We start from the raw sequence: 115343 nt of genomic DNA, 5'->3' as shown, positions 1-115343 counted from the left end.
CAAGCCAGACGGCTGGCATTCACCATCTTTCCCTTGGCATAGCCCGTATGGACACTTACGCCATGAATCAGCACCTTGGCACCTGCCGCATTGAAATTCTCGTATTCAAGTTCTCCCAGGTCACCGCCGTCAATCGTATATCCCCACTCACAGCCGAACTTCTCCACATCGAAGTGATGCGCACCCTTGCCGATTTCTTCATCCGGATTGAAGCCGACCCGGATGTCTCCATGCTTGATTTCATCATGGTCACGGAGGAAGCACATCGCCTGTACAATCTCGGCGATACCTGCCTTGTCGTCAGCCCCCAGCAGTGTCGTCCCGTCAGTGACGATAAGGTCTTCTCCCTTATGGTCCAGCAGTTCCGGGAACATCCGCGGGGAACTGACCATATCAGGATTCAACTGTATTTCGCCTCCATCATAGTGCTCGATGATCCGTGCTTTGATATTGGCACCGCTGGCATCAAGCGCAGTGTCATAGTGAGAGATGAACCCGATTGTCGGTACCTTCTTCTTCGTATTGGCGGGGAGCGTAGCATAAATGTAGCCCATCTCGTCCATCTCGACGTCTTTCAGTCCTTCCCGTTCAAGTTCCTCCTTGAGATATTTCGCAAAGACAAGCTGCTTCGGCGTACTGGGAACAGTCTCTGAGTCTTCAGCCGACTGTGTGTCAAACTTGGTGTAGTTGATAAATCTTTCTACTATTTCCATGATGTTACGGATATTTAGTTGTATGCTTGCAAAGATACGATTTAATTCCGAAAAAGCCTAATGATACTACTTTCACAGTCTGTTTTTATGATTTCTTATTAGCAGGAGGGCCGGCACGGTCTGTCCACCGGAGCGTCTTTCCACCGTCATCCCCCCATCCGTTTCCTGCCGAAGAACTTGTCCACGGCGACAGCAATGGCTCCGTCGCCTGTCACGTTGCAGGCCGTACCGAAGCTGTCCATGGCGATGTACAGGGCGATCATCAAGGCCTGTGCCTCATCGTTAAAGCCCAGGATGCTCGCCAAAGGAGCCAGGGCAGCCATGATGGCACCTCCGGGCACACCCGGGGCGGCCACCATGATAATGGCGAGCATGAGGATAAAATAGGTAAAAAGTCCCAGTCCATGCGGCAGTCCTGTCAGCAGACAGATTGTCAGGGCACACGCCGTAATCTTCATGGCACTGCCGCTGAGGTGGATCGTGGCACAGAGTGGAACGACAAATCCGGCGACTTCCTTGCTTACGCCGTTCTCCTCTGTCTGCTTCAGGGTCACAGGGATGGTCGCCGCCGACGAGCTGGTCCCCAGGGCTGTCAGGTAGGCAGGCAGCATCGTCCACAACATCCGGAAAGGATTTCGCCTTGCGACAGCACCGGCAAGACAGAACTCATAGACGAGGATGAGGACATGCAGCACAAGGATCACGATGATGATCTGCGAGAATACCAGCAGCACCTGCCGTGCCTGTCCGTTGTGCGTCATGTTGAGAAACACGCCGAAGATATAAAGCGGCAGGAGCGGGATGATGGCTCTCTCGATCACTTTCTCTATAACGGTCTTGAACTCATTGAAAAGGCTCTCCATCGTACGCAGACCTCCGTATGCAATGCTCAGACCGACGATGAACGAGAAAACCAGACTGCTCATCACGTCGACCATGGCAGGAATGGTAATGGAGAAATAAGGTGCCAGTTCGGTCGCTTTGTCAATATGCGGTATGCTGCCTCCCGTCGAAGCGATCATAGACGGGAACAGCCATGTACCTGTCCCGTAGGACAGACCGGCAGCCACGATCGTATCGACATAGGCGATGACAACCGTCACAAGCAGCAGTTTCCCGGCCCCCTTTCCGATGCCTGCAATGGCCGGAGTAACCAGCCCGATGATGATCAGCGGAATCATAAAGCCAAGGAACTGGCTGAAGATACTGTTGAAAGTCAGAAACAGCCTTACGGCAAGTGCCGGAAGGTAATAGCCAAGAAACAGTCCGAGAAGTATGGCTATGATGACGCGTGGAAGCAGTCCGATCTTGAATTTCTTTTCCATGCTCTGTCTTTTAAAAATGAATTAGTCGTCTTCGATGCTAATTCGGTAAAACAAAAAAGGATGGACAGTAAAACCATACATCCTTTGTTAACAATCTGTGAATCTGTGCGGGAGGAGAACCCGTCCCTATCCTTTCGTATTAGAGATCCCTTCTAAAAAGAAGTCCCGCCCTTATAGTGACTCCGCAGGGATTCAAACCCTGGACCTTCAGAACCGGAATCTGACACTCTATTCAGCTGAGCTACGGAGCCTGCCTGATAACGGTTGCAAAGGTACGGTAAAGTTTGCAGAATACCAAACGAACAGCAAACATTCTTGCTAAAGATTTTGATTCCAACCACAATTTCACCTACAATTTCCCAATAAGCTCCCGCAATCCCTCTGAAAACTCCCACATAATATTTCACCACACAATATACCACCACACACGACATTCCGCTACATAACATACCGCTACACGACATTCTCCACCACATAACATTCTACCACACAACATTCCCACACAAAGTCTTACACACCGATTTCACACCTTCTCCCTCGCAAGGAGCATTGCCGACGAAGATGCCAGAAATGTCAGAAAGACACAAAAAATGACGGTTTCCATACATTCCTGCAACATTCAGCAGGACATTCTTCGCCAATATGACAATTATTCTATAACTTTGCAGACAATTAAAGAAACAAGCAGACAAACAGAAAGGAATGGTCATGAGCCGATTGATAAAGCCAAAAGGCTACAAAGCGGTGCTCGACAAGCACCAGACCGAACAGGGGATAAAACTGATAAAAGATTTCTTCCAGCAGAATTTAGCTACCGAACTGCGGCTGAGCCGCGTCACGGCACCGCTGTTCGTACAGACCGGTCTGGGCATCAATGACGACCTGAACGGCATCGAGCGGCCGGTTTCCTTCCCCATCAAGGATATGGGAGAGGCATGGGCAGAAGTGGTACACTCGCTGGCGAAATGGAAGCGGCTGACACTGGCCGACTACGAGATACAGCCGGGCTATGGCATTTATACCGACATGAATGCCATCCGTGCCGACGAGGAACTGGACAACCTCCATTCGCTGTACGTGGATCAGTGGGACTGGGAAGCGGTCATTACGGAAAACGACAGGACACGCTGCTATCTGGAACGTGTCGTCCGGCGCATCTATGCGGCCATCCTCCGTACGGAGTTTCTTGCCTGTGAAACCTATCCCGAGCTGGAACCGTTCCTTCCGGAAGAGATACACTTCATCCATGCACAGGAACTGCTGGACAAATATCCTACGATGACCGCCAAGGAACGCGAGGATGCCATAAGCAGAGAATACGGTGCTGTATTCATCGAAGGAATCGGATGCAAGCTAAGCAACGGGGAGAAACATGACGGGCGTGCAGCCGATTACGACGACTGGTCCACCATAGCTGAAGACGGAAAGACGGGGCTGAACGGCGACATCCTTGTCTGGTATCCGGTCCTCGGACATAGCATCGAACTGTCGTCTATGGGCATCCGTGTGGACAGGCAGGCACTGCTCCGCCAGCTGGGTCTTGAAGGACAGGAGGAGCGCAAGCACCTTTTCTTCCATCAGCAGCTGCTTGCCGGCAGGCTGCCGCTGAGTATCGGCGGCGGCATCGGACAGAGCCGCCTCTGCATGATCCTGCTGCATAAAGCACATATCGGAGAGATACAGGCCAGCATCTGGCCGGAAGAGATGCGGAAAGAATGTGAGGAGGTGGGGATGGGGTTGATATAAAGCCTCACCCCCAGCCCCTCTCCGAATGGAGAGGGGAGTGAATACCGTGATTCCCCTGAAAAGTAACCATAGCTTCCATGTATCAATTACCACTACCTTCAACAGTACACCGGCAACCGTGTCCTTTCCCTTCCTAAAGGGACAGTACACTGACAACAGCACCCTTCTCATTTCCAAATTAACAGTACGCCAGCAACCATCTCCTCCCCATTCCTAAACTAACAGTATACCGGCAGCAGTACTCTTCTCATTTCTAAATTAACAGTACAGCAGCAACCGTTCTCTTGTCATCGGACTGGCAACTGTTCTTTTGCCATCAGACCGGCGGCAATCGTTGTTATTCCCTGTTTTCCTAATAAAACCTTGAAAACCACAGGTGGTGCATTTCACGGAAAATGTGTAAATACGGTTCACTGCCTGACGATTATACCGCCCTGGGAACCGCCGACCGTACATTTCACCGAAAGTATGTAAATACAATTCAAGACTTGGCGATTATACCGCCTAAAGACAGCAGACAGTGCATTTCACGGAAAATGTGTAAATACAATTCACCGCCTGGCGATTACACCTCCTAAAGACAGCAGACAGTATATTTCATGGAAAGTATGTAAATACGATTCACGGCCTGGCGATTACCCCTCCTAAAGACAGCAGACAGTATATTTCATGGAAAGTATGTAAATACGATTCACGGCCTGGCGATTACCCCTTCTAAAGACAGCAGACAATATATTTCATGGAAAGTATGTAAATACGATTCACGGCCTGGCGATTACCCCTCCTAAAGACAGCAGACAGCGCATTTCACTCCCCTCTCCATTCGGAGAGGGGCCGGGGGTGAGGCTTCAGTCAATAAACCTTTTTATCATCGCCCCATACTCATCGATCCGCCTGTCCCGGAGGAAAGGCCACCAACGGCGCACCTGTTCGCTGTGGTCAAGATCGACAGGAACAACCGTATGCTCCTCGTCTTTGTCACAAGCGCGGAACAGGAGCTCCCCCTGCGGGCCAGCCACAAAGCTGCTGCCCCAGAACCGTATCCCCCCCGTCTGCCCGCTCGGATCCGGCTCATAGCCGACACGGTTGACGGCGACAACCGGTAGTCCGTTTGCGACGGCATGCCCCCGCATGACCGTCGTCCATGCCTCACGCTGGCGTTGTTTCTCCTCGTCCGTATCGCTGCTTTCGTAGCCGATGGCAGTGGGATAAACGAGTATTTCCGCTCCCTGCAAAGCCATCAGCCGGGCTGCTTCAGGATACCACTGGTCCCAGCAGACGAGTACGCCAAGGCGACCCACGCTGGTGTCAACCGGATGAAAGCCGAGGTCACCCGGTGTAAAATAAAACTTCTCATAATAGGCCGGGTCATCGGGAATGTGCATCTTGCGATACCTGCCTGCAATGCTGCCGTCCTTTTCTATCACTACAGCCGTGTTGTGATATAGCCCCGGCGCACGCTTTTCGAAGAGGGAGGCGATGATGACGACCCCCAGTTCACGTGCCAGATTCCCATAGAAATCTGTTGACGGTCCGGGGATGGGTTCGGCAAGGTCGAAATTCTCCACGTTCTCTGTCTGGCAGAAATAAAGCGAATTGTGCAGTTCCTGCAGGACTATGAGTTCTGCACCACGGTGCGCAAGGCCGGCAATGCCTTCTGCCAGCCGTTCCGTATTTGTCTTTGTGTCTGCAACATTGTGTTGTTGCAGGATTCCTATTTTCAGTTCTCTCATACAAAGTCTTTTTTCCTACCCCCAGCGTCTCCTGCCGCCAACCGGCAGGAGATGCTGAAAGACTGTCCCGATTACGGACAGCGGGGCATGTGATTGTCTTTTTCAAAGTCCTACGCCTACGGCTTCCTGCCCTACACCGCCTACGGCAGCCGTGTACCCGGTGCCGGCGGCGGCTATTTCACATAGAAGACACGTCCCGCTTTGCGCGGGGCAGCCTTTCCTTCCTTCGCCGGGAAGCCCAGAATACAGAAACCAATCCCTTCATAGTCGCCTTCTATCCCCCACTCTTCCAGCATCCGCCTGCCGTCTGCACGGTCAAAAGTCTCCCTGGCACGGTTGATCCAACAGCTGCCCAGACCGACGGCACGGGCTGCATTCATCAGGTTACCCATCATCAACGCACCGTCACAGACATGGTTTGGACTGCTTTTATCGGCCAGAACAGCAAGGACAACGGGCGCACCATAGAATGGATCGGCTGTTGTACCCATAATCTCGGCATTGATGACCGAGAGACGTTTGCGTACCTCTTTGTTCGTCACTTCCACGATGATGGCCGTCTGCATATTCTTTCCACTTGCAGCATAAAGACCGGCTTCCATCACCTTGTCAATCAGTTCCTGTGCCGGCATACGGTCTTCATAGGCGCGTATGCTGCGGCGTGTCATCAGAGCTTCTAATGCTTCCATTGTCGTATCTATTTAAATTTGTGAGAATCAGAGAGAGAAGGTGTATGCGTCTGTCCATCGCATTCCCGAATCCGGACAAGAGACCGAAGTCGGCATACAGCCCCCAGAACATTTCAGCAACAGGCGTTCAAAGGGGGGCTGCCTGCTCCGGACGTACCAGACAAACCCCTTTCCTTTCCAGATCAATACCACTGGACAGCATTGCTGATGCCGCTCCGCTTGTCATACTTCAGCGCATCCGTCAGCGTCGAGGCATTGCAACGGAAGGTGAAATTATACGATGTATAAGGTGCCAGCACCACCGATGCGCTCATATTGAAGCAATGAAGGTCGCGCGACAGACTGGCCGTGGTCATGCTCATGGCATGGTTTTCGAAGTCGTAGCCGCTTGAGAAGTTGATGTTCCAGCCGTCACTGATGCGGATGTTCCCCGAGAAGTTCAGCGTCTGCGTGAACTTATAAGGATAGCGCATCGTCTTGGTATTGAACCGTCCGGCCGTATTCTCACGCATCGTGATGCCATAGCCGATTGTCAGCGACCACGGCATATTGAAGCGCATATAACCGTTGTCGTCCGTCTCGGCAATGTTGCCGCGCTTCTTCTTTGCCGCATGCTTCCCCTTTTCAAGGTCGTCGTCCATATTGGATTCGATGTCCGTGTCGGGACCGTCACCGTCGTCGTCCGTCTGGTCATCCTCCTTGTCCTCCTTATGTCCGAACCACTTCTTCAGTTTCTCCGGGTTCAACGTGAACGAGAAATTCTGCGACATCCCCTGGAAGCGGGGCAGCCGGCCATAGCCCCATTCGGTATGGTTGCCGACATAAGGTTTTCCGCTGGCGTCAAGTTCGTAAGCATAGGTGGCAAACTGCGCATTCATGGAGAAGGTATAGTTCTTCCACCACTTCAGACGCAGGCGCATGCTGAGGTCGCTCCAGCGATGATAGTCGGCAGCGGCATTGTACGACATGCTCGCTCCCAGCTCGTCGATGATGCTTATCTTCCTGAAGCCCGTGGAGTCCTTGTCACTCCTGACCTTCATCTCGATGTTGTTGCTTACGTCCCAACTGATCATCTCGGTCTTGTACTTCCCTGGGACGCTGTACAATTCATCCTGATAAGGCGAGTATTCCACGAGTTTCACGTTACCGCTGGCATCCGTGTACTGGTAACTGTCATAATAGCCATAACGGCGTGCGCCGAAGTTCGGCGAATAAAAGAAAGAGATCTGCGGCGTGATGACATGGCGGATCGCCTGGATTCTGTCGCCGAAGAGCTTGCGGTTCGGTGTCCAGAATCCATACAGCTTCGTGCTGGCTCCCACGCTCATGCTCCAGTTATACACATTGTGGAAGCCGTATGTGGTATCTGTCACGACCTCCTTCTGCTTTACATTGTCCCATCCACGCAGCACTTTCTTGGAATACATGCGGTCTGTAAAATTGAACGACGGTGTGACATTGATGTAATTGAACACGGTGAAGTTCGCCTGCACAGGGATTGTATGCTGAAAGGCATTCTTCCAGTCCTTGAAAAGATTGGCATGCAGCAGCCGGTCTTCCTTGGTGGAGATGGAATTGGACAGCTGGCCGGTATAGCTCATCGAAATCTTCTCATACCACCGGTCCTTGCCCACAGCGTGCCTGCGCTTGAACGGATAGAAACGGCTCAGACTGATGTTCAGGTCGGGCAGCGTCATCTGGATGGTCGAGTCGCGCATATTCTGCGCCAGATTGGTCGTGGCGCTCAATGAGAGGCCTATACTTGAGAAATTCGTGCTCCAGCTGACGGACGATGTACGGGTAGACTGCGTGAGCGTCTGCGGATTGTACATGCTGTTGAGGTTGTTGCGCTCATAGCTCGACGTGGCGAAGTTCACGCTTGCCGCCAGCGAACTGTAGGGGTTGGCCTTGGGATCCTGACGGTGGCTCCACTGTATCTTGAAGCTCTCCTGCTCCGTGAAGTCCGGCAGTCCCTTGTCGCCGGTCTTCGAATCCTGGTAACTGAAGAGGAACGAACCGGAATACCGGTAGCGTTTCCGGTAGTTGCTGGCCGCCGAAACGCCCCACGACCCCTTGGTGTAGATCTCCCCCAGGAGCTTCAGGTCCCACTTGTCGCTGATGGCGAAATAATAGCCTCCGTCGCGCAGATAGAACCCGCGGTCGTTCTCATCACCGTAGTTCGGCATGATGAATCCGCTCGAATATTTCTTCGAGAAAGGGAAGAACCCGTAGGGGATTGCCAACGGAAGGGGGACGTCGGCCACGACCAGATAGGCCGGACCGAAGACGACATCCTTGCCCGGGCGCACCTTGGCACGCGAGAGGGCGATGTAGAAGTCGGGGTGAGGATCATCACAGGTGGTGTAGCGGCCATGCTGCAGATAGATGACACCCGAAGAGTCGCGCTTGCCCACCTCGCCGCTGAGGAAGCCGTCCTGCTGCTCGGTATAGACCCCTTTGATCAGACCCTTCTTCGACTTGAAGTTGAAGGCCATCGTATCGCTCTTGTACTCGTCCTTGCCCATCGTGAAGAGCGGTCTGCCCTTTATGCCGTCTTCCTCCGCCGAGTCGGCCGTTCCCGTGGCGCGCACCGTACTGCTGTCAAGGTTCATGAAGACCTTGTCGCTCGCAAGTTTCATGTTCTCATAATCCACCTTCGCATTGCCATACAGAAAGGCCGTTCCCGTGGCCGCATCGTAGACGAGGGAGTCGTCAGCCGAGTACTTCACCGGTGCATCGATGCCGTTCGAGCGTGCCCGCATCATACTGTCGGCACGGATGGAGTCGTCGATGGCCTTGTTGTGATGGTAGATCGCCAGCTGGAGAGAGTCCATCTTCGTGGTATCCGGAATATGCTCGTTGTCCTCCCGGCCTGTCCCTGCGGCCTGTCCCTGAAGCAGACTGTCGACCACAATCGTGCCGGCTTTTGCTTTCCGGGCTTTCTTACCCTTCGGAACAGGCATATTGACACTTGCCATCGCACAGACGATGGCAAACAACAGAAGGAGTATAATGCTCTTATTTCTCATTGCCTAAATAACGTGCAAAAATACTCAAATAATGCCGAAAAACAGCCACCATTACGCTATTTTAACGTTTCCCGCAATCCCTGTCTGCAGCACATGGAAGCCTGAAGCTCCGTGTGTCATACATTACCACAGCATCGGTACTCCTGTTCCCAACGCCCGGTACTCCTGTTCCCAACGCCTGGTACTCCTGTTCCAGACGGCTGCGGACAGGACACCCCTGCTGTCACGGCTTTGCATCGCCGCCTGTAGATTCCGCCAGACAGGTACAGACAAAGAGGAGACTTTCGCCTTATCTCCTGAAAAAGGGGAAGGAAAACCCCTTACTGACTGCATATAATCGGGATTTATTTCGTAAATTTGCAGACGAAACTATCAGGTAAAAAAACAATTCATACGAAATATAACTGAACTTATGTCGATCACAAACCTGCTGACCGGACGCTCCGCTTCATTTCCGCTGTTGATCATGGGCCTGCTGTTACTTGACACATCGCAGGTCATGGCCCAGCAGAATATCGCCTTTCGCATCCGGCAGCAGACAGAGGAACCCGTCGACGCAGCAACGCTTATCATTACCGACCAGAAAACAGGCAAAGTCGTTGCCAATGGACTGACGGAAGCAGACGGAAAACTCAGCTGCCAGCTCACGGACGGCAGTTACCAGCTGTATTGCGGAGCCATCGGATGCCGTGACACCACGGTTCTCTTCTCCATTCCCGACAACAACGACACTTATAACATCTACCTGCGCCCAGACGGAACAGAGCTGGAAAACGTTGTCGTCACAGCCCGCAAACGACGCCCGTTGATAAAGATGGAAAGCGGAAAGATAAGCATTTCCGTTGCCCGGTCTTATCTTGCCAACCTTGGTAATTCCTTAGATGTTCTGCGCCATACACCCAGTGTGAGGCTTGACAGTAAAGGAAATCTGTCGCTTTCTGCCCTCGGCAGTGCTACCGTCTATGTGAACGGGAAGCGCATACGACTTCAAGGTGAAGTACTTACTGCCTATCTGCGTGCTATCCCGTCTTCCAATATTGCCAGCATTACCACCTCTACCAATCCCGATGCCAGTTATGACTCGGAAGGGGCAAGCGGTATTATCGACATCACACTGAAGAACAATAACGAGCGAGGACTCTATATTTCCACCTCGCATGGTGTTTCCTTCTGGAACCACCTGCGCCAGAGTTCCGATTTCAGCATGGCTTACAACAAGCGGACATGGCAGCTGGGCATCAATTACAGTCACAACATCGGACACTACGACATGGAATATGGCACTGACAGGATACAGGACGGAGACCGCAACTTCTCGGAGACCGACGATACCGACAAGCGTAACACCTACGCTGGCGGACTGGCTTTTGTCTTCCAGCCCAGCAAACGACACAAGCTGACGCTGAACACATCGGTTGATGCCCTGACGGGACCTGGAGTTACGGCAACCACCACATGGATATATAAAGGTAGGGAAACACTCCATGAAATATTGAAGGCAAGAAATGACTATACCAAACAGGAGAATACAAAATATACGACGGGCATAGGCTATCAGTTTGCCATCACAGAACAGCAGAGTATCGCTGCAAATGCCGACTGGATTCACGTTGACGGATTGAGCAGGAATCAACAGCCCAATGCGTTCTACTCTCCTGACGGGAAGCTGCTGCGTGAAGACGACTATCCAGCCGAAAACAAGAAAACAATCAACATCCTGTCGTCAACAGCAGACTACAGACTGAAGAACAGCCGTGGTGGAGAACTGCTGGCAGGTGTCAAGGCTGCCAAGGTGGAAAGCCGTAACCGATTCGGCTTCTATGCAAAAGGCGCACTTGACCTCACAAGGTCAAACAGGTTTACCTATCAAGAGTCAAACCTTGAAGGCTATATGCAATATGCCCAGCAGTGGAAGCGGCTGCAGGCTTCTGCAGGCTTGCGAATTGAATATATGCAGACTGTAGGGACATTGAAATCCTATCAGGACGGAACAGTGATGGAAGAGAACAAGAACTGTCACACAAGGCTCTTCCCCAATCTCTCCGTCAGTTACGACCTCAACAACAGTTCAAAGCTCACACTCGCCTACAGCAAACGACAGGACAAACCGAGATATGAAGACCTCAACCCCTTTGAATATCTGCTGGACGAGCTGACCTACTGGAAAGGAAATCCGTTTATCCAACCGCAGATAAGCCATAAGATTTCATTAGGCTACACTAAGAACAGCCTTAGCATTACCCTATCCTACAACCAGCTGAATGACTATTTCACTCAACTTCCCGACACTTACAAGAAGAACTGTATTGTCATGACAACCAAGAACATCGGCAAGCAGAAGCAGCTGGCACTTGACCTTGTATATAACAAACGCCTTACATCATGGTGGGACATCAGTACAAACATCGGTGCCTATTACTTTGTCAACCATCTTGACTACGAAACCTACAGAGAAGATTATCGTCGACCATCCTGCAACCTTACCCTTTCAAACGACATACAACTGCCTGCAAAGATACGTATGGAGCTGTCTGCCAAATATGCAAGCAAGTCTCAAGGCAAGAGTTATGAGGTGCTCAAGCCAAGCGGAAGCATAGACATCGGACTGAGCAGACGGCTGCTCCGTGACCGTCTCTCACTATCCTTGATGGTTACCGACCTCCTCTACACTGAACGTTGGGACAGTTACGGACGCAAAGGGGCATTGCAGTTGGACATCTGGGGGCACAGCGAAAGCCGCCAGGTACTCTTCCGTGTACACTACAACTTCGGAAGCAGGAAGTTTGAAACAGACAAGAACCGGGTGAAGGAGGCGGAACGTCTGTAGAAACCTCCCTCAAGACAGACCTGGCAGACACCGGGGACTCCATTCACCGGAAACACCGACATCAGACATAAAATACATAACAGACAATTTCAATCAACATCAAAACCAAACAAGTAAAATGAGAAAAACGGTATTAGGCTTCATCGCCAGCTTCATGGTGCTTTCCGCACATGCCCAGGATCTGAAGATCAAGAAAGGAGAGGTTCTGCTTGACGGCACAGCGGTAGCACTTGTAAAAGAAGAGAAGAGAGTCTGCGAACTGTCTACGCCCGACGGGAAAAAGGTGTTCACATTCTTCATTACGAACAGGACAAAACAAGGCGTCAGCACACCGGAAGACTGGCTCCAGTTCACATCGCCCGAAGGTGCAGTCTTTGAGCTGCAGAACCCGAAAGACAGGATTGTCCTGTCCAACACAAAGTACTTTGTCTACAAGCTGTTAGACAGCAAGCCCCAGCTCATCGCCGGCAGCGGCATCAACCAATCCGCCATTGCCGACCTCTTCGGGCAAGGCTCACGTCCTTTCTCTGCGAAATGGGACAGCATCTATACCGTAGTCAAAAATATGGAGAAAGCCGATGAGGACTTCACAGCACAGCATCCTTTCTCCATCAACGACAACGGCGACATCATCATCAACAAAGAGGTGGTGGGAAAGGTGCTTGTCAATGACCCATCATTAGGCAAAAGAAACTATTATATCAAGGACCGTGTGGGCAACCAGGTGGCCGAGATCAGGCTCGAATCGTGGAGCAGCAGCGAGAACTTCAGCAATATAACGACCTGTGATGACAGGAAACTTCCCTTCCTGCAATACAAGACGGCACCCCAGCTCTCCGAGAACGAGATGGTACGCCGCATGGTATCCAAACTGCTTGCCAACGGCTATGCACTGGGAGACATGACGGAGAACATCAAGCTGCGACTGGCCAACAAGGCAAAAGCAGAGGAACAGCAGGCTGCCGACGAAGAACGACAGCTGGTGAAAGAGACCAGGGAGGCTTCCGTGAACATCTATAATGTGCCTGGCAAGGTGGTACTTGCCGACGGTACGACACATGAGGGCAGCATCACCATCGTCTATGAATCCATTGAAAAGAAGATGGGCAAAGGGACCAGTGGCATCCTCGACCTTGACGCTCCGGCAATGGGATCAGCCGTAACATTGACGCACAACGACGCGAACGGCAAGACCGAACAGAAGTTCAAGGCTGCCGACAACGTAACCGTCTATGCAGGCGGCAAGACCTACATCGGCGTAAAAGGATCGAAAGACGGTGTGCTGACGAATGCCGGCGGCAGTGGTTCCATCAATATCGGGACACGCCACCCACAGTTCTTTGAGGTACGCTTTACCGACGGAAAGGGCAACTACATCCTGGAACATCCATTGGATAAAGACGAACTTTATCTGAAGCTGAAGGACAGAAAAGAGGCTATCTATCTTGGCGACAAAGCCATGTTAGGTACACGGAGTGCAAAGACGAGGACAAAACTGACAGCTGAATATCTGAACCGTCCAGATATGGATGCCTCCAAATATGACACCCGGACACTGGAAGGGCTGCGACAGCTGATTGCCGATTACGATGCAGCCGGCAGCAAGTAAGCCCTCCGCAAACGAAAATCGGACCGGAATCCACAGGGACTCCGATCCGATTTCTCTTTATATTCTCTCAAACTTTACTTTCTTTCTAAACTCTTAGCGTAAGGAATGAGCGTGCTGCCGGCTTATGCCAGACAAGTTGCACGACCCATGTTGTACTCACTGATGACGTTTGTCAGATAGTTGAACAGCTTACGCATAATGCTTGCTTTCTTGATTCTCTCTTTCATAACGTTTTCCTTTCTTTTCTTGTTAAACAATCTTTTTACTTGTGTCTGCCTATTGAGACTGAAGCCCTTTCAGTGGTCACCTCTTGTTATCCTGATGAGGTGCCGTTTGTTTTGTTTTGTGCTTGCAAAGTTAGTGCGGTTTCCGGCCTCAAACAAAAAAAACCGCCTTTTTTACCTTGATCTTTGGGTAAAAGTTGACTTTCATCAAAGATTTTGACGCATGTCAAACGCCTGGATTGACCTATGTCAACCCCATGAATTGACCTGCGTCAAGCCGTATCATGTCCTTGCTCATGCCGACAATCCCCAGGAGGAGACGCACCTTTCCTATAATACTACGGCAATAAATCGGCGGCGGGAAGCGACATATCACGTTTTCTTTTCTTACCTTTGCACCATGAATACAGACAGACATCACGGTTTCAGGCTGCCTGCAGAATGGGAACCGCAAAGCGGCGTCATGCTGATATGGCCGCACGAAGACACCGACTGGCGGCCTTACCTGAAAGAGATTACCGAGGTTTATCTCCAGATGGCGGATGCCATTACACGCCATGAGGCCTTGCTCATCACGGCACGAGACACAGAGCAGGTGCGCAACTTACTGGCAGAAAGGCTGACAGAGGAACAGATGAGGCAGGTAACCCTCTTCGCCTGTGACAGCAATGACACATGGGCACGGGACGTTGCTCCCATCTCCCTCGTTTCGGATGCGCAGCCCAAGGGCAGCTTCCAGCCCATCCACCTGCTTGACTTCTGTTTCAACGGATGGGGCGGGAAGTTTGCAGCTGAGAAGGACAACCGGATCAACCGGCAGATCTATGAAGCGGGACTCTTTCACGGTGCACTGGAAAATCACAAGGACTTTGTGCTGGAGGGCGGTTCGATAGAAAGCGACGGAGACCATACGCTCTTTACGACAACCGGCTGCCTGACAGCACCGCACCGCAATCAGCCACTCACAAAAGAGGATATCGACAGACGGCTGCGCCTGCTCTTCCCGAACGTGGAGCGTGTCGTCTGGCTGGATCACGGTCAGCTGGCAGGCGATGACACCGACGGACATATCGACACCATCGTACGCATCGCTCCGGATGACACCTTATTATATATAGGATGTGACGATGAGACGGACGAACATTATGAGGCGTTCCGCCTTCTGGAGGAACAGCTGAAGAGACTTCGTACGCCCGACGGCAGACCTTACCGTCTGCTGCGCCTGCCGATGCCGGATGCCATCTATGACGACGGTGAGCGGCTGCCGGCGACCCATGCCAACTTCCTTGTCATCAACGGAGCGGTACTGGTACCCACATACCATCAGCCCGAAAAGGACAAGGCCGCATTAGGAACCATACAGGAAGCGTTCCCCGGCCGGGAGATTATCGGTATCGACAGCCGTACAATCATAAGGCAGCATGGATCCATCCACTGCCTGACGATGCAACTGCCTTGACTCAGGCAGGTACGGAAAATGTCCTGTCAGACAAAAAGAAATGCCCCCGTCTGTCCGTAGAACAGGTTGTTTACCGGACAAACGGGGGCATCTACTCTTCTTCGTACACCCCTCATGGGTGCTTTCTGATACATCTTCCTTCTTTTTCCGAACCGGGCGAGGAAAGACGTTCTCTCGGGTTTCCGGCCTGAAGGATATTGCCTGCTGCCCCCATCGGAACAGCAGGCACAGTGACAGGGGATACGCTTATGCTTCCTTGTCGTACTCGAGATGGAAATTGACAAGGGTCTCGATGCCTTTCAGCCAGAGGTCAACCGGCATATTCTCGTTCGGCGAGTGGATGGCATTCGACTCCAGACCGAAACCCATAAGAACACTCTTCGCACCGAGCATCTTCTCAAAGGTAGAGATGATGGGGATGCTTCCACCGATACGGACTGGCAACGGCCGCTTGCCGAAGACAGTCTCAAAGCCACGTTCCGCCGCCTTGTAAGCCGGGAAGTCGATCGGACAGACGTAGCCGTAACCGCCATGGTGTTTCTCCACTTTCACGGTAACGGTGTCGGGAGCGACGCGGTTGAAGTAGTCGATTACCAGTTGACTGATCTTGTTGTGATCCTGATGCGGGACGAGACGGGACGAGATCTTGGCGTATGCCTTCGATGGGATGACGGTCTTGGCACCGTCTCCCGTATAGCCGCCCCAGATACCGCAGACATCGAATGACGGACGATAGCCTGTGCGTTCGATCGTGCTATACCCCTCCTCACCGAAGAGAGCCTTCACACCGATGGACTTCTTATACGCATCCTCATCGAAAGGAATTGAGGCAACGAGCTTGCGTTCCTCTTCGGAAGCCTCCTCCACATCATCATAGAAACCAGGAATCCGGATCTTTCCGTCAGGTCCCGTCACGTCGGCAAGCAGCTTGCAGAGGACATTGATCGGGTTGGCGACAGCCCCTCCGAACGTCCCGGAATGGAGGTCATGATCGGGACCTGTCACCTCAATCTGCCAATAGGACAGACCCCGCAGCCCCGTTGTGATGGAGGGAACATCAGGACTGATAATACCCGTGTCGGACACGAGTATCACGTCACACTTCAGCAGTTCCCTGTGTGCTTCGATGAACGGACCGAGGCTTCCGGATCCGATTTCTTCCTCACCTTCAAAGATAAACTTCACATTATGCTTCAGCAGGTTGTGCTTGTTGACATACTCGAAAGCCTTCGCCTGCATGAACGACTGTCCCTTGTCATCATCGGCACCGCGTGCCCAGATATGGCCGTCTTTCACGACAGGCTCGAAAGGTTCGGTCTTCCACAGCTCGAAAGGCTCGGCCGGCATCACGTCATAATGCCCGTAAACCAATACGGTTTTCGCCTTCGGGTCGACCATCCGCTCGGCATAGACCATCGGATTCCCCTTTGACGGCATCACCTCTGCCTTGTCGACACCAGCCTCAAGCAGCAGTTCCTTCCACCGTTCGGCACAGCGCACCATATCCTCCTTGTGAGCCGGTTGCGCACTTACGCTGGGAATGCGTATCAGACTGAACAGCTCCTCGAGCATCCTGTCTTTGTTCTCTTCTACATAATTCTTGATCATAGTGATTTGATTGTTGATTTTCGTAATGCTCGCAAATTTAAACATGATTTACGACTTCTGCAAGTTTTCCGTGGTTTTTATTTCGCACAACTGTTCTACGGACAGCGTTCCGTTGACAGAGACATCCGCTGCCTCTTTCGGGTACTTCACACGGAAATATCCTGTCAGCAGGATTGTTTCGGGCAACTCGCCGTCTCTCCAACTTCTAGCAGACTGTCGGAAAAGTACCGCCAGACAGCTGATGATACTTAACCGACAGGCTGACTCTACTTGACCGGAAAGTCGACTATGCTTAGCCGACAAACAGGATATACTTAACCCGCAAGCGGATTCTACTTGACCGAAAGCTCGACTATGCTTGGCAACAGGCAGAATATACTTAGCTGACAGACGGAATATACTTAACCAGCAGGCCAGCCCTACTTGACCGACCGTACCGGCCGAGTCCATCCAGCAAGATGACAACCGTCCGGCTTCATGCAACAATCAACTTCATACCGGATCGGTCCTTCCCCATCATAGAGCAGGGAAACGACCGACCTGCCGGAAAATATTTCCCGGACGGGAAAGCTCCCACAAGCAGTCCTATACGACTTTCCGGCCAGATCTTAAACACCCGACCATCCTCCCTACCGTACGGCCGCAGCTTCCCTGATGTAGGAAGAACGGTCAACGAAAGGAAGAAGAGCATACCTTCCCCCGGTAATCTCCTTCAAGGACAGACTCCGGAACTCAATGTCATAGCCGTCGTCCTGCCCGCGTACCTCATACAGGAAACCGATGCGGCGGTTCTTCATGCTGACCATCGTCGAATAGCACGATGAGCCGTCCGTCACGCACAGCCCTTTCTTCCATCCACGGCCCAATGCATCAGGCGTGGAATAGTCGGCATAGGCAGCCAGCTCCTTGTAATAGAAGCCCACGCTGTCGCGGCGTGCGCTGAGCGGCACGGACTGGAGGGCTACGAACAGCCGGCGTCCGTCGGCCGTCCTCCTTGCCGGAACGACCAGGATACCGCCGTTGCAGGCGTTGACCTGCCTGCCGGTCATGTTCTCCGGCATCACCTCCTGTCCCCAGCTGCCTGTGCCCTTGAGGGCATCCGCATAGGTGAAGACATTGAATCGCCGTCCGCCATAGACATCCCGGCAGCTGAGCAGCACGCTTCCGTCGGGCAGTTCCTCCACTTTCGACTCGTCCTGAGCGACAGAGGGAGCAACAGCGGGAGAACCCAGCACGCTCCATGTACGGCCGAAGTCGTCGGAATAGATGACGAACGTGCCGCAACGGTCCACTCCTCTCTGCCGGACGGGATGGGCGATGTACAGCCGGTAGAACCGTCCCTTGCGGATGTACCGGCTCTGCATGATCTTCCCTGAAGTCAGGAAGATGCCGTCGGGACTTCCGCCGCCGGGCAGCCGTCCGTCATAGAGACCGTGTATCATTTCCGTCAGGTCCGTCCCGTTGTCCCATGTCCTTCCGCCGTCGGTGCTGCGGAAGAAGAAGGCGTGCATGGGATTCCGGCGTGTCGCCGTCTGGTAGCCGGTCTTCCCGGCGACGCAGCTCATCAGCACGTTGTCCGACGTGCGGTCGGCGACGATGCACGGATCGCCGAAAGCCGTGCGGACGGTGTCCGCAGCCTGCTCATCGCCCCTTGCGACACAGAGCGTGTCCGACCATGTGCGGCCGTGATCCCTGCTGGTCTTCATGACGACATCGATCTGCCAGCGGCCGTTGCGGTTGTTCCACCCCACGTCCGCATGACTGAAGCGGAAGTCGCAGGCCGCCAGCAGCGTGCCCCGCCGTGTCTCGGCGATGGCCGGGATGCGGTAAGGGACGGGGCTGTGCGCCCTATCAAAAACGATGGTGGTAAAACCATCATCGTTTTTTTCTTTCCTGTCGTTTCCTATCTCGACCGCACCGGCCTGTAACAGTACGGTACAGAGGATGACAGCTGATAAAATCCTTTTATACATGGATAGCATTTGCCGGATTTATACTAAAATTTATATTCCACAAACGCCTCCATCGCTTCGTAGCAGGCCATCCCAAGATCATCGTAAAGCTTGGCGGTGCCGCGGTTGCGGTCCTCGGAACGCTGCCAGAAGAGCCGTTCGTCGTTGCCGAGGAACGGAGCGCTCTCCATCTGGCTCTGGTGCTTGAGGATGGAATTGCGTTTTGCACGAAGCTCTTCCGGACTGATGGGGACGCACATCTCGATGTTCTCGATTTCCCATTCCGCCCATGCGCCGCGGTACATCCACACACGGCAGTCCTTCAGCCACGCCGCCTTGGCCTCTTTCTCCAGGTCGATGGCGGCGAGGACGGCATCCGTACATTTACGGTGCGTGCCGTGCGGGTCGGCCAGGTCGCCGGCCACGTAGATCTGGTGCGGCTGCACGGTACTGATGAGTTTCCTTACGATATTCACGTCAGCCTCGCCCATCGGCAGCTTCTCGATCTTGCCCGACTCATAGAAAGGCAGGTCGAGGAAGTGGACGTGGTCGAGCGGAATCTGGTTGAAGGTGCAGGCCGTGCGCGCCTCTCCGCGGCGGATCAGCCCCTTGATGGTGCGGACATCCTGTGTGTCGATGTCGCCTTCCTTCTTGTGCTTCAGGAACTCCTTAATCTCCTTGTACTTCGACTTGATGACCTCGTCCTGCTCGTTGCCGAAGAGCTGGTTGAAACCGTTGATGAAGTGCATGAAGCGCACGACCTCCTCGTCGCCGACGGCGATGTTGCCCGATGTCTCGTAGGCGACGTGTACGTCGTGGCCCTGCTGGACGAGGCGGCGGAGCGTACCGCCCATGGAGATCACGTCGTCGTCAGGGTGCGGCGAGAAGACGATGACCCGCTTCGGGAACGGTTTGGCACGCTCCGGACGGTAGGTGTCGTCGGCATCCGGCTTGCCGCCCGGCCATCCGGTGATGGTATGCTGGAGGTCGTTGAATATCTTGATGTTGGCGTTGTAGGCCGACCCGTAGAGAGCCAGAAGTTCGCTGAGGCCGTTCTCATTGTAGTCCTTGTTGGTCAGCTTGAGGATCGGTTTGCCCGTCACCTGACAGAGCCATACGAGTGCTGAACGTACCAGCTTGTCCGTCCACCGGCAGGAAGCGACGAGCCAGGGGTGCTGGATGCGCGTCAGCTTGGCTGCCGCCGAGAGGTCGATGACGACGTGCGCATCGTTGTGCGTCTGCAGGAAAGAGGCCGGGACAGTGTCGCTGACCTTGCCTTCTACGGTCTTCTTGATGATGTCGGCCTTCTCCTCGCCCCATGCCGTAAGGAAGATCCTGCGTGCGGAGAGGATGGTGCTGACGCCCATCGTGATGGAACAGGGAGGAACCGTCTCCTGCGAGCCGAAGCTCATCTTCATCTCCTCGCGCGCCGTCTCGTCGATGAGGATGAGGCGTGAGGCCGACGTGAGGCTCGAGCCCGGCTCGTTGGTGGCGATGTTGCCCATGCGGCCGATGCCGAGGAGGATGACGTCCAGGCCGCCCTGCTCCTTGATGTGCTGCTCGTACTGCCGGCAGTGTTCCTGCACATCGTCCTGGGCAAGCGTTCCGTCGGGCGTGAAGATGTTCTCCGCCTCGATGTCGACATGATTCAGGAAACGCTCCTTCAGCTGGTTGATGCTGCGGTTCACGTTCTCGGCGTTCAGCGGGAAATATTCGTAGGCGTTGAAGACGACCACGTTACTGAAGCTCAGCCTGCCGGCCTCGTGCCGACGGATAAGCTCCTGGAAGATGGGGGTGAGCGAAGAGCCGGACCCTACGCCCATGACGAACCTCCGTCCTTCCTGCTCCCGCTTCTTGATGTCGGCTTCCAGCTGGTTGGCGATGTCGACGGCACCCTCCTCGATGGTCGGGAAGATGTCGGTCGGCACTTTCTCGAAGCGGGTGATCTCCGAACGTTCGATGGCGGTTGCCGGACGGTAGAACTCCTCCGGTATCTGGTTGAGTACGATCTTTGAACTAAGATTCAGCTTCATCACAGGTTCTCCTTTTCTATGTCTTTAAAGTATTTGTATGTTTCTACGGTGAGTTTGTCGGTCGCAGCCTCGTCACAGACGATGATGCCGTGCTCGTGCATCTGCAGTGCGCTGATGGTCCACTTCTGGGTGATGCCGCCCTCTACGGCTGCACGCAGGGCCTCGGCCTTGTGGTGACCGTTGGCGAGAATCAGCACCTCCCGGGCGTCCATGACAGTGCCCACACCTACGGTCAGTGCGTGTGCCGGCACTTTCTCCGGGTCGTTGTCGAAGAAGCGCGAGTTGGCGATGCGCGTGTCAGAGGTCAGCGTCTTCACACGGGTGCGCGAGCGGAGCGACGACCCCGGCTCGTTGAAGGCGATGTGCCCGTCGGGGCCGATGCCGCCGAGGAAGAGGTCGATGCCGCCGGCCTCACGGATCATCTCCTCATAGTGCCGGCATTCTGCCTCCAGGTCTTCGGCATTGCCGTTCAGGATGTGGATGTTCTCCTTCGGGCAGTCGATGTGGTTGAAGAGGTGTTCGGCCATGAAGGTGTGGTAGCTCTGCGGATGGCTCTCGGGCAGGCCGACATACTCGTCCATGTTGAACGTGACGACGTTCTTGAAGCTGACTCTGCCTTCCTTGCAGGCCATCACCAGTTCGGCATACATCCCTTCCGGCGACGAGCCGGTAGGCAGTCCGAGCACGAACGGCTTTTCCTGGTTCCTGGCAGCATTGATGCGCTCGATGACGTAGTTGGCCGCCCACCGGGACAGCTGTTCGTAGTTGGGTTCTATGATTAATCTCATAATCTTTGGTTTTAATTATTTTGTTTGGGTCTGAATGTGCTGTACACGCTGTTCCCCGCTCATGCCGCGGCCTTTGCCTTCTTCGTCCTGTCGGGATAGGTGAACGGGACGAACCATGTGATCAGCAGGGCCGGAATGGTGCATGCCAGTACGACGATGAAGAACATACGGTAGCCCAGATGGTCGCTGAAGTAGCCGCTCAGCATGCCCGGCAGCATGACCCCGAGGTTCATGATGCCGCTGGCAAAGGCGTAGTGGGCCATCTGGTGCCTGCCCGGCGCCACCTGCTGCATCATGAAGAGCGACAGACCGACGAAGCCGAAGCCGTAGCCGAAGTATTCCATGACGATACCGCCGCCGATCAGCCACAGGCTCTCGGGCTGGTAGACGGCAAGCAACGTGTAGGCGACGAAGGGGATGTTGAACACCAGGGCGAGCGAGAAAAGACTCTTCTGCAGCCCCCGCCAGGCGATGTAGTAGCCGGCGAGAATCGAACCGATGACGAACGCCGCAGCACCGAAGGTGCCGTAGCACAGGCCGATTTCCTGTTCGCTCAGTCCCAGTCCCTGCTGGGCACGCGGTGCCTTGAGGAAGAGCGGGACGATCTTCATCACGAATCCCTCGGCAAAGCGGTAGAGGACGATGAAACAGATATAATATATAATATGTCTCTTCCGGAAGAAGTCGAGGAACACCTCCAGCAGCTCGTGCAGAGAATCGTGCAGCGAGACAGGACTGCCCTCCGTCGTCTTCGCCGGGTCCGGCAAGACGGCATAGTGATAGATGCCGATGGTCACCATGACGGCGGCGATGATCAGCATGATCAGCATCCAGGCCTTCGTCACGCCGAAGTGGCCGATGAACGTGCCGGCGAGATAGACCAGCCCGCCCGTCGCGGCAATCTTCGCAATGTTGTAGAATGCCCCCTGCCAGCCTATCCACCGTGCCTGCTCCTCGTTTGACAGCACGGACATATAAGTGCCGTCGGCTGCGATGTCGTGCGTCGCACCGCTCATGGCGATCACCGAGAGTATCGCTATTGTGACCGGGAAGAAAGAGGGAAGATGGAGCGCAAAGGCCACCAGGGCGAAGAGCACGCCTGTGAGCAGCTGCGTCAGTACGACAAAGAACTTCTTTGTCTTGTAAATCTCCAGGAACGGGCTCCACAGCGGCTTCAGCGTCCAGGGCAGCATGATGAGCGAGGTCCAGAAGGCGATCTGCGCATCGCTCACGCCCATTCCCTTGTACATCAGCGTGCAGACCATGTTGAGCACGACGAAGGGCATGCCCATGGCGAAGTAAAGCGTAGGCACCCATGCCGCCGGACTGATCCGTTTCCCGTTGTATGTGGTTTCCTCCGTTAGGTTCTTAGGGTTCAGATTCATTTTGTCTATCAGGATTTTCTAAAGGAATAACAGCCCAGAGGGCACTTTTGCGTATCACCTCAAGACCTATTTAACTTTAATTTACCAATACCCGGTGTACATCCTCGTACAAGGGCATCCTTCCGCCTCGGAGCTATCCGGACACCACCGCACTCCATCATCCGGACAGGGTACAAAGAAACAGGCATCGGAGAGGAAGTCCCTTCCCGACATCTTTTTGCCCGCAGGAGGACCCGGGCATCTGCAAGGACGGACCGTGACCGGGAAACAAGACCGAACGATGCGGATCAGTTCGTCTCATCCGGCCGGATCACAATTGTCCTCTCCAGAAACCGCAGCGACGAGACCAAGACCGGGCGCAGCATGTACAGGAAGTATTTCCCCGGGCAGCCGGGACTGCCCTTCCCGACGGCCGGGAATCCTGTTCCCGACGGCCGGGAATGGTGTTCCCAACCGGTCGGGAATCCTGTTCCCAATATCCGGGGACGCGGCACCCCTCCGGCTGGGAACAAGACCGTATTCCCCGGAGTGCTGAAAGCCGGCGCCGTGCCTTCTCAGGCTCCTGCCATCAGCCTATTCGGCTCTCCCGTCCCCTTCCGCCGTCTGAACTTCATGTATCCCGCTCCCAGGACGGCAAGGATCAGAATGGCCATCGCAATGTAAGCAACCGTCTCAGTCGTAGAGATGCTCGCCGGGTGGAAGTCGAGGACAACGGTGTGGCTGCCCGGTTTCACACGGAGAGCACGGAGAATATAGTTCACACGTCCGAGTTCTGCAGGCTGCCCGTCTACCGTCGCTGTCCAGCCCGGATAATAGATTTCGGAGAAGACGACAATGCCGCCGTTCTTCGAGCTGACGGTGTATCGCAGGTTGTTCGGCTCGTACTTCTCCAGTCTCACCGTGGCCGCAGAGCCGTTCTCCACCGCCTGTCCGAGGACAGCTGCAAAGGCCTTGTCGGCTACAGCCGCATGGCGTACATCTATCCTGCCCACCTGCGCATACTCCGCATTGGCATCGGCAACATAGCTTATCTTATCGACAAACCAGCCGTTTCCCTGTGCGTAGGGGTTCTTCAGCGGCATTGTCGTACCTCCCTGCAACGGAAGGATGAAGTACTTCGTATTCAGCATATTCAGCACCGGGAACACCTTCGCCCCGTTCACAGCCTGCATGTTGCCGCCCTTGGCGGCGATCGCCTGCATCGCCTTCTGCATCTCCGGGACGATGTAGGCGTCGATCATCTCCTGGTAACGGCGCAGTTTGGCGGGATGGTAACCGCCGATGCTCTTGTGGAAGTAAGCGGTCTCGTTCTCGTTGAAAGTATTGGAAGCGAAGTTCAGCACACGGTAGTCCAGACCCTTGTCTTTCAGGATCTCCACGTCGGCCGCCGTCGGCTGCTGCGGCATGTCACGCTCGCTCTTCGGCACGAACATACCGTCGTTCAGATAACGCTTGTCCACCTGCCACAGGTCGACGAGGCAGAGCACCAGCAGGGCGGCGATCATATAATCGGCGCGCAGCTTCTTCATCCTGTAACCGAAGAGCAGGGCGAAACCGATCAGAATAACGACGACCGAACGCCATGCGTCGGCACTGACCATGGCGGCACGCATCGCCGAGACATTGGCGAGAATCGTCCCTGCCGTATTGCTGTCCATGCCCTGTATGCCGTTGATCATCTGGCGTTCCTGATCGCTGACGAACGGCCCCGTCATGTCGGGGAACAGGGCGATCAGGGCCGCCACGCCGGCCGTCAGGGCAAGGCTGACATAGGCGAACTTCATCTTCCTACCCAGCAGGTCAGGCTCGTCGACGAGGCGTTTCAGCGCCAGGGCGGCCAGCAGCGGTATGGTGAACTCGGCGATGACGAGGATGCTCGCCACGGTACGGAACTTCGCATACATCGGGATGTTATCGAGGAAGAAGTCGGTGAATCCCATGAAGTTGTGCCCCCATGACAGGAGGACTGACAGCACGGTCGCCGCAGCCAGCGCCCACTTCATCGGGCCTTTCACGAGGAACAGTCCCAGGATGAAGAGGAACAGCACGAACGCTCCGACATAGACCGGTCCGCTCGTCCCCGGCTGTGTGCCGAAATACTGCGGGAAGGCATCGTAGAGCTGGGGAATCATCGACTGTATCTGCGGGTCGGCCTTCTTCATCGCCGTCTCGCTCTGGCTCAGCGGCACGCTCGCCCCGCCCTTCGCATCGGGCACGAGCAGCGTCAGCGTCTCGTCGATGCCGTAGCTCCACTGTGTGATGTAGTCACGGTCGAGCCCCGAGCTGGTCTGGTTGGCCTTGTCCGCCTTCACCAGTTCGCTCTTGCCGCGCATGCTCTCCTTCTGGTACTGCCAGGTATGGTAGAGGTTGGAGAGGTTGATGGCGATGCCGATGACGGCTGCCGCCGCCAGCACGCCTGTCGCCTTCAGGAATCCCGCCAGCCGCTTCTCACGGATGGCCTTCACGAGGTAGGCGACGACCATGAAGAGGATGACGAACAGATAGTAATAGGTCATCTGTACGTGGTTCGCCTTCACTTCGAAGGCGGTGAATATCGCCGTCACGATGAAGCCGGACAGATACCGGCCGCGGTAAGCCAGCACGACACCGGCGATCATCGGCGGAAGGTAGGCCAGTGCCATCACCTTCCACAGATGTCCGGCAGCGATGATGATCAGGAAATAGGACGAGAAGGCCCACATCACACTGCCCAGCGCCGCCAGCGACTGCCGGAAGTCGAACGCCCGCAGCAGGATGTAGAAGCCCAGGAGATAGGCGAAAAGGAACCATACATTGTCCGGCAGCCAGAGGTGGTAGGCGTTCATCACCTGCGACAGGCCGTCCGTCGACCGGTAGGACGGCGACATCTGGTAGGTCGGCATACCGCCGAAGATGGCGTTTGTCCATCGTGTCGCCTCGCCGGTACGCTCCTGGTAGGCCGCCATTTCCTGTGCCGATCCGACACCTGCAGAGGCATCGTGGCGATAGAGGATCTTACCCTGTGTGACGGGAACGAAGAAGTAAGCGAACGAGATGACCGCAAACAACACGACAGCCACCACATCGGGCAGAAATCTTTTCCAAGTTTTCATGTTTGTTTTTGTTTTGCTTTCGTCTGACAGAATTTCCTGACCGGGAGGTCATGGATTCCATATCATGCGTGCAAAGTTACAAAAAACAAAGCACGTACAATCTCCAGCTTATAACTTTTTCGTACCTTTGCCGCATGAAAATAGGAATCATCGTTGCGATGGACAAGGAGTTCACGCAGCTCAAAGCAATCCTTTCCCAAACAGCAAAGGAGCATTTCGACCATAAAGACTTCGTGACAGGCCGACTGGGAGACAAGGAAATCATCCTGCAGCAATGCGGCATCGGAAAAGTGAATGCGGCGGTCGGGGCCGTGGAGATGATCCATCATTACCACCCTGACCTCATCGTATCGAGCGGCTGTGCCGGCGGTGCAGACACGACGCTGGAGGTGACGGACGTGGTGGTGGCTTCGGCCTGCACCTACCACGATGCCTACTGCGGTGACGAAGTGGCGTTCGGGCAGATCATCGGCATGCCGGCATACTTCACGGCTCCTGCCGAACTGGTGGAAAAGGCATTGTCGCTGAACGACCTGCCCGACTGCAGGGAACTGCACATACGGAGCGGACTGACCGTCAGCGGCGAGTGGTTCGTCAACTCGCGTGAGAAGATGCAGCAGATACTGGACCGGTTCCCCGATGCCACGGCCGTCGACATGGAGAGCTGCGCCATCGCACAGGTCTGCCATATCTACCGGACACCGTTCGTCTCCTTCCGCATCATCAGCGACATACCGCTCAAGGACAGCAAGGCGAGTCAGTACTTCGACTTCTGGGAGCGTGTCGCCAACGGCAGCTTCGAGGTGACGAAACACTTTATCGACATAATATGAAAACTATGAACAAGATCCCATCATTCACCATCGACCACGAGCGGCTGCTGCGCGGCATCTACGTAAGCCGCAAGGACGAAGTAGGCGGAGAGACCGTCACCACCTTCGACATCCGCATGAAAGAGCCCAACCGGGAACCGGCGCTGCACGTGGGAGCCATCCACACCATCGAGCACCTGGCCGCCACCTATCTCCGCAACGACCCGGAATGGAAAGACCGTATCATCTACTGGGGGCCGATGGGCTGCCTGACGGGCAACTACCTGATTCTCCGCGGCGACCTTGCATCGAAAGACATCGTCGGACTGATGCGCCGCACCTTCCGGTTCGTTGCCGACTACGAGGGCGACATCCCCGGTGCAGCACCTTGCGACTGCGGCAACTACCTGCTCCACGACCTGCCGATGGCAAAGTGGGAGTCGAAGAAGTTTCTCACAGAGGTGCTGGACAATATCACCGAAGCCAACCTCCATTACCCGGAGAAATAAGAGAGGGAGGATGCGTCAAAATGCAGATGAATAACTTGACGACTTTCAAACCATAAGCTGGTTTTTCCTACAACAAAGAAAAGACCATTTCTTTACTCAAAATCGAGTACAGAAATGGTCATTTTTAATGAATTGTTTCAAACTGTAAGATGATCAAAACGGTATTTGCATTTTGACACACCCTCCTGTGTTTAGAGGATGCAAACAAGCCTGTCGCTGTCCGGCAGACATCTTCCGCAATAAGTCGGCCGGCGGTCTCCTTTTTACAGGTATGATGATGCCGGGAAGTACCCTTCCTTACCGGCTTCTGCCGTCGTGCGGATGCCCGTCACCGGCTGTACTGCCGATGGACACCGGCCGTGCTGAGGCCTGACACCGGTTGTGCCAAGCCCGACGGCCTCGCTGCCTGTGCCGGGGAGGGAGTGCCCTGCCGTACAGGAGAAGCTGACCGGAGGGTGTTTCGCTGCCTTGTATGCAAAGAGCGTGTGCCGGAACACCGTATGCTGCCGGACAATACGGCCATGTCGGCTAAGCCAGCTCCAGCCCGAGCGTCTCTACGAGTTTCTTTACAGAGCGGTTGGTTTTCATCAGCCTGTCGAACTCTTCACGGGGAGTAAGCATGGGTTTGATTTCCTCCTGTCTGGCAAGCCGGATGGTAAGGCCGATCTGTCCGTTGTGCAGATCCTTCGCCAGCGTGGCCCGGATGCGCGACCGGATGGGAAGCATTTCGTTGAGCTGGATGTTGTTCTCGGCCAGCACCTGGATATTCGGAAATTCGGTGATGGTCGGCGTGATGTTCTTCATCCGCTGTGCCAGTGCCTGCATCTTGTCCGGCATACGTGTACACATGGCACGCCACCGGACGACGAGGTCCTGCTGTGTAAACGGCTCGTTCTCGTCCTTGTTGGTGATTTCAGGCTCGTCCTCCCGGGCTTTTTTCCTGTCGCTCTTGAGCAGATTGTCAAATGACATGCTCAATGCCCCCAGGTTGATGGACTTCGGCAGACCTGTCGCCACCTTCGCCGCCGGATGCTCTGCGGCGGTGACGTGTGTGCCGCCGGGAGACGGGGCAGCCACCTGCTCCCGGCTTCCGCCCTGACAGCGGCGTGCTGTCTCGTCATGATGTCTCAGGCTCCCGGCCACCTGCGGAGCCGGTTTCTGTTGAGCCTTCAGAATAAGATTCTTGAACAGGGATTTCAATCGCTTAGGGCTACGCCCCGAGGCAGGCACGTCATCGTCCTTCTGCGTGATCTGTGCCACCTGGATCAGGGTCAGCTCCACCAGCAGCCGCTTGTTGGAACTCTGCCGGTACTCCACGTCGCAGCGGTTCATGATCTGCAGCGCGCTGTAAAGGAAGCGGACAGGACACCGCTGCGCCTGCTCCTGATAGCGCTGCCGCTGCTGCTGGCTTGTCTCGAGCAGCGGGAGCGTCTGTGCATCCTTTGCCATCAGCACGTTGCGGACGTGGGATGCCAGTCCGTTGACGAGGTGTCCGCCGTCGAAGCCCTTGTTGATGACATCGTTCAGGAGCACCATCACTTCACTCACCTTGTTCTCCAGGGCAAGGTCGATGATGTGGAAGTAGTTGTCCGCATCCAGTACGTTCAGGTCCTCTATGACTTTCTGGTAGGTGATGTTTCCCTGCGAGAAGCTCGCCGTCTGGTCGAAGATGGAAAGGGCGTCGCGCATACCGCCGTCGGCCTTCTCGGCGATGACGTTCAGTGCCTCCTCCTCGTATTGTATGTTCTCCTTTTCGGCAACGCTTTTCAGATGGCTGATGATGTTCGGCACGGTCATGCGCTCGAAGTCGTAGATCTGGCAGCGGGACAGGATGGTCGGGAGGATCTTGTGCTTCTCGGTCGTCGCGAGGATGAAGATGACGTGTGCCGGCGGCTCTTCCAAAGTCTTCAGGAAAGCATTGAAGGCCGCCGTGGAAAGCATGTGTACCTCGTCGATGATGAAGACCTTGTACCGTCCTACCTGCGGCGGGATGCGCGTCTGGTCCATCAGCGACTTGATGTTTTCCACTGAGTTGTTGCTGGCGGCATCCAGTTCGAAGATGTTGTAGCTGCGCCCCTCGCTGAAGGCCTTGCAGCTCTCGCATTCGTTGCAGGCCTCGCCGTCGGCCGTGGGATGTTCGCAGTTGATCGCCTTCGCAAAGATGCGGGCGCAGGTCGTCTTGCCCACTCCCCGCGGTCCGCAGAAGAGGTAAGCGTGCGCCAGCTTACCGCTTTTCACGGCATTCTTCAGCGTGGTAGTCAGCGCCTGCTGCCCCACGACGGAATCGAAGGACATCGGCCGGTACTTGCGCGCCGAGACAATATATTCATCCATAGTTTTGAAAATCTGATTGTCTTGCAAAGGTAATAAAAGTTAAGGGAAGTGGATGGAGAGGGACAGGATTAAATTGTTAATTTGCTAAAAATATGGATGCTTCCTGCGTACGTCTGCAATCTTTTCCTTACTTTTGCAGAAAATAATAAGGAGAGAAGTGAGCAAGATTACCGGACATATTTACAGATTCTTCAGTCGGTTCAAGTTCCATATTGTCATCATCTTCGGCGCACTCATCGTGGGCGTGCTGGACGAGAACAGTTTCATGAAGCGCATTGAATACGCCTACCAGATCGATGACCTGAAGGCCGAAATCCGGAAATATGACCGTCAGTATCAGCACGACACACAGCAGCTGAAGGACCTCAAGACCGACTCGGACGCCATCGCCCGCGTGGCCCGGGAGCGTTACTTCATGAAGGCTGACAACGAAGACATCTTCGTGCTGAGCGACGATGAGCAGCCGGCCGACAACACACCTAAGTATGAGACAGCTGAATAAACTCGAATCAACCGTTTACCTTTTGGGAGGAATCGTCATGGTGGCAGGCGCGGGTCTGTACGCCTTCTTTCTCATTCAGTCCGTCGCCTGCTGGCTGATGCTGGCCGGTGCCGCCGGCTTTGTGCTCATGCAGTCGCGGCAGCGTTACCTCGGCACGCGGCTGGCCGTCCGCCGTCTGCGCCGCATCATGACCCTGGCGGGCTGGGGATTCATCCTTTCCGGGCTGTTCATGGTGGAGGACTGTTACCATTTTCTCCGTCCGGCATTCACCGGTTCGCTGGACGGTTACAGCAGTTACGTAAGCATCTTCCATCACAACTGGGTCATCCTCCTGCTCATATCCGCCGTCTTAGAGATGTACACGACCCACCGCATCAGCTACGAGCTGAAGAAAGAGGGCGGAGAAGGCAGTGACTAAAAAAAAAGCTAAAAACATTACAGATAGTTTTAATTTGAATAAAAAAGTTCTTCAAGTCCGATTATAGGTTGTAATTTTGTCTGAGAAGAAGAAGTTGAACAGTTAAATGATCTATGAATAAAGTTCTCTACGCACTCCTGACACTCGCTGCATTCACATCGTGTGCCAACTCTTTCAATATCCAGGGGACCTCCAACGTGTCGAGTCTGGATGGGAGAAAGCTGTATCTGAAGACCGACCAGGGCGACTCGCTGATCAATCTGGACTCCTGTGACGTGGTCCACGGACAGTTCTCCTTCCATGGGACGATCGACTCGGTGAAGGTGGCACAGGTGTTCATGGACGATGTCAACCTGCAGTTCCCCGTCGTATTGGAGAAAGGAGACATCACGCTCAGGCTGGACAACACGCAGCAGCGTGTCAGCGGTACGCCGCTCAACGACAAGCTCAACGACTTCTGGACGAAATTCACACAGCTGCGCAACCAGTACGTCGAAATCGACCATGAAGAGAGCGCGGCCATCCTGAACGGACATGACGAGGAGACGGTGAATGCCCGCCTGATCAAGAAGGCGCTGGGCGTATATGCCAAAGGAGACAGGCTGTTCACGAAGTTCATCACGGAGAACTTTGACAACATCCTCGGCCCCTGGGGATTCCTGACCCGCATCACCTACGACACGACCCCCAATGCCTTTCCTGTATGGATGAACGACTATATGTATGCCAACGTGGTCAACCAGCTGCCGTCATGGATTGAATACATCATGGCCAAGGCGACAGACACCTTCAAGCAGAATCCGCAGGTAAAGGCCTTCTATGCAGACTTCCAGCAGGCACAGAAGGAGATGAACGGCACGGCCGACCCTGCCGCCACAGCCATCCCGGACACGACAGGAACCGCTCCCACTGCCGCCGTCGCGCCCCCGACGCCCGCACAGATGGCCGGCGAGCCTGCCCGCAGATAAGGCTCCGCTCCGCACATCCGCTTCCTTTTCTCTTGCGCATTCTTCCTCTCTCCGCACCCCCCATTCCCCTGCTTTCGAGACACGGTCTCAGAGCAGGAAGCCAGTAATCCCTAAACAACAGAAACTCATGAGGAAACTCATCCAAGGTGGAACAATCGTCAACGAAGGGCGGAGCTTCATCGGCTCGCTCGTCATAGAGGACGACTGCATCGCAGACATCATGGCCGGAACACAGCAGCCCCGTGGCTCATTTGACGAGACCGTCAATGCCACGGGGTGTTTTGTCCTGCCCGGCGTGATCGACGACCATGTACACTTCCGTGAGCCGGGACTGACGGAGAAAGCAGACATCGAGAGCGAGAGCCGGGCTGCCGCATACGGCGGGGTGACCTCCTACTTCGAGATGCCGAATACGCTTCCGCAGACGACGACGCCGGAGGCGCTGCACGACAAGTGGGAACGTGCGGGGCGGACGAGCCACGTAAACTACAGCTTCTTCTTTGGCGCGACAAATGCCAACAGCGGTCTGTTCCCCCTGCTCGACACGCATACGGTCCCCGGCATCAAGCTCTTCATGGGTGCTTCGACAGGAAACATGCTTGTCGACCGGCGTGAGGCGCTGGAGCAGATCTTCCGGGTCGCTGCCGAACTGGGGCTCCCTGTGATGACGCACTGTGAAGACACAGGCATCATCAATGCGAACATGAAGGCAGCCAGGGAACGCTTCGGCGACGATCCGGCGATCATCCATCACGGGGAAATCCGCAGTGCGGAGGCCTGCCTGGCCTCCTCCCGGCTGGCAGTCGAACTGGCCCGGAAATACAGGACGCACCTGCACATCGCACACATCTCTACGGCAGGAGAACTGTCTCTGGCGAACCGTCCGGAGGATGAGGGACGGATCACGCTGGAGGCTGTCCTCGCACATATTGTATTCTCTGACCGGGACTACCTCACGAAGGAGGCGCTGATCAAGTGCAATCCTGCCGTCAAGACCGCTGCCGACCAGGCCGCCATCCGCCGGGCACTCGCAGACGGACGGATCGCGGTCGTCGGTACCGACCATGCCCCGCACCTGCCGGCACAGAAGCAGGGAGGCTGCACAAAGGCCGCCTCGGGGATGCCGATGGTTCAGTTTTCACTCGTCACGATGCTGGAACTGGTCGATCAGGGCGTGCTCGGCATCGAACGCATGGTGGAGCTGATGGCGCATGCCCCGGCCCGGCTCTTCCATGTGGACCGCCGGGGTTTCCTGCGGAAAGGATACAAGGCCGACCTCGTCGTCGTCTCCCCCCGTCAGCCCTGGACGGTCGACAGGAAATGTATTCAAAGCAAATGCAAGTGGAGTCCGATGGAGGGACATACCTACCGATGGCGGGTACTGCATACTTTCTGCAACGGACACCATCTGCTGAACGACGGACTTCTTGACGGCACGGTGCGCGGCGAGCAGATTACCTTCCGGCACGGACAGGAGGCCGGCCGGTCAGCCGGCCATGGCCTCTGAATGCCGGAAAGGCCTGTCCCGTCCTTGTTGTGGACGACAGCGTTTCAGAGAGAAGTCCCTGTCCGACACCGTCCCCGGCCTGACGCTGCGGCAAGAAGTCCTCACCGCCTCTGCATGAAGAAGAAATGATAGCCAGAATCGTCATATACCTTATATTGACAATAGTGTTGTCCGACCTGTACATCGATATGCACTATTTCCGCAAGCGTTACCACATCACGTGGCGGCAACGCCTGCTATGGTGGACTCCCTGCATCGGCATGGTCGTCTATACCTGTGCGCTGGCTTCCATCCGCAACTTCGCACCTGCCGACCTGACATGGCTGAACATCTATCTCTTCCTCCTCGGCATGTTCGTCGGACCCAAGGCCATCTTCACCCTCTCGTCTTTCGCAGGATGGGCCGTGCGCAAGTACGTTACGCATACGCAGCGCAACTGGGGACACTGCATCGGACTTGTCCTGAGCACCCTTGCCTTCGCCTTCTATGTTTATGGACTCACCGCCGGGGTCTCCGCTGTCCGGGTGAAGCACGTGTCTCTGGCCTTCCGGGATCTGCCGCCGTCATTCGACGGTTACCGGATCGTACATGTATCCGACCTCCATCTCGGCACTTTCGACGGATGGCGGAAGAGAATCCTGCAGGCGGAGATGGACAGCATCGTGCGGCAGAAACCAGACCTCATCTGCTTCACAGGCGACCTGCAGAACATGCGGCCTGAAGAGGTGGAGAAGATGGCACCTGTCCTACGGCAACCGATGAGGAAAACCGTAGCGGTCCTGGGCAACCACGACTATACCGAATATATCAAAGGGAATCCCAAGGAGAAGGCGGCGCAGGAGGCACGGCTGATCGCCGTGGAGGAGAAGCGACTGGGATGGACGCTCCTCCGCAACCGGCACCTGCTCATCACCTCGCCCGCCGGCGAGTCCATCTGTATCTGTGGCACGGAGAACGACGGCAGACCGCCTTTCCCCAATTATGCAGACTATGGAAAGGCCACGAAGGGCATGGACAGAAACGCCTTTGTCATCATGCTGCAGCACGACCCTTCCGCATGGAAGCGGAACATCCTCCCGAAGACGACGGCACAGCTGACGCTCAGCGGGCATACGCATGGCGGACAGATGCAGCTCTTCGGATGGAGGCCGACCCGCATCCGACAGCATGAAGACTACGGACTCTACCGGCAGGGCGGACGGTTCCTCTATGTCACGGCGGGACTGGGCGGACTGGTGCCGTTCCGGCTCAACATGCCTAACGAGATAACAGTCATCACGCTGCACACGAAGAAAAAGAAATAAAAAAGAAATCCTTTATGTATACTTCCACACCTCAGCGACAGGACCGGCGACCGGCTGCTCTGCATACGTTGCCCGCACGGATTCTGACGGTTCTGTACAATCTTTACACGTTGTTCATCTTCCTTCCCCTCTTCATCCTGGCCTCTGTCCTCACGGCCTTGATAACGACGGCAGGCTGCCAGCTGGGCAACGGCCACTTCTGGGGATATTATCCGGGCAAATGCTGGTCGTGGCTTACGGTCCGTCTGCTTTTCCTGCCGGTAGAGGTCCGGGGACGGGAACACCTCAACCCCAGACAGAGTTATGTCTTCGTCTGCAATCACCAGGGCTCTTTTGACATCTTCCTCATCTACGGTTTCCTCGGCCGTAACTTCAAGTGGATGATGAAGAAGGCCATCCGCAAGATTCCCCTGGTGGGACTGGCCTGTGAAAAAGCCCACCACATCTATGTGGACAAGAGCGGAGCCAGCAAGATAAAGAAGACCTACGACACGGCGCGCGAGACACTGCGCGAGGGGATGTCCGTCGTCGTCTTTCCCGAGGGAGCACGCAGTTTTACGGGACACATGGGCAGGTTCCGGCGCGGCGCCTTCATGCTGGCCGACGAGCTCCAGCTGCCGGTCTGCCCGCTTACCATCAACGGTTCCTATGATGTCATGCCACGGACGAAGGACTGGCATTTCCCCGTATGGCACCGGCTCAGTCTTACCATTCACGAGCCGATTCCGCCCAGAGGGAAGGGGACGGAGTTTGAGAAGCGGACGATGGCCGAAGCCTACGACGCTGTCATGTCGGGGCTTACACCTGAATACCGGGGTTTCGTTGAGAATCCGGACCAGTAAAAACAAGCTGGAAAATTTGTCAGTATCATATTTTTCTACTACATTTGCCCTGTTAAAACAGTATTCCTATGACGAGTGACAGCATTGTAATCATACCGACCTACAACGAGAAAGAGAACATGGAGAAGATTGTCCGGGCGGTCTTCCGGCTGGAAAAGCATTTCCATATTCTGGTGATCGACGACGGAAGCCCTGACGGAACGGCACAGATTGTACACCGGCTGATGAAGACGGAGTTCGGAGACCGCCTTTTCATCATCGAACGTGCAGGCAAGCTGGGATTAGGCACAGCCTATATCGCCGGCTTCAAATGGGCGCTGGAGCACGGGTACGACTACATCTTCGAGATGGATGCCGACTTCAGTCACGACCCCGCCGACCTGCCGCGGCTCTATGCGGCCACGCACGACGAAGGGTATGACGTCGCCGTCGGGTCGCGTTATGTCAGCGGTGTGAATGTCGTCAACTGGCCTATCGGACGGGTGCTGATGAGCTATTTTGCCAGCAGGTATGTCCAGATCGTGACCGGCTTCCACGTCCACGATACTACAGCGGGATTCGTATGTTACCGCCGCCGCGTCCTCGAGACCATCCCTCTGGACAGGATCCGTTTCAAGGGCTATGCCTTTCAGATCGAAATGAAATACACGGCCTACAAGATCGGCTTCAGAATCAAGGAGGTGCCTGTCGTCTTCGTCAATCGCAGGGAGGGGACCAGCAAGATGAGCGGCGGAATCTTCTCCGAGGCCTTCTTCGGCGTAATGCGGCTGCGGATGGATGGATGGTTCAGGAAATATCCGAAAGTGCAGGATTAATCCCACTTTCCGAATCTTACAGGCAGATCCCGGGCGTTTCCTTTGCCGGGGTTCTCTCTTCCAGACGGGCAGATTCAGCTTTCTCCTTGAAAAGGCACAGCGGGCTATGTGGCTGAAGGAGAGGGCTGAATCTGCCGTATACAAGCAGGAGGGCACAATGCGCCGGCAGGTCTCATGTCCAGCGAAAGACCGATGCGCAGGACATCGCAGGGGGGCGGCCGCCCCGTAAAACCGGAACAGGCAGCGTGTCACACACCTCTACCGTATGTGGACAGACGCCCTCTTCTTTCCACGAAACAGACTTTCCTTATCGGACAGACGGGAGTGTCTGCCCCTGCTTCAGCTACTAAATAAACTTCTGGCACACCCCATGATTTCTTTTCAACAGGCAATTCTTCTTTTAAGGAAAGGAGACCTCTCCCTCTATCCGATATCATACATTGAATCTTAGCCGCCGTGCAGAAAATAATCTTACAATCCGGAAGCTGTCCATCCGTTTTTACCCGCTCTTCATCCGGCTGGGAGACAGACTGTGGGAGGCTGAAAGGCAAACAGCCGTCTCTTTCCTCCTAACTAACGCCCGATTGCCCTCCAACTAACGCCCGATTGAACCTCAACTAACGCCCGATTGCCGTCTAACCAAGCACCGTTTCTTGCACACGCCGTTATCCATCTGTGAACAAGGGACTTACACTCTACTGGCCATTTTCCTGTTTCCATGGACTCCAATTTTTCATCTGAGGAGGGGACGATAAACAAGAGCAAGGGTCTCATCCAGCCCCGTATGGTAAAAATCCGTGACAGATAGCGCACGGAAACCTCCTTTCCAAGAACCTGTTTTGGGGGGCGTCATTGCCGGAGAAAATAAGAGAACAGGAAAACAGAGATAATACTTTTACCTTGAAAACCTCTTTGTTTGGCCAACGAAACGTGATTTTAGAATCTGATTTGACATTATTAAACGTAAATAAGGATATGCAGAAAATTCACAACTAACTGTTTTCCAGTGTGATATATTATTTATTTCTTTACACGAAATCCCCTGAACGGCTCTTCACGGGCAGAATCGGGGGGAACTTTTTTCTTTGAAATAACACTATGAGATTACACAAAAGTGTAAAAAGTAAGCCAGGAAAAGGAAAATTTCCCAAAAGTGTAGTCTTCAACATTTGGGAAATCGCTATCTTTGCCGCATAAATTAAAATAAAATATTTTTTATGGAAAAGAAAGTTGCATCATTCAAAAAACATGAGACATTCATGGCAGATAAATCCTGTCTGAATGAAATCGCCAATTTCGTAGCCCGGGAGAATTATTCTCATCACTTATCTTCTTTCACAGAGGAAAGATAACAGAAGAAATTCTTTTTCTATGCCAGATCCCAGATGTACAAGGGCTAAAGATATAAATGTGATATGATGAGGAAAATTATATAAATGTTATAAAATAATGAAGCATATTTTTATGATGCTCCTGTTTCTGGTGTTTTCCAAAGGAGCATACTCTCAAATGAGTGTAAAAGGAAACATTGTAGATGAGAACGACAAGGAAGTAATTGGATGTTCGGTCAGAATTCTGTCGGCAGATTCGACATTCTTGTCTGGCGGCGTAACCAATGATGTGGGTGAATTTCATATTAAAAATATTCAATCGAATAACTTTATTGTTCATCTGTCATATATAGGCTATGAAGACCAATATATTACCTGTAATAATGCATCGGATGATGTTGATATGGGAAAGATTAAACTGATGGTATTGCCAAAGACTTTAGGAGAGGTAAAAGTTGTTGGTAGTAATAAAATCCAGAAAATTGACAGACAGATACTTATTCCTAGTAGTCTGCAACGGAAGGCATCCAGTAATGGACTTTTGTTACTACAGAATTTAAGTCTTCCACGCATTGAAATCAATTCTATTAACAATAGCATAGAGATGACTACAGGAGGGACAGTTGAATTACAAATTAATGGAGTAAAGGCAAAACTTCCTGAGGTGAAATCTCTAAGACCAGACGATATAGCAAAGGTGGAATACCATGATAATCCGGGATTGCGTTATGGAAATGTGGGAGCTGTCATTAATATTATTCTGAAACGGAGGAACTCAGGTGGAAATTTCTCAGTCGATTTAACCAATGGCATAAATAAAATCGGAACAGGAGATTATAATGTTTCCGCTAATTATCATTTTGGAAGTTCGTCTTTCAAGTTTATGTCTAATTGGGAACGCAGAGATTTGAAATGGATACGCGAGAATGTTGAAACCTTTAATGGAACTGCAACTCCACTATACAATGTGGAAACAGGCTTGCCTACAAAGGTAAAGTATGACAGGATGAATTTCCTATTAGGTTATGACTATAATAAAAATAACCATCTACTCAGTATTAACTATAGACAGTCATATATGGATATGCCTTATTCCATATCAGACAGAGAATCCGAACTTACAAGTGCTGGACAGGAATATAAAATATCCGATCATGAAAAGTCGAGGGAAAATATACCTTCATTAGATATTTATTACCAGACAGAACTGGCTAAAGGAAAGAATCTGTTTATTGATGTGGTAGGAACCTATATAAAAACTAAGAATAATAGGCATTTTGTTCAGAGAGGCGTAAATTCTGTTGAGGAATATGCATCGCAGACAAAAGGTGATAAATATTCGCTCATCGCTGAGGCTATTTATGAGCAAAAGATTAAAAATTCCATGTTATCACTTGGCATAAAACATAATCAGGCCTTCGTTTCCAATAATTACGGTGGAACCATCAATGCGAATGTAAGTATGCGAACAGCTGAGACCTATGGGTATGTGGAATTTATGTCTAAGGTAGGGAAATTGACATACACCATGGGTAGTGGTGTAATGAGGACATATAACAGTCAGGGAGATGTAAGCCAGAGTAAACTTATCTTTCGCCCAACACTTAAATTGTCATACAATCTGACCAAGAATTTACTTGTTAGATACACTGGCTATATTTCAGGTTATTCTCCATCATTATCAGATATGAATGATGTGAGTCAGAATATAGATAATTATCAAGTCAGACGAGGGAATCCTAATCTTAAGACCGTGACGTTCTTCTCTAATGATTTGACCGTCAACTGGAAGTGCAAATGGTTGGATCTGGATTATCTTATCAGATACAGCTTTGATGACAAGCCTTTGATGGAGACGACATTGTTCGAGAAGAACAAGTATATACGTACAATGGAAAATCAGAGGGGGTTTCATCGGTTGCAGAATAATTTAAATTTGAAGCTGATTCCTTTCGGTGAAAATTGTCAGATTAATGTCAGCACATACTTCAACAGATACATAAGTGAGGGGAATAATTACACCCACACCTATTCTGATTTCGGTGTAAATGGTTCTGTTACCTTCCTGAAAGGTAATTGGTTCCTGATGGCCAGTGCCGGCAAAGGGCATAAAATACTATGGGGAGAGACTTTAACCAAGGAGGAAACTCTACATTCGATATCGGTCGGCTATAATAGGGATAACTGGGGCATACAAGCTCAGGTATTGAATCCTTTCAGCAGCAGGTACAGTCAGTATGTAGAAAACTGGTCGAAGCTGGCTCCTAACAGGCAGGATGCTTTTTCGCATGACCTGAACAGGATATTCATGCTTGAAGCATACGTTAACATAGACTTCGGTAAGCATAAGAACAATGTAAACAAACGAATAAATAATAGTGATACCAATTCTGGCGTTTTGTCAGGAAGCAAATAGAAGGCCTCGGTATGATTATACAGAGCCGACAACATACGGGAACAGGCTTCCGGACACGGCAAGATGCCGGGCAGGAATGTGTTTCTTTGTCAAGAACGTGATGGGAGTTCTTTAGGGGACTTCGTCTCGCAATTTTCAGAAAAACCGTATTTTGGCTTCATCTTCTTCATTTCAAATTAAGCAGCCCAATGGATTTTATATGCCTCTGGACTGCTTGATCTTTTTCCAGGGAACACTAAGTATGCACTAAATCAATTCTGCCAACGGGTTAATCATAGATACATCTATTGAAAAATCTGATACCGCCCGCAATCTATTGCGGACAGAAAAAGAGAACAGGGATGTCCGTCCCTGCTTTCGCTATCCTGTAAACTTCTGGCACGCCCTGTTTCCATCGCATGGCAGCCTCTGAAAACACCTCCGACGGATCTGCCGCCTTCCCCGTCAGCATTGGCGAGGAGAGTCCGCTTTCCAGAGCAGGTCTTAAAGATGAAAAACATTTTCCCTGTTCAAACGACCCGTTATTCGAGGATTTTATGTAAGTTTGCAGAGCGTGACAAGATAACGACAGAGAAAAGACAACATTAAACTTTGACAGATATGGCCGCTACCCCCTCGCAGCACACAGAGAGCATGACAAGCGGCGCACCTGCACGATCCATCCTGAAGTTCGCCGTACCGCTCATCCTCGGCTACCTCCTGCAGCAGATGTACCTCATCATCGACGCCGCCATCGTGGGACGGTGGATCGGCGTGGGCGCACTGGCCGCCGTGGGGGCCTCGAGCAGCATCATGTTCCTCATCATGGGATTCTGCAACGGCGCCTGTGCAGGCTTCGCCATCCCCGTGGCACAGGCCTTCGGCGCCGGCGACCACCACAAGATGCGATGCTACGTGAGCAACGCCGGACGTATCGCCGTCGTGCTCGCACTGGTGGCAACCCTGCTCTCGTGCCTGTTCTGCGAGAAGATCCTGCAGCTCGTCAACACGCCGGCCGACGTCTTCCACGATGCCTACGTCTTCCTCTTCCTGCAGTTCTGCACCATCCCCTTCACCATCGCCTACAACCTCTATTCGGGACAGATCCGTGCGCTGGGCAACTCCAAGGAGCCGTTCTACTTCCTCATCGCATCGTCGTTCCTGAACATCCTGCTGGATGTCGTGTTCATCCTCCTGCTGGGAATGGGCGTCGAGGGAGCGGGCATCGCCACCTTCCTGAGCCAGGCCTTCGCCTCGTGGCTGTGCCGGCGGTTCATCCGCCGCCGCCTGACGGTACTCGTCCCGAAGGGAGACGAGCGGGCCTTCAACAACAGAAAAATCAGCATCCTGCTGAACAACGGCGTGCCGATGGGCCTGCAGTTCTCCATCACCGCCGTCGGCATCATCATGCTGCAGAGTGCCAACAACGCCCTCGGAACGGTCTATGTGGCCTCGTTCACGGCCGCCATCCGCATCAAGTACCTCTTCACCTGCGTGCTGGAGAACATCGGCGTCGCCATGGCGACCTACTGCGGACAGAACATCGGGGCAAGGAGGCTGGACCGTGTGAGGACCGGCGTGCGCGACGCCATGGGCATCATGATGGTCTACTTCGTCCTGACCGTCGCCGTCATCTATCCTTTCGCCGACGAAATGATGATGCTCTTCGTCAACGGAGGCGAGCAGGAGGTGATCGCCAATGCGGCACAGCTGATGCGCATCTCCAACTGGTTCTACCCCGCACTGGGCGTGCTCGTCATCCTGCGGTACAGCATCCAGGGCCTCGGTTACAGCAACCTGAGCATGATGAGCGGTGTGATGGAGATGATCGCCCGCTGCGGCGTGAGCCTCTGGCTGGTGCCGGCATGGGCGTGGCTGGGTGTCTGCTATGCCGATCCGGTGGCATGGATGATGGCCGACCTCTTCCTCGCCCCCGCCTACCTGTGGCTGCTGAAACGGCTGCGTAAGGACCACCGCATCCCGTCTGCGGCATGACGCTGCGCCCACTCTACACATTAAACCAGCAACATAATTACAAGAAGCCGGGCCGCAACACGGACGGTGCCGACCGACGGGCACCCTGCGTGATGGGCCGCAACACAACACGTGACAGGCTGCAACACATAGACGGGTGTACCAAGACCGTGACATTCATGCGTCCCTGAACACGAGATGCCTGTAACTGACTTCAATACAGGAAAGTTTACAGGGCAGCAATCATCTTCTATCTCTTTTTCCCTCTTTTTCCCTCTCCATCCCTTTCCTTCATCAACTCTCTCCCTTCGTACCCGGTTCTCAACTTACACTGACAACAGGGACAGTAGATATTTAGTGTGGATAAGCATATAGTTTAGCAAGCCTAAAAAGGAAGATAACAGGCCAGCACCGTTCTGCACAAAAAAGGGACCGGACAGAGGCTGCACTGGCAGCCTCTTGCCCGGTCCGGCAAGTTCATTAGTGGGTTGTTTCCCTCTAAAGAAATTAAGGAACGACTCCCAAGAAGTTCCTGAAAACAGGAATTTCTAATATGGTCTCCGTCAGCAGAGACATAGAAGCCGTCTTTATACTATAGTACAACCTTCACGCTCTTGACAGTCTTGTTATTATGCAGCTTCACAATAAGAACTGTCTTATTTGCCGTGTGCAACTCTGCCGTGACAGGTGCGACAATGCTCTGTACAAGTCTGCCGTCAACCGTGTAAATTTCAGCCTTAGAGGTGTTCTCAAACACCAGCCTGCCATTAACCACCTTGACAGAAGGAACACCTGTCACATTGGCAACCTTGTCAACCGCTGTCACAATCGTCCAGTTGTCGGGATTGCCTACATCATGCTTGTCAACATACGTACGGCCCGGCTGGTTGTCTCCTACAATATCTACATCAATATCAAGTGTGTAGCCCTTGTTCGTCTTGGAGCCAGGACCGAAAGCACCAGCAAACCATGCATCAGAGTAGACGATGCGCAGACGGCTCTTGCCTACGTGAGCATCAGCCGGAATAGTTATCTTACCCTTGAGACCGTCACCCTTTACAAGGCATGGATTGCCCTTGCGGAGCGTTCCGGCACGGAATACACGCTCGCCATAGGCCTCCGTACCGTCCTTGGTGTTGTTATCCAGAGGATAGGTAGACTGATCCTTGTCAGGATCGTTCGCATAGGAAGTGCCGTCAGCATAAGAGTAGAAACCATTGTCCTTCCAGAATGGCTGCTCAACAACGCCCTTTCCATAGTTGAAAGTACCGCTGCCGTCAAAGTCCATCCAGCCGCCTACGAAGCAGTAACGGCAGTCGTCCTTGGTGCCTGTAGCGACCACCTGGGCATCAAAACCCTTGAGGGTAAACTCGTAGGTTTCACCCTGCTTTACCTTAAGAGTCTTGTCAGCATGATGGTAGTTCAGGAAACGAGCACTGTTCTTAACGCCGTTAGGACTGTTGTCCTTGAGATAATCCTCATAAGGAAGCTCATACTTATAGTCGCCATCGGGTGTTCCCTTGACGGTGAAACGTTCAACGCCGCGCAGGCGGACAGCATTGTTGTAGCCTTCCGCATTGGTATCGAGGAAGGACTGTCCGTAAGAGCCGAACGGATCTTTCGCACCCGCCTCACTGCTGGTCTTGATGTCATGCCATTCCGGCTTGGTAACGGTTTTGAGGTCGGTTGATACCGCTACGACAGCCACCTGAGGTTTCGCAGCCTTTGTTATGTCCAGTGCAGGGATGAATGCCGCCCACTGTGAGGTGCGTCCCACTTCAACGACATTGGCATCATTGGCATCTGACGCACGGTAGATAACCTCGAAGTGGTCGATGTTGGCCTCCTTGTTATATACCACACCGTATTCATTGGCCACATGGTTTACACCCCATGCCATCTTCAGGTCAACAGTTGTAGTGCCGTTCTCAACGAGCGTAGAGGTAGTCGTAACGTCTACGTTCTGTACTTCATCAGGTTTCGCTGTGTTTCCGTCATTGAGCTGCAGCTCACCTACATACGCATCGAAACCATTCTCGGCATTCTCCACACGGAGACCGACATACTCGACCTTGCTTCCATGGGCAAGACCCTCGAGGTTGATCCGGTGCTCCTTCCAGCTGTTGCCACCGTTCTGCGGTATGTCGTATGCCTTCCACTGACCGCCGGTGAAGAGGATGAGTTTCAGCTGTCCGTTCTTCTCGCCGTTCTTCTTGGTAGCCACGAGTGCATAAGGCTTTGCGCCGTTGGTGGTAAGGTCCGTGCGGTAGAGCACGATGTCGGAGGCCGTAGAGCCCGTCGCCTTCAGACGGAGACTGGTGCCGCCGGTAAAGGCATCCTCATGGGTGAATGAAGGTGTAACGTCCTTGCTGATCTGTGCAGCATCACTGACTTTTTCGTTGGCTTTGAGCACCAGCCAGCGATAGGTAGGTACGATGTCCTGTGCAGACATATTATACCATGCACCTGAAACTTTCTTGCCACGGTAATTGTAACGGTCGCCGTTACCCAGACAGAAGTTGGTCGCAAACGGGAAGCTGCCCTTGACGGTAGAACGCTCTGGAACCATGTCGGCAAAGCCTTTCCAGTTGGACATAGGGGGTGTATCACCGGCCCACTCCATATTATGACTGTTGTAGCTTAATCCCACCTTGTTGAGCGGATTGCGATTACCACCGCTGAAGGTGCGCTCAAGGAACTGCTGGTAGTGATCCTGCTGTTCCATGGTGCTGGATCCGCTGTTGTAGCTCCAGAAACGGCTGTCCTTGTGTTCGCCCCAGAGACAGATATTCAGCTCCTTGGCCTCATCATAGGTCATATCCTCCCATTCTTTGCTGAAGTTCACAATCCAAAAACCCTGCCAGAGTCCTTTGGCACCCAGTGTGCTGTTTGCCTTCTTGGCATTCTGCACGGAGTTCTCTGCTCCGGTTTCACCACCATAGTTCAGCATCAGATCGGAAATCTGTCCCTCAGAATCTGCATACCAATCGGTAGCCTGATAGGCTGTCAGCTGTGACGAGCTGCCATAAAGACCCAAATGGAAACCGTCGAAGCCCACCTGCTTTGCATACTTGTACAATGCCTTGTGGAAGCCCTTGTAATTGCCCACAGAGCCTTGATGCAACTCCCAGTTAATATTGACACCATCCATACCGAAATACATCAGCATGTGGATCATAGGCTTAACGTAACGATACCCGTCAAAAGCCAGTTTGGCATCGGTAGTCTTCGCTCCTGCATAAGTAATCCAGTCGTTGTATGCCCCGGCAGAAGAAGCGCCATCGAAGAAGATGGTTCCACCCAGGATGTCACATCCGTTCTTGTGTGCGGCATCCGTCCACGCACCGGGAATCTGTGCTACACTGTGATTCCAGCTTCCCCACAGGGCTGTATAGTTCCAGAGAGAGAACACGTCGTTGTGCCACACACCTGTAGGATAGCCGGCATCGCCACCCGATCCGCTGCCCATCGGCAGGTTCATCCATACACGGCGGTCAGCGTAAGTGTTCTTGATAAGACGTCCATTCTGATCAAGGATGTCACGACGCTTTACGTGTGACTTGATAAAAGACAGGTCTGTAGTCGTCATGCCCATTTTGGAGGCAATCTCCTCGTCGGTCGGGAAGTTCTTGCCTTGCTGCAGGGCTGTTGCGAACAGGTCTACCATCTTCTTCCAGTTCAGCTGTCCGAAGTTGTAGTTCTGCGCCATGACTGATGCAGGACTCCCACTCAGCAGTGCTGTAAGAAGCAGTGCGGCTAAAGTAGATTTCTTTTTCATCTTAATGATCTTAGTTGGGTTATAATTAAAAAATAGGTTTTGTCAATGCTTAAAGTCGGACTGAGACGTGGCTGCCTCCGCTTTCACATAAGCCGACAGAAAGGAATCAGCAAGGACAGATGCCGGTGCCTGTACAGGAGCTATCTGTTCGTTACAGACTGACGAAGGTGTCTGTCCTTACCGATTGGATATTTGATGTTCAGTGTTGCAAGGAGTTAGAAGTTCGGCTTCTCTACATCCCACCAAAGGCGTGTCCCTTCCTTGTCGGCTCCGCCAAGCGCCTTCAGGCCCGTAGCCTCAACGTCCTTGAGCGTAGCAGGGTCGGAAGTGCCGGGGAATGGAAGACGGCGTACGATGTCGCCCTCTTTCAGCGATCCGTCACCATCCTGCATATTCAGCATCTTGAACAAACGTGGATAGCCGGTACGGCGGAGGTCAACCCATGCCTCAAGGCTGTTGGGGAAACCTGCAATGTACTTCTGGGTAATAATCTTCTCCAGCTTTGTCTCCTGTGAGTCGCCCTCATTCCACTTCACGCCGACGGTGATTTCGCTTACACGGTCAGCATCGTTGCCTGTCGGATCAACATAAGTGAACGGAAGAGCCTTCTCCATCTTCAGGTAAGCATCCATAGCTGCCTCATACTTTCCCTTGTAGGGACGCCGCTGGCTCTGACGGTCCATAAAGTTCCCCTCGCGGATACCCTGCTCATAGAACTGCTGGGCAGACCCACCCATGTTCCAGCCTCTCACGGCACCTTCGGCACGGAGGAAGCAGACTTCGGAGAGCTTCATCAGGTAAAGCGGTGCATTGTTCATCGTACGGTTGATGAGCTTTGAAAATCCGTTGTAAGGATTTGATGTGCTTCCCTGTTCCTGCCCGACATGTGCTCCGGCAAGGATTCCGCATACCTTTTCACCAGCATTCAGATTCTTGTCTTCCCCTTTCGATGAGCGGATAAAGTCGTTTTTCTCAAAGAGCGTTTCAAGGAAAGGATGATTGTAAGCCCTGAGCACCTGCTCAAATCCAGCGCCCATACGCATATCATTCCATGTATTCCAAAGTTCTACCAGCGGATTGTTCTTGCCAGTGCTGGCTGTGAGGAAGCAGACTTCCTGCTCTTCAGTCTCGATGACACCACTTGCTACAGCCTCCTCGGCCCACTGCTTTGCTTTCGACGGATTCACCTTGACGATGTGCATCGCCATGCGGAGTTTCAGCGAATTGGCAAAACGCTTCAGGATGTCCATATCCTTAAATCCTCCCCTGTCAGCAGAAACATTACATTTAGTGTAATCGGTCAGCGCACGCTGGATTTTCTCCTTATACCACTGCGGGCGGTTGGCCTGATAATAATCGTAACATTTCACAATGCTGTCAAGATTAGCCTCTACCGTACTGTAGATCGTCTCCACATCGTCGTATGTGAAAGGACGCTCCTGCTTGTTCGTCTTCAGGTCCTGATAAGGCATCGGGCCGTAGTTGTCCGCACACTCGATGCTTGCAAAGTCGAGGAAGAGCAGATAAGTCGCCTTCAGCTCCGGAAGAGAATCTATTTCCTCCATGTTCAGCAACGGAACCAAAGCCTTCGTCGCTTCCTGGTAGGAACCGTATGCACCACCGTAAGCCTTCAGGTCGATGGCCGAAGAGGACACGATGTTGATACCGGAGTAGGGATAATTGACATGAGGGATGACACCGTACTGTGCGAAGGCATCCTGATAGAATGTAGACAGATACTGATACTGATGCGCAACAGGGGGGTCTCCTTTCTTTCCGCCCCGAGTCGCATATACACCGCCGAGAGCAATTTTCAGATTGGTCTCTATCTTGCCATATATATCATCGAATTTCTCTTTGGTAATGCTGACACGGTAATCGATAGAGTCGACCTTCCCTTGCCGTACCACCTTCTTTTCATTCTGTGTCGTCTGGTTGAACTCGGCACCCGTGACATCGAAGTCCAGGCAGGAGTTCAGTGTCAGTCCGGCAACAGAGAGAACCAGGACTGTTCCTATATTTTTCAGTTTCATTGTCGTTAGGTTTTAATCGTTGGGTTTAGAAATTCATTTTCAAGGAGAAACCGTAGGAGCGGGTCGACGGCGTGTTGAACAGCTCGAAGGCTCCCAGTCCGTTGGTTGTCGAGAGAGAAACGTCCGGATCGGTCGGTGCGTCCTTGTAGATGAAGAACAGGTTGCGGGCGATGAACGACAGTGCGAGGTTGCGGTTCATGCCGAAGAGGTTGCGGAAGGTGTAGCCCAGCGACAGCTCGCGCATACGGAAGTTCGTTGCGTTGTAGACGTAGTCTGCGGGACTGTCTGCCGATCCGATTGCCTGATAGTATGACTGCACAGGAACAATGCGCCCGCTGCCGTCAGGCAGCATCATGCCCGGGACATTGCCGTAGTCCTTTGCGACGATGTTGTTCTTCTCCGCCTCGATGCGTGCATCTGCCGAACGCTGCGAGTAGCCGTAGTAGTCGAGCTGCTGCTCCGTAAGGCTGATGACCTTGCCGCCGATGCGTCCGTTGATGAGGAACGACAGCGAGAGGTCCTTCCAGGTGAAGGTGTTGCTCCATCCCATCTGCCAGTTGGCGTTCATGTTGCCGATGTACTTCAGCTTTCCGCTCTTGTCGAACTGCGGCTGACCGAGCGAATTGAGCTTGATGTGTCCGTTTTCGTCACGGTCGAAGTCGGGAACGTACATATCGCCGATCGAACCGCCTTCCATGTACTTCACGTGTACACCGCCGACCTTCTGCTCGATGAGCCGTTCCTTGCCCTGCTCGTCGTAGGCGGTCTTGAGAATTTTGTTCTTGTTGTAGGAGAGGTTGAACGACGTGCGCCAGCGCAGCCAGCTAACCGGCTTGAAGTCGTAGCCGAGGGTCATCTCGATGCCCTGGTTGCGCACCTTGGCAGAGTTCATGTTCTTCGTCAGACCTGTACCCGTCGCCGCCGTCATGTAGAGGTGGCTCATGGTAGCGTTGTAATAGGTGAGGTCGAAGCTCAGCCGGTTGTTGAACCAGAGGCTCTCTACACCTGTCTCGAAAGAGCGGGTCTTCTCCGGCCGCGGGTCGACGAACTGCGCATAGTTGCTGCCGTTGATGGCACCGGTCTGCAGGTTCGTGCTCACGGCGTTGTAGGCGATGTTGGGGATGGAGTTACCCACCTCGGAGTAGGAGGCACGGTACTTCAGGTAGTTGACCGGCTCGGGGAGCTTGAGGAGCTTGCTCAGGATGGCGTTGGCGCCGATGCCGAAATAGCCGTAGTTGTCGGTATTGGAAATGCCGCTGAGCTTGAAGTAACGGAACGGACGGTACCAGTCGCGGCGGTAGGAAGCATCGACGAACACCATATCCTTCCATCCCATCTGCGCCGTAGCGAGCCATGCACGGTCCCAGTTCGACGACTTCGAGCTTGACGTCGCGCCCATGCCGCCGGCACTGGTGTCAAAGTAGTTCACCTTCGTAGGCAGCTTCTGCAGCGTACGGTCATAATAGGTAGCGATGACATCCGTCCCTTTGTATTCACCCTTGATGGTATGTCCCACCCATCCGGCTGTCGCTGAGAGGTCGAAGTCGCCGAAAGTCTTGTTGTAGTTGAGCAGGTAGTCGATGTAGATCTCCGTTGTCTTGGAGTCGGAGTCCCAGAAGCGGCCGTAGTCCTCCATGGATGCCGGGAGGAAGGTCGTGGCGTAACGCTTGCTCGTCGACTTGTAGCGGGTGTGATCATAATTGATACGTGCCTGGAAGGAAAGCCCGTCGTAGATGTCTACGTTCCCCGAGATGGTACCCCAGATGCGGTCCTCCTTCTGCTTGCTCTGGTTCATGTTGATGAGCCAGTAGGGGTTGTTGTTGGCAGCGTTCATGAACGCCCAGTTCTGACGCGGACCCTGGAGCTTCGCCTGGTCTGTCGTATAGCTGTAGCTTCCCCCGGACAGCTCGTAGTAGTTCTGCGGACCGCTGAGCCACTTGCCGTCCTGTGTGACGTAGTTGTTGCGGTAGTAGTCCATGTCGACGTTGCGGGGCGTGAGGTAGAGGTGGTAAAGCGGATTGCCCACCGTACCGCCGCCCGGACGGTTGCGCGTGATGGTCTGCGCATAGTTCAGCGACAGGTCCACCTTCAGACGGTTGAAGAAACGGTAGCTCTGGCGCAGGCTGAAGGTGTTGCGGTTATAGTTGTTGTTGCGCAGCAGACCTGTAGAATGGCTGTTCGCCATGGAGAAGTAAGTCGTCATCTTCTCTGTACCGCCGGAAAGCGACAGGGAGTTGTTGGTCGTCACACCCGTGCGGAAGAAGTCTTTCACGTCGTCCTGGGCATGGTTGCGCAGGTGAATGTCATGCATCGCCCCCGACTGGAAGTTGGTGGAGTTCAGCGGGGAGCTCATCGTCAGCTGGTTGTCGGCCAGCGAGCCGATCTTCGGTCCCCATCCGTCAGCCTGGATGGTGTTGCCGTTCATCGTGGCACCGTATGTGTTCTGTATCTTCGGTGTCAGCAGGGGCGAGTCGAAGGTGATGTTCGATGTGACGTTGATGTCGAGCTTGCCCTCGCGGCCCCGCTTGGTGGTGATCATCACGACACCGTTGGCAGCAACAGAACCGTAAAGGGCCGCCGCATTGGCACCCTTGAGGACGTTGATCGACTCGATGTCGTCAGGGTTGATCAGCGACAGCGGATCGGAACCCTCGGACATACCGGCATACGTAAAGCCTTCGCCAGCCATGTCGCGCTTGCCGCGGGCATCGTTGGTCATCGGTACACCGTCGACGACGATCAGCGGCGAGCTGCTGCCCAGAATGGATTTGGCACCGCGGAGAACAATCTTCGTCGAACCGCCGGCACCGCCGGCACTCGGCGTAATCGTCAGGCCGGACACCTTGCCCTCAAGGGAATTGGCAACGTTCGGGTCCTGAACCTTCATGAGGTCTTCCGCCTTCACTTTCTGCGTGGCGTATGTCAGCGACTCTTCCTTGCGCTGGATACCCATGGCCGTCACGACGACCTCCTTCAAAAGGCTGCTCTCTTCCTTCAGCGTCACGTCGATGGTGTTCTTGCCGTTGACGGCAACCGACTGGCCGACATAGCCGATGTAAGAGAAGACGAGCTTCGCATTCGAGGGGGTGTTGATGGTGAAGTTGCCGTCGATGTCGGTGACGGTACCGTTCGTGGTGCCCTCGACGAGGACGGTGGCGCCGATCAGCGGTTCACCGGTCGAATCGACGACACGGCCCGTCACTTTGTGGTTGCCGTTCTGCTGCACGGCCTGTACCGCGGCAGCTCTGGCGTTCGACCCTGCATAGGCACCGGCGGGAGCCAGTGCCAGCGAAAAAGCAAAGGCAGCCGAGAAATACAGATGCTTCTGCTTTGTTTCCTTAAAGATTTTCATCCGGTTTAGGTTTTTGGACATTATTTGTTTTTATTGACTTGTTCCGTTCTGTCTGTACATGAAATTCCGCTTTCCTTTCCCACCTTATTATTATATAGACGTTCATACGGTTCAGGTGCTCGGTCTGTTCACGTTCGCTTTTCCACCTTAATTATATAGACGGTCATACGGTTCAGGTGCTCGGTTTGTTCACATCCGTCAGGTCCACGTCTGTAGATTTCCCTGTCCCTGCCGGCAGGCTGCCGTTCCACGGAAGTCCGCAACAGGACGGGACGACGGCGGGCAGCATGGTACATAGCCGGATGGACCGATTCTGCCGCCATCTATATACCAAACAACCTGATGCGGACGAATACTTATCACGCCCATGGTATTTAACAAATTTTAATCACCCGACAGCCCATGACTCCCCTGCCCTGCAACGGACATCCCCTCCTGAAATCCATCCCGCAAACGACTGCGTAAAACAGCCGGACCTCAAAACAGGAAGATAAAAAAACGGCATTACCGCTTGTCTGTAAGTGCGATTTTGCGTATATTTGCAAAGAAATAAGAATCAGAACAGTTGGTAGATGGCAAATTCAGACTATGCAGGAGCATCAAGCCAGGGCAAAACCCTGGCATTGGAAAGATACCAGTCTTATCTTCGTGATGCCGATTCGGACCGGTATAAGAAAGGAATGGCAATTACCGCTATTATGCAACAACTGGGGATACTGTCTGAATCTACAGTCTACCGTTATCTACGAACGAAAGCTGTTAAGTCGGACCGAAAATAATGCTTATGTCGCCTCTAAGTGAAACCATATACAGGACTTCATCTTTCGTCAGCTCCAATGCCAAGGCTGGCAGGAAGCAATATGGCCAGTTCTTTACATCGGAATCTATTGCCGTATTCATGGCCTCCATGTTTCATATAGATTTGGAAAAGGACTCTTTGAGGCTTCTTGATGCCGGTGCCGGCAGCGGTATCTTGTCCGTGGCTCTGTTAAGCCGAATACGCGAAATCGGTTATACAGGCTCTGTCAAACTCGTTTGTTATGAAAATGATGAAAAAGTACTTGGTGTTCTTGCCAAGAACCTTACTTCGGTAAAGGATTCTCATTTCACATTTGAGATTCGCCACGAAAATTATATCACCTCCCAAGCCTTTGGGCACAACCCATCCCTGTTTGGAAGAAGGAATGGAGAAACCTACGACTTGATTATCGGAAATCCACCCTATAAGAAAATACCAAAGAATGCAGCAGATGCCATACACATGAAAGAAGTGTGCTATGGTGCCCCCAACCTGTATTTCCTGTTTTGGGCCATGGGCATCCATAATCTCAATGAAGGTGGAGAACTCGTCTATGTCATTCCGAGATCATGGACTTCCGGAGCCTATTTCGCTCGCTTTAGAAAATACCTTCTGTCACATTGTGCGATTACCGACATTCATATTTTCGGAAGTAGGGATAAGATTTTTGATGGCGAGACGGTCTTGCAGGAAACCATGATCATCAAAGTGAGGAAAGGCTGCACAAGGCCGTCAAAAATAAGGATTTCTTCTTCTGACACATCAGACTTCCTCGACCTGAGGCGTTTTGATGTAGATTATAATACAGTCGTAGCCGATAACGGCTACGTTTATCTGGTCACCAGTGAGGAAGAGGCTGAGGTTCTGGCAACACTTGGAAGATTGCCTTCCACCCTTGTGACAGACGACCTGCAAATGAAAACCGGTATCATCGTGGATTTTCGTACACGGGAAGTGTTGAGAAACGAGCCGTCAGATAAAACATACCCACTTTTCTACTCCCAGCACATCAAGGACGGACGGATAGTGTGGCCTGTAGGGAAAGAACATGAATTCATCGATACGGACCGCAAAGGCTATCTGCAGGAAAACACAAACTATCTGTTCGTCAAGCGTTTTACGTCTAAGGAAGAGAAAAGGCGGCTTCAGTGCGGCATCTATCTGTCCGCTGATTACCCGGAGTACAAATATATAAGTACGCAGAACAAGCTGAACTACATCAAATGCGCCTCACAGGAAGAAGTCTATGGGCTGTATGTACTGCTCAACTCTACCATCTATGACCAATATTATAGAATACTGAATGGCTCAACACAGGTCAACTCTACAGAAATTAACAATATGCCTGTTCCCTCTAAAGAAATCATCTGCAAGATGGGGAAAGAGTTGGAAGGAGCTGATTTAAGCCAAGCGGTATGTGATAACATTTTAAGGAAATGGATAAACTAAGGAAGATAAAGAGCCTGCTGGCAGACATCGGTATGCCGCCAGCCCAGCAGTCGGATCTGTGCGCCCTGACAATATTGGCCATGGCTGGTTTGAAAGAGATAGGCAGTTTTGCCAGCGCAACAAATAATTGGATCCGAATACACGATGTAATCGCTTTCATCAATTCTAATTACATTGCCAAGTATGCAGAAAATTCAAGAGAGACTTTCCGCAAACAGGCCATGCACCATTTCAGGACAGCTGCACTGATAGAAGACAATGGGAAGGCAACGAACAGTCCTAACTACAGATACAGATTGACCGATGAGTTCCTGAAAGTCATTCAGGAAACGAAGAAGACGAAGGAAGACAATTCTGACAACGATGCTTTGAAAGAATTCCTAAGCTGTCATGAAAGACTGATAGACACCTATGCCTCGAAGAAAACCATGCGCAAGATGCCTGTCAGGATAAACGAGAAAGACTTTACTTTTAGTCCCGGCTCCCATAACAGACTTCAAAAAGCAATTCTGGAAGAATTCGCACCTCGCTTTGCCCCGGGTTCGGAATGCCTTTATGTCGGCGACACTACGCACAGGGACATGGTTAAGAACGAAATGAAACTGCGGGAACTCGGATTCGACATAACGCTTCACGATAAAATGCCGGACGTGGTTCTTTATCGAGAAGATAAAGACTGGCTGTACTTTATTGAGGCCGTGGATTCTGTCGGGCCTATGAGCCCGGAGAGGGTAAGGGATATAACCCAAATGACCGAAGGGGTCAAATCGGGGAAAATCTTCGTTACCGCATTTCCTGATTTTGCGAAATTCAAGCGGTTTTCCGAACTGCTGGCATGGGAAACGGAGGTCTGGATTGCAGATATGCCAGACCATATGATTCATCTGAACGGCGACAAGTTCATGGGACCAAGACAACAGGAAACATAGAAAGGGCTTCTGTCCCTGCCGTTTAGCCACCCATAGAACTTTTGCCACCTCCCCCCTCTGGAGCGTGTCCGGGGAAGGAGGTGTTACCCTGCTTTCCAACCAACGCCTACTTGCCTGCCAACCAAGGCCTACTAACACCTCAACTAACGCCTGTTTGGAAGCCAAGTAACGCCTGTTTGTCTTCCTGCAAGACTTCTCTTTTCAGCATCCGATTTATATGTCTGAAAATAAGCGTATTGCATTCCCTTCCGCTTTCGTCCCCAATCCCCGTCGCCGCCGGTTCTTCCAGTCAGCACAGGAAGAAGAATCTCTCTGCCGCAGCTTTCATCTCATGCGGAGCTGAAAGGTCAGGACAAAGGACAAGCCGGGGACTGAAAAAAACGCCTCTCGCCGATCCTGACGGGAGCGGATCCGACAAGGATTCCTGCATCATCCCCGGTCTTCAGGAAATGTCGGAGCCGCTATCCTTTGTTGTAAAATGGAGGAAAAAGACAGTAAAATGATGTTTTTAAATGAAAAACATCAAAAAGGTTTTGCAAATTAAAGTATTTTCCGTAATATTGCGCTTATAAAGAGAAAGCGATAAATATGTTAAGATCCATTCCAAAATAAAGAAATCATGAAGATAAAATCGATATTTTTCATACTGCTATTCCTGCTTTTTGGCAATGTGATGCAAGCTGATGGGAAAAACAGCCAGTTGATTATCCACATCAAGGATTCTCATAGTGGTGAACCTCTCTCTTACGTGCAAATTGACATACGAAATACTCATGACTCTCTTGTGTGCTTCTCGGATACAGCTGGTACATGTCAGGTTGAATTGCCGGATGGAGAATATGACATCCTGTTCGGTTTGTTGGGATACGATAAACAGCAAAGACATATAAAAATCATCCAGCATCAGTCTTTAGACATATCATTGTCGGCAAATACAAAAGAATTAGACGGAGTAACCGTTTTCGCCCGGAAAAGAATGATAAAACTTTCTGATAAAGGGATTGTATATGACATTTCCAAGGATGCAGGTGTCCAGGCATTGAATCTGCTGGATGCGATTAATCACGTACCGCTGGTCAATGTTACTCCTAACGGGAACATAACAGTCAAGGGAAGTTCAGCTTACTCCATTTATCTGAACGGAAAGCCTTACCGCATGGCACAATACGATCCACAGACAGTACTGAGATCCTTCCCGGTATCTACCGTTGAGAAGGTAGAGGTCATCACCCGTCTGGATGGACGATATGACGGTGAGACCGGAGATGCCGTCATCAACATCATCACTTCCAGGCATCACTTCAACAACTGGTCGCTCACTCTTAACGGCAATTCCAATACTCTTCCTAAAGCCGGTGCCGGAATAAGTCTGGTAGGCACGCAGAAGAAGATCGATTTTTTAGTGGGATATAACTACAGTTATGACGGACAGAGAAATCAACCGGTAGAGTCATCCGGTATATACTCTACTCCGGATTCCTATCAACAGAATACTGCAAGCGGAATATCCGATGGCAAATGGAGAACCCATACATTAAGGACGATGATGGTATTTAATATAGACAGTCTGAACAGTCTGTATGTTGACGGTCATGCAATGATAAAACAAACCGACATGAGTACCGATTGGATCCAGACGTTTACAGACCGGAAATTGACTGAGCCGCTTCATACCGCTTTTCTTTCTGAGCACAACAATACAGCGGGGACTTTTGAGACCAACCTTCTTTACAGGAAAATGTTCCGAAAAGACAAAAGCAAGGAACACTGGATGGCTGGTTATCGCTATACTTACAATCCGGATATCAGGAACTTCAATCAGACATATACTGACAACACGGACAGTGAGCAGAAGAGCCGGAACAAAACGCACGGAGGCTTAAATGAGCATAGCCTTACGGCAAGCATCACTCTGGTAGACAATGATGCTCAATTCCTGCAGATAGGAGGGAAGCAGATTTTCAGGAAAGGAGCCATTGACACGGAAATGCTTCTTCTGAACCAAAACAATGAATGGGTGACGGAAAAAGACGAAAGTTCTTCTTTGGATCAGATCCATTACCGGCAGGATGTTTCTGCCGCCTATGCGTCCTATTCACTCAGTGTCAAGGACTTTACTTTTGACACATCGCTCCGGTGGGAGTACACCCATATGAAAATGCTGTTCCCCAAGATGGAAGAAGCAGGCTTCTCAAAGACTTTCGGGAACATGATACCGTACATAGGCGTCTCGTATCAAAGGGGGAACTCCTCTCTGTCCCTTTCGTATAACGGCGGAATGGTGCGCCCTGACATTCTCATGCTTAATCCCTTTAAGACATTCTCTTCTCAATATAAAGCGGAAATGGGGAATCCGGAACTGGAAAGCTCCTACATCAATACAGTTGACGCTTCATACATGACGTATTCCAATACGGTGTTCTTGTCTTGCGGATTCACATACAAACATCAAAACCGCCCGATTGTATTGTACCCAAGCTATTCAGAAGAATACCACCGGTATCTGAGTCAATATATGAATATAAACTCCCTGAATGATTATAGAATGAATTTCTATGGTAATTACAAGTCTGTCCTGCCTCTGTCTTTGACATTGACGGGCGACTTTGGATGGTATAGAATGAAAGACTATGCGGGTGCCTGTGACGATGGGAAATCGTATAATATCACATTCATGTGCGACGTTTCATTGAAGAACCAATGGACGCTAAGCCTGCAATACGGCAATTATCTGAACATGCATCCTATCTGGAACAGATCACATAGCTTTAACATCTATTCATGCAGCATCAGTAAGTCCTTCTTGAAGAATGCGTTAAATGTCAGAGCAGTCATCAACTCTCCATTTGACAAGTTCACTGAAATCAGAGAGCAAAACCTGCTTCCATCATTTTCCGGTTCACAAACGAACTTTATGCGAGCGAGAGCCTTCGGCATAGATATTACTTACACTTTGCAAAAAGGAACGCATAAAGAGATAAAGCGAGACAGGACGCTAAAGAGTGATGATCAAAAGACAGGCGTAGAATGAGAAAAATCCGCCGATCCTGGCGGGAGCGGATCCGACAAGGATTCCTGCATCATCCCCGGTCTTCAGGAAATGGCGGGGCCGCCATCCTTTGTTGTAAAATGGAGGAAAAAGACAGAAAAACAACACTTTTGGAGAAAAAATATCTGAAAGATTTGGAAAAATGAAATAATTTATATACTATTGCGCTGTAATAGTACAGAACAAACATCTTGTTCTGATTCTTTTAAATTTTAATAGTATGGAAATATGGGAAATCAAATGGACAGAGAAAGTATAAGCAAAAGGAATTTATCCTGATTCCTTCCGTCTGAGAAAAGTCAACGCCTTATGCGGAGAACATTCTTTTTTATTATGGCTTTCTGCCTGGGTATTCTGTACGTAAATGCCCAGGCATTGCGGATTTCGGGGAGGGTGGTCGACTCTCTGGAGCATCCGATAGAAGTGTTTGACGTAAGGGCGTTGCGTGCAGACTCCTCCATGCTGGCAGGCGGTGCTTTCTTTGAAGGGTCTTTTGAGATGGAACTTCCGGAGGAAGCGGCATTGATAAAAGTGAGTTCTTTAGGCTATGTGCCGGCCTACCTCTCTCTCGACCTGGGAAAGAGGGAGGGGAACGTCGTCAGCATCGGGGCAATCGTCTTAGACAGCCAGCCTGCTGAATTAAGCGAGGTCGTCGTATCAGCCCGCAGGCCGTTGGTGAGGTTTTCAGGCGATTCTTATGTGGTCGACATTGCAAAGACCCGTCTTGAAAACGCCGGAACCTTTATCGACGTGGCAAGGCGCATTCCCGGGCTTGTCGTGTCGGGTAACGGGAAAATCAGTGTAATGGGCAAGCCGCGTCTGCTGATCAACCTGAACGGGAGGGCGGTCCGGAACGTCAGTGAATTACAGGCTCTTCAGTCACGTCAGATCAAGTCTGTTTCAATAGACCGGAATCCATCTGCTGCCTATTCGGCAGATTATGATGCCGTCATAAACATTTCAACCAGGGATGCCATCCAGGATTACGTTCATATTGCTGCCGTAAACAAGTTCTCAATGGCAAGAAAGCTCTCCAACAGCAGTTCCGTTACATTAAACAGCCGGATAAAGTCGCTTGATCTTTTTACGGATGTCCGTTTCTCTTCAAACGGCAATCTTCAGTACGACTCTGAAGAAAAACACGTCTGGTCGGATGTGCAGGAACTTCGGACAAGCCGGTTCAGCGAACTCATGGTCAGGCACAATCTGCTGGATATCAGCCAGACTGCAGAATATCACTTCCGCCCGCAGACAGCCCTTGGCTTAGGCTACCGGCTGTCCGTCACGGAACAGAATATTGAGAAAGAACAGGATTATTCCGTTGTGTCAGCCGATCATCAGGCATTGACGACCCTGCCTGTCTCCGTTCATTCATCTATGAAAAGGACAGACCATAATCCGTCATTATATTTCACGAACAAAGGGAAAAACAGTTTCCTGGGCATTTACGCGGACTACTACGGGGCATCGCTCAAAAACAGTCAGCATGTTTCTGAAAAGGCGGCGAACAGAAATGTATCACAGGACTTCACCGATCACTACGATGTATTCGGACTGAAAGGTGATTTCTCCCACAGGCTGTCTTTCCTCTCTTATGCCTTGGGAGTGAAGATTTCCTGCATAAAAGACCGGGGGACTTATCTCTCCGGTTATGAGGACACCCCGGATTCCAGATTGGAGTCCAGGTCCTTCGCCACGTATGTCAATCTCAGAAAGACTGTCGGCAAAATCTCTTTTGCGGCAGGTCTGAGATATGAGAGAGAGCATTCCCAATCCTCCGACAACGACCGTGTCGTTTCAGATACGGTTTACAATCATCTTTTCCCATACCTGTCCATCGCCGCCAATGGCAGCGTGAAGGCGAGCCTCTCTTATTCCCGCCGGATTTACAGACCTACTTACAATCAGCTGATTGTAAAAAGCGTCTACATAGACCCGTTGTCGTATTCCATCGGAAACCCCTTGTTGAAATCGGCCTTGGTCGACATTGTCTCGTTTTCCGTACAGAAAGGAATCTTTGCCGGGACCGTCAGCTATGAACAGTATCACAACAAGAAAGCCCAGGTGGCGGTACTGGAAGAACGGAATGGAACGCAAAGGGTCAGGTTCACCTATGACAACATACCCCATGTACACCGTCTCGTCCTTTACACGATGTGTAACTACGGGACAGGAAACATAAGGGGGAACACCACGCTGATGCTGTCGTCCAGTCGTATGAATTATGAAGGAGTGGCCTACTCCACGTTCAAAGACATAGGCCTGTATCTGAAATCGAATCTTGAGACTTCCCTGTGGAAGGGAGCATCATCAATGCTCTCCGCGGCCTATCGGAATGCACAGCACAATGACTTCTATTACCACAGGGCATCCTTCAATTTCTCCTTGTACCTTACACAGGACCTTTTCCAGAACAGACTCAGAATAAGCGTGCAGGCAGAAGACATATTCAAAACCGCAAGGGTCAACAACTGGGTACAGAACATGCAGCGGGCAAGAATCGTAATGGACACCAATGCAGACAGCCGTTTCATCGGCCTTTCGCTCCGATACACGTTCGGAAGGTCAAAAGCGAAATCCCAGGCCAGATCATCCATTCAAGAAGAGACAGACCGATTGTAAAGAAAGAAAAGTACCGGAGAATGAAACTCGTACAGCAACTGGATTCTATGGACTGCGGGGCATCGTGGCTGACTCTCCATTGTTTCGCAGACATCAATGACAAGATATTCTGCAAGTGCAGGCCTCACCGTCATGAGCCTCTATCTTGCATCTTGCTCCGGCTCCCATTCTTGCCGTAATCTGATAAATCTGGTTCTTCTGTTAAATGCGTAGATGGGGAATAGAATAAAGGCTTATGCGCCTGCATGGCATGACCATCCGAAATCAGATGGTCTTCAAAGGAGGATAAACTGCAAGATAGGATGCTGAAAAGGCGCATTGATGCGATGCCTGTCCATCAGCCTGTCTTTCCGTCTTTTACAGACGACTTATTCCCATATCATCGGTATCTGTAAAATGTTTTCATGCTACCCAAGCTGACACATGCTCTTCTGGCTTCTAAAAGATGCCTGATTGACCTGCAAGAGGTGCTCTTTCGGCGTGTTACCAACGCCCTTTTGAGGTCTAATCAAGCACCTTTTACGAACGGATCGATAATCAATTGACTGACTGCTGGTTACAGACCTGCTTTTTGCACGCATTCTTTTTATTTGCAGATGATTTGTTTGCAATTATGTAATGACTTTTCAAAATCCCATCTGTATTCTCAACGTATTCAAATGGAAAGGGATTTGTAATCGGAGGATGAAAATAGAATGGAAAGTTGACGGTCTTGGCATATTTTCGTCGGTTCTTCCGTTAAAGCTATGCGAAAAGCATCCACGCATTTAACGGAAGAACCTTAAATCTTGCTGCCGAACAGATCTATCTGGTCTATGAAACTCCGGAATCTCCTGCTATGTCTGATAATATTCCTCGCTCGCAGCAATCTCGAAATCTTTTAACGAAATAATATTTTTTATTCTAAGAATGTATATAAAGTGAAATACTACAGATATAGTGGAAATATCAAGAAAACACATTAAAAAAACTGATTCTTCTTGTTTAAAAGAAAATTTATTTGTATTTTTGCAGAATGTAATTAGAATACAAATAAAAACGAACAGCTTAATTGCAAGGTGACGAAAACTGGTCAGTACCGGGATTATTGACCAGCTTTCTGATTTTTTAAATTGATCCATTTTATGAAAAAAACACTTTTAGCCCTTTTGTTATTTTCACTCTCATCTGGATTCGTCAAAGGTCAGACTTCCCAATCAGGATATGAGCTGTCGGATTCTGCAGGAGTCCTTGAACTTGTAAAATGGGAAAGGAAAGACAGTATTGTGGATTTGACTAAAGATGAGAAATTAAAACAGGTTAAGGTCATAGGGAAATGCTGTTTTGTCTTTAACGATTACATTAAAACGGTCATACTTCCTGAAGGGCTGGAAGTAATCAATGGGAGAGCTTTCGACACTTGTAAAAATCTACATCGCATATATCTGCCAAATTCCCTGCAAGTCATCGGCCAAAATTCTTTTAACATGTGCGAAAACCTACGCTTATACTCACTGCCCCGAAATCTTAAAAGAATAGAATATGGGGCATTCTGGGATTGTTGCAGAATTACAATTTCAAAGATACCAAACACTGTTACTTTCATTGGCGGCAAGGCGTTTACACTGTGTGAAAGCATACGGGAATTGGCATTGCCCGATTCTGTCACAGAAATAAAAGAACGCACTTTTGCCGGTTGTAAAGGACTGAGAAAAATAAAACTTCCCGATTCTCTGCGGACTATAGAGAAATATGCTTTTGCACGTTGTTTAAGTTTAGGTGAGATTTCCTTGCCGGCATCTATGCAAAGGATAGGGGTACAGGCTTTTATCGGTTGCACTTCCTTAAGATTGGTCACATTACCCCAAAAGGTAAAAATAGAGAACAATGCCTTTGATTTATGCAAGGATGTTGTAATCCAAGAAATTCAAATCACTTCAGACCCCTATTCTTCCTATTGATAAACTTATTTTTGATTGGTTTTATTTTGGAAGAGAAAAGTTCATAAAACATTACTGTAGAAATAATGAGAACGGAGATAACACGGTAGATTCTATTATCTTATCACATTACAAATGGTTCAAGAATAATAATATAGAAGAAACTCCCACATATATCCTAAATGGGGAAAAACTTTCCTCAGACATAACGATATTAGACATTATCAATGCATGTTAAGTTATGAAACAGAATTTTTTATTCCTCTTGTCGATCATCCCCTTACAGGTTTTTGCTCAGAAAGCAGACAACAGTTATGAATGTATTTACGAATACACTGTCAAGACAACGAATGCAGAAAATGAAACCTATACAACGATATTGCAGTTTGATGATATTCACGCCAGGTTCGCCGACTATGCTGCTTTTCAGTTAGACTCTTTAATGCAGACAGGAAAAGCAACAGAAGAACAATTAAAGAAAGCTGAAGAGTGTGTAGTGAAAACAGCCTTCTACTTTGACCAGACTACGTTTGTAAATGCGTCAGAAAGAACGATCACCGTGTATAGTGTGATTCCGCCGAATCTGTATTCCTATCAAGAAGCGACGAACGGTATAGCATGGCAACTTACCGATGAGACCGATACGATATGCGGTTATCTGTGTAATAAGGCCACAGGAGAGTATGGCGGGCGTATCTGGAATGCCTGGTTTTCATCAGAAATCCCATCCTCCTTTGGACCGTGGAAGCTTGGCGGACTGCCTGGACTGATAATGTATGCTTGTGATACAGAGAACATTCACCACTTTAAGGCTATCACGTTCAGGCAGGGTACTACACCAATCACTGCGCCCAGAATACCTAACAGCATTGCTACAAGTCGTGAAAAATTTATTAAGGCAAAGAATCATTTTGAAGAAAATCCGATAGCTAATATACCAAAGGAGAGCATTACGGATATGAGGGTGGAAAAAGGCGACGGTGGAAGCAATTCTATTTTTATCAATGGAGTACAAGTTCGTCTTCGGACAAATGGCTATGTACCTTTAGAGATTAAATGATAATGAGAAGATTACTCCTTTATATTCTCAGTCTTTTCGTTTGGATGCAAGCCCAGGCCCAAGAAAAACACACTTTGAATGGGGTCGTGGCGGACACTGAGGGTGTGCCGGTAAGCAATGCCAATGTGCAGATATTAGAGAACAACAAGCCCATCGCCTATACCTTTACCAATGAGAAGGGGGGCTATGCCTTAAGCTACAACAGTTCCAAAACGCTTGTTCTACTCTCGGTCGGGCATCTGTCGTTTGAGAAGACCAATCTGGTAATAGACAGCAAAGAAACACAAAAGAACATTACCTTGCTCAGGAAAAAAACACAGCTTAAGGAAGTTGTTGTGAAGGCACCTGAAATAAGTCAGCGCGGTGATACAGTTTCCTATCAGTTAAGTTCTTTCGCAGGAAAGGGCGATTACACGCTTAGAGATGCTATGAAGCGATTGCCTGGCATTGAGGTTACAGGTTCGGGAGGTATAAAATACCTGGGGAAAGACATTTCCAATTTTTACATCGAGGGAATGGATCTTCTTGGCGGGCAGTATAATGTAGCCACAAACAATATCCCAGCAGACTACGTAACATCCGTACAGGTATTGAATAATCATAAAGATGCCAAAATGGACAAAGACGTGCTGTCTGACGACGTGGCAATCAACATAAAACTTTCAAAACACGCCAAGTTTAAACCTGTCGGGACATACGAAGCCATTGGAGGCTTGCGCAGTAACGGTACACTTTACCAAGTTAGTGGAGCCGGTATGCTCTTCAAATCGCATATGCAACTTCTTGGGACACTGAAGGTAGGGAACATAAGAGAGTTTGCTGCCGATGAAAACATCAATCATTTCCTAAACGATCAGTTCGAGTCTTACGGTGTAAGACTATTGGGCAACTTGTCTTCTTCCAGTGCACCGATCAAGAGGGAAAGGTATATTCATTCCAATGATTGTTCCCTTAGTTTCAATATACTCAACAAACTGTCGGAAAACAAGTCGTTAAGAACAAATGTCGGCTATGCTCGTTCCCAATGCGATTATGCTTACAATCACAAGATGTTCTTTGGAAACAGTCAGAATGAATTAATGCAGGATTACCAATATCAGCCGGCCTCTACGCTTCACAAGCCGGCCTTGAACATCGAATACAAAGAGAATAGCGACAAACGATACATCACCAACCGGTTCTCATCATTGGCTTCGTTCGTAAAATCAGAATTGCCGACAGTTGAAAACAACAGCAATTCCGTCTTCCAGCATGAGAAGTATCACGATTTAGGTTTTACCAACGACCTTTCCATACGTTGGAAAACGAATAAGTTTCGATGGAGTTTTTCCTCTCTCCTCAATTATACATCTACGCCTAATGGCACTATTCGTGTTTCAGACGGAGGAGCAGACTCTTTTCAGCAAAGTGCAGACAGCAGACAGTTTACGAACAAGGAAACTATTTCTGCCGCTTATGAAAGAAGAAACTCACGAGTTTATTTCCCTCTTTCATTTCAATATCGCAACGAAAGGATTAATTCGGCTTTGCTTACCGACGGCTATTCAGGCTTCAATCTCTTGAAAGGGAACGAGTTGGAGATTTCATTCTCTCCACAATATGAATATACCCACCCACAACGAAAATATAATTTCAAGGCAGGAATATCATTGGCCACAACAAGAGTCGATTTTGAAAATGAGGGAACGACTCCATTAAGAAAACAGAAATGGAATTTTATGATTAATCCTTCTTTCTATTTTCTCTACAATGTTACGCCAAGGGCTACTGTAAGACTTCAAGGAGTTTTTGCAAACAGAATAGGCGATCTGGCTGATTTTATCACAGCACCGATACAAACCAGTCTGAACTATCAAAAGTACGGTTCAGGGATATTGAGTGAAAACAGAAGCATTACACTCAATGCTATCTACGATTTGAAATTCCCGATAGAAATGTTTTTCCTTAATGTCGGTTTAGGCTACACGCATCAGCATAATAATTTGTTGCCAGTGCAGGATGTGTCGCAGACTTTGATTAAGGAATATCCGATGCCAAGTCCTAACAGCATTGACAATATAAATGCCTGTTTCAACATAACAAAACAGGTAAAAGCCATCAACACCAAGTTTTCGCTGTATGGAAATTATATGCACAGCAAGAGTCTGATGATGCAAAACAGTATGATTTACAGCTATTCGTGGAACAGTCTGAACGTTGTTCCGTCGGTTTCGTTCAAGCCGGTTTCCTTCATGGAGTTATATTATACTTATAGCTTTTCCAAGAACATTACGAAGATACAAAAGGTATCAAAGTCCTTCTTGTCGCAAACACACGACATCAACCTGATATTGCAGCCTGTAACAAATCTGCAATTCAAGGCAATGGCAGATATTTCGACAAAGGAAATGTATCAGGATCTTACCAAGACTATGGCAATCTTCGATGCAGGAGTCAGTTACAGGCACAGGGCACTTCGTTTCAGTATTGATATGAGAAATATTTTCAACCAACAGTATTATAGTTACACCATTTTCAACACAATGAACACTTACACTTACAGCTATCACATGAGAGGAAGAGAGCTGCTTTTTACTGTTTCATTAACAAAATAAGAATGGCAGGTTTTGTCTTTATAAAACAACATGACGCTATGCAATGTGGAGCAGCATGCTTAGCAATGTTATGCCATCTCTATGGCGGAAATCTTGTTCTTCCGTTAAATCCATAGACTGTTGACGGTCTTGCCCATGTTTTTGTTGAATGAATACCCCCGGTTCTTCCATTGAAGCTATACGGAAAGCATCCACGCATTGAACGGAAGAACCAAAAATATGGCGATCCGATTCCGCTTTCTTCCTGAAAGGGCATAGCAGGCTAATGTGTCTGCAAGAGAGAACAGAAGAATACAGAAGATGCCACATAAAAGCAAAAAAAAGTTGACAAAACCCCTATCAAAGACAGACTGACGTGGGATTTATAAGACCTGCCTTAATAGTATGAAAATAGGGAAAGTCAAATGAATAAAGAAAGACTGCATTGCACAAAGATGGCTCTTGCCGGACTCTATCCCTTTTCGGACCAGCAGAATACGTCGAAACAGTCAACAGACAGTACGGCTTATATTAATTTAAGAGTGGACAGAACGTAATTGAACGTTTACTGCACGATGTGCTGCTATCTTTGTCCCGTATTCACAAGACAGTCTTTTCCCGGACCTTTCTTGTGAAACTCTGATGCCAATGCCGCCCGGCAGCTTCTCCTGCCCTCCGCCCTCCGCCAGCACTGTCCGGAAAGCTTGCATAAAACACATTTGACAAAGCGCACCAAATTAAACCAAAAACACCAAGAACAATGATGAAGAAAGTGAACATCGTAATGAAAGCTACTCACAACTGGACCCAAGAAGATGAGCAACGTCTGACAGCAAGGCTTGTCGATAACTTTTACGACCTGATCAATCGAAACGAAGAAGAAGGACTATACTGGACGGGGCTGCAATGCGACCTCGTAGAACTCGCACACATCGTCTGGACAAGCGGAAAGCTGATGGACAGAAGAGGTTTCCCGATGGACTTCCAGACCATCGTACACCACATCTGCCGGGTGCTGCACGTGCGTGAGCCTCGCAACCCGTCGTCGATCCTCTCTTCCGTACGTGCACGGAAAAACATAAGGGTGGGGCCGCTGAGGGAACGATATATGCAGCTCTTCATGAGAGCAAACGTACAGGATCCTATGCAGATGGAAATACGGAAAGAGGAACATGGCGGTCTGGTGAGTTGAGGCAGGCACCAAGGATTCCACCTGACAGATCCTTGCCTCTCAGCAGGCTGAAGCTGCTTACTTCCTGAAAGAACTGCGAGGGAAGAAAGGCTGAAGGTGCTGCATAAAAAGAAAGACACACTGAAGAAGTCGCCAGCGGCATGACATCAATATGCCGGCATGGGATGATTTCCACCCGCCTTGACACAGGGACTGAAACAAGAAGCCTCACCTCTCTAAGACAAGCCGGAAAGGGGGAGAGAAATCCGGATGACGGAGAGAACAGGGACGGGAAAGTACGGAGAATTTCCATGACGAAAGACATCGTCTGCAGGAAAAAGAACAAGGCACTTGATCCAGAAAAAAGCAAAGAGACCCCTCATCGTTTGATATAAATCAATAATTCGCCGACACATCGATATTTTTCGCCCGATTTATTTGACAATTCGAAAAAACGATGTACTTTTGCATCGTAATTCAAGAGATATTACATGCCTGTCTCGACAAGGTATCCCCCTTTACAGGTAGTAAAGATTGCTCAGGATTATTTTTGAAAACAGAAAAGATTTGTTTAGGTTAGTAATAGATTTAGGTTTTTAGTTATATTTTAGGTAAAGATTGTAGAAATATTTTCCGTCGTGAGACGGAGGTTATTCGGAGATAACGGAAGGGCGTTTCGCTCGGCCGTTTCTTTTTTTATACAGGTATGATGCCGTTCCCGGAAGCATCCGCACCGCAGGAGCTTCCTTCTGCAAGTCATGGCCTCAGCTGCTTCTTCAAAGCAGCGCGCCTCTCCGTCAGTTCTTTATCCTCATCATAAGCCAGTGCATATCCCCAATAGAGACAAGCCTCCTTGAAGTTTTTCAGACTATACTTCGCCTCTCCCATTGTTTTATAAATAACGAACATGAGCGGCTTGCTGGGTTCATAAAGAGCAGCGGCAGCCTTCAGATGCACAAGGGCATCATCATACCGTCCGAGCTTATTCTCCACAATGCCCAACCTGTAGTTGCCGACAGCCATCTTAGGATTCATCTCCACGGCCTTGGCGAAATAACATACAGCAGAGTCAAGCTGCTCCATGTACTCAAACGACCCTCCTGTATAATAGAGCGCATTATAAGTCGTGTCACCGGCAGCGAACACCCTTCTATACGTATCAACACACTGCGTGAACTTCCGCTCTATGAAATACGCTTCCCCCAAGGCACGGTTGACTTCCGTATTGAAAGAGTCCGTCTTGCAGTACTGCTCGCCATACATGACTGCCATTTCGGGCCTGTTGTAATCCTGACTCAACAGTACGCCGATAAGATCGGCTACGACATGGCCGTCCCTCGGGAACCGTTCCACCAGTGTCATTCCATAGAAGACCTGCATGGCGATTCTCCGGATTGCACCAAGCGAATAATACAATTCCCTGAGTGCCTCGTGGGTCAACGTGTCCACAGGGACTTCCCGCAGGAGATTTGCGCATTGCTGATACGATGTACGATGATAATAACAGTCAGCAAGTTTCATTCTGACAACGTAATCATCACGCTGCACCTGCGCCTGCCTGTAAAATGACAGGGCATTATAGTAATCATACACCCCCATACAGCTGTCTCCTCTCTCGATAGCCCTTTTATAATTCTGGGACATACCATACAGGGGGATACCGGATAAAATCACAAGGCATATTATGAACTTCCGCATAGTGCAGGATCTGTTTAAAGTTAAGGCACATCAAATTGTAAGACGATTTCCATGAGACCCGTCAGCCTGACAGCCCGGCCTCATAGAAATCGGTTCCACTCGTTTCAGTTCAGTTTAAACCGGATAGGAATACAGTAGTACACATCTACAGACTTTCCTTTGTTCTTCCCTGGATTCCATTTCGGCATTACAGAAACCACACGCAGTGCCTCCTTGTCAAGTGAAGGAGATATTGAACGCACGATGACAGGATCCTTCACCTCGCCCTGGGCTGTTACGATGAATTTCACAATCACGGTCCCCTGTTCCTTATTGCGTGCTGCATCAACAGGATATTTCATGTTCTGTACCAGCCATGCATTGACGCTCCCATTAAACGAAGGCATTTCTTCGGATACAGCATAGACCTTCCGGTCTCCTTCCTTCTGCTTCTGATCCGCCTGCTCCTCTTCAGATGCTTCCGTGGCTGCCTCATCATTCTCCACTGCGGGGGCTTCCGCCTCTGCTGTCAATGGTACGACACCCTCCGTCTCTGATTTCTCTTCTTTCCCGACAGGCAAATCCGCATTACCCATCTCAACCGCCATTGGCTTTTCTTTCTGAACCATCAATGGCTTGGATACTTGCCTGTTAACACTCACTGCGGTTGCAGGCCCGTTAGTTGTAACACTGGCGATTTCGCGTGCCACAATCTCTATGTTACTCACAACAAGCAGCATTACAGCCAACGGGACATAGAGTACATACTTTGCTTTTGCTACTCCATTGGTTCGTTTCTTGTTCATCATCTTAATACGTTTCTTAAGGGGTAAGACATTAAAATTATTTGATATTGTAGCTACATTCTTTCTATAAGCCAATCCCAACAGGTGGTATTGGTACTCCTTACTGTCTCGTCCTCCTGCCAGGACGTTATTATCAGCAAGAAACTCCAGGTTTAATCTCACTTCACGCTTCAGCAGCCAGGCAAATGGATTGACCCAGAAGACAATGGCAAACAGCTCTGCAAAGAGAATGTCAAGGGAATGGAGCTGTCTGCAATGTGCCCGCTCATGTGCGATTATCTCGTCCAATTCCAGCTGGCTGTGTCTCATTGGATTCAGAAATATCCAGTGGAAAAATGAGAAGGGTCCCTCATCCCCTTCTAACAGACAGACGTTTATGCCACACACTTCCGCCTTCTTGCACTTCCGCTTTAGCAGGACAATTGCAGACAACTGCCAAAGAAGGCGCAACAACAACACTGCAACTACCATGCTATAAGCCGTCATGGCGACAGCCTCCCAGCCAAATGAACCGTTATCACCCGGCGTAATGGTCACAATGGGAAGAATAATATCGGCATATTCGTTAGCCATGGAAACCACCCCAACGCTCTTGTTCAACCAATAAGAACAATTCAGTCCCGGTACCAAAACCGCAACGACATACATTCCCATCAGTGCTGCCCTTTTCCAAGAAAAAAAGGTGTCACTCGAAAACATTAGCTTGTAAAAGCCAAAAAGAATGACGAGTGCTATGTTTATCTTCAAAAAACAAATGCCCATAGCTTTTATATTTCAGGTGAATACCATTGTTTTGTTATATATTCAGGTTACATACTGTTCTGATAGCCTTAGCCGTTTCCTTTTTCTATCTCGTCGATAATCTCTTTCAAGTCTTCAGGAGAAATTTCTTCTTCTTTCGCAAAGAACGAAACCATCTCACGGAATGAATTCTTGAAGTAGTTGCTTACGAAGTTACGCATGAAGTCCGACTTGTACACTGACTGCGCAATCCGAGGTGTAAAATGGTAGGTAAGTCCCCGTTGCTCTGCATTCAGATAACCCTTCCGCTTCAGATTGTTCACCACGGAAGCTGTCGTTGTATAAGGAGGACGAGGCTCAGGCAATTGCTGAAGTATCTCCTTTGTCGTACATCTGCCCAGACGCCAGACTTGCAGCATTACCTCTTCTTCTTGTTTCGTCAGTTTTTCCATATTCAAATCATGTTTCATTAATCTGCCGCAAACTTACGATTATTTCGTAAGAAAGTCAAGTTTAAAGCGTTAAATAATACTAACAAGCGAATACTTTGATTTTATATATCAGCATAATACGAATTATTAGTAGCTTTAGTAGGTGACAGGAGGGGGGGCAGACGATGATTCGTGAAGTCAGTATGATCAATCATCAGAATGCTGCAAGGTAGAAAAAACAAACCTCAAAGAGTTTAGAAGGTTGTTGAAAAGGAAGATAAAAAAACAAGCAGTAAGGACATCTTTGCTCCTGTAACACGTGATAAAATCAACCCGAAATGAAGATGAGAACAGCAGAATAGTTCATAACGCAGGTTTTAATTCAACTTGCTGTCATTTTAACATCCTTTGCCAACAGGCTGTATATGAATATCTTGATTGTCATGGAAGAGTGACGGGAGTGACAGGAAAATTATTCTCGGAGCACCTGTCTGTCGACAGAAAACACACTCCCAGAAAAGACGAGCATATCGTGTTTCAAAAAATGCGCATCTTATTCTTCGAATACCCTTGTGTATGCAATCGTTGTTTCACCGCTGGTAACTTTATGTTCCAATTACATAATGATTGCAATATCACCCGGAATATCGAATGAAACTGAAAAAGAGGGTGTGTCAAAATGCAAATACCATTTTGATAATCTTACAGTTTGAAACAATTCATTAAAAAGGACCATTTCTGTACTCGATTTTGAGTAAAGAAATGGTCTTTTCTTTGCTTTTAGAGAAAACCTGCTTATAGTTTGAAAGTTGTCAAGTTATTAATTTGCATTTTGACACACCCTCTTTTCACCTGTATAATATGACTACAAATTAATCAACTCCATCACCTTGTCAACCGCTGCACTGACCCCATCGGCATCCTTTCCGCCGGCTTGTGCATAGTGTGGCTGACCGCCGCCGCCGCCCTTGATGAGCTTGGCAGCTTCACGGATTATCTTGCCGGCGTTCAGACCGTGCTCCTTCACCATGTCATCGCTGAGCATGATGGAAAGCTGCGGACGGTCCTCATAGACAGAGCCGAGGATGCAGACGAGTTTCTCGGGCAATGACTGGCGTACCTTGAAGACGATGTCCTTGGCTGAAGCAGGGTCGACAGGCAATACCGCCTTAATGACGTGTACACCGTCAACCATCTCGACACGTTCTGCCAATGTCTTTGCTGCACGGTCAACAGCCTGGGCACGGAACTTCTCGACTTCCCGCTTCATGGCATCGTTCTCCTCGACGAATCTGGTGAGGACTGCCTTGAGGTCTTTTGCATTGTTGAACATTGCCTTCAGGTCGCGCAGTGTGTCTTCGAGGACATAGATGGCATTCTCGCAGGTTTCGCCCGTCATCGCCTCGATACGGCGCACGCCGGCAGCCACGCTGCTCTCGCCGACAATCTTGAAGAAGCCGATGCGGCCGGTTGATGCGGCATGAATGCCACCGCAGAACTCGCAGCTCGGGCCGAAGCGGACGACGCGTACCTTGTCGCCGTACTTCTCACCGAAGAGGGCAACAGCTCCCATCTTCTTCGCTTCCTCCAGCGGTGTATCACGGTGCTCGTCCAGCGGATAGTCCTTGCGGATCATCTCATTGACAATCTTCTCCACCTGCCGGAGTTCCTCGTCGGTAATCTTCTGGAAGTGGGAAACATCGAAGCGAAGGGTATCAGGGCTGACATACGATCCCTTCTGTTCGGCATGCTCGCCCAGAACCTGCTTCAGCGCATAGTCCAGCAGGTGGGTCGCCGTATGGTTGGCAGCCGAGGCATCACGCTTCTCGGTGTCGACGCAGGCCATGAAGTCGGCCTCTACGTTCTTCGGCAGCTGCTTGACGATGTGAATGCTTTGGTTGTTCTCACGCTTGGTATCGATGACATTCACCGTCTCGTCCTCGCTGACAAGCACACCCTGATCGCCTACCTGACCACCCATCTCGCCGTAGAAAGGCGTATGATCCAGTACAAGCTCATAAAAGCTGTTTTTCTTCTGCGTCACCTTACGGTAACGGAGGATATGGCACTCGTATTCTGTATAATCATAGCCGACAAATTCCTGTTCGCCCTCACGCAGCACCTCCCAGTCACCGTTCTCAACGACAGCCGCATTGCGGGCACGTGCCTTCTGCTTTGCCATCTCCTCGTTGAACTGCTTCTCGTCAACGGTATAACCGTTCTCACCGCAGATCAGCTCGGTAAGATCGAGCGGGAATCCGTAGGTGTCGAAGAGGCGGAAAGCCTCCTTGCCGTCGAGTTCCTTCCTGCCGTGCGCCTTCAGCTCGTCCATAGCACCGTTCAGCAGTGTGATGCCCTTGTCCAGCGTGCGGAGGAACGAATCCTCTTCTTCCTTCATCACACGCCCGATCAGTTCACGCTGTGCGGCGAGTTCAGGGTAAGCCGCCCCCATCTCACGTACCAGTACATTCAAGAGCTTGTACATGAAGGCTTCTTTCTGTCCGAGGAACGTGTAGGCGTAACGCACGGCACGGCGCAGGATGCGGCGGATAACGTAACCGGCCTTGGCATTGCTGGGCAGCTGTCCGTCAGCGATCGAGAAGGCAACGGCACGCAGGTGGTCGGCAACGACACGCATGGCGATGTCTACCTTCTGCTCCTCGTTCACGCCCTCGCCGTTAGGACCTTCCGGGAAGGTGTGGCTGTACTTCCTGCCGGAGAGCCGCTCGATCTCGGCAATGACCGGTGTGAAGATATCCGTATCATAGTTGGAGTTCTTTCCCTGCATCAGGCGCACCAGACGCTCGAAGCCCATACCGGTATCAATCACGTGCATCTTCAGCGGTTCGAGACTGCCGTCAGCCTTGCGGTTGAACTGCATGAAGACAATGTTCCAGATTTCGATGACCTGCGGATGATCCTTGTTGACAAGTTCTTCACCGGGCACTTTCGCTTTCTCTTCCTCCGAACGGAAGTCGATATGAATCTCCGAGCAAGGCCCGCAAGGTCCCGTATCGCCCATCTCCCAGAAGTTGTCGTGCTTGTTGCCATTGACGATATGGTTCTTCGGGAAGTGCTTCTCCCAGTAGCCGGCCGCCTCGTCGTCACGACTGATGCCCTCTGCCTCGTCGCCTTCGAAAACCGTTACGTAAAGGTCTTTCGGGTCGAGATGGAGCACGTCGACGAGATATTCATAAGCGTAATCGATTGCGCCCTCCTTGAAGTAATCGCCGAAACTCCAGTTACCCAGCATCTCGAACATGGTGTGGTGGCTCAACGCCGCATCACGTCCCACCTCCTCCAGGTCGTTATGCTTGCCGCTCACACGCAGGCACTTCTGCGAATCGGTGCGGCGGCGAGGCTCCGGCTCCTTTGTTCCGAGGATAATATCTTTCCACTGGTTCATACCAGCATTGGTAAACATCAGCGTAGGGTCGTCCTTGATAACCATCGGAGCAGACGGTACGATAACATGTCCTTTCGACTCAAAGAACTTCAAGTAAGAGTCGCGGATTTCGTTTGCTGTCATCATCTTTATTTTGTTTTTAATTCAATTTTTCTATCTAAAATTGTTGCAAAGATACTGACTTTTGCGTATTTTTGCAAACAATTAGGCTGCTGAATACGCAAAAACTTCTCCTTGAGGAGCATACATCCGTTCTGTCCGACACCGATCCAGTGTAAATGATTGATTTAAAGGACAGAATGTACAAAACGAACAGGGTCGTCCGCAGACTAAGACAATCACAATTATGAATTGTGAATTATTATTTTTGAATGATTAAAGAAACAAGACATGGCAGAGAATCCGCATAAACTGTACTATTCTATCAAGGAAGTGGCACGACAGCTCAATGTCACGGAGAGTCTGCTGCGGTACTGGGAAACAGAGTTCCCACACCTCCGTCCGAAGACTACCGGCAACCGTGTGCGCCAGTACACAGAGAAAGACATCGAGCAGATCAAAGTCATCTACAACCTCGTCAAGGTACGCGGCTTCAAGATTGCCGCTGCCCGCAAGATGCTACAGGAGAACCGCAGCGGCGCAGACAAGAGCCAGAAGATAATGGAAAGCCTCATCTCTGTCCGCGACCAGCTGAAGGACCTCAAGAAACACCTGGACAGACTGGTATAGAATCGTCCCTGCCGGGACAGGACATATATGGACAAAGGCTCACAGAAGCTTTCACGCTTCCGTGAGCCTTTGTCGTTATTCTGTGCGACTATCCGTAAAGCCTTCAGAACAGTCATAGCATGGAAAAGTGAGTGAAAGGATATTTGCTCCCCTTGGAATCTATCCTCACCCACCTTCTAATATCCGATAATAACCTGTCAGATGATATTTATCAACCGGAAAACAAACGTAATCGGAAAAAAATGCGTAAGTTTGCAGATGGTAAAAAGCAATATGACATCTGCAATGACAGAGACCGACCATAACATATCCGACAAGAAGCTGCGGCTGACCATCCGGTTCGGCAGAAGTACGATGGCATTCGCCGTGGGTGCCCCGCAGGAAAACGGCATGCTCGTTTACGAACCTTACGAGATAAATGCGGGTATCTCCATGGCTGCTAACCTGCGTGAAGCCTTCACGGTCTCTGAACTGCTTCAGAGCGGGTACAAACGGGTACTGGCAGAGCTGGACGCACCGGTGATGCTCATGCCGGCAGATGAGTTCAAGACGCAGGATGCCGAGGCACTCTATCACCACACCTACCACCGGCAGGGCAATGAGGAGATCCTTTCCAGCGTACTGTCCGACCTGAATGCCGTTGCCGTCTTCTCCGTCAACAAAGACCTCAGACTCGTCATCGACGACCACTTCCAGGACATCCGCTTCCAACCGCTCATGCAGTCGGTCTGGACACATCTCTACCGACGCTCCTTCGCAGGACCGCGCCGGAAGCTCTACGCCTATTTCCATGAAAAAAAGATGGAGGTGTTCAGTTTCCAGCAGAACCGGTTCCGCTTCAGTAATTCATACGAAGCCACGCACGCACACGATGCCCTGTATTACCTTCTTTATATATGGAAGCTGACGGGGATGGATGCAGACAAGGACGAGCTGTATCTCATCGGCGACCCGCCACATCGGGACTGGCTCGTCGAGCATATCGGACAGTATCTGAAACTCTACAGGGTCGTCGACCCGGAAACCGACTTCGGCAACATTCCGCTGGCCGGGCGGAAGGAGATTCCTTACGATCTTAAGGCGATTTACCTGGGCTGACAGGAAAATATTCCCGACGGCCGGGAATACGGTTCCCAACCGTCGGGAACAGAAGTCCCAGGCCTCGGGAACACGAGTCCCGGACAGTCGGGAATATACCTGCCGGAAGCGGACAGACTTTTCTTAACCCCCACAACAAAAAACAATGCGAATCATCACAGGAAGATACAAAGGCAGACGCTTTGACATCCCACGCACTTTCAAGGCCCGCCCGACAACCGACTTCGCCAAAGAAAACATCTTCAATGTAATCAACGGCTACACCGACTGGGAAGAAACCACGGCACTCGACCTCTTTGCAGGTACAGGGAGCATCTCCCTGGAGCTTCTCTCACGGGGCTGTCCGCAGGTGGTGAGCGTCGAAAAAGACCGCGACCATGCCCGCTTCATCAGTCAGTGCATGGAGAAAATCGGCACGGAAAACCATGTGCTGATAAAAGGAGATGTCTTCCGTTTCCTGAAGAGCTGTCACCAGCAGTTCGACCTCGTCTTCGCCGATCCGCCTTACGCACTGCCCGAGCTTCCTACCCTCCCCGACCTCATCTTCCAATACGGACTCTTGAAAGAAGACGGACTGCTTGTCTTTGAGCATGGCAAACACGACGACTTCTCCACCCATCCGCATTTCCTCGAACACAGGAGTTATGGCAGCGTGAACTTCACGTTGTTCAAGTAAACAATCAGTCCAGACCGGTTCGGAAAATCACCTTTGCAGTCCTTTCCCTTTCAGGCAGACAGACTCTCCTTCCGGTGTATGCGACTGAAAGTGAAACCGGAATATGCCGTATAAAACCAAAAGGGACAAAGGGCTGACAATGTCCATGCAGGCAAAAGTTCAATGGGGACTTTCAGGACATCCTTTACAATAACGGGCTCAGCAGCCTGACCATCGACTCCCACAACCGCTGGAGGAAAGACCGGTGGGTAAGGTTGCGCACATCCTCCAGGGCGACGCTCTCCGCCTGGTCGTTGAGAAAGATCGTCTTCACCTTCAAGGCAATCTCCCTGTCATAGAAGAAAGCATTGGATTCAAAATCGTTCTCAAAGCTACGGAAATCCACATTCGTGGATCCGATGGTAGCCACCGCATCGTCAGAGACAAGAAGCTTCGAATGGTTGAAGCCGGCCTTATAGAGATACACCTTCACCCCCGCCTTCACCGTCGCCGTCACATACGAACGTGATGCCCACTCCACAATCTTCGTATCCGTCTCGTAGGGCACCATCAGCCTTACGTCAACGCCCGACAGTGCCGCTGTACGCATGGCGAAAAGAATGGGGTCGGTCGGCAGGAAATACGGTGTCTCCATATAGACATAACGCTTTGCACTGGCAAGGACGCTGACATAACCCTGTTCTATCTCCGGCCAGAGACTCGTCGGACTGCTTGTCACAATCTGCACAAGACAGTCGTTGTCCCCTACCCTGCTTGCCGGATAATAACCGCGGTCGGTGATCAGCGACTGGCTCACGAAGAACCAGTCTACCAGAAAGGCGCGCTGCAGCCCGTAGACAGCAGCACCTGTTATCCGCACATGGGTGTCGCGCCATGCCAGTTTTCCGAATCCCTTCACGTAGCGCATGGCGATGTTCATGCCTCCGATAAAGCCCACCTCGCCGTCGATGACACAGATCTTGCGGTGGTTGCGGTAGTTCACTTTGCTTGTAAAGACCGGGAATCGGACGGGCATGAAGGGATAAACCTCTATGCCCTCGGCCCGCATACGGTCGAAAAATCGGTTTTTCGTCTTCCATGAGCCTACATCATCGTAGATGACACGCACCTCCACGCCCTGCCGCGCCTTGTCAATCAGAGCATCAGCGACAATCCGCCCCAGCGGGTCGTCGACAATGATGAAAGTGTCCAGATGAATATGGTGCTCGGCCTTTCCGACCTCCATCAGCAGGGACGGGAAGAACTCATAGCCGGATGTATAGATCTCCGCCTCGTTGTTCTTAAACGGCAAGGCCCAGTTCTGGTTCATGAAGAGATTGATGAGCGTACGGTACGCATCTGGCAGATGAAGCCGTTTCTGTTCAACGAACTCCAGCATGGACCGCTTCGTCAGCTGGTCCATGCTGTGCTGCCATATCTTGCGCTCCTTGCGGGTGATCTGCCCGAAGAAGAAGTAAAGGATGATGCCCAGCAGAGGGATGAAGGTCAGCACCAGCATCCACGCCATCGTCTTGGCCGGCTGCCGGTTGTCCATCAGCACACGGATCATCGCAATGACGATGACCGCCGTGTAGAGAACCAGGAAAATCCAATGAACATAAAACATCCTTACCCTCCTCTCGCTTTACTTGTCTTTCCTTCCGCCCTCCCGGTCAGTCTGCCGCCCTTCCCGCAGGTGCCGGATATAAGCCAGTTCACCCAATGCGAAGTCGCTGCTGTCCGGGTCGCTGACCATCCGGCGGAGCAGTTTCTCCGCCTCATCCAGCCGCCGCATCTCCACCAGCACATAAGCCTTCCGCCGGTAAAGAAACCGCAGGAACGAGCGCAGCGACGGGTCTATTTCCTCCTCCTCGTCCTCCGGGAGGGAGCCGCGCAGCTCGTTCAGGAGACCGTCAATGCACCCCAGCGAGCGGAAATCGCCCATACTGACCATGCAGTTCACATATTCCTCGGCATAGACGGAGCGGTTCAGCCCCAGGGTGAACGTCAGGTAATAATAGGCCTGCTCATACTGCCGCAGCTCATCATAGCAGAAGCCCAGCATGAAACAGACCTCGAAGAACACGTCCCGTTCAGTCTTGCCCAGCCGGTAGAAGGCAGCGTACAGCAGCCGGAAGGCATTCTCCAGACTGGCTATGGCCTCATAGTAACGCTTCTGCCGGTAGAGCGCACGGCCGCGATAGACAAACCGGCCGGCCTCCATGTCCACCACGTCGGCTATCGCCCGCTGCTCTTCCGTGAGCTGCCGCGCCGCGCCATTGGCCATCTTGCTCTTGGCTTCCTTCCACATGTAGACGAACTCGTCCTGCAGCTGCTTCGTGCTGCGGAGGTCGTATGCCAGCAGGGCCGAACGCGCCTGTGCCTGCTGCTCCTTTGAGCGCATCGGCCTGCCCGGCGCCGCCTGCAAAGGCAACAATGTGGCGACGACCTGATAGTAGAGCACCGCTTCGCAGCTGTCGGTCTGCTGGAGGCTGAAGGTCATGTGCCGGCGTACCGTGGGATGGGACGGAAGGAAAAACACCAGGTCGAGCATCGCCTTCGGACGGACGAAAGCGCCGCCGGCAATCAATGCGTCTGCCAGATCATAACCGGCGATCGCCTCCCTGTCATGGAGCACCGTCAGCCGGTCCGTCACCACCGTCAGTTCCGAGAAGACGACGTCTACCATGCCGAACGCCTTTTCCATCCACTGGGCCAGCGCCGCCGGCTCCTTGTCGTTATGCCGCCATCCCGGCGCCGTCTGCTGGTGGGACAGTTCCTGTTCGCGCAGGAGGAAGAAGTCGCGCGACAGATCGTTCACGGCACGTTCTATGTCATTGGTATCCGCATTCTTCGCATCCGTCTTCATCTCGTTCAGGCTCCGTACGAACGCACTCTGCCAGCCGAACGAGTCGATCATTGCAGAAGAAAGAACATCCTTGGCACGGTCTTCGTCCAGCAGCAGTGTCGTCAAGATATGCAGATCGATGATATTCGTCTTTTCGTTGATGGTGTAGCAGAAACGCGGCCCGTCAGAATTGAGGTTGAACTGGTTGCACACATGGCGGACCGTATTCAGGTCGTTCATACCGGCTTCGGCGAAAAACAGGAACGAAAGTTCCACCTGGGGATGCTGCCTGGAGAGATGGATGCCGAAGTGCCCGCTCTGGAAGTCAAAGCGCACCATCGCCGTGTCCTTATCCTCCTGCCATTCCCCTGTGCAGTTGAGGGCCTTCAGGGCCTTCGACACGATCCGCCTGTTGGATTCCAGCGTGAGGCTTGAAAGCCGGAGAGGCTGTCTGAGAATTTTTCTTATCTTGTCTATCATACCAGAATATCGCTACCTAATTTCTTTGCCAGTTTGTTGCGGAGGGTCTGCATCTTCATGATTTCCTCCATGGTCTTCGTCATCTCCTCGGGATCCTTCGTCTGCAGCAGCCGTGCATTGAGTTCTTTCAGGTGGGACGAGACATAATCAAGGCGGAAGTCGGCTATGAGGTGTACCACACGGTCGCACAGGGTCTTTTCCGTCTCCTTCACCTGCAGGCTCTCCGAGAGCTGGAAGCGGTCGACACCGAGTTTCACGGCCGCAGATGCGATCTGGATGTCGGCATGCTGCATGAAGTATTCCTCCGCCCTGAAATTCTCCTCCCCGCTGTGTTCCACCGCCTCCCGGAGCATTCTCGTATAAAGCGGATCGGAGAAGCCGAGATTGTCACTGCCGAGGTCGAAGGCGATGTACTGCGCCACGGTCAGACTGTACAGCTGTCCGCTTGCCTCGTCCTTCACGTCACGGAAGATGATCTTCTCACCGTCTCTGACGATGACCTGCATGAGCATCTGTTCCACCTGCGGCACCTGCGGGACAGGTACCGAGGCCTGCCCATCCGTCTGCTGCTGCTGCAAGGCCGCTGCCCGTTGCTGCTGTTCGCGCGTCTGCTGTTCCCGGTCGGAATAGATGTTACGGTTCATCTGCTCCATCAACGTACGCTCCGACACGCCGGTGCGGTTGGCGCACTCACGGATGTAGGTGTCACGGAGTATCGGATCCTTGATGACAGAGACGCTCCGGACGATCGAACTGACGGCTTCCGAACGCTTGACGGGATCGGTAACGCCATTGAGCAGGACGTTGATCTTGAAGACGATGAAATCCGTCTGGTTGTCTTCTATATACCTTCTGAAATCCTCCGCACTGTGACTGCGTGCGAACTCATCGGGATCTTTGCCGTCAGGCAGCAGCAGCACCTTCACGTTCATGCCTTCCGACAGCAGCATGTCCGTGCCCCGCAGGGCGGCATGCTGCCCTGCGGCATCACCGTCATAGAGCAGAACAATGTTGGATGTGAAGCGGTGCAGGAGGCGGATCTGGTGCACGGAGAGCGCCGTCCCGCTGTTGGCGACGACATTCTCGATGCCGCACTGGTGCATGGAAACGACATCCGTATATCCTTCGACCATATAGACGAGGTCGTACTTGGCAATGGCTTTCTTCGCCTGGAAGATACCATACAGCTCGCGTTCCTTGTGATAGATGACACTGTCGGGAGAGTTGACATACTTCTGGCTCACTCCTTTCGTGCGAGCATCCAGCAGACGGCCGCCGAAAGCCGTCACCTTACCGCTCACACCTATCCACGGGAACATCACACGCCCATTGAAACGGTCGACGAGTTCTCCGTTCTCCCGCTCAAAGCACAGGCCTGTCTTGACCAGAAAATCCCTCTGGAAGCCGGCCTTCAAGGCGGCATCGGCAAAGGCATGACGGCCCGACAGGCAGAAACCCAGCCGGAACTTCCGGATAATGTCGTCTCTGAAGCCGCGGCTGCGGAAATACTGCATACCGACGGCCATGCCGTCCACGTCATTGTGCAGGATGTCCTCAAAGTACTTCACGGCCCATTCATTGACCAGAAACATCGATTCCCGCTCATTCTCCTGCTGCTTCTCTTCCGTTGTGAGTTCCCGCTCGTGTACCTCGATGTGATATTTGTTGGCAAGCCACTTCAAGGCCTCGGGGTAGGTCATCTGCTCATGCTCCATGATGAACTTCACCACATTGCCCGCCGCACCGCATGAAAAGCATTTGTAAACGCCTCTCACCGGGCTGACGGAGAACGACGGTGTACGGTCGTCATGGAAAGGGCACAAGCCTTTGTAGCTTGTCCCCGCCTTGCGTAAAGAAACGAAATCGCTGATTACCTCAACGATGTTCGCCGCATTCATAATCCTGTCTACGGTAGGTCTGTCAATCATTATGCCACAAATTTAGATAAAATTCCCGAACTATAAGCCAGTCGGATGAAGAAAATGTTTTCCTTTAAAGGAAAGATAACAGAAACCGATGATAAGACAAAACAAGAACAGAAAAAAAACAGCACCGGTCAGGCTGACATGTTCCCGACCGGTCGGGAATGCGGTTCCCGACGTCTGGTAACTGGATTCCCAAGGCTTGGGAATGGGATTCCCGGATAGTCGGGAAGCGGCGGGCCGGCAGCCGTAGGACAGGAGGTCGACTTCGTGTGATGTCGATACGGCTGGCGGAAGTTCTCGCCCGATCGGTTCCAAGGGCGTGACGGCAGGACGGTTTTTACGGCTTTTATTTGTTTGTTTTGCAAAAAAACAGTACTTTTGCCATCAAACACGTGACAGAATTTCTAAACAACACATTATTATATTTATGAGTTTGAAAATCGTTGTACTTGCCAAGCAGGTACCTGACACAAGAAACGTGGGGAAGGATGCCATGACAGCCGAGGGAACGGTGAACCGTGCCGCACTGCCTGCCATCTTCAACCCGGAAGACCTGAACGCACTGGAGCAGGCGCTCAGGCTGAAGGAACAGAACCCGGGATCTACCGTGGGGATACTGACCATGGGGCCTCCACGTGCCGGCGAGATTATCCGCCAGGGACTCTATCGCGGCGCCGATACCGGCTGGCTGCTGACCGACCGCAAGTTTGCAGGTGCTGACACGCTGGCTACATCCTATGCACTGGCTACGGCCGTGAAGAAAATCGGCGATGTAGACATCGTCATCGGCGGACGTCAGGCGATTGACGGCGACACGGCACAGGTGGGTCCGCAGGTCGCACAGAAACTGGGACTCAACCAGGTTACTTACGCCGAGGAAATCCTTAAGATTGAGGACGGCAAGGCTACAATCCGCCGCCACATCGACGGAGGTGTTGAGACCGTCGTGGCACCGCTGCCGGTGCTTGTCACGGTAAACGGCACCGCTGCTCCAGCCCGTCCCTGCAATGCCCGTCTCGTGATGAAGTACAAGTATGCTACCTGTCCGATGGAACGAAAGGGCGATGAGCCTTGGACACAACTCTACGAGGAGCGTCCTTACCTGACCCTGAACCAGTGGTCGGTAGCCGATGTTGACGGCGACGAGGTTCAGTGCGGCCTGTCCGGTTCGCCTACAAAGGTGAAGTCAGTACAGAACATCGTCTTCCAGGCCAAGGAGAGCAAGACGCTCACCGGCTCGGACGAGGATGTAGAGGGGCTCGTAAAGGAACTGTTAGGAGAGAAGATTATTGGATAAAAAAGCCTGAACAACGAACCAACCAACCGGCCAACGAACCGGCCCCTCCCCCATCCCCTCCCCCCAAAGGGAGGGGCGTAGAATGTCCTATTGCTGAATATCATCTTACTGAATATTAACTATAGGATATTTGCTACTGAAAAGTATGTGGGGACAAGAAGTTTTCCGACTTTCGAAAAGCCAGTTGCACCTGTAGCAAATGATACATTTCACTCCCCTCCCTTTTGGGGAGGGGCAAGGGGGAGGGGCTGATTGGGACTGGTTGATTGGCTGATTGGTCGAACATTTGATTTATGAACAACGTATTTGTATATTGCGAAATAGAGGAAACCACCGTACAGGAGGTTTCACAGGAGCTGCTGACCAAGGGTCGCAAGCTCGCAAACGAGTTAGGCGTGGAACTCCACGCCATTGTTGCCGGCAGCGGTATCAAGGGGAAAGTGGAAGACCAGATTCTTCCCTACGGTGTAGACAAGCTGTTTGTCTTCGACGGCGAGGGGCTCTTCCCCTACACGTCGGCACCGCACACGGACATTCTGGTGAACCTGTTTAAAGAGGAGAAGCCGCAGATCTGCCTGATGGGGGCTACCGTAATCGGCCGTGACCTCGGCCCGCGTGTATCGTCCTCACTGACCAGCGGACTGACAGCCGACTGTACACAGCTTGAAATCGGCGACTACGACGACAAGAAAGCCGGCAGGCATTACGAGCGCCTGCTCTATCAGATCCGTCCTGCCTTCGGCGGCAACATCGTGGCGACCATCGTCAACCCTGACCACCGTCCGCAGATGGCGACCGTCCGCTCGGGTGTCATGCAGAAGGCTCTCTATGAGGGCAAGGCAAAGGGCGAGGTTGTCTATCCTGATGTAGCGAAGTATGTACCTGAGGTGGACTATGTGGTAAAGGTCATCGACCGTCATGTCGAGCCTGCACAGAACAACCTCAAGGGTGCGCCGATCGTTGTTGCCGGCGGCTACGGTGTCGGCTCAAAGGAAGGTTTCGACCTGCTCTTCAAGCTGGCAAAGGAACTCCATGGAGAAGTAGGTGCCAGCCGTGCCGCCGTGGATGCAGGCTGGGCTGACCATGACCGCCAGATCGGACAGACCGGTGTCACCGTCCACCCGAAGGTGTACATCGCCTGCGGCATCTCCGGCCAGATCCAGCACATTGCCGGTATGCAGGACAGCGGCATCATCATCTCCATCAACAACGACCCCGACGCTCCCATCAATGCCATTGCCGACTATGTCATCAATGGTACCGTTGAGGAGGTAGTGCCGAAGCTGATAAAATATTATAAGCAGAACAGTAAGTAACGGCCCCTCCCCCGGCCCCTCCCCAAGAGGGAGGGGAGTGAAATGTACAGAGGGATATTGAAAGGACGGAATAGGACTATTCTACTTATATTCAGAAGACGTTATAAGCTGACACGCAATCAACCATGAGCGAGGATAGGAGGAAGAAGAAGTTGGGTTATGAAACCTCATCACCTGACAGGTATCATATCTTGAAGGACTATGCAAAGGAGAATCGAAAGGAGATGACGCTTGCAGAGAGTATCCTTTGGAACGAGCTAAGAGGTATGAGGGGTGATTGCCACTTCAGAAGACAACACCCGATCGGCGACTTTATTGTCGACTTCGTATGTCTTTCTCACAACTTGGTTATAGAGGTTGATGGAGCTTATCATAATGAATCTCAGCAAATGACAGATGATGCGACGAGGAAAGAATGCCTCAACGACATGGGTTTCAACGTACTTAGATTCACGAATGATGAGATTTGCACGGAACTTGATAACGTCACTGAACAAATAAACGATTTTATAAACAACGAATAAAGAAGACCCCTAACCACCAGGAACAGAACATTCTACTCCCCTCCCTTTGGGGGAGGGGCAAGGGGGAGGGGCCACTACACTTTTAATATGGCAAATTATTATACTGACCACCCGGAAATAGCGTTCCATCTGGAGCACCCGTTGATGAAACGCATCGTAGAACTGAAAGAGCGTAACTATGCTGATGCCGCTGCACACGCTGACGCACCGGTGAACTATGAAGATGCGATTGAGAACTACAAGCGCATTCTGGACATCACAGGCGACGTGGCGGCGAACATCATCGCACAGAACGCCGAGGCTGTCGACCAGGAAGGTCCGCACCTCATCGACAACCGTATGCACTATGCCAGCAAGACGCTGGAGAACATCGAGGCTACACGTCAGGCCGGACTGTGGGGTGTCTCCATGCCCCGCCGCTATGGCGGTCTGAACCTGCCGAATGTCGTCTTCTCCATGCTGTCCGAGGTGATTGCTGCCGCCGATGCCGGTTTCCAGAACATCTGGTCACTGCAGTCGTGCATCGACACACTCTATGAGTTCGGCAATGAGGAACAGCGTCAGAAGTACATCCCACGTATCTGCGCAGGTGAGACCATGTCAATGGACCTCACTGAGCCTGATGCAGGATCCGACCTCCAGCGTGTCATGCTCAAGGCTACCTTCGACGAAAAGGAAAACTGCTGGCGACTGAACGGCGTGAAGCGTTTCATCACCAACGGCGATTCCGACATCCACCTCGTCCTTGCACGTTCGGAAGAGGGTACACGTGACGGACGCGGACTGTCCATGTTCATCTATGACAAGCGCAACGGAGGCGTTGACGTGCGCCACATCGAGAACAAACTCGGCATCCACGGCTCTCCTACCTGCGAACTGGTCTATAAGAATGCGAAGGCAGAACTCTGCGGCAACACTCGCATGGGCCTCATCAAGTACGTGATGGCACTGATGAACGGCGCACGTCTCGGCATCGCCGCACAGTCGGTCGGTGTCGAGCAGGAGGCCTACAACGAAGGACTGGCATACGCCAAGGAGCGCGCACAGTTCGGAAAGAAGATCATCACGTTCCCGGCTGTCTACGATATGCTCTCCCGCATGAAGGCGAAACTCGATGCCGGCCGTTCCCTTCTGTATCAGACAGCACGCTACGTCGACCTCTACAAAGCACTGGAAGACATTGCGCGTGACCAGAAGCTCACACCGGAGGAACGCCAGGAGATGAAGAAATATACCCGTCTGGCCGATGCGTTCACACCCTTGGCAAAGGGTATCAACTCCGAATACGCCAACCAGACCGCCTACGATGCCATCTCTATCCACGGTGGTTCCGGCTTCATCATGGAGTACAAGAGCCAGCGGCTGTACCGTGACGCACGTATCTTCTCCATCTATGAGGGAACGACGCAGCTGCAGGTGGTTGCTGCCGTGCGTTACATCACCAACGGCACTTACCTCTCTATCATGAAGGAGATGCTTGAGGATGAACTCGCCTGTGATTGCATGAAGGCGCTGCGCGACCGTGTCGCCCGCCTCGTCCGGCTCTATCAAGAGGCGGTCGAGAAGGTGAATGCAGGCGAGAACCAGGATGTCCACGACTTCCTCGCACGCCGGCTGTACAACATGACTGCCGACATCATCGGTTCCCTCCTCCTCATCGAGGATGCTGCCAAGGCACCGGAGCTCTTCAAGAAGTCCGCCAACATCTTCGTCCGTATGGCAGAAGAAGAGGTGATCGGCAGCGCCGCTTACATCAAAGCCTTCAACCCGGAAGACCTTGAGCAGTTCAAGGCAACAGACGACGAGCCTACTGAAGCATAACGAACAATACACAAGAAACATCTAAAGAGGGGGGAGGATGTCAACACGTCCTCCCCATCTTTTTCTCTATCACGGAATCCGAATCATGAACCAAGAAGAATACAATCAATTGGACTACAACTACGCTCACTGTGCCGGTACGAACTGTCCGAAAGCCAATCAATGCCTGCGCCACACAGCCTACACCCTGCTCCATACGAACACACGGGAGTATTTCACCGTTACCAATCCACAGGTGATAACCGGCAGGCAGCCCTGTCCCGCCTATGATGCCGACCGCAAAGAACGCTTCGCATGGGGCATCTCCCACATTTATGACAATGTGCGGGCGGCCGATCTTCATCGTGTCAAACAGGAGGTAATGTCTTGTTTCAGCACTTCACTCTACTATCATATCAAACAGCAACGGCGCGCAATAACAGAAAAGGAGCAGTCCTGCATCCGTTCTGCCATCACTGACATGGGGTATGACGGAAACCTTATTGAGTTCGACAGATACGAAGAGCAATACCCGACATTGATGCGAATAGCACGACAGAAATAACTCTTCAACGTTGTTTTGCATAGTTGGTTACGCTCCCGACACTGTCACCTCGGTCTTTAATAAGACAGTGTATAACGGATTGTATGACTTTATACAACCGATTGTATATAGGTATACAACGGATTGTATGACGATATACAATGAATTGTACAACAGCAGACAATTTTATATAATTACTTTGAGAGCAGAATAAAACATACGACTTTGTGGTGATATGCAGAATTACCTATATCTTTGCAACACGTATTTAAAAGAAAAGAATATGATGAGGTACATTAAAGCGAGCCTATTATTGGTGGGCTTCCTATTGGTTCAGTCTACCACAGCAATGGCACAATGCCCAATTAAAGAGCAGATTATGAATGGTGACGATGAGGGCGAAGGACTGGAAAAGGAAAGACGTGAGAGAGAGAAGACATCTGTCAGCCACACATTGATCATCTTCTTCGACAGGAAAACCGGCAACAAGCCCCTGCTGAAAGCCATCAAGAAGCAGGGCTGTACCCTCCTTTACAAATACAAGGAGTTCAGCGGGGTCGCCGTCAAGGTTGATGAAAACCAGGACATCGACAAAGCCATTGCCGACTTCAGGAAAGTAAAAGGCGTCGTGAGCGTCAATAAAGACGGCATCATGCAGTTGCAGTAACGAAATCTGCTTTTATAAAGAAAAACTAAATCCAAGCCACAATGCAGGGAGCATTGCGGCTTGAATTTAATTGCAGGTTACCTCAAAAACAGAATCCACCTAACAATACATCTAATCAATCACCATGAAATAGTATTTAGTCCTCTATCAGGAAAATAGTTGTGAAGATGATAAATTTATCGTATATTTGCAATGGAATTGTTTATTACTTCGATAATGAGATTTTCACAATGCTGAACAGAATTATCATAGATGGTTACAAATCTATCCACCACGTAGATTTAGAATTGAGACCGATCAATATACTGATTGGTTCAAATGGTGTTGGCAAAACCAACTTCATTTCTTTTTTCAGACTGATAAACATCATCTATGAGCAACGTCTGCACAACTATACGATGCAGAACAGTGCAGAAAGACTGTTTCATTATGGGCGAAAACAAACCAAAGAACTGAAAGGCTATCTGGAATTTGGCGACAATGCCTATGGGGTAACGCTTCAGGCACGGAACAACGGAAGTCTGTTTATCGCCGAAGAAAGAAGCTACTACCAATCAAGACCCAACGTTGTCTCTAACTTAGATGAAAGTTATATCAAAGACTCAACCACCTTTAGCGACAAGTGGCTGAGAGAATACCTCCAAAGTTACAAGATTTTCCACTTCCATGACACAAGTAAAGACGCACCGTTGAGAAGCAGTGCAAATATCAATGACAACCGTTTTCTCAAGACTGACGGAAGTAACCTTCCTGCCTTTCTCTATATGCTGCAAGAGAAACATCCCAAGACACTGAAAAGGATAGAACTGACGATCCGTTCTGTTATGCCTTACTTTGGTAATTTCTCTCTTGCACCATCTCTGCTCGACGAAAGCCAGATCAACTTACAGTGGAGTGATATGGAAAATAACGAGAAGTATTTCGATGCCAATGATTTATCTGATGGCAGCATACGGTTCATCGCTCTTGCCACACTACTGCAACAACCTGTCTTGCCCAAAGTCATTATCATTGACGAACCAGAACTGGGCCTGCACCCGACAGCTATCGTCAAGCTGGCTGGTATGATAAAATCTGTTGCCTCCAGAGATTGTCAGGTTATCATATCCACACAGTCGGTAAACCTTATCAACAACTTTGATGCTGAAGATATTATCACTGTAGACCGCAAGGACAGGCAATCCTCTTTCAACAGACTGAACAACGACACACTGCAAAGCTGGTTAAATGATTACTCTTTAGGAGAATTATGGACAAAAAGCATAATTAACGGACAACCAAAATTGCTATGAAAAGACTGGTAATAATCGTAGAAGGCGAAACCGAAGAAAGTTTCGTCAATAATATACTCCGTCCTTTTTTCTGTTCCAAAGGACTGTATAATACCATACAATGCTTCAAGACAAAACACTCGCATGGGGGAGTTTCCAAATACTCTTATATCAAAAAGGACATTCTGAACACAATATATGAAAAAGATGTAATCGTATCAATGATGATAGATTTCTACCGTCTGCCTTCAGACTTTCCCGGTTTCAGTGATCTGACAGCAACACAAACGCACAAGGAACAAGCAGATCTGCTCGAAACAAGAATAAAGAAAGACTTGGAAGACACTCGAAAACATCAATTCGATAACTTCATCCCCTATATCCAACTTCATGAATTTGAGGCTTTGGTGTTTGCTTCCATCAATGGGATAGACTCCCTGTTTGAAAGAAACGAAATGGATTACAAAGGATTAATAGATGTCATCCAACAACATCCTAATCCCGAAGACATTAACAACCACCCCGACACGGCTCCTTCCGTGCGATTGAAAAAACTTATCCCCGGTTATAACAAAGTGTTACATGGAATAGATATTATCAATACTGTGGGGATATCTGAACTGCTGGAGAAATGCCCAAGATTCAAAACATGGGTGGAAAGTATGGAAGCAGCCCTTGAATAAAAGGGTAACACGACCATACTTTCCACACTATCCTCCTACCAGCTCATTGTCAGCACAACCTCTTTCCCATTCTCCAGGCTTACGGTGCCGCTATAAACCCTATTACCCTTGCTGACCTGCTTGTCGGCAGCAGTATGGTACACCTCCAGCTGATAGCTGCCGGGAACGATGTTCTGCATCTTGAAGTCGACATCATACCGGCAAATGCAGTTTGTCGCCATATCCTTATCGGGGTACAGAACGAGGACGATTTTTCCCTCGCTGCTGCTTGCATCAACATGGAACAGTTCGATAGAACAGTTGTCCATAAAGTCGGCAAAGCGTGCATTGACGATGTTATCCGCACCGAGCGTAAGATGCAGCACAGACTTCTGTCCTACAAAATTGTTATAGTATTCAGGGCGGGAATCCAGCCGCGAGGCAGAGGCCTTGCAGCCTGACGACTTCACATCACTTACTCCGACATTTCCGATAACGGTATTCTCTGTGGAGCAGGCGGTCATCAGTACCAACAGGCCGAAGGCAGTCAGACGCTTGATTGTTTTCAGTTGTTTCATGTTCATTCCTGTTTAAAAGTTAGTCAATCCGATAGAAGTACAGTGCAAATATACTGTTTTTTTTCCAGTTGGAAGCTTTTTCGGTAATAAAAAACGCTATCTGATGCAGGAACGATGCAAGCGGCCTCCTTATTCCCCACCCGAAAGGAGATGGGAATAAGGAGGAAGGGCTTACTGTACAGGGGTCTGCTCGTAGATTTTCAGGCCGAAGGCATTGGCATACGCATAAACGTGCTCGAGAATATCGGCCATCGAATGCTCGTAGGGAATCCAGTCTTTTGTGCGTAGGAAGAAATAGAGTTCGATCGGCACACCCGCCTGTGTGGCCTCCAGCTGGCGCACGAGGAGCGTCATCTTCTCATTGACATCTTCCCGTTTGGCAAGGTAATGCTCCATATAATGGCGGAAGAGTGCCATGTTGATGACCTCACCCTTCAGCTCCTCCTCCTTCACGAATCCCTGTTCCAGAAGCTGCTTCCGAAGGCTGTCATCCACTACACGGATGCTGCGCACATCGAAGTAGACCATCTTCTTCACCCGCTGTCCGTCCACATCCTGCACCCCTTTCCAGTTCTGGAAGATACCGCTGACGAGTGTCAGGGGCGGTACGGTGGTGATGGTATTGTCGGCCTGCCGCACCTTTACGGTAGTGAGTGTGATGTCCATGACCGTTCCGTCCACGAATCCGCCGGGTACGGTGATATGGTCTCCGATGTGTATCATCTCGTTGCTGGTCAGCCGGATGCCGGCGACGAGGCCGTCGATGGTGTCCTTGAACACCAGCATGAGGACAGCCGAAGTCGCTCCCAGACCGGCAAGCAATGCCATCGGACTACGGTTGATGAGAATACCGATGACGACAACCACGGCGATAAAGATGGCAAGAATCTTCAGTACGCCGCAGAACGACTTGAGATACTGGCTCGTGGAACTGCCGGGGCGGGTGTTCAGATAACGCAGCCGGTCGATGATGCCGGTAATCAGACGTGTCGCGGCAATGGTGAGATAGACTGCCGTGAGCCGACGCAGTATTTCCTGCACCATGGGGAACTGATAGAAGACAAGCGGCATCAGCTGCCATATCACCAGTGCAGGGGCAATGTGGCAGGCTGTGCGCAGTACCTGACGATCGAAGACAACATCATCCCAGTGCGCTTCGGTGCGCTTCACCAGCCGGAGAATGAGCGGCACGAGGATATACTTACAGAGCCGTTCGGCAAAAAATGCCAGCAGGAGGGCAACCACGGCCAGCAACACATGGCGCACGACGGGTACGGCATGGCCGTGTACACCCAACGAAAGGATAATGTTCTCTACGAAGATTCTGATTTCTTCAAGTGCGTCGTTGACAAAATGACGGGGAGGTGTTAATTTGAAATTCATCATTCACAAATCCTAATTTCATAAGCTATTGGCACAGTGCCACACAGATCTTGTTCTGCAGGTTGCGCATAGGACCGTTGGAGAGTCCGCCGTTGCAGATGACCGAGAAACAGAGCAGGTGACCGTTGGAAGCCGTGAGGTAACCCGCCAGCGAACTGACACCCTTCACCGTGCCCGTCTTGGCCCGCACATTGCCGGCCGCAGCCGTGCCGCGCATCCGTTTCCGCAAGGTTCCGTCCACGCCTGCCACCGGCAGAGCCTCATGCAGGGCTTCATAGATTTCCGGATGCTGGAAGGCATACCGCAGCAGCCTTGTCTCAAGTTCGGTACTCACGTAATTATACAGAGAGAGACCGGACCCGTCAGCAACATAATAGTCACGGGGATTCAGCCCGATACGGCTGAAGAGAGAATACGCATACTGCCGTGCCTGGCGTGCCGATGCCCACCGTGTACCGCCGCTGGCAGCCAGCTGGTAGAACAGCGACTCGGCATGGAGATTGTCGCTCACCTTCATCATGCGGCGAAGCACCTGGCGGACGGAGTGCGTCTGCATCGTCAGCAGCCGGGCACTGTCAGGAAGCTGCCGGTCGGCGGTAATACCATTCACCGTTACACCCGCCTCCGACAATCGGCGGCGGAAACGGTCGGCGAAGTCATCCTTGCGATCAACAAGCAGCGGCGAGAGCACAGGATTCTTGTCGTCCCAGCACCAGCCTTTCCCCAGCCGGTCGCGGTCCTTGAAGGAGAAGTCGGTATAGAGATTGCCCTCTACACACGTGATGCCATGATTGCGTATGACACGTGCCATCTCTGCCAGGTCCGAGGACGAGAGCATCGGATCCATACCGCCCACGCAATAGAGGTCGCCATGCAGAACGAGTGTGGAATCGTCCATCTCGCCAGTGCAGTAAACACGTGTCCGGAAATCGTAGTCGGCTCCGAGCCTGTCCAAGGCTGCAATGGCAGTGACGCACTTCATCGTGGATGCCGGGCGCAGATGGAGGCATTCACGGAACTGATAGACAGGTACATCATCGGTCAGATCCCAAACCATCACACTCGTCTGCACTGTCTCCAGCAACGGGCTGCGGAGTATGCCGTCCAGCCGCATTACGGCATTCTCCTGCCAGCTGAGCAGGCTGTCTGTAGAGAAGGCCGGGATAATACTGTCCGTATCTTCTTCCTCGCTGACGGAATCATCGTTCTCCGGCAGTACTGCAAAAGCCTTCGAGACGATGGTGTCTGCAACCATCGTGCTGTCTAAACTGACCTGCGCCTGTACCGGCAGGCTTAACACGACACCGAGAAGCAGTGCCGGGAAGAGTCTCAATCTCATTTCTCTTTCGTTTCTATCCGTTTTCCAAGGGCTGACAGGAAACCGTCCATATTATCAGGCTGAACGCTGACAACGCTTCCGTCCACCAGCTCTATCAGTGCGTAGACACCTAAACGGAAGGCAAACGGACGTTTCCCTATCTTCTTTATTTTCTTCAGTTCTATCCGTCTTGTCCGGCCGACCCGTCCTGTCTTCACCTGCAGCACGCCGTCATCAGTCAGCACATATTCCGTATGGATGGCACGGTCCACAGCCCGGATGGTCACGACAACCAGGAGGACACCGAGGAGAATCATCAGGCTGTTCGTCCTGTTCCACAGACAGAAAAAGGATCCCAAGCCAAACACCACGATGGCTCCTGCATCGTTTATCGTCACTTTATGTCGGAAAGTTCTCATATTGCGCAAAAGATTATTGGCCTTATCGCCCTTGTCAGGCGAATAAGACCAATAAGATCAACAAGGCTTCTCAGCCCATAAGCCATCATTCTAAACCAGCGTTGCGATAACGTCCTCACGGCTGCCCGGCAGCATATCGATGACCGGGATTTCGGGCATTGTATAGCAGCCCGGTGCAAGGCGGAAGCTGGCACGCGCCACATTCACGAGCACCTGCGCCGTAAGAGCCGGGTTGTTGATGCTCATGTCGAATGAGAAACGCTGATTGTGCGTCTTCCCGCTCACGCCCTTGCGTGTCATGTGAACGCCATGCCCGACATCGTTCAGGGCAGCCACGCTCGGTACGGCAAACACGTGCAGCTCGTCGTGGGCGAAGTAGTCGTCGGCCTTGATTTCCTTGGTTACCTCCTCGAGGGTCGCCCCCTCTTCCAGTTCCACATAGACCATACGGCGGTGGATTCCCTCGCCGAGAGGAATGGTCATGGATAATGCGTCCTTCACCCCTTTCTTGCTGCGGGCGACGACAGAGTGTCCCATGGAACGGCCCGGACCGAAGTTGGTATAGGAAAGACCTTCCGGTGCAAGGCTTTCCAGCAGCACACGTACGATAGAATCAGAACCCGGATCCCAGCCTGCTGAAATCACACTGACGGTATTCGTGCGCTTGTTGTTCTCCATCTGCTTCGTACGGTAGTCGAGGATAGAACCGTGAATGTCGAACGAGTCAACGGTGTTGATACCCAGTGCCGTGATTTTCTCGGAATATTCCGGACACTTGCGGGTAGGTGTGGCAAGGATAGCTACGTCCACATCCTTGAGCTTGGTAATGTCGTCAACCACCTCATACGGGGCGAGTTCCCGGGGCTTGTCCTTGTCACCCTGACGGCGTACGATACCTGCAATCTCGAAATCTTTTGCAGCTTCCAATGCCTGGACGCTGTACTGACCGATATTGCCATAGCCTACAACGGCTGCTCTGATCTTTTTCATATTCCTTTTACCTTATTATAATTAGTACTATTTATACATCTGCAAAAGTAATGTTTTCTTTGTAGAAAGTATTGCCTTGCGGCATATTTTTAACACAATTATATAAGCCCTACCCCCAGCAAGACAGCAAACCGGTCAAGCCCCATCCCCTCCCCAAAGGAGGGGACTTGAAATACGATGTCGGATTGCGGGTTGCTTGACAGAGGAAATAAAAACAATACAGGGGGTTACTGGTGCGCCTGTTTTATCATCTATTCTTTATCGTCTATTAATGACAGCAGGGATTTGTTTCTTAACACAAGTTTATAAGTAAACATAACTCGTGGATTGGATAAATCCCATTGCTGCACTTCCTTCCGTATCAATTCACGATGTTTCTTGCTTATATCCCTCAAAGCGTTTCCCACGGATTTCCGAAGATACTCGCTCTCATGTGCTTTGTGCTTACTGATTAGAGCAATAGCCTCCGATGGATTTTCTTTGAAGAACGGGCGACTTGTCCAAATTCTCAATCCCTCTGTTACGGCACGGACAACATTCGGATTATCGTCATTTATCCACTCTTCTATGAGCGGTAAGGACATTTCATATCCTCTGTGTTTGCAAACTTCATCGAAAGCCTTTGCAAGCATTTCCTGCACACGCCAATTCTCATCGGTGCTTACTTGTTCTTTCAAAAAACAAAGTGCATTATTATCCTCTGTTGCCAATCTACCCAATATCGTTGTTGCCAACATTCGGGCTTGATAGGCTTCGTGCTTTAACAATTCAAGTGCTAATTCAAAGCATTGTTCTTTTGAGTATGTAGAAAGGATCTCGTCGGCTCCATCAATGATGTGCTGAAAGCCATGCTCTATTTGCAGTATCTTGTTTAATATATTATGAATCTCCATTTTTGTTCTTCGGTAGTTTTTGTGAGGCTTGTTCTATCTTTTTCTCGTCTCGCGCAACCTTGCGTTCCAATTTCTTAATATCTTCTGCGGGAGGAAGTTTTCCAGGCTTGATGCCTCGCTGTCCCAACATATCACGCACACTTTGGTTGTTCTGGACGTGTTCGTGCGTAAATAGGTAGTTCTCCATGCAGGTCTTTGTTTTCTACGTTGTAGTTGGTCATTTCCGTAGCAAGGTTCTTGGCAGCTATGGTAAGGGTGGGCAGAAAGTCAGCCAGCGGTCTGTTAGATTTCACCCCCAATCGGTTCTTCATATCTTCAGTGGTGTGTCCTCCGAAAAGTGCCGTATCACCTTTAGAACGTATGCGCCCGAAGCCTTTGTCATCAACTCCTCGCTGATATATGTTCTGCGACAATTGTTTTTCTGCCATTCTCAATTTATCACGGGTTTCTAAACGAGATAACAGGTTCAGTCGCTCTTCTATTAACTCTGCTTTTCGTGTTTGTACAGCAAAGTAGCTTTGGGCGAATGCAATTTCTTCTTTCTTTGGATCACCGTTTTGAGCGATAAGGTAGCAGGCGTAGCGAGTAAGCATAAAGTCGGATACTTCTCGTTTTCCGCCTTTGCCTATTTCTATCATTTTCGTGACCTCACGAAAATGATCATCAACATTGATTCCTTGTGCTTTACACGAATCTACTGCCCGTCGTATGGCAACAAGAAAGTTCTCCCAACGTGCATAGCCTAATATTGTTTGCAGTTCACGTGCAAACCAAACTTCTACCTGTTCTTCGCTATCGTCACTCTCAATGTATCTGACAATACTATCGAACGATGATTTATATTGTAATATGCTATTCTTGTCCATTGTCTTTTTCCTCCATCCATTCTGTATATTTACTATATTCAGTATCCAGCAAAGTTTTTTTATCTTCTTTGCTCATTATTCCTTTTTTAGCTTCTTCTCTCATTCCATGCCATTCAAGAGCAAGCCATGATTGCATTAGTGTTATGAAACTATCAATATCTTCTGTTTTATTCTCTGCTTGGACTATTTTATCAATCATTTCAATAGCTTTCCTATCCCAATGCTCATTATCCTTATCAGCAGGATTCATCAACAATTTTAATTTATACGACAATTCTTTCAACCTATCATTGTCGTTTCTTTCAGCAGTTACACAAAACTCTTCAACAGCTTTACGAAGTTCTGCCATATATTCCTTTCGAGCAATTGTTATGGTATTGATAAAAGTATTTTTACTTGATTGTTTTATAGTTGCGGAAATTTCCATTGTGCTAACAAAAGCTGTAAGTATTCCTACTATTAAAGTTCCTTCTAATTTTAATTTTTCCATTGAAAAAATCACTATTGTTAGTCCTATTAATGATAGAATAGCTATTACAAAGAGTATATTTTCTATTGTCTTCCAGCGTATATTGTTTATTTTTATCCAGTTCATTTTTCAACCTTATAATTTAATGTTAACCTCTATTTACTAACTCATTTACACTTATTTCTACTATCTTAAGAGCCTTATAGTCAATTCCACCTTACTGTACACCATCTTAAAATTGTCTTATAAGACAATTATTACCACTTACCAGGTATTGATTATCAAAGAGTTGTAAAATCAAATTTTTAAGCTTTGAAACCTGCGTAACCTGGGTAGTCGGTGCAGCCTGCGGATAAGACTTCACCTCTTCTTTCTTCAGCGGATTTTTCTTTGCTTGAATAACGTACTTCATCATATCGCTTAGAATTAAAGGGTTAGTAATGCCACAAAGGTACAAAATTTTATGATAAAGCTAACATAATATCCAAACTTTCAGCTAACTATCGTCCGTTGATTTTCAGACATTCTTTAAGCGGATTTGCGTCGCCATCCAAACATCCTGCTTATAGTTTTGCCTATTAAATGTGGGTTTGGTGCTTTGCAGCATTTATCAAAAATGAATCAGCCAATGTATGTACCAGCCATAAGCATTTCTGCGAACTACTGCGTTGGAAGACCGAGAAGAAAAGGAAAAGCAGCTTTCGTTTTGTATTAATTCTTTACCTTGTTTATTCATCGAGACTATCACGGGAAACAAAGCCGTTGATAAGATTGAAAGCGGCAAATGAAAACATAGCCGGAACACACTTCTATACACTTTGTAAGCCACTTATAATCAAACACATACACAACCGTACAAAAAAGGTGCTTAATTGAACTTCAAAAGGGCGTTAGTAAAGCTTCAAAAGGGCATCTTTTGCAAGTCAATCAAGCCTTGATTGGAATCCAAAAGATGCTTGATTGCAATTCAAGTACTGCTTAACTACCTATTTTCGGGGTGTTATAACACTTGACGAAAGTATCGTTTTGTACCATAAATTGTAAATATTATTCAACCAGCAAGTAGCACTTTACACTTTCTGTTCAGCCCACATCGATAGTCCCTCCCCCGCTCCACTGGGGAGGGCTGGGGGTGAGGCCGGGGAGAGGTTGCCTCTTTTTATTTGTCATATACAATAAAAGCCAAACTGCAGCGTTATTTTTCTTGTATATACAGAATGCCTTGCCACAGCAAGGAGCATATTTTTATAGGATTATGATAGAATACATCAGGGGCGAACTCGCTGACCTGACACCTGCTTTGGCCGTCGTCGAGGCACACGGGGTAGGTTATGCGCTGAACATTTCGCTCAATACTTACAGTGCCCTACAAGGCAAGACAACTGTGAAACTCTATGTACACGAGGCGATCATGACTGGCGGCCGCGACGACAGCTACACCCTCTACGGTTTTGCCAGCAGGCAGGAACGATCGCTCTACCGCCTGCTGATCACCGTCTCGGGTGTAGGAGCCAACACCGCACGCATGATCCTCTCGTCTCTGACACCTGCCGAACTGTGCAACGTCATTGCCAACGCTGACGAGAAGATGCTGAAGACGGTCAAGGGCATCGGACTGCGTACGGCACAGCGCATCATCGTCGACCTGAAGGACAAGATCATGCAGAGCGGTATCGCCGACGAACTCCACGTCAGCAGCCAGCCCGGCACGCCGGCTGTCGACACCGCCATCAAGGACGAGGCCGTCAGTGCGCTGACCATGCTGGGCTTCTCCCCTGCCCCATCGGCCAAGGTCGTCGTGAGCATCCTCACCGACCAGCCCGACCTTCCCGTGGAACAGGTCGTCAAGCTGGCGCTGAAGATGATAAAGTAAGCCCTCCGGGCATCATCGTTTATCACTGCTCATCACCGTCTATCACCGCCCACACATCCCCCTCCTCCGAAAAGGGATCAGGAAGGCTCCCAATCCCCCATCTTCTTGAAAAGAAAGCAATACATATCTCTCCTCGTCGTCCTGTTTCTCGGCAGCATCTGTCTGCTGAGCTGGGGACATCCGGCCCTCAACTTTGTACCTTTCGCAAAGCTGATCAGTACCGTTGCACCGCCGGACACCGTCAAGAAGGCGAAGACGGCCGAGGTGGAGATTGACGAGGAGAAGATTCCCGACTCGCTGCTTCATCCCCGCTGGAAGGTGCAGCGCACTACCCCGATAACCTACGACGACCTCAAAGAGAACTCCACCGATCTCATCCGTCCGGAGAATATGCGGCAGACCGTGGAGTACAACGATTCGCTCGACCGCTACATCATCGGCAACAAAATCGGCGACACCTACGTGATGGCACCGATCATGATGACGCCGGAAGAATACCGCAGATGGACGGAGAAGCGCAGCTTCGCCGATTATTACCGCTCGAAGAACCAGGAGATACTGAAGGAGAAAGGCAAGGACAAGTTCGACTTCACGGACATGCACTTCTCCCTCGGGCCGGCCGAAAAGATCTTCGGACCGGGCGGCGTACGCATCAAGACACAGGGATCGGCAGAGCTGAAGTTCGGCGCCAACATCAAAAACATTGACAACCCGTCGCTGCCCATCCGCAACCGCAAGACGACAGCGATGGACTTCGACGAGAAAATCAATGTCAATGTGAACGGAAAGGTGGGCGACAAGGTGAACATGAACCTGAACTACAACACCGATGCGACGTTCGACTTCGACACGCAGAACTTCAAACTGAGATATGAAGGCAAGGAAGACGAGATCATCAAGCTCGTTGAAGGCGGCAATGTCTCCTTCCCTTCCAACAACTCGCTCGTGCAGGGGGCATCGGCACTCTTCGGCATCCGCACAGACCTGCAGTTCGGCAAGCTGAAGCTGCAGACGGTACTCTCGCAGAAGAAGAGTTCCAACAAGAGCGTCAGCTCAAGGGGCGGCAAACAGCTGACACCGTTCGAGATCGATGCAGCCGACTACGAGGAGAACCACCACTTCTTCCTCTCCCAGTACTTCCGCGACAACTATGACGCGGCGATGAAATCGCTGCCGAACCTCAAGACAGGCATAACCGTCAACCGTGTGGAAGTATGGGTGACAAACAAGACAGGAACGACCAGCAACACCCGCAACATCGTAGCACTGACCGACCTCGGCGAGAACAGGAAAGTGAGCCGCACCGACCTGTGGGGACCAGGCTCCGGTCCCGTCCCGTCGAACAATGCCAACACAGAGTACGGCACCCTTACACAGACCTATCCTGCCGCCCGCGACATCGACCAGGTGACAGGCATCCTGGACGGTGCAGGACTGGTGGGAGGCAACGACTACGAGAAACTCGCCAATGCCCGGCTGCTGAACAGTTCGGAATATTCAGTCAACACAGCCCTGGGATATATCTCGCTGAGAAGCGGACTGCAGACCGACCAGGTGCTGGCGATCGCCTACGAATACACCTACGGCGGCGTGACCTACCAGGTGGGAGAGTTTGCCAGCGACCACACGGACATCAACAAGGCGCTCTTCGTCAAGTCATTGAAGAACACCAGCAACAACCCCAGGCAGGGAAACTGGGATCTGATGATGAAGAACGTCTATTACCTTGCCTCAAACATCGAGCGTGACAAGTTCCGCCTTGACGTGAAATACCAGAGCGATACGACTGGTGTCTACCTTTCCTATATACCGGAGCCGCAGGTAAAAAGCCAGACGCTCATCAAACTCCTGAATGCCGACCGGCTGGACAACAACAACAATCCGCACTCCAACGGCTACTTCGATTACGTCGAGGGGTACACCGTCAGCAACGGACGTGTCTTCCTGCCGATGGCGGAACCGTTCGGCAGGGGACTACGGAAAGCCCTGACTGACAGAGGTGTCACAGCAGCCATTGCAGACAAGTATGTCTTCGAACAGCTTTACGACTCCACAAAGACCATCGCCAAGCAGATTGCCGAAAAAGACAAGTTCATGCTCACAGGGCAGTACCGGGGTACGGCGGCGAATGTCATTTCCCTCGGGGCTTATAACGTACCACAGGGATCGGTGGTCGTGACGGCAGGCGGTGTGACCCTGAATGAAGGCTCTGACTACAGTGTCGATTACAGTGCCGGAGAGGTAACCATCCTCAATCAGAGCATCATTGACGCCGGAACAGCCATCAATGTCTCCCTGGAAAGCCAGAGTGCCTACCAGCAGGAACGCAAGACAATGATTGGCGTGAACTGGGAATACGACTTCTCCAAAGACTTCCAGATCGGCGGTACGTTCATGCACCTGTCCGAACAGCCGTTGACAACCAAGGTGAACATGGGGGCAGAACCGCTCAACAACACCATCTGGGGACTGAACATCAACTGGAAGAAGGAAAGCCAGTGGCTGACGAATATGCTCGACAAGATTCCGTTGCTGCACGTCAGTCAGCCTTCCTACATCACATTCTCCGCCGAGTTTGCACAGCTTCTGGCCGGACAGAGCAAAGGAACACAGGACAACGCCTCCTATCTGGACGACTTCGAGGGGGCGAAGACGACCATCGACGTAAGCCAGCCGACATCGTGGATCATCTCCAGCGTACCGTCCGACTTCCCCGAGCATACGGACAAGACGACCCTCAACAGCGGTTATAACCGCAGTCTGCTGGCATGGTACAACATCGACCCGCTCTTCACACGGCGCAGCAGTTCGCTGACACCGGGACATATCAAGAGCGACCTCGACCAGCTCTCCAACCATTATGTACGCGAGATTCCGGTAAGCGAGCTGTTCCCGAACCGTGACCGGAACTACAGCGGTTCCATCTCTACGCTGAATATCCTGAACCTCGCCTATTATCCTTCCGAACGCGGACCGTACAACTTCAATCCGAACATAGACATCAACGGACACCTCACCCATCCTGCCGGTACATGGGGAGGCATGATGCGCAAGCTCGACACCAACGACTTCCAGACCGCCAACATCGAATACATCGAGTTCTGGCTGCTCGACCCGTTCATCTATTCCAACCGGCTGCCAAATGCGAGCCAGTATGGCGGCGACTTCTACATCGACCTCGGCGAAGTGTCAGAAGATGTGCTGAAGGATGGAAAGAAGTTCTATGAAAGCGGTATGCCGGTAGACGGCAGCCCGTCGTGGACGACCACACAATGGGGTAAGATTCCGACGCAGAGCACCGTCACCTACGCCTTTGCCACGTCAAAGGGCAGCCGTGCCAAGCAGGACGTGGGATTCAACGGTCTGACGGACGAAGAAGAACGACAGTTCGTATCCTACCAGAACTTCCTCACCGCAGCCCGTGCCAACACCAATCAGGCCGTCTTCGATTCTATCTGGACGGATCCGGCCAACGATGACTACCACTATTTCCGTGGTTCGGACTGGGATGCGAAGCAGGCTTCCATTCTCGAACGCTACAAGCGCATCAACAACCCACAGGGCAACTCACCGGACAATGACAACAACAACGAGCGTTACGACACCTCGTACAAGACGACGCCCGACGTGGAGGACATCAACCAGGACTACACACTGAACGAATACGAGAAGTACTATCAGTACCACGTCAGCATCCGTCCGCAGGACCTCGTCGTCGGCCGGAACTACATTGTCGACAAGCGAGTAGCCTCTGCCTCCCTGCGCAAAGGCGGTTCAGAACCCGTCACGTGGTATCAGTTCCGCATCCCGCTGGAGGAATTCCAGAAACGTGTAGGCAACATCAGCGACTTCACCAGCATCCGCTTCATGCGTATGTTCCTCACAGGTTTCGAGAAACCCATCGTCCTCCGGTTCGGCACGCTCGACCTCGTCAGCGGCAAGTGGCGGCAGTATCAGCAGAACCTCACCAACTCTGCCAGCAATACAGGTACAATGTCGGTAAGTGCCGTGAGCCTTGAGGAGAACAACGACAAGGTGCCCGTGAACTACATCCTGCCGCCGGGCATCCGCCGTGGACAGGATCCGAACCAGCCACAGCTTGTCGAAGAGAACGAGCAGGCACTCTCCATGGTCGTCAACAACCTGGGTACAGGCGAGTCGAAGGCTGTCTACAAGAACACTACCCTCGACCTGCGCCAGTACAAGCGGCTGCAGATGTTCGTACACGCCAACGCCTTCGAACAGAACACGACCAACCTGACTGACAACCAGCTGGCTGTGTTCATCCGTCTGGGATCGGATTACAAGAACAACTACTACGAGTATGAAATCCCGCTGAAGCTGTCGGCTCCGGGACATTATGATATGTACACCGGCCATGACCGCCGCATCGTATGGCCCGAGGAGAATATGCTCGACATCCCGCTGAAGCTGCTCACCTCCGTGAAGAAACAGCGTAACCAGGCACGGGGTGCAGGAACGGCAAGCTACAACCGGGCTTTCTCCGTCTACGACACCGACCGTCCTGCCAACAAGGTGACGGTGATGGGCAATCCGACACTCGGTGAAGTGAAGACGATGATCATCGGTGTACGCAACCTTTCCAGCAGTCAGAAAAGCGGTGAAGTATGGGTGAACGAACTTCGCCTGCTGGAATTCAACAACGAAGGCGGCTGGGCGGCAAGAGGACAGCTCAATCTCCAGCTGTCCGACTTCGGTACGGTGGATGTCAATACCAGCCACAGCACCGACGGATTCGGCGGTCTGGAACAGGGTGTCAACGAGCGGCAGCAGGAGACGAAGACGGATGTGTCGGTCACCACAAGCCTTGAACTGGGCAAGTTCTTCCCCGACAAGGCCAAGGTGTCCGCACCTTTATATTACAGTGTCACGAAGAGCGAAAGCCGGCCTAAGTACAACCCTCTCGATACGGACATGGAACTGAAGGACGCACTCGACGGTGCCGCCAGCCGTCAGGAACGGGATTCCATCGAATCAATCGCCGTCACCAAACGGCTGACGACAAACTTCTCGCTCTCGAACGTGCGCATAGGCATCCAGACCAGAAACCACCCTATGCCGTACGACCCGGCCAACTTCGCCCTATCCTACAGCCATTCCCACTCTCATACATCGGGTGAGACGACCGTCTATGAGAATGAGGACAACTGGCGGGGCGCACTGAACTACAACTGGACACCGGTGTACAGGACCTGGGAGCCGTTCAGACGGCTGATCAAGAGCCGGTCCAAATGGTTCGACATCCTCAAGCGGTTCGGACTGAACTGGCTGCCGCAGAACATCACGTTCAATACCGAGATGGTGCGCAACTACTACGAACTGCAGGAACGGGACATGGAATCGACAGAGAACAGCATGCTGCCGCTCACCTTCAGCGAACAGTTCCTGTGGAACCGTGATTTCGCCCTGCGCTGGGATCTGACACGCAACCTGCACATGAACTTCCAGAGTGCGACACACGCCGAGATAGAAGAGCCTTACACACCGGTCAACAAAGACCTCTACCCCGACCGGTACGAGGCATGGAAGGATTCGGTGTGGACGAGCATCAAGCACTTCGGCACACCGCTCGACTACCAGCAGAACTTCACACTCTCTTACCAGCTGCCGATCAACCTGCTGCCGGTCTTCGACTGGGTGAATGCGGATGCCAACTATACAGCAGCCTATACCTGGGTACGCGGAACAAAACTGGAAGACGGGACATCACTCGGCAACACCATCACGGCCAACCGCTCGCTGAACATCAACGGTTCGTTCAACCTCGAACGGCTCTACAATCATGTGCCTTTCCTCAAGAAGACCAACGAACGATTCAACCGCACACGTCCTGTACGCCCCAAGCTGACCGATGAACAAAAGAAAGCCGAAAAGGAAAAGAAAGAGAAGAAGCCGAAAGACAAAGACGAAGAGAAGAAAAAGGCTCTGCCCCGCAACCAGAGAAGCTTTGAAAAGGAAATCGTCATCAATGCCGATTCCGCCGTCCTCGTATCACACGGCAAGAAGACGAAAAGGCTCATCGTCTCTGCCAAGGACGAGCGGGGAAAGACGTTGAAGATAAAGTGGCGCAAGGTGGGCGATACGCAGGTAAAGGTATTCAACCGCACCGACTCTGCCATCCGCATGAAACTGACCGTCACCCCCAAGGAGTCCCTCGACAACAAAGGCTGGTACAAAACCGCACAGTGTGTGGCACGTGCGCTGATGACGGTGCGCTCGGCAAGCGTTTCCTACCGAAACCAGTACGCCATGGCACTGCCGGGATTCATGCCGACTGTAGGCGATGCCTTCGGACAGACACGCGGAATGGGAGCAATGTCGCCGGGACTGGACTTCGCCTTCGGCCTCATCGATGACGACTATATCGGCAAGGCACGGGACAACAACTGGCTGCTCATGAACGACAGCGTGGCGACACCGGCTACGACCAATCAGACCGAGGATCTGCAGATACGCATGACGCTGGAACCGTTCAAGGACTTCAAGATCGACCTTACCGCCAGCCGGATGAAGAGCACCTCACGGAGCATCCAGTACATGTATGCCGGCAACCCGACCACGCAGAGCGGTTCCTTCACCATGACCACCCTGTCACTCGGTACGGCATTCGAGAGTCTGGGCGATGCCAACAACGGCTATCACAGTGCCACATTCAACCGTTTCGTGCAGTCGCTCGACGGCTACCGCGACCGTGTGGAAGCGCAATACCGCAACGCCACCTACCCTGCCTCCTTCGGCGGCGGACACTTCGACCCGACGGTGGGAGCCGTCAACAAATACAGTGCCGACGTGATGGTGCCTGCTTTCCTCAATGCCTATACAAGCATGGGCGGCAACGGACTCAACATCTTCCCTGCCCTGCGCAGTCTGCTGCCCAACTGGACAATCCGGTACAGCGGACTGTCACGGCTGCCTTTCTTCGAGCAGTTCTTCAAAAGCGTCAACATCAATCATGCCTACCGAAGCATCTTCGCCATCGGCTCTTACCAGAGCTACAGCACATGGCAGGAATACATGAACGGACTCGGATTCATCGCTGATGCCACGACAGGCAACCCCATTCCAAGTTCGATGTACAACATCTCACAGGTGAGTATCAACGAGGCATTCTCACCGCTCCTCGGAATCGACCTCACCTTGCAGAACAACCTCACGGCACGCCTGGAATACCGGCAGACACGTGTGCTCTCGCTGTCCATGACAAGTGTGCAGCTGAATGAGGCCTCCTCAAAAGACTGGGTCGTAGGTGTCGGTTACCGGATCAACGACTTCAACCTCTTCAACAACGGGACACGCCATGTAGCAAGAAAGAAGAAAAAGAATACGGAGACTTCACAGCAGGACAACAGCGCGTCCCGTCAGGACAACGGACTGAACCACGACCTCAACCTCCGTCTCGACATGAGTTACCGGCGGCAGGCATCGCTCACCCGCGACATTGCCTCACTCGCCTCTTCGGCCTCAAGCGGCAACACCGCCTTCAAGTTCGCTTTCATGGGCGACTACACCTTGAGCCGTCTGGTAACGGCCAGCCTCTATTACGACCTGCAGATCAACACTCCCCTGCTCTCGTCAGGCAGTTACCCGACGACCACCCACGACTTCGGTGTAAGTCTCCGGCTCAGCCTGACAAGATAGAAACCAGCAGCGGTCCTGCCAAGCTGTGGAAGCATGACAGTACGACCGCCCCATGTCCATGAAAAGGTTCTTCCGTTAAATGCGTGGCTGCTTTTCACATAGCTTTAACGGAAGAACCGAAGTGATTCTTTAAACGAAAACATTGCTAAGACTGTTGACCGTCTATTCTCATCCTCCGATACAACAGCCTTTTCATTTTAACACGTTGAAAACACAGAAAAGATTTTGAAAAGTCATTACATAATCTCAAACTGATCATCTGCAGATAAAAATAACACGTGCAAAAAAGCAGGTTTGTAACCGGCAGTCAATCAGACGGTTGTTAAGTCTCTCGCAAAAGGTGCTTGATTGGACTTCAAAAGGGCGTTAGTTACACGCTAAGAGAGCACCCCTTGCAGGTCAATCAGGCATCTTTTAGAGGCCAGAAGAGCATGTGTCAGCTTTGAACTGCATAAAAATGTTTACAAACACCGATGATATGGGAATAAGTTGTTCGTAGAAGACGGAAAGACAGGCTGATGGACAGACATCATATCTATTTGTCTTTCCTGCATTTCATCTTGTAGTTTATCCTCCTTTGCAAGGGCATCTGATTCAGGACAGTCATACCCTGCAAGTGTATAAGCCTTTATTCTATTTCTAATCTACGCATTTAACGGAAAAACCGACAAAACCTGCTGGTAAATCTGATGCCGCATAGGTTTATAACACCTATAATATAAGGAGGTTATGTGCTTCCCAAACTATCATAAGCAAAATACCGGATGATTGTCTGGCAATCATCCGGTATTTTGCTGTGCGCCTGACAGGACTCGAACCTGCACAACGTAAGTTACTAGATCCTAAGTCTAGCGCGTCTACCAATTCCGCCACAGGCGCATAACGGCTGCAAAGTTACGGAATGTTTAAGAAACAGCCAAATGTTTGCGAACATCTTTTCCAGCTGTTTCGAGTCAGCAGCAGTAGCTGAATCTCCCACAAAGGTCTATACTTCTCCACTCGCTCCCGAGGAGGGGGGGAGTACGTGGCAGCCAATGAGTAAGGGATGACGGCAGGCAGAGCCAGACCTTAAGGGGAACAGGCCGGATGAGCGGTAACAGAACTGTCCTGCCCGGCTTCCATGATGCGCTTCCCTTATTTAGAGGGGTTGGGTGAGGTCTTCAGCAGCTCCCTTGCAAACTCGATAATCGTATCTCTGCCTCGTGCGAAATCCTCGGAGGTGAGGTCTACCTTATGATCGGGATCAATACCGAACTCGGTCATCTTCCTGTCACGGTCGTACATCGGACAGGCGGAGAAGCGGACACCCCACCCATTGGGAAGTTCAGAAGAGAAAGGCAGACCGGCACCGCCGCCGGTACGGTCGCCTACAACAGTAACACCGGGACAGCACTTCATATACTTCACAAACTCGTTGGCAGCCGAGAAGACGCTGCGGTTGGTCAGTACGACAACCGGTTTCTGCCAACGCACCCCACGTCCCGGCTTCAGATATTCCGGACGCAACGAAGAGAAGTCGTCATGCCCCTTCCCCGTCTTGTGCTGCATATAGCCCACAAGCAGCTCCTCGTTCGTAAAGCGGGCTGCCAGTTCCTCCGCATTGTTCACGTTGCCTCCGCCATTGTTGCGGACATCCACGATCAGTCCCCGGCAGGGCTGCAGGTGAAGGAGAATATCATCCAGGTTGCCTGCACCGATGCCGTTTTGGAAACTTTCACAGCGCAGGTATCCGATGTTGTCGTCAAGGATGGTATAGTCCATCCCGCTTGCGATGAGATAGTCGGTCTTGAGATACCTGCGTTCAAGTGAGTCGGAATAGTTCTTGGGGTAATCCTCATGCCAGGCCCAATAGCGGCCGAGGTTGAAAGAGGTGTACAGATTGACGTGTCCGTCCTTCAGTTCGGAGAGCATATTGGTCATCACCTCGAACTGCTGCTTCGCCGTCATGGACGCATCGAACTGCCGGGCATAACGGCTGTGTACCTCCTGCCAGTCAACACCTTTCTGCGAGAAGAAGCAGTAATGCTCGTCCATGATACGCCACAACGCCTCGAAGTTCCCCTGCGGATCATCGGGAAGTTCGTCATTCGTAACACAGCCGGTGACCGTACCGAGCAGGGTAAGTGCGGAGATAGATGTTTTCAGAACCGTATGGAACAGCTTTCTCATGGAATAATCTTGTTGATGGAGAATTTACGTACAATGCCCAGTACAACGAGGCTGCTCCATACGTGCTGGCGCAGACCGTTGACTTTTGCCTGCTGGTAATCGCCCAGATAGCCGATGCGGAGGGTCGTATGGCGGAGCGTGAAGTCGAATGTAAGCAGCTGACGGAGGGAGGGAGCAGAGACAGGTGTCGTGACAACGAGGTTGTGGTCGTAGTTTCCACGGGTGAAGATCTCGTAATAGCTCTGTCCGTAATTGGGTGAGAACATCAGTCCGAGGAGCGGTGCCTGCAACTCATAACGCAGCTGGAAAGGACAGTTCCAAAGGTGGAAACGATAAGCGGCGACGGCATCGGGGGCAACATTCACCTGTCCGTAAGCCTGTGCGGGATTGTTGGAATTGCGGGTGTTGTAAAGGAAGCCGAGCCTTGTATCAATGCCGCCGCCTGCCTTCAGGCACAGTTCTCCTTTGCCGAGCTCCCACCCCCCGAGGGCATAGTGCCAGCTGTACTGGAAATTGTAGAAACCGCCAAGTTCATTGTTGTTGTCTTTCCGGTTATGGACCGACAGCAGCTGGGCCTGGTGTACCAGCTCACGGGACAGCCGGCTGCCGTTCTCACGTACAGAGTGGGAGACATACCGCAGCTCCGTGCCACGGTATTCTTCTGGCGAGAGGTAAGTGTCGAGTACGTTTACGGTGCCGATACCGAGCATCTGCACATTGGTTATCACCTTGTGGCTGCGCAAGGTATCCTGTGCAACGGCAGGTACAGACAACAGCAGACAGAGAGCGGGCAGCAAGGAGGTTTTCAGGTTCATGGGTTGATTTTTGGAACAGGAAGAGGGTATCAAAAGCAGGGACACACCGTCTGTGCGCCCCTGCCTATGTCAGTCACACACTGCAAGGAATGTCACTTTGCGTCCGACAGGAGATAGAAATAATCAAGCCCCTTGTAAAATTCGCTCTGCACCTTGTCATCAATGATCACGCCACCCTCAATAAGGCGTATACCGACCTGTTTCTTTGGCGCATAGAAGCCGCCGAACGTCAGGTTGCGTCTGAAAGCGAAGCCGATGGCTACTTTGTGCGTCTCGCCGCCATAGGTCAGTTTACCCAGTTCAACCTGGAACGGTGCCACATCAAACAGAATCGGATTCACACTGTAGATATTGAAAGCACACTTGATGTCCCGGGCAGGCAGAGCCTCCACGGCCTTCTTCAGCTCGAGATTGGTGATGTTGTTGGCCAGCATCTTGCTGGGGAAATTCCTGACCAGCACCGTAGAGTCCGACCTGATTTCCCAGGTAGTGCGCAGGGAGTCCTTCTTCTCTATCTTGCCGCTTTTACCGTCACTGGTATGAGAGAACAGCCATCCCTGATAGTTCCCCTGAATAGTCAGTAAAGCTGCTTTCAGCTCTGTCTGTGAAATCTGTTTGTCTTCGTAGTCATCACTCAGACAGGACGTGAAAGACAGAGTCGTTACGAGTGCAAGAATTAAAATAAACAACTTGTTTCTATTCATTGTAGTAAGTTTTGGTTATCACATTTAAGTTTATTGCTCGCAAATTTACACATTCCCTGCGTATTTCCCACACAATAACTGTTAAAAAACAGGATGATTGCTCAAGCTTGGAGGAAAACCTCAAATCTCAAACCTCAAACCTCAAATCTCAAACCTCAAATCTCAAAGTTAACCCGATTTCCCATACATATCTGCCGGACTTTTATTATCTTTGCCGGCAGAAACCTAAACTATAAATTCGTAACATGAAGAAGACCTTACTATTGATTGCCGCCCTGCTGACCGGCTTCTGCAGCATGGCACAGGAAACGTACAAGCCGACAACAGAGAACCTCAAGGCACGCGAACAGTTCCAGGACGAGAAGTTCGGCATCTTCCTGCACTGGGGACTCTACTCGATGATCGGTGCGGGCGAATGGGTGATGACAAACTGGAACATCAACCACCGGGAATACCCCAAGCTGGCAAAGACATTCTACCCCTCCGAGTTCGATGCCGACGCATGGGTATCGGCGATAAAGACAGCCGGCGCAAAATACATCACCATCACCACACGCCACCACGACGGCTTCTCGCTCTTCAAGACGGCGACCAGTACATACAACACCGTGGACGGAACACCGTTCAAACGGGACATCATCAAAGAGCTGGCCGCTGCCTGCCAGCGGCACGGCATCAAGCTGCACCTGTATTACTCGCACCTGGACTGGGGACGGGAGGACTATCCGCAGGGACGTACAGGACTGGGGACAGGCCGGGACAAGGAGAAAGCCGACTGGAACAGCTACTATCATTTCATGAATACACAGCTGACGGAGCTGTTAACCAACTACGGTCCTGTCGGGGCTATATGGTTCGATGGCTGGTGGGACCATGACAGCGATGCAAAACCGTTCGACTGGCAGCTGACGGAGCAGTATGCCATGATCCACCGGCTGCAGCCGCAGTGTCTCATCGGAAACAACCACCACCAGACACCCAACGCCGGCGAGGATATTCAGATCTTCGAGCGTGACCTGCCGGGAGAAAACAAGGCTGGACTGTCGGGGCAGGACATCAGCCGTCTGCCGCTCGAGTCGTGCCAGACCATCAACGACCACTGGGGCTACTCGATTACCGACACGCTCTATAAATCGCCGAAAGAGCTGATCCAGATGCTCGTCCGTGCTGCCGGAAAGAATGCCAACCTCCTGCTCAACATCGGCCCGGAACCGGGGGGCGCACTACCCTCCCTTGCCCTCAACCGCCTTCAGGCTATCGGTAAATGGCTGAACCAATACGGCGAAACCATCTACAACACTCGTGGCGGCATCATCGCCCCACACGACTGGGGAGTAAGTACGCAGCGAGGCAACAAACTCTACATCCACATCCTAAACTGTATGGACACCAGCCTCTTCCTCCCGACCGGCAGCCACAAGGTGAAGTCCGCCACCGTCTACGGCACCAACCAGCGTGTCAACTTCACAAAAACCGGCCACGGCATCACTCTCAACCTCAATACCGTTCCCACCGATATTGATTATATCGTGGAGCTGACACTGTGATATAGATTCTCTCTACTTATCATCTTTCAAATCCAACCCGCAGCAACTGGAGGGGTTGCTGCGGGTTGGATTATGTTTCTGTATGTTTTATAAAGTATAAATAAAATTGAATATTACCATTCTTATTGATGTCTATTTGATATGTCACTCATACTATCAAATACGGTCATCTTGTCTTAGGTTTACTATTTATAAAGAATTTAGATACAGCTAGCAGAGAGTCCATTTTTTGCAAATTATCATCCATTCTCATAATTATGGTTTTGTATTGCCCTTGCTGTATTTCAATTTTGGAAAACTCATTATTAAAGAAGGTCATCCCCAAAGGTGAAAATAATGAAATAATAAGGGCTAACCAAGCTAGATTTCTACTGCACCTTGCTGCTTTCACTTCTTTCTGATATGATAAAATTTCTAATGATACGAAATTATTCTTTTTAAATTCATATAATGAATCAGAGGGATAAATCACGCTATTAAAATAATATATAACTTTACTCAAAATAGGGTCAACGACAAGTTCGCCATTAAGTATAATATCGCCTTGAGCATCTTTTAGAACGACAGTGTTTCCTTCAATTATGATTTGCCCTCCAGTTATTGTTAATATTGTCCCATCAGAGCCTACTCCTACACTAGTATCAGAAGGAGCATATATTATCTGGTTCTGCTCTTTACTTAAACAATACACAAGTCCTTCTTTTTCCATTGCTTCTATCAATGAAATTATTTTTACAAGCAATGAATATATCTCATCTCTTCTACATTTTGTATTGTACAAGGTGTATACCTTTCTTGTTGGTGCTAAGATTAGAAGAGCTAATTCTTTATCATTAAAGTATTGCTTTAAAAGTTCTCCAAGTGTAAATACCATATTAGAACCCTGATCCAATATAATCTTAATGATTTTTTCATCCCATTCATTTATCTTTTTCATTTCTTTTTTGACTTTCTTTTTTTGAGACCCTTTCGGTTTTCATATTTCTTTTTGTTAATAACTCTATCTTTTTTTTCAATTATTTGTTTTGCCTTTAAAAGTTCGTCTCGAAGAACACGATTTTGCTTTTCTAATTCTTTTGATTTCTTTTCATTAGATTCTGCTTCTTTTTTAGCTGATTCTATGATCGGAGAGAATGAGTAACCCTTTTGTTTTGTATTTTTATATATTTCATTGCATTCTTCTTCAGACGGGTTCGTTAAGAGTTTATTAATTTCATCTTGTAAATCGAATCGCATAGTTATAATATTCTTCCCTGTGATTTCTATTCCTAATTTTAAAAGGGGTTCTACATCTTTCCATATTGTTTTTGCTGTATGTTGTAGGAATGGATTTTCAAATAAGCTTTGTATCTTTACTTGATCATCTTGTACTAATCCCGTTTCAACTAAATATGCCATTAACGAAGCGGGTTTACATAAGATATTAGCACTAACTTCTAGTTGTTTAGCGCAATAATGAACCCTTGTCGAATTTGTTAAAATATAGTATTTGTTTTTTAACAAGTCCTGTCTATCTGCTTGTTTTTTGCCTATCCTTTCATTGTTTATCTCATTCATTTTTTTTATTTCTAAATATAATTGAGCATCAGTTTTCGCAATATTTTGATTCTTATCTTCATCTCGATGTTGAGCTTTTTCTGTTTTACGTGTTTCTTCTAGAGATACATCTGTAAGTTGCATCAACAACTTCTCATCTACTTGAACTGGTTCAGGCATGACACCATAGTTAATTTTCTCACCTAGTTTATCTTTGATTTGTTCACTAATAAAAGCAACACCATGAGTTGAAGAGAAATAATTTTTAATGTAAACTTTCCAGGTAGGGCAGTTTGCTTTATCTGACTGTTTAATATAGTAGTAGTCTTCAATAAAAACATTCTTAAACTCTTGGCTTACCAAGTTTTCTTCTGTGTCAATTAAGTATGAAACAAAAGGGTATCTTTTTTGAGCTGCTTCTGCATGATTAAAAACTTCAGTAATAATTTCATTCGGTATATAGATTTTACAACCACACTTTTGAAGCAACTCTATCATCTTTCTGTATTGTCTACTCAATGATGCTTTATCTGTAACCAAGTATAGGAGGACATCAGTATCTAAAATAAAGACTTTTTCCCTTATTAAAGTACTCTTAAATTCGCTTAACAATGGGTCTATATCCATTATTTGCATTGTTATATAAGTTCTAGCAAGAAGTTCAAGAATGCTCTTTTGCTCCTCTGTAGGTTTTTCTATGACGCTACCTATTGTATAAATAATTTGATTTGACAATTCTTCTTTTTCTCCGGAATTTAATCCATTCGATGCAATTTTTCCTAATTGAGGAAGCTCTGTCGCTTCTTTTCTTTTATCTAGTTCAAAGAAAGAGAGACCAGTTACCACATAATAATAATCAATACACTCTTTGATGTTAGATTTTACTTGATTTTCATTACTAATCTTTTTCCCATAAGCTTTTTGTACCATCTTACAGATATCATCTATAAGTTTCTTTTGCTGTTCTGAAATCTGTTTTACATCCTTCTTCGCATCCTGTTGAGATTCTTCTGTAAGAGTGAGTACCCCATTTTCTTCCTTAATAAATTTATTTTTAACTAGCTCTTGTATTGCAAAATCTATATTATCTTCATTTATAAAAAAACCTTTGTGTTGTGTAGTAACCTTTTCCATTATTTCTTTCCGGCTAGTCACTCCACCTCCTATAATGAGTGAAAGTAGAAATTTTTGAAATATGACATTTCGCTTACTCTTAATTTCTTTGCTATTAAAGAGCAAACAAGATTTTAACATCGCTTCTTCTATTTCTTTATCTTTAAAGTAATCCATAATAGTATACTAAATGATTATATTCTTCTTGTAATCACTTGCATCTTAGATAGGTAATTCTGCTAAATTACAACCTTTATTCATAATAGTACGAATAATCAATACCTTTCATAAACATTTCTCGGTCATCAATCTTGGTGGTGAGTGCAGGCTTTACCAAAGCCTTGATATGCGTGCTATCAGACACATTCTCGCGCATGGCGGTCAGATATTCGTTCTTGTCTATCTGACTCCAATCCACACACCGATTGAGAGAACGCTTCAGCATGAGGTCGAGCCAAATGCGAGTACTGCGACCATTACCCTCCATAAAAGGATGAGCAACGTTGCATAAATTCGGCTGCATTCGGCTTCTCTTTAACGAAGTTGAGCAATATTCTTCAAAGTCGGTTATCATATAACTTCTTGAATTAACACTTTATCCATCTGGGGTGCTAATCATTTTTCAAGCCAACGGAATGCTATTACCACTCTTCACAATCGTTAGTACTGATTGATACGTTATGTGTGATTTATGTTCTTCCATAAGTAGGCTCTTAGCTGATGTTCCCCCCTTCGATAGCGTTCCACAAAGATAACACAAAAAATCCATATATATAGGAGAATTAACAAAACTTTCTCATACAAGAATACACCTTAATAAGCCTACTTTTAACCCAAATATAAAAGTTAAGTTTGTTTCTTGCTGCTGTCACTTTTAACACTTCACGTAAATCACACATTATAAACTACTTACAACGTATCACTACCTGACAGCAGTGACAGCAACTTAAAAACATTCGCAACGCCGTTCCTACTTTCTATTCAACGCCAGACTGCCTGTCAGCCCCGCACTGCTACGTACCGATACAAAATATTCCGTACCATGTGCGGAATGCTTGCTTTGGAGGTTCGGGATATTGGCAAGCATACGCCCGAAATGGGAAAGACTCGTCAGGCGCAGCTGACTGCCGTACCGCTGGTGGAGCAGGCTGAAGATGGAAGCGGCCGTCATATAAGCTCCCTTGACTAAGTCCTTCGGAACGGAAAAACACTCGAAAAAGAGAGCCTCGGCAGGCGTACGCTGCTGATACTGCACGTTATTTTGCATTATCGCCTGTGTGTCAGCCTCATCAAACCAATAACGTCTGCCACTCTCCAGCTCGGCGACGGCCTGCGCATAGAGCTGATCATAGTCTATGTGCCCGGGCAGACGGACAGGGGCCGTCAGCGTAACCGCTATGAAACGGCGGCAGCCGCTGGGGTCGCTGAAGACATCCGAAACATTTGCCGTGGCGATGAAAGAAGCGACACGTGGCAG

General features: G+C 50.7%; 77 protein-coding genes, 2 tRNA genes and 2 pseudogenes (1 of these 81 running past the window's edge). 41 read left to right on the top strand and 40 right to left on the bottom strand.

Annotation, left to right across the window (positions count from 1 at the left end; translation table 11 throughout):
• The 3 genes from pepT to HMPREF9141_RS08420 form a co-directional block, all read right to left on the bottom strand.
• Positions 1 to 713 carry the 5' portion of a peptidase T gene (gene pepT / locus HMPREF9141_RS08430; RefSeq protein ID WP_007368259.1) on the bottom strand. 511 nt of this gene lie to the left of the window's left edge, so the window shows 713 of its 1224 coding nt (coding positions 1-713); it begins with the start codon at positions 711 to 713; the stop codon falls past the left edge of the window.
• Between the two features lie 146 nt (positions 714 to 859).
• Positions 860 to 2038, bottom strand: coding sequence for a dicarboxylate/amino acid:cation symporter (locus tag HMPREF9141_RS08425; protein ID WP_007368258.1), 1179 nt, complete (start codon positions 2036 to 2038; stop codon positions 860 to 862).
• 177 nt (positions 2039 to 2215) lie between these two features.
• Positions 2216 to 2289 (bottom strand) — tRNA-Arg (locus tag HMPREF9141_RS08420).
• Between the two features lie 457 nt (positions 2290 to 2746).
• On the opposite strand from HMPREF9141_RS08420, the gene asnA reads away from it, so the two are divergent.
• Positions 2747 to 3784, top strand: a complete 1038-nt coding sequence (asnA, locus tag HMPREF9141_RS08415; protein WP_040555002.1) for an aspartate--ammonia ligase — start codon at positions 2747 to 2749, stop codon at positions 3782 to 3784.
• A gap of 848 nt (positions 3785 to 4632) precedes the next feature.
• Here the strand turns inward: asnA and HMPREF9141_RS08410 are convergent.
• The 3 genes from HMPREF9141_RS08410 to HMPREF9141_RS08400 all read right to left on the bottom strand — a co-directional run bounded on the left by HMPREF9141_RS08410 (position 4633) and on the right by HMPREF9141_RS08400 (position 9235).
• Entirely contained in the window at positions 4633 to 5517 is an 885-nt protein-coding gene (locus HMPREF9141_RS08410) for a carbon-nitrogen hydrolase (protein ID WP_007368255.1), read from the bottom strand.
• 173 nt (positions 5518 to 5690) lie between these two features.
• Positions 5691 to 6206 (bottom strand): nitroreductase family protein, encoded by a 516-nt coding sequence (locus HMPREF9141_RS08405; RefSeq protein WP_007368253.1) that lies wholly within the window; start codon positions 6204 to 6206, stop codon positions 5691 to 5693.
• Between the two features lie 182 nt (positions 6207 to 6388).
• Complete coding sequence (locus tag HMPREF9141_RS08400; RefSeq protein ID WP_007368252.1) at positions 6389 to 9235, bottom strand: putative LPS assembly protein LptD; 2847 nt, start codon at positions 9233 to 9235, stop codon at positions 6389 to 6391.
• 412 nt (positions 9236 to 9647) lie between these two features.
• On the opposite strand from HMPREF9141_RS08400, the gene HMPREF9141_RS08395 reads away from it, so the two are divergent.
• The 3 genes from HMPREF9141_RS08395 (at position 9648) to HMPREF9141_RS08385 (ending at position 15354) form a co-directional block, all read left to right on the top strand.
• Complete coding sequence (locus HMPREF9141_RS08395; protein ID WP_007368251.1) at positions 9648 to 12062, top strand: outer membrane beta-barrel family protein; 2415 nt, start codon at positions 9648 to 9650, stop codon at positions 12060 to 12062.
• Between the two features lie 118 nt (positions 12063 to 12180).
• On the top strand, positions 12181 to 13671 hold the full coding sequence (locus HMPREF9141_RS08390) for a hypothetical protein (protein ID WP_007368250.1): 1491 nt from the start codon (positions 12181 to 12183) through the stop codon (positions 13669 to 13671).
• A gap of 624 nt (positions 13672 to 14295) precedes the next feature.
• Complete coding sequence (locus HMPREF9141_RS08385) at positions 14296 to 15354, top strand: agmatine deiminase family protein (protein WP_040554721.1); 1059 nt, start codon at positions 14296 to 14298, stop codon at positions 15352 to 15354.
• Between the two features lie 246 nt (positions 15355 to 15600).
• Here the strand turns inward: HMPREF9141_RS08385 and HMPREF9141_RS08380 are convergent, their stop codons facing one another.
• The 6 genes from HMPREF9141_RS08380 to HMPREF9141_RS08350 all read right to left on the bottom strand — a co-directional run bounded on the left by HMPREF9141_RS08380 (position 15601) and on the right by HMPREF9141_RS08350 (position 26212).
• Complete coding sequence (locus HMPREF9141_RS08380; RefSeq protein WP_040554719.1) at positions 15601 to 16962, bottom strand: dipeptidase; 1362 nt, start codon at positions 16960 to 16962, stop codon at positions 15601 to 15603.
• Between the two features lie 629 nt (positions 16963 to 17591).
• On the bottom strand, positions 17592 to 18935 hold the full coding sequence (locus HMPREF9141_RS08375; RefSeq protein WP_040554717.1) for a sialidase family protein: 1344 nt from the start codon (positions 18933 to 18935) through the stop codon (positions 17592 to 17594).
• A 23-nt stretch (positions 18936 to 18958) separates the two neighbouring features.
• On the bottom strand, positions 18959 to 20947 hold the full coding sequence (locus HMPREF9141_RS08370) for a glucosamine-6-phosphate deaminase (RefSeq protein WP_007368245.1): 1989 nt from the start codon (positions 20945 to 20947) through the stop codon (positions 18959 to 18961).
• Positions 20947 to 21735 (bottom strand): glucosamine-6-phosphate deaminase, encoded by a 789-nt coding sequence (nagB, locus tag HMPREF9141_RS08365; protein ID WP_004353564.1) that lies wholly within the window; start codon positions 21733 to 21735, stop codon positions 20947 to 20949. The genes HMPREF9141_RS08370 and nagB overlap by 1 nt, the downstream gene beginning before the upstream one ends.
• 59 nt (positions 21736 to 21794) lie before the next feature.
• Entirely contained in the window at positions 21795 to 23120 is a 1326-nt protein-coding gene (locus HMPREF9141_RS08360) for an MFS transporter (protein WP_007368244.1), read from the bottom strand.
• A gap of 554 nt (positions 23121 to 23674) precedes the next feature.
• Complete coding sequence (locus HMPREF9141_RS08350; RefSeq protein ID WP_007368243.1) at positions 23675 to 26212, bottom strand: YfhO family protein; 2538 nt, start codon at positions 26210 to 26212, stop codon at positions 23675 to 23677.
• A gap of 134 nt (positions 26213 to 26346) precedes the next feature.
• Here HMPREF9141_RS08350 and HMPREF9141_RS08345 point away from each other — a divergent pair, with 134 nt between their 5' ends.
• Entirely contained in the window at positions 26347 to 27045 is a 699-nt protein-coding gene (locus HMPREF9141_RS08345; RefSeq protein ID WP_007368242.1) for a 5'-methylthioadenosine/adenosylhomocysteine nucleosidase, read from the top strand.
• A gap of 5 nt (positions 27046 to 27050) precedes the next feature.
• A complete protein-coding gene (locus HMPREF9141_RS08340; protein ID WP_040554713.1) occupies positions 27051 to 27533 on the top strand; it encodes an S-ribosylhomocysteine lyase in 483 nt (160 codons plus the stop codon).
• 528 nt (positions 27534 to 28061) lie between these two features.
• Here the strand turns inward: HMPREF9141_RS08340 and HMPREF9141_RS08330 are convergent.
• On the bottom strand, positions 28062 to 29867 hold the full coding sequence (locus HMPREF9141_RS08330) for a DNA polymerase III subunit gamma/tau (protein ID WP_007368239.1): 1806 nt from the start codon (positions 29865 to 29867) through the stop codon (positions 28062 to 28064).
• A gap of 157 nt (positions 29868 to 30024) precedes the next feature.
• On the opposite strand from HMPREF9141_RS08330, the gene HMPREF9141_RS08325 reads away from it, so the two are divergent.
• The 10 genes from HMPREF9141_RS08325 to HMPREF9141_RS08285 all read left to right on the top strand — a co-directional run bounded on the left by HMPREF9141_RS08325 (position 30025) and on the right by HMPREF9141_RS08285 (position 41944).
• Positions 30025 to 30369, top strand: coding sequence for an FtsB family cell division protein (locus HMPREF9141_RS08325; RefSeq protein WP_040554712.1), 345 nt, complete (start codon positions 30025 to 30027; stop codon positions 30367 to 30369).
• Positions 30353 to 30787: a hypothetical protein gene (locus tag HMPREF9141_RS08320; protein WP_007368237.1), complete on the top strand. Its 435-nt coding sequence runs from the start codon at positions 30353 to 30355 to the stop codon at positions 30785 to 30787. Before HMPREF9141_RS08325 ends, HMPREF9141_RS08320 begins: the two co-directional genes overlap by 17 nt.
• A gap of 113 nt (positions 30788 to 30900) precedes the next feature.
• Positions 30901 to 31755, top strand: a complete 855-nt coding sequence (locus HMPREF9141_RS08315; protein ID WP_007368236.1) for a DUF4369 domain-containing protein — start codon at positions 30901 to 30903, stop codon at positions 31753 to 31755.
• 127 nt (positions 31756 to 31882) lie between these two features.
• Complete coding sequence (locus tag HMPREF9141_RS08310; protein ID WP_007368235.1) at positions 31883 to 33262, top strand: dihydroorotase; 1380 nt, start codon at positions 31883 to 31885, stop codon at positions 33260 to 33262.
• Between the two features lie 125 nt (positions 33263 to 33387).
• A complete protein-coding gene (locus HMPREF9141_RS08305; RefSeq protein ID WP_007368233.1) occupies positions 33388 to 34566 on the top strand; it encodes a metallophosphoesterase in 1179 nt (392 codons plus the stop codon).
• Between the two features lie 14 nt (positions 34567 to 34580).
• On the top strand, positions 34581 to 35408 hold the full coding sequence (locus HMPREF9141_RS08300; protein WP_007368232.1) for a lysophospholipid acyltransferase family protein: 828 nt from the start codon (positions 34581 to 34583) through the stop codon (positions 35406 to 35408).
• 68 nt (positions 35409 to 35476) lie between these two features.
• Positions 35477 to 36223, top strand: a complete 747-nt coding sequence (locus HMPREF9141_RS08295) for a polyprenol monophosphomannose synthase (protein WP_007368231.1) — start codon at positions 35477 to 35479, stop codon at positions 36221 to 36223.
• A 1217-nt stretch (positions 36224 to 37440) separates the two neighbouring features.
• Positions 37441 to 37575 carry a hypothetical protein gene (locus HMPREF9141_RS13895; RefSeq protein ID WP_007368228.1) on the top strand — a complete coding sequence of 45 codons (135 nt, stop codon included), beginning with the start codon at positions 37441 to 37443 and terminating at the stop codon, positions 37573 to 37575.
• 97 nt (positions 37576 to 37672) lie between these two features.
• Positions 37673 to 39970: a carboxypeptidase-like regulatory domain-containing protein gene (locus HMPREF9141_RS08290; RefSeq protein ID WP_007368227.1), complete on the top strand. Its 2298-nt coding sequence runs from the start codon at positions 37673 to 37675 to the stop codon at positions 39968 to 39970.
• Positions 39971 to 40570: 600 nt separating this feature from the next.
• On the top strand, positions 40571 to 41944 hold the full coding sequence (locus tag HMPREF9141_RS08285) for an MATE family efflux transporter (RefSeq protein WP_007368225.1): 1374 nt from the start codon (positions 40571 to 40573) through the stop codon (positions 41942 to 41944).
• A gap of 571 nt (positions 41945 to 42515) precedes the next feature.
• Here the strand turns inward: HMPREF9141_RS08285 and HMPREF9141_RS08280 are convergent.
• From HMPREF9141_RS08280 to HMPREF9141_RS08270, 3 genes are all read right to left on the bottom strand, one after another.
• The gene (locus HMPREF9141_RS08280; RefSeq protein WP_007368223.1) at positions 42516 to 45701 is read right to left on the bottom strand and encodes an endo-beta-N-acetylglucosaminidase; all 3186 of its coding nucleotides are present in this window, start codon (positions 45699 to 45701) and stop codon (positions 42516 to 42518) included.
• A 215-nt stretch (positions 45702 to 45916) separates the two neighbouring features.
• Positions 45917 to 47734 carry a SusD/RagB family nutrient-binding outer membrane lipoprotein gene (locus HMPREF9141_RS08275; RefSeq protein WP_007368222.1) on the bottom strand — a complete coding sequence of 606 codons (1818 nt, stop codon included), beginning with the start codon at positions 47732 to 47734 and terminating at the stop codon, positions 45917 to 45919.
• A 25-nt stretch (positions 47735 to 47759) separates the two neighbouring features.
• Positions 47760 to 51086: a SusC/RagA family TonB-linked outer membrane protein gene (locus tag HMPREF9141_RS08270; protein WP_040555000.1), complete on the bottom strand. Its 3327-nt coding sequence runs from the start codon at positions 51084 to 51086 to the stop codon at positions 47760 to 47762.
• A gap of 572 nt (positions 51087 to 51658) precedes the next feature.
• On the opposite strand from HMPREF9141_RS08270, the gene HMPREF9141_RS14015 reads away from it, so the two are divergent.
• From HMPREF9141_RS14015 to HMPREF9141_RS08215, 11 genes are all read left to right on the top strand, one after another.
• Positions 51659 to 51865: a helix-turn-helix domain-containing protein gene (locus HMPREF9141_RS14015; RefSeq protein WP_007368219.1), complete on the top strand. Its 207-nt coding sequence runs from the start codon at positions 51659 to 51661 to the stop codon at positions 51863 to 51865.
• 5 nt (positions 51866 to 51870) lie between these two features.
• Positions 51871 to 53334, top strand: a complete 1464-nt coding sequence (locus HMPREF9141_RS08255; protein WP_257009590.1) for an Eco57I restriction-modification methylase domain-containing protein — start codon at positions 51871 to 51873, stop codon at positions 53332 to 53334.
• Positions 53322 to 54263 (top strand): BsuBI/PstI family type II restriction endonuclease, encoded by a 942-nt coding sequence (locus HMPREF9141_RS08250; RefSeq protein ID WP_007368217.1) that lies wholly within the window; start codon positions 53322 to 53324, stop codon positions 54261 to 54263. Before HMPREF9141_RS08255 ends, HMPREF9141_RS08250 begins: the two co-directional genes overlap by 13 nt.
• A 619-nt stretch (positions 54264 to 54882) precedes the next feature.
• On the top strand, positions 54883 to 57294 hold the full coding sequence (locus tag HMPREF9141_RS08245) for an outer membrane beta-barrel family protein (protein ID WP_007368215.1): 2412 nt from the start codon (positions 54883 to 54885) through the stop codon (positions 57292 to 57294).
• Positions 57291 to 57458, top strand: coding sequence for a hypothetical protein (locus tag HMPREF9141_RS13410; RefSeq protein WP_156792446.1), 168 nt, complete (start codon positions 57291 to 57293; stop codon positions 57456 to 57458). The genes HMPREF9141_RS08245 and HMPREF9141_RS13410 overlap by 4 nt, the downstream gene beginning before the upstream one ends.
• A 163-nt stretch (positions 57459 to 57621) precedes the next feature.
• Complete coding sequence (locus HMPREF9141_RS08240) at positions 57622 to 59934, top strand: outer membrane beta-barrel family protein (protein ID WP_007368214.1); 2313 nt, start codon at positions 57622 to 57624, stop codon at positions 59932 to 59934.
• A gap of 1124 nt (positions 59935 to 61058) precedes the next feature.
• Positions 61059 to 61874, top strand: a complete 816-nt coding sequence (locus tag HMPREF9141_RS08230; protein WP_007368212.1) for a leucine-rich repeat domain-containing protein — start codon at positions 61059 to 61061, stop codon at positions 61872 to 61874.
• A gap of 220 nt (positions 61875 to 62094) precedes the next feature.
• Positions 62095 to 62913: a GLPGLI family protein gene (locus tag HMPREF9141_RS08225; RefSeq protein WP_007368211.1), complete on the top strand. Its 819-nt coding sequence runs from the start codon at positions 62095 to 62097 to the stop codon at positions 62911 to 62913.
• Positions 62914 to 62915: 2 nt separating this feature from the next.
• Positions 62916 to 65507 carry a lantibiotic ABC transporter gene (locus HMPREF9141_RS13890; protein ID WP_257009589.1) on the top strand — a complete coding sequence of 864 codons (2592 nt, stop codon included), beginning with the start codon at positions 62916 to 62918 and terminating at the stop codon, positions 65505 to 65507.
• Between the two features lie 2 nt (positions 65508 to 65509).
• The gene (locus tag HMPREF9141_RS13405; protein ID WP_156792445.1) at positions 65510 to 65623 is read left to right on the top strand and encodes a cysteine peptidase family C39 domain-containing protein; all 114 of its coding nucleotides are present in this window, start codon (positions 65510 to 65512) and stop codon (positions 65621 to 65623) included.
• 623 nt (positions 65624 to 66246) lie between these two features.
• Positions 66247 to 66678: a hypothetical protein gene (locus HMPREF9141_RS08215; RefSeq protein WP_007368205.1), complete on the top strand. Its 432-nt coding sequence runs from the start codon at positions 66247 to 66249 to the stop codon at positions 66676 to 66678.
• 735 nt (positions 66679 to 67413) lie between these two features.
• Here the strand turns inward: HMPREF9141_RS08215 and HMPREF9141_RS08210 are convergent.
• The 4 genes from HMPREF9141_RS08210 to alaS form a co-directional block, all read right to left on the bottom strand.
• On the bottom strand, positions 67414 to 68355 hold the full coding sequence (locus HMPREF9141_RS08210) for a tetratricopeptide repeat protein (protein ID WP_007368203.1): 942 nt from the start codon (positions 68353 to 68355) through the stop codon (positions 67414 to 67416).
• A 104-nt stretch (positions 68356 to 68459) separates the two neighbouring features.
• Positions 68460 to 69902, bottom strand: a complete 1443-nt coding sequence (locus tag HMPREF9141_RS08205) for a M56 family metallopeptidase (RefSeq protein ID WP_007368202.1) — start codon at positions 69900 to 69902, stop codon at positions 68460 to 68462.
• Between the two features lie 68 nt (positions 69903 to 69970).
• Entirely contained in the window at positions 69971 to 70333 is a 363-nt protein-coding gene (locus HMPREF9141_RS08200; RefSeq protein WP_040554996.1) for a BlaI/MecI/CopY family transcriptional regulator, read from the bottom strand.
• A gap of 844 nt (positions 70334 to 71177) precedes the next feature.
• The gene (gene alaS, locus HMPREF9141_RS08195) at positions 71178 to 73844 is read right to left on the bottom strand and encodes an alanine--tRNA ligase (RefSeq protein WP_007368199.1); all 2667 of its coding nucleotides are present in this window, start codon (positions 73842 to 73844) and stop codon (positions 71178 to 71180) included.
• A 264-nt stretch (positions 73845 to 74108) separates the two neighbouring features.
• Between alaS and HMPREF9141_RS08190 the strand changes: the two genes are divergently transcribed.
• The 3 genes from HMPREF9141_RS08190 to HMPREF9141_RS08180 all read left to right on the top strand — a co-directional run bounded on the left by HMPREF9141_RS08190 (position 74109) and on the right by HMPREF9141_RS08180 (position 76221).
• On the top strand, positions 74109 to 74447 hold the full coding sequence (locus tag HMPREF9141_RS08190; protein ID WP_004351708.1) for a MerR family transcriptional regulator: 339 nt from the start codon (positions 74109 to 74111) through the stop codon (positions 74445 to 74447).
• Positions 74448 to 74648: 201 nt separating this feature from the next.
• Positions 74649 to 75545, top strand: coding sequence for a DUF3822 family protein (locus tag HMPREF9141_RS08185; protein WP_007368198.1), 897 nt, complete (start codon positions 74649 to 74651; stop codon positions 75543 to 75545).
• A gap of 145 nt (positions 75546 to 75690) precedes the next feature.
• A complete protein-coding gene (locus HMPREF9141_RS08180; protein ID WP_007368197.1) occupies positions 75691 to 76221 on the top strand; it encodes an RsmD family RNA methyltransferase in 531 nt (176 codons plus the stop codon).
• Positions 76222 to 76405: 184 nt separating this feature from the next.
• Here the strand turns inward: HMPREF9141_RS08180 and cls are convergent, their stop codons facing one another.
• Genes cls through dnaG form a run of 3 tightly spaced genes read right to left on the bottom strand, consistent with a single transcriptional unit; the run spans position 76406 to position 81456 of the window.
• Positions 76406 to 77827: a cardiolipin synthase gene (gene cls / locus HMPREF9141_RS08175; RefSeq protein ID WP_007368195.1), complete on the bottom strand. Its 1422-nt coding sequence runs from the start codon at positions 77825 to 77827 to the stop codon at positions 76406 to 76408.
• Between the two features lie 18 nt (positions 77828 to 77845).
• On the bottom strand, positions 77846 to 79528 hold the full coding sequence (locus HMPREF9141_RS08170) for a hypothetical protein (RefSeq protein WP_007368194.1): 1683 nt from the start codon (positions 79526 to 79528) through the stop codon (positions 77846 to 77848).
• The gene (gene dnaG, locus HMPREF9141_RS08165) at positions 79525 to 81456 is read right to left on the bottom strand and encodes a DNA primase (protein WP_007368193.1); all 1932 of its coding nucleotides are present in this window, start codon (positions 81454 to 81456) and stop codon (positions 79525 to 79527) included. Before dnaG ends, HMPREF9141_RS08170 begins: the two co-directional genes overlap by 4 nt.
• 424 nt (positions 81457 to 81880) lie before the next feature.
• On the opposite strand from dnaG, the gene HMPREF9141_RS08160 reads away from it, so the two are divergent.
• From HMPREF9141_RS08160 to HMPREF9141_RS08125, 8 genes are all read left to right on the top strand, one after another.
• Positions 81881 to 82750, top strand: coding sequence for an electron transfer flavoprotein subunit beta/FixA family protein (locus HMPREF9141_RS08160; protein WP_004351705.1), 870 nt, complete (start codon positions 81881 to 81883; stop codon positions 82748 to 82750).
• A 293-nt stretch (positions 82751 to 83043) separates the two neighbouring features.
• Positions 83044 to 84066, top strand: coding sequence for an electron transfer flavoprotein subunit alpha/FixB family protein (locus tag HMPREF9141_RS08155; RefSeq protein WP_007368191.1), 1023 nt, complete (start codon positions 83044 to 83046; stop codon positions 84064 to 84066).
• A 125-nt stretch (positions 84067 to 84191) separates the two neighbouring features.
• On the top strand, positions 84192 to 84590 hold the full coding sequence (locus HMPREF9141_RS08150; protein ID WP_007368190.1) for an endonuclease domain-containing protein: 399 nt from the start codon (positions 84192 to 84194) through the stop codon (positions 84588 to 84590).
• Positions 84591 to 84677: 87 nt separating this feature from the next.
• Positions 84678 to 86411, top strand: coding sequence for an acyl-CoA dehydrogenase family protein (locus HMPREF9141_RS08145; protein ID WP_007368189.1), 1734 nt, complete (start codon positions 84678 to 84680; stop codon positions 86409 to 86411).
• Positions 86412 to 86496: 85 nt separating this feature from the next.
• A complete protein-coding gene (locus tag HMPREF9141_RS08140; RefSeq protein WP_025067990.1) occupies positions 86497 to 86955 on the top strand; it encodes a DUF6078 family protein in 459 nt (152 codons plus the stop codon).
• Positions 86956 to 87217: 262 nt separating this feature from the next.
• Positions 87218 to 87601 carry a hypothetical protein gene (locus HMPREF9141_RS08135; RefSeq protein WP_040554706.1) on the top strand — a complete coding sequence of 128 codons (384 nt, stop codon included), beginning with the start codon at positions 87218 to 87220 and terminating at the stop codon, positions 87599 to 87601.
• Positions 87602 to 87831: 230 nt separating this feature from the next.
• The gene (locus tag HMPREF9141_RS08130; protein WP_040554705.1) at positions 87832 to 88893 is read left to right on the top strand and encodes an AAA family ATPase; all 1062 of its coding nucleotides are present in this window, start codon (positions 87832 to 87834) and stop codon (positions 88891 to 88893) included.
• Positions 88890 to 89555 carry a DUF4276 family protein gene (locus HMPREF9141_RS08125; RefSeq protein ID WP_007368185.1) on the top strand — a complete coding sequence of 222 codons (666 nt, stop codon included), beginning with the start codon at positions 88890 to 88892 and terminating at the stop codon, positions 89553 to 89555. The genes HMPREF9141_RS08130 and HMPREF9141_RS08125 overlap by 4 nt, the downstream gene beginning before the upstream one ends.
• 35 nt (positions 89556 to 89590) lie before the next feature.
• Here HMPREF9141_RS08125 and HMPREF9141_RS08120 read toward each other — a convergent pair whose 3' ends face one another.
• The 9 genes and pseudogenes from HMPREF9141_RS08120 to HMPREF9141_RS13885 form a co-directional block, all read right to left on the bottom strand.
• A complete protein-coding gene (locus HMPREF9141_RS08120) occupies positions 89591 to 90112 on the bottom strand; it encodes a hypothetical protein (RefSeq protein WP_040554994.1) in 522 nt (173 codons plus the stop codon).
• A 171-nt stretch (positions 90113 to 90283) separates the two neighbouring features.
• Positions 90284 to 91498 (bottom strand): mechanosensitive ion channel family protein, encoded by a 1215-nt coding sequence (locus HMPREF9141_RS08115; RefSeq protein WP_007368183.1) that lies wholly within the window; start codon positions 91496 to 91498, stop codon positions 90284 to 90286.
• Between the two features lie 22 nt (positions 91499 to 91520).
• Positions 91521 to 92834, bottom strand: coding sequence for a D-alanyl-D-alanine carboxypeptidase/D-alanyl-D-alanine endopeptidase (gene dacB, locus HMPREF9141_RS08110; RefSeq protein WP_174256070.1), 1314 nt, complete (start codon positions 92832 to 92834; stop codon positions 91521 to 91523).
• Complete coding sequence (locus tag HMPREF9141_RS08105) at positions 92831 to 93232, bottom strand: PH domain-containing protein (protein WP_007368181.1); 402 nt, start codon at positions 93230 to 93232, stop codon at positions 92831 to 92833. Before HMPREF9141_RS08105 ends, dacB begins: the two co-directional genes overlap by 4 nt.
• Positions 93233 to 93322: 90 nt before the next feature.
• Positions 93323 to 94222, bottom strand: a complete 900-nt coding sequence (locus tag HMPREF9141_RS08100) for a diaminopimelate dehydrogenase (RefSeq protein WP_007368180.1) — start codon at positions 94220 to 94222, stop codon at positions 93323 to 93325.
• A 251-nt stretch (positions 94223 to 94473) separates the two neighbouring features.
• Positions 94474 to 95115 (bottom strand): DNA alkylation repair protein, encoded by a 642-nt coding sequence (locus tag HMPREF9141_RS08095; RefSeq protein ID WP_007368179.1) that lies wholly within the window; start codon positions 95113 to 95115, stop codon positions 94474 to 94476.
• Positions 95102 to 95981: pseudogene (gene dinD / locus HMPREF9141_RS08090) on the bottom strand (DNA damage-inducible protein D). Before dinD ends, HMPREF9141_RS08095 begins: the two are co-directional and overlap by 14 nt.
• Positions 95968 to 96576 (bottom strand): hypothetical protein, encoded by a 609-nt coding sequence (locus tag HMPREF9141_RS08085; protein WP_007368176.1) that lies wholly within the window; start codon positions 96574 to 96576, stop codon positions 95968 to 95970. Before HMPREF9141_RS08085 ends, dinD begins: the two are co-directional and overlap by 14 nt.
• 106 nt (positions 96577 to 96682) lie before the next feature.
• Entirely contained in the window at positions 96683 to 96865 is a 183-nt protein-coding gene (locus tag HMPREF9141_RS13885) for a hypothetical protein (protein ID WP_007368175.1), read from the bottom strand.
• Between the two features lie 840 nt (positions 96866 to 97705).
• Here HMPREF9141_RS13885 and ruvA point away from each other — a divergent pair.
• Together ruvA and sov are read left to right on the top strand one after the other, a co-directional pair.
• Complete coding sequence (ruvA, locus tag HMPREF9141_RS08075) at positions 97706 to 98323, top strand: Holliday junction branch migration protein RuvA (RefSeq protein WP_036876025.1); 618 nt, start codon at positions 97706 to 97708, stop codon at positions 98321 to 98323.
• A 105-nt stretch (positions 98324 to 98428) separates the two neighbouring features.
• Entirely contained in the window at positions 98429 to 105982 is a 7554-nt protein-coding gene (gene sov, locus HMPREF9141_RS08070; protein WP_007368172.1) for a T9SS outer membrane translocon Sov/SprA, read from the top strand.
• A gap of 797 nt (positions 105983 to 106779) precedes the next feature.
• Here the strand turns inward: sov and HMPREF9141_RS08065 are convergent.
• The 4 genes from HMPREF9141_RS08065 to HMPREF9141_RS08050 all read right to left on the bottom strand — a co-directional run bounded on the left by HMPREF9141_RS08065 (position 106780) and on the right by HMPREF9141_RS08050 (position 109655).
• A tRNA-Leu gene (locus HMPREF9141_RS08065) sits at positions 106780 to 106861 on the bottom strand.
• Positions 106862 to 107116: 255 nt separating this feature from the next.
• Complete coding sequence (locus HMPREF9141_RS08060; RefSeq protein ID WP_007368171.1) at positions 107117 to 108151, bottom strand: S41 family peptidase; 1035 nt, start codon at positions 108149 to 108151, stop codon at positions 107117 to 107119.
• Entirely contained in the window at positions 108148 to 108966 is an 819-nt protein-coding gene (locus tag HMPREF9141_RS08055; RefSeq protein WP_007368170.1) for a DUF3316 domain-containing protein, read from the bottom strand. Before HMPREF9141_RS08055 ends, HMPREF9141_RS08060 begins: the two co-directional genes overlap by 4 nt.
• A gap of 92 nt (positions 108967 to 109058) precedes the next feature.
• Entirely contained in the window at positions 109059 to 109655 is a 597-nt protein-coding gene (locus tag HMPREF9141_RS08050) for a DUF4840 domain-containing protein (RefSeq protein ID WP_257009588.1), read from the bottom strand.
• A 260-nt stretch (positions 109656 to 109915) separates the two neighbouring features.
• Here HMPREF9141_RS08050 and HMPREF9141_RS08045 point away from each other — a divergent pair, with 260 nt between their 5' ends.
• Complete coding sequence (locus tag HMPREF9141_RS08045) at positions 109916 to 111217, top strand: alpha-L-fucosidase (RefSeq protein ID WP_007368168.1); 1302 nt, start codon at positions 109916 to 109918, stop codon at positions 111215 to 111217.
• A 166-nt stretch (positions 111218 to 111383) separates the two neighbouring features.
• Here the strand turns inward: HMPREF9141_RS08045 and HMPREF9141_RS08040 are convergent, their stop codons facing one another.
• The 4 genes and pseudogenes from HMPREF9141_RS08040 to HMPREF9141_RS08025 form a co-directional block, all read right to left on the bottom strand.
• Positions 111384 to 112154 carry a hypothetical protein gene (locus HMPREF9141_RS08040; protein ID WP_007368167.1) on the bottom strand — a complete coding sequence of 257 codons (771 nt, stop codon included), beginning with the start codon at positions 112152 to 112154 and terminating at the stop codon, positions 111384 to 111386.
• Positions 112151 to 114043 carry a hypothetical protein gene (locus HMPREF9141_RS08035; protein WP_007368166.1) on the bottom strand — a complete coding sequence of 631 codons (1893 nt, stop codon included), beginning with the start codon at positions 114041 to 114043 and terminating at the stop codon, positions 112151 to 112153. The genes HMPREF9141_RS08040 and HMPREF9141_RS08035 overlap by 4 nt, the downstream gene beginning before the upstream one ends.
• Before the next feature lie 76 nt (positions 114044 to 114119).
• Positions 114120 to 114371 (bottom strand): annotated as a pseudogene (locus HMPREF9141_RS08030) (cell filamentation protein Fic); the annotation flags it as partial.
• A 465-nt stretch (positions 114372 to 114836) separates the two neighbouring features.
• The coding region (locus HMPREF9141_RS08025; RefSeq protein ID WP_007368164.1) for a DUF3874 domain-containing protein at positions 114837 to 115343 on the bottom strand (507 nt) is incomplete at its 5' end.

The sequence above is a fragment of the Prevotella multiformis DSM 16608 genome, from assembly GCF_000191065.1.
Classification (GTDB): Bacteria; Bacteroidota; Bacteroidia; order Bacteroidales; family Bacteroidaceae; genus Prevotella; species Prevotella multiformis.
Note: the sequence above shows the minus strand (reverse complement) of the source record. Positions and strands in the feature narration are given on the sequence as shown.

Bases quoted from the DNA above. Each gene is read 5' to 3' on its own strand.
- HMPREF9141_RS08105 (WP_007368181.1), bottom strand. From the start codon at position 93,232: ATGAGAACTTTCCGACATAAAGTGACGATAAACGATGCAGGAGCCATC.
- HMPREF9141_RS08285 (WP_007368225.1), top strand. From the start codon at position 40,571: ATGGCCGCTACCCCCTCGCAGCACACAGAGAGCATGACAAGCGGCGCA.
- HMPREF9141_RS08135 (WP_040554706.1), top strand. From the start codon at position 87,218: ATGATGAGGTACATTAAAGCGAGCCTATTATTGGTGGGCTTCCTATTG.
- dacB (WP_174256070.1), bottom strand. From the start codon at position 92,834: ATGAGATTGAGACTCTTCCCGGCACTGCTTCTCGGTGTCGTGTTAAGC.
- HMPREF9141_RS08230 (WP_007368212.1), top strand. From the start codon at position 61,059: ATGAAAAAAACACTTTTAGCCCTTTTGTTATTTTCACTCTCATCTGGA.
- HMPREF9141_RS08130 (WP_040554705.1), top strand. From the start codon at position 87,832: ATGCTGAACAGAATTATCATAGATGGTTACAAATCTATCCACCACGTA.
- HMPREF9141_RS08375 (WP_040554717.1), bottom strand. From the start codon at position 18,935: ATGTATAAAAGGATTTTATCAGCTGTCATCCTCTGTACCGTACTGTTA.
- ruvA (WP_036876025.1), top strand. From the start codon at position 97,706: ATGATAGAATACATCAGGGGCGAACTCGCTGACCTGACACCTGCTTTG.
- HMPREF9141_RS08040 (WP_007368167.1), bottom strand. From the start codon at position 112,154: ATGAAAAAGATAAATGAATGGGATGAAAAAATCATTAAGATTATATTG.
- HMPREF9141_RS08305 (WP_007368233.1), top strand. From the start codon at position 33,388: ATGATAGCCAGAATCGTCATATACCTTATATTGACAATAGTGTTGTCC.
- HMPREF9141_RS08160 (WP_004351705.1), top strand. From the start codon at position 81,881: ATGAGTTTGAAAATCGTTGTACTTGCCAAGCAGGTACCTGACACAAGA.
- HMPREF9141_RS08055 (WP_007368170.1), bottom strand. From the start codon at position 108,966: ATGAACCTGAAAACCTCCTTGCTGCCCGCTCTCTGTCTGCTGTTGTCT.
- HMPREF9141_RS08385 (WP_040554721.1), top strand. From the start codon at position 14,296: ATGAATACAGACAGACATCACGGTTTCAGGCTGCCTGCAGAATGGGAA.
- cls (WP_007368195.1), bottom strand. From the start codon at position 77,827: ATGTTTTATGTTCATTGGATTTTCCTGGTTCTCTACACGGCGGTCATC.
- HMPREF9141_RS08060 (WP_007368171.1), bottom strand. From the start codon at position 108,151: ATGAGAAAGCTGTTCCATACGGTTCTGAAAACATCTATCTCCGCACTT.
- HMPREF9141_RS08190 (WP_004351708.1), top strand. From the start codon at position 74,109: ATGGCAGAGAATCCGCATAAACTGTACTATTCTATCAAGGAAGTGGCA.
- HMPREF9141_RS08350 (WP_007368243.1), bottom strand. From the start codon at position 26,212: ATGAAAACTTGGAAAAGATTTCTGCCCGATGTGGTGGCTGTCGTGTTG.
- HMPREF9141_RS08140 (WP_025067990.1), top strand. From the start codon at position 86,497: ATGAACCAAGAAGAATACAATCAATTGGACTACAACTACGCTCACTGT.
- HMPREF9141_RS08145 (WP_007368189.1), top strand. From the start codon at position 84,678: ATGGCAAATTATTATACTGACCACCCGGAAATAGCGTTCCATCTGGAG.
- HMPREF9141_RS08340 (WP_040554713.1), top strand. From the start codon at position 27,051: ATGAACAAGATCCCATCATTCACCATCGACCACGAGCGGCTGCTGCGC.
- HMPREF9141_RS13895 (WP_007368228.1), top strand. From the start codon at position 37,441: ATGGAAAAGAAAGTTGCATCATTCAAAAAACATGAGACATTCATGGCA.
- HMPREF9141_RS08115 (WP_007368183.1), bottom strand. From the start codon at position 91,498: ATGATGAATTTCAAATTAACACCTCCCCGTCATTTTGTCAACGACGCA.
- HMPREF9141_RS08155 (WP_007368191.1), top strand. From the start codon at position 83,044: ATGAACAACGTATTTGTATATTGCGAAATAGAGGAAACCACCGTACAG.
- HMPREF9141_RS08170 (WP_007368194.1), bottom strand. From the start codon at position 79,528: ATGATAGACAAGATAAGAAAAATTCTCAGACAGCCTCTCCGGCTTTCA.
- HMPREF9141_RS08320 (WP_007368237.1), top strand. From the start codon at position 30,353: ATGAGACAGCTGAATAAACTCGAATCAACCGTTTACCTTTTGGGAGGA.
- HMPREF9141_RS08425 (WP_007368258.1), bottom strand. From the start codon at position 2,038: ATGGAAAAGAAATTCAAGATCGGACTGCTTCCACGCGTCATCATAGCC.
- HMPREF9141_RS08405 (WP_007368253.1), bottom strand. From the start codon at position 6,206: ATGGAAGCATTAGAAGCTCTGATGACACGCCGCAGCATACGCGCCTAT.
- HMPREF9141_RS08255 (WP_257009590.1), top strand. From the start codon at position 51,871: ATGTCGCCTCTAAGTGAAACCATATACAGGACTTCATCTTTCGTCAGC.
- HMPREF9141_RS08290 (WP_007368227.1), top strand. From the start codon at position 37,673: ATGAAGCATATTTTTATGATGCTCCTGTTTCTGGTGTTTTCCAAAGGA.
- HMPREF9141_RS13890 (WP_257009589.1), top strand. From the start codon at position 62,916: ATGAGAAGATTACTCCTTTATATTCTCAGTCTTTTCGTTTGGATGCAA.
- HMPREF9141_RS08400 (WP_007368252.1), bottom strand. From the start codon at position 9,235: ATGAGAAATAAGAGCATTATACTCCTTCTGTTGTTTGCCATCGTCTGT.
- HMPREF9141_RS08330 (WP_007368239.1), bottom strand. From the start codon at position 29,867: ATGGATGAATATATTGTCTCGGCGCGCAAGTACCGGCCGATGTCCTTC.
- HMPREF9141_RS08410 (WP_007368255.1), bottom strand. From the start codon at position 5,517: ATGAGAGAACTGAAAATAGGAATCCTGCAACAACACAATGTTGCAGAC.
- HMPREF9141_RS08240 (WP_007368214.1), top strand. From the start codon at position 57,622: ATGCGGAGAACATTCTTTTTTATTATGGCTTTCTGCCTGGGTATTCTG.
- HMPREF9141_RS08360 (WP_007368244.1), bottom strand. From the start codon at position 23,120: ATGAATCTGAACCCTAAGAACCTAACGGAGGAAACCACATACAACGGG.
- HMPREF9141_RS08100 (WP_007368180.1), bottom strand. From the start codon at position 94,222: ATGAAAAAGATCAGAGCAGCCGTTGTAGGCTATGGCAATATCGGTCAG.
- HMPREF9141_RS08215 (WP_007368205.1), top strand. From the start codon at position 66,247: ATGATGAAGAAAGTGAACATCGTAATGAAAGCTACTCACAACTGGACC.
- HMPREF9141_RS13405 (WP_156792445.1), top strand. From the start codon at position 65,510: ATGGCAGGTTTTGTCTTTATAAAACAACATGACGCTATGCAATGTGGA.
- HMPREF9141_RS14015 (WP_007368219.1), top strand. From the start codon at position 51,659: ATGGCAAATTCAGACTATGCAGGAGCATCAAGCCAGGGCAAAACCCTG.
- HMPREF9141_RS08370 (WP_007368245.1), bottom strand. From the start codon at position 20,947: ATGAAGCTGAATCTTAGTTCAAAGATCGTACTCAACCAGATACCGGAG.
- HMPREF9141_RS08250 (WP_007368217.1), top strand. From the start codon at position 53,322: ATGGATAAACTAAGGAAGATAAAGAGCCTGCTGGCAGACATCGGTATG.
- HMPREF9141_RS08270 (WP_040555000.1), bottom strand. From the start codon at position 51,086: ATGAAAATCTTTAAGGAAACAAAGCAGAAGCATCTGTATTTCTCGGCT.
- HMPREF9141_RS08275 (WP_007368222.1), bottom strand. From the start codon at position 47,734: ATGAAACTGAAAAATATAGGAACAGTCCTGGTTCTCTCTGTTGCCGGA.
- HMPREF9141_RS08390 (WP_007368250.1), top strand. From the start codon at position 12,181: ATGAGAAAAACGGTATTAGGCTTCATCGCCAGCTTCATGGTGCTTTCC.
- HMPREF9141_RS08125 (WP_007368185.1), top strand. From the start codon at position 88,890: ATGAAAAGACTGGTAATAATCGTAGAAGGCGAAACCGAAGAAAGTTTC.
- alaS (WP_007368199.1), bottom strand. From the start codon at position 73,844: ATGATGACAGCAAACGAAATCCGCGACTCTTACTTGAAGTTCTTTGAG.
- HMPREF9141_RS08395 (WP_007368251.1), top strand. From the start codon at position 9,648: ATGTCGATCACAAACCTGCTGACCGGACGCTCCGCTTCATTTCCGCTG.
- HMPREF9141_RS08295 (WP_007368231.1), top strand. From the start codon at position 35,477: ATGACGAGTGACAGCATTGTAATCATACCGACCTACAACGAGAAAGAG.
- HMPREF9141_RS08315 (WP_007368236.1), top strand. From the start codon at position 30,901: ATGAATAAAGTTCTCTACGCACTCCTGACACTCGCTGCATTCACATCG.
- HMPREF9141_RS08120 (WP_040554994.1), bottom strand. From the start codon at position 90,112: ATGAAACAACTGAAAACAATCAAGCGTCTGACTGCCTTCGGCCTGTTG.
- HMPREF9141_RS08280 (WP_007368223.1), bottom strand. From the start codon at position 45,701: ATGAAAAAGAAATCTACTTTAGCCGCACTGCTTCTTACAGCACTGCTG.
- HMPREF9141_RS13885 (WP_007368175.1), bottom strand. From the start codon at position 96,865: ATGATGAAGTACGTTATTCAAGCAAAGAAAAATCCGCTGAAGAAAGAA.
- HMPREF9141_RS08225 (WP_007368211.1), top strand. From the start codon at position 62,095: ATGAAACAGAATTTTTTATTCCTCTTGTCGATCATCCCCTTACAGGTT.
- HMPREF9141_RS08345 (WP_007368242.1), top strand. From the start codon at position 26,347: ATGAAAATAGGAATCATCGTTGCGATGGACAAGGAGTTCACGCAGCTC.
- HMPREF9141_RS08035 (WP_007368166.1), bottom strand. From the start codon at position 114,043: ATGGATTACTTTAAAGATAAAGAAATAGAAGAAGCGATGTTAAAATCT.
- HMPREF9141_RS08245 (WP_007368215.1), top strand. From the start codon at position 54,883: ATGAAGATAAAATCGATATTTTTCATACTGCTATTCCTGCTTTTTGGC.
- HMPREF9141_RS08310 (WP_007368235.1), top strand. From the start codon at position 31,883: ATGAGGAAACTCATCCAAGGTGGAACAATCGTCAACGAAGGGCGGAGC.
- HMPREF9141_RS08095 (WP_007368179.1), bottom strand. From the start codon at position 95,115: ATGGAGATTCATAATATATTAAACAAGATACTGCAAATAGAGCATGGC.
- HMPREF9141_RS08380 (WP_040554719.1), bottom strand. From the start codon at position 16,962: ATGATCAAGAATTATGTAGAAGAGAACAAAGACAGGATGCTCGAGGAG.
- HMPREF9141_RS08300 (WP_007368232.1), top strand. From the start codon at position 34,581: ATGTATACTTCCACACCTCAGCGACAGGACCGGCGACCGGCTGCTCTG.
- HMPREF9141_RS13410 (WP_156792446.1), top strand. From the start codon at position 57,291: ATGAGAAAAATCCGCCGATCCTGGCGGGAGCGGATCCGACAAGGATTC.
- HMPREF9141_RS08210 (WP_007368203.1), bottom strand. From the start codon at position 68,355: ATGCGGAAGTTCATAATATGCCTTGTGATTTTATCCGGTATCCCCCTG.
- HMPREF9141_RS08200 (WP_040554996.1), bottom strand. From the start codon at position 70,333: ATGGAAAAACTGACGAAACAAGAAGAAGAGGTAATGCTGCAAGTCTGG.
- HMPREF9141_RS08180 (WP_007368197.1), top strand. From the start codon at position 75,691: ATGCGAATCATCACAGGAAGATACAAAGGCAGACGCTTTGACATCCCA.
- HMPREF9141_RS08185 (WP_007368198.1), top strand. From the start codon at position 74,649: ATGATATTTATCAACCGGAAAACAAACGTAATCGGAAAAAAATGCGTA.
- nagB (WP_004353564.1), bottom strand. From the start codon at position 21,735: ATGAGATTAATCATAGAACCCAACTACGAACAGCTGTCCCGGTGGGCG.
- HMPREF9141_RS08205 (WP_007368202.1), bottom strand. From the start codon at position 69,902: ATGGGCATTTGTTTTTTGAAGATAAACATAGCACTCGTCATTCTTTTT.
- dnaG (WP_007368193.1), bottom strand. From the start codon at position 81,456: ATGATTGACAGACCTACCGTAGACAGGATTATGAATGCGGCGAACATC.
- asnA (WP_040555002.1), top strand. From the start codon at position 2,747: ATGAGCCGATTGATAAAGCCAAAAGGCTACAAAGCGGTGCTCGACAAG.
- HMPREF9141_RS08045 (WP_007368168.1), top strand. From the start codon at position 109,916: ATGAAGAAGACCTTACTATTGATTGCCGCCCTGCTGACCGGCTTCTGC.
- HMPREF9141_RS08150 (WP_007368190.1), top strand. From the start codon at position 84,192: ATGAGCGAGGATAGGAGGAAGAAGAAGTTGGGTTATGAAACCTCATCA.
- HMPREF9141_RS08085 (WP_007368176.1), bottom strand. From the start codon at position 96,576: ATGAACTGGATAAAAATAAACAATATACGCTGGAAGACAATAGAAAAT.